Source organism: Mycobacterium sp. IS-1264 (assembly GCF_001954195.1).
Classification (GTDB): domain Bacteria; phylum Actinomycetota; class Actinomycetes; order Mycobacteriales; family Mycobacteriaceae; genus Mycobacterium.
The window spans coordinates 1-95,950 of the sequence record NZ_MBES01000008.1 but is presented as its reverse complement, the minus strand read 5'-3'; the positions used below and the strand labels follow the sequence as shown (position 1 = coordinate 95,950).

The 95,950-nt window shown below is 65.4% G+C and carries 94 protein-coding genes, 1 tRNA gene and 1 riboswitch; of the genes, 54 read left to right on the top strand and 41 right to left on the bottom strand.

Going from position 1 to position 95,950, the window contains the following annotated elements; all coding sequences use genetic code 11:
• The 4 genes from A5744_RS01900 to A5744_RS01885 all read right to left on the bottom strand — a co-directional run.
• Positions 1-405, bottom strand: a 405-nt coding sequence (locus A5744_RS01900; protein WP_139331203.1) for a transglycosylase family protein, incomplete at its 3' end; no start/stop codon positions are given.
• Between the two features lie 10 nt (positions 406-415).
• Positions 416-623, bottom strand: a riboswitch (cyclic di-AMP (ydaO/yuaA leader).
• Positions 624-828: 205 nt separating this feature from the next.
• Entirely contained in the window at positions 829-1,107 is a 279-nt protein-coding gene (locus A5744_RS01895) for a MoaD/ThiS family protein (RefSeq protein ID WP_076057907.1), read from the bottom strand.
• On the bottom strand, positions 1,100-2,176 hold the full coding sequence (moaA, locus tag A5744_RS01890) for a GTP 3',8-cyclase MoaA (protein ID WP_076057906.1): 1,077 nt from the start codon (positions 2,174-2,176) through the stop codon (positions 1,100-1,102). Before moaA ends, A5744_RS01895 begins: the two co-directional genes overlap by 8 nt.
• Complete coding sequence (locus A5744_RS01885) at positions 2,173-2,574, bottom strand: YccF domain-containing protein (RefSeq protein ID WP_076057905.1); 402 nt, start codon at positions 2,572-2,574, stop codon at positions 2,173-2,175. The genes moaA and A5744_RS01885 overlap by 4 nt, the downstream gene beginning before the upstream one ends.
• A 163-nt stretch (positions 2,575-2,737) precedes the next feature.
• Between A5744_RS01885 and A5744_RS01880 the strand changes: the two genes are divergently transcribed.
• From A5744_RS01880 to A5744_RS01870, 3 genes are all read left to right on the top strand, one after another.
• Positions 2,738-3,145 carry a cold-shock protein gene (locus A5744_RS01880; protein ID WP_076057904.1) on the top strand — a complete coding sequence of 136 codons (408 nt, stop codon included), beginning with the start codon at positions 2,738-2,740 and terminating at the stop codon, positions 3,143-3,145.
• A gap of 123 nt (positions 3,146-3,268) precedes the next feature.
• On the top strand, positions 3,269-5,224 hold the full coding sequence (locus tag A5744_RS01875) for an acyl-CoA dehydrogenase family protein (RefSeq protein ID WP_076057903.1): 1,956 nt from the start codon (positions 3,269-3,271) through the stop codon (positions 5,222-5,224).
• 17 nt (positions 5,225-5,241) lie between these two features.
• Complete coding sequence (locus A5744_RS01870) at positions 5,242-6,246, top strand: glutathione S-transferase C-terminal domain-containing protein (protein WP_076057902.1); 1,005 nt, start codon at positions 5,242-5,244, stop codon at positions 6,244-6,246.
• 109 nt (positions 6,247-6,355) lie between these two features.
• Here A5744_RS01870 and A5744_RS01865 read toward each other — a convergent pair whose 3' ends face one another.
• Complete coding sequence (locus A5744_RS01865) at positions 6,356-6,844, bottom strand: DUF2771 domain-containing protein (protein ID WP_076057901.1); 489 nt, start codon at positions 6,842-6,844, stop codon at positions 6,356-6,358.
• Positions 6,841-8,499, bottom strand: coding sequence for an MFS transporter (locus tag A5744_RS01860; RefSeq protein WP_139329773.1), 1,659 nt, complete (start codon positions 8,497-8,499; stop codon positions 6,841-6,843). The genes A5744_RS01865 and A5744_RS01860 overlap by 4 nt, the downstream gene beginning before the upstream one ends.
• A gap of 117 nt (positions 8,500-8,616) precedes the next feature.
• On the opposite strand from A5744_RS01860, the gene A5744_RS01855 reads away from it, so the two are divergent.
• On the top strand, positions 8,617-9,480 hold the full coding sequence (locus tag A5744_RS01855) for a DUF3027 domain-containing protein (RefSeq protein ID WP_139331202.1): 864 nt from the start codon (positions 8,617-8,619) through the stop codon (positions 9,478-9,480).
• Here the strand turns inward: A5744_RS01855 and A5744_RS01850 are convergent.
• Positions 9,477-9,932 (bottom strand): SRPBCC family protein, encoded by a 456-nt coding sequence (locus A5744_RS01850; protein ID WP_076057898.1) that lies wholly within the window; start codon positions 9,930-9,932, stop codon positions 9,477-9,479. The genes A5744_RS01855 and A5744_RS01850 overlap by 4 nt on opposite strands.
• Positions 9,933-9,941: 9 nt before the next feature.
• Complete coding sequence (locus A5744_RS01845; protein WP_076057918.1) at positions 9,942-10,247, bottom strand: DUF2530 domain-containing protein; 306 nt, start codon at positions 10,245-10,247, stop codon at positions 9,942-9,944.
• A gap of 78 nt (positions 10,248-10,325) precedes the next feature.
• On the opposite strand from A5744_RS01845, the gene A5744_RS01840 reads away from it, so the two are divergent.
• From A5744_RS01840 to A5744_RS01830, 3 genes are read left to right on the top strand one after another with little or no spacing between them, the layout of a single operon-like run.
• Positions 10,326-10,757 (top strand): MarR family transcriptional regulator, encoded by a 432-nt coding sequence (locus A5744_RS01840; protein ID WP_076057897.1) that lies wholly within the window; start codon positions 10,326-10,328, stop codon positions 10,755-10,757.
• Complete coding sequence (locus tag A5744_RS01835; RefSeq protein ID WP_076057896.1) at positions 10,754-11,578, top strand: RNA methyltransferase; 825 nt, start codon at positions 10,754-10,756, stop codon at positions 11,576-11,578. Before A5744_RS01840 ends, A5744_RS01835 begins: the two co-directional genes overlap by 4 nt.
• Positions 11,575-11,853: a DUF2537 domain-containing protein gene (locus A5744_RS01830; RefSeq protein ID WP_076057895.1), complete on the top strand. Its 279-nt coding sequence runs from the start codon at positions 11,575-11,577 to the stop codon at positions 11,851-11,853. The genes A5744_RS01835 and A5744_RS01830 overlap by 4 nt, the downstream gene beginning before the upstream one ends.
• On the opposite strand, the gene sepH is transcribed toward A5744_RS01830, so the two are convergent.
• Positions 11,854-12,633 (bottom strand): septation protein SepH, encoded by a 780-nt coding sequence (gene sepH / locus A5744_RS01825; protein WP_076057894.1) that lies wholly within the window; start codon positions 12,631-12,633, stop codon positions 11,854-11,856. It lies immediately after the preceding gene.
• A gap of 122 nt (positions 12,634-12,755) precedes the next feature.
• A complete protein-coding gene (gene serC, locus A5744_RS01820) occupies positions 12,756-13,874 on the bottom strand; it encodes a phosphoserine transaminase (protein ID WP_076057893.1) in 1,119 nt (372 codons plus the stop codon).
• 199 nt (positions 13,875-14,073) lie between these two features.
• Between serC and A5744_RS01815 the strand changes: the two genes are divergently transcribed.
• On the top strand, positions 14,074-15,099 hold the full coding sequence (locus tag A5744_RS01815) for a diiron oxygenase (protein WP_076057892.1): 1,026 nt from the start codon (positions 14,074-14,076) through the stop codon (positions 15,097-15,099).
• A gap of 16 nt (positions 15,100-15,115) precedes the next feature.
• Positions 15,116-16,816 (top strand): FAD-dependent oxidoreductase, encoded by a 1,701-nt coding sequence (locus A5744_RS01810; protein WP_076057891.1) that lies wholly within the window; start codon positions 15,116-15,118, stop codon positions 16,814-16,816.
• On the opposite strand, the gene A5744_RS01805 is transcribed toward A5744_RS01810, so the two are convergent.
• Positions 16,813-17,268: a VOC family protein gene (locus A5744_RS01805; RefSeq protein ID WP_076057890.1), complete on the bottom strand. Its 456-nt coding sequence runs from the start codon at positions 17,266-17,268 to the stop codon at positions 16,813-16,815. The genes A5744_RS01810 and A5744_RS01805 overlap by 4 nt on opposite strands.
• A gap of 198 nt (positions 17,269-17,466) precedes the next feature.
• On the bottom strand, positions 17,467-18,588 hold the full coding sequence (locus tag A5744_RS01800; protein WP_076057889.1) for a citrate synthase 2: 1,122 nt from the start codon (positions 18,586-18,588) through the stop codon (positions 17,467-17,469).
• 71 nt (positions 18,589-18,659) lie between these two features.
• Between A5744_RS01800 and pdxH the strand changes: the two genes are divergently transcribed.
• Positions 18,660-19,319, top strand: coding sequence for a pyridoxamine 5'-phosphate oxidase (pdxH, locus tag A5744_RS01795; RefSeq protein WP_076057888.1), 660 nt, complete (start codon positions 18,660-18,662; stop codon positions 19,317-19,319).
• Positions 19,320-19,495: 176 nt separating this feature from the next.
• Complete coding sequence (locus A5744_RS01790; protein WP_076057887.1) at positions 19,496-20,791, top strand: citrate synthase; 1,296 nt, start codon at positions 19,496-19,498, stop codon at positions 20,789-20,791.
• On the opposite strand, the gene A5744_RS01785 is transcribed toward A5744_RS01790, so the two are convergent.
• The 5 genes from A5744_RS01785 to A5744_RS01765 are packed head-to-tail and all read right to left on the bottom strand — an operon-like array spanning position 20,788 to position 25,955.
• Entirely contained in the window at positions 20,788-22,383 is a 1,596-nt protein-coding gene (locus tag A5744_RS01785; protein ID WP_076057886.1) for an NAD(P)/FAD-dependent oxidoreductase, read from the bottom strand. The genes A5744_RS01790 and A5744_RS01785 overlap by 4 nt on opposite strands.
• Positions 22,384-22,398: 15 nt before the next feature.
• Positions 22,399-22,662, bottom strand: coding sequence for a DUF2630 family protein (locus tag A5744_RS01780; protein ID WP_076057885.1), 264 nt, complete (start codon positions 22,660-22,662; stop codon positions 22,399-22,401).
• 41 nt (positions 22,663-22,703) lie between these two features.
• The gene (locus A5744_RS01775; RefSeq protein ID WP_076057884.1) at positions 22,704-24,044 is read right to left on the bottom strand and encodes a HAMP domain-containing sensor histidine kinase; all 1,341 of its coding nucleotides are present in this window, start codon (positions 24,042-24,044) and stop codon (positions 22,704-22,706) included.
• A gap of 17 nt (positions 24,045-24,061) precedes the next feature.
• Entirely contained in the window at positions 24,062-24,772 is a 711-nt protein-coding gene (gene prrA / locus A5744_RS01770) for a two-component system response regulator PrrA (RefSeq protein WP_139329770.1), read from the bottom strand.
• A 43-nt stretch (positions 24,773-24,815) separates the two neighbouring features.
• Positions 24,816-25,955, bottom strand: a complete 1,140-nt coding sequence (locus A5744_RS01765) for an FAD-dependent monooxygenase (protein ID WP_076057883.1) — start codon at positions 25,953-25,955, stop codon at positions 24,816-24,818.
• 102 nt (positions 25,956-26,057) lie between these two features.
• Here A5744_RS01765 and A5744_RS01760 point away from each other — a divergent pair, with 102 nt between their 5' ends.
• The gene (locus A5744_RS01760) at positions 26,058-26,627 is read left to right on the top strand and encodes a TetR family transcriptional regulator (protein WP_076057882.1); all 570 of its coding nucleotides are present in this window, start codon (positions 26,058-26,060) and stop codon (positions 26,625-26,627) included.
• Between the two features lie 17 nt (positions 26,628-26,644).
• Here the strand turns inward: A5744_RS01760 and A5744_RS01755 are convergent, their stop codons facing one another.
• Positions 26,645-28,117: a carboxyl transferase domain-containing protein gene (locus A5744_RS01755; RefSeq protein ID WP_076057881.1), complete on the bottom strand. Its 1,473-nt coding sequence runs from the start codon at positions 28,115-28,117 to the stop codon at positions 26,645-26,647.
• A gap of 42 nt (positions 28,118-28,159) precedes the next feature.
• Between A5744_RS01755 and A5744_RS01750 the strand changes: the two genes are divergently transcribed.
• The 9 genes from A5744_RS01750 to A5744_RS01710 all read left to right on the top strand — a co-directional run bounded on the left by A5744_RS01750 (position 28,160) and on the right by A5744_RS01710 (position 37,488).
• Positions 28,160-28,891: an enoyl-CoA hydratase gene (locus A5744_RS01750; RefSeq protein WP_076057880.1), complete on the top strand. Its 732-nt coding sequence runs from the start codon at positions 28,160-28,162 to the stop codon at positions 28,889-28,891.
• Positions 28,892-28,896: 5 nt separating this feature from the next.
• Complete coding sequence (locus tag A5744_RS01745; RefSeq protein WP_076057916.1) at positions 28,897-30,012, top strand: MBL fold metallo-hydrolase; 1,116 nt, start codon at positions 28,897-28,899, stop codon at positions 30,010-30,012.
• Positions 30,013-30,043: 31 nt separating this feature from the next.
• The gene (locus A5744_RS01740; RefSeq protein WP_076057879.1) at positions 30,044-31,615 is read left to right on the top strand and encodes a serine hydrolase; all 1,572 of its coding nucleotides are present in this window, start codon (positions 30,044-30,046) and stop codon (positions 31,613-31,615) included.
• The gene (locus A5744_RS01735) at positions 31,612-34,014 is read left to right on the top strand and encodes a cation-translocating P-type ATPase (RefSeq protein WP_076057878.1); all 2,403 of its coding nucleotides are present in this window, start codon (positions 31,612-31,614) and stop codon (positions 34,012-34,014) included. The genes A5744_RS01740 and A5744_RS01735 overlap by 4 nt, the downstream gene beginning before the upstream one ends.
• A 34-nt stretch (positions 34,015-34,048) precedes the next feature.
• Complete coding sequence (locus A5744_RS01730) at positions 34,049-34,237, top strand: antitoxin (protein WP_076057877.1); 189 nt, start codon at positions 34,049-34,051, stop codon at positions 34,235-34,237.
• A gap of 4 nt (positions 34,238-34,241) precedes the next feature.
• On the top strand, positions 34,242-34,715 hold the full coding sequence (locus A5744_RS01725) for an SRPBCC family protein (protein ID WP_076057876.1): 474 nt from the start codon (positions 34,242-34,244) through the stop codon (positions 34,713-34,715).
• Positions 34,699-35,922 carry a cyclopropane-fatty-acyl-phospholipid synthase family protein gene (locus tag A5744_RS01720; protein WP_083679172.1) on the top strand — a complete coding sequence of 408 codons (1,224 nt, stop codon included), beginning with the start codon at positions 34,699-34,701 and terminating at the stop codon, positions 35,920-35,922. The genes A5744_RS01725 and A5744_RS01720 overlap by 17 nt, the downstream gene beginning before the upstream one ends.
• A gap of 74 nt (positions 35,923-35,996) precedes the next feature.
• On the top strand, positions 35,997-36,770 hold the full coding sequence (locus A5744_RS01715) for a VOC family protein (RefSeq protein ID WP_076057914.1): 774 nt from the start codon (positions 35,997-35,999) through the stop codon (positions 36,768-36,770).
• 283 nt (positions 36,771-37,053) lie between these two features.
• The gene (locus A5744_RS01710; protein ID WP_076057875.1) at positions 37,054-37,488 is read left to right on the top strand and encodes a hypothetical protein; all 435 of its coding nucleotides are present in this window, start codon (positions 37,054-37,056) and stop codon (positions 37,486-37,488) included.
• A gap of 3 nt (positions 37,489-37,491) precedes the next feature.
• Here the strand turns inward: A5744_RS01710 and A5744_RS01705 are convergent, their stop codons facing one another.
• The 3 genes from A5744_RS01705 to A5744_RS01695 are packed head-to-tail and all read right to left on the bottom strand — an operon-like array spanning position 37,492 to position 40,704.
• Positions 37,492-37,965, bottom strand: coding sequence for a VOC family protein (locus A5744_RS01705; protein WP_076057874.1), 474 nt, complete (start codon positions 37,963-37,965; stop codon positions 37,492-37,494).
• Positions 37,962-39,476, bottom strand: a complete 1,515-nt coding sequence (locus tag A5744_RS01700; RefSeq protein ID WP_076057873.1) for a carotenoid oxygenase family protein — start codon at positions 39,474-39,476, stop codon at positions 37,962-37,964. Before A5744_RS01700 ends, A5744_RS01705 begins: the two co-directional genes overlap by 4 nt.
• Position 39,477: 1 nt before the next feature.
• A complete protein-coding gene (locus A5744_RS01695; RefSeq protein WP_076057872.1) occupies positions 39,478-40,704 on the bottom strand; it encodes an acetyl-CoA acetyltransferase in 1,227 nt (408 codons plus the stop codon).
• A 493-nt stretch (positions 40,705-41,197) separates the two neighbouring features.
• Here A5744_RS01695 and A5744_RS01690 point away from each other — a divergent pair, with 493 nt between their 5' ends.
• The 3 genes from A5744_RS01690 to A5744_RS01680 all read left to right on the top strand — a co-directional run bounded on the left by A5744_RS01690 (position 41,198) and on the right by A5744_RS01680 (position 43,137).
• Complete coding sequence (locus tag A5744_RS01690; RefSeq protein ID WP_170874401.1) at positions 41,198-42,154, top strand: membrane dipeptidase; 957 nt, start codon at positions 41,198-41,200, stop codon at positions 42,152-42,154.
• A 104-nt stretch (positions 42,155-42,258) separates the two neighbouring features.
• Positions 42,259-42,687: a DUF6188 family protein gene (locus A5744_RS01685; RefSeq protein WP_076057870.1), complete on the top strand. Its 429-nt coding sequence runs from the start codon at positions 42,259-42,261 to the stop codon at positions 42,685-42,687.
• 81 nt (positions 42,688-42,768) lie between these two features.
• Positions 42,769-43,137, top strand: a complete 369-nt coding sequence (locus A5744_RS01680; protein WP_076057913.1) for a VOC family protein — start codon at positions 42,769-42,771, stop codon at positions 43,135-43,137.
• A 619-nt stretch (positions 43,138-43,756) separates the two neighbouring features.
• Here the strand turns inward: A5744_RS01680 and A5744_RS01670 are convergent.
• Positions 43,757-44,059 carry a hypothetical protein gene (locus A5744_RS01670; protein ID WP_240562928.1) on the bottom strand — a complete coding sequence of 101 codons (303 nt, stop codon included), beginning with the start codon at positions 44,057-44,059 and terminating at the stop codon, positions 43,757-43,759.
• A gap of 509 nt (positions 44,060-44,568) precedes the next feature.
• Here A5744_RS01670 and A5744_RS01665 point away from each other — a divergent pair.
• Together A5744_RS01665 and A5744_RS01660 are read left to right on the top strand one after the other, a co-directional pair.
• The gene (locus A5744_RS01665) at positions 44,569-45,261 is read left to right on the top strand and encodes a winged helix-turn-helix transcriptional regulator (protein WP_170874400.1); all 693 of its coding nucleotides are present in this window, start codon (positions 44,569-44,571) and stop codon (positions 45,259-45,261) included.
• A gap of 11 nt (positions 45,262-45,272) precedes the next feature.
• Positions 45,273-45,749 (top strand): hypothetical protein, encoded by a 477-nt coding sequence (locus A5744_RS01660; protein WP_076057866.1) that lies wholly within the window; start codon positions 45,273-45,275, stop codon positions 45,747-45,749.
• Positions 45,750-45,780: 31 nt separating this feature from the next.
• On the opposite strand, the gene A5744_RS01655 is transcribed toward A5744_RS01660, so the two are convergent.
• Positions 45,781-46,386 carry a GNAT family N-acetyltransferase gene (locus tag A5744_RS01655; protein ID WP_076057865.1) on the bottom strand — a complete coding sequence of 202 codons (606 nt, stop codon included), beginning with the start codon at positions 46,384-46,386 and terminating at the stop codon, positions 45,781-45,783.
• Positions 46,387-46,416: 30 nt separating this feature from the next.
• Positions 46,417-46,728: an antibiotic biosynthesis monooxygenase gene (locus A5744_RS01650; RefSeq protein WP_076057864.1), complete on the bottom strand. Its 312-nt coding sequence runs from the start codon at positions 46,726-46,728 to the stop codon at positions 46,417-46,419.
• 573 nt (positions 46,729-47,301) lie between these two features.
• On the opposite strand from A5744_RS01650, the gene A5744_RS01645 reads away from it, so the two are divergent.
• From A5744_RS01645 to tal, 4 genes are all read left to right on the top strand, one after another.
• The gene (locus A5744_RS01645) at positions 47,302-48,072 is read left to right on the top strand and encodes an SDR family oxidoreductase (protein WP_076057863.1); all 771 of its coding nucleotides are present in this window, start codon (positions 47,302-47,304) and stop codon (positions 48,070-48,072) included.
• Positions 48,073-48,130: 58 nt separating this feature from the next.
• Positions 48,131-48,619 (top strand): peptide-methionine (R)-S-oxide reductase MsrB, encoded by a 489-nt coding sequence (msrB, locus tag A5744_RS01640; RefSeq protein WP_076057862.1) that lies wholly within the window; start codon positions 48,131-48,133, stop codon positions 48,617-48,619.
• Positions 48,616-49,173, top strand: coding sequence for a peptide-methionine (S)-S-oxide reductase MsrA (gene msrA / locus A5744_RS01635; RefSeq protein ID WP_076057861.1), 558 nt, complete (start codon positions 48,616-48,618; stop codon positions 49,171-49,173). The genes msrB and msrA overlap by 4 nt, the downstream gene beginning before the upstream one ends.
• A 156-nt stretch (positions 49,174-49,329) precedes the next feature.
• On the top strand, positions 49,330-50,418 hold the full coding sequence (tal, locus tag A5744_RS01630; RefSeq protein WP_076057860.1) for a transaldolase: 1,089 nt from the start codon (positions 49,330-49,332) through the stop codon (positions 50,416-50,418).
• 116 nt (positions 50,419-50,534) lie between these two features.
• Here the strand turns inward: tal and A5744_RS24245 are convergent, their stop codons facing one another.
• Entirely contained in the window at positions 50,535-50,771 is a 237-nt protein-coding gene (locus A5744_RS24245; RefSeq protein WP_076057859.1) for a hypothetical protein, read from the bottom strand.
• Positions 50,771-51,439, bottom strand: coding sequence for a sigma-70 family RNA polymerase sigma factor (locus tag A5744_RS01620; protein WP_240562931.1), 669 nt, complete (start codon positions 51,437-51,439; stop codon positions 50,771-50,773). The genes A5744_RS24245 and A5744_RS01620 overlap by 1 nt, the downstream gene beginning before the upstream one ends.
• Before the next feature lie 532 nt (positions 51,440-51,971).
• Here A5744_RS01620 and A5744_RS01615 point away from each other — a divergent pair.
• From A5744_RS01615 to A5744_RS01580, 7 genes are all read left to right on the top strand, one after another.
• The gene (locus A5744_RS01615; protein ID WP_083679170.1) at positions 51,972-52,439 is read left to right on the top strand and encodes a DUF5709 domain-containing protein; all 468 of its coding nucleotides are present in this window, start codon (positions 51,972-51,974) and stop codon (positions 52,437-52,439) included.
• Positions 52,440-52,475: 36 nt separating this feature from the next.
• Positions 52,476-53,891 carry an NAD(P)H-quinone dehydrogenase gene (locus tag A5744_RS01610; RefSeq protein WP_076057857.1) on the top strand — a complete coding sequence of 472 codons (1,416 nt, stop codon included), beginning with the start codon at positions 52,476-52,478 and terminating at the stop codon, positions 53,889-53,891.
• Positions 53,892-54,693: 802 nt separating this feature from the next.
• Positions 54,694-56,061: an NAD(P)/FAD-dependent oxidoreductase gene (locus A5744_RS01600; RefSeq protein WP_076057856.1), complete on the top strand. Its 1,368-nt coding sequence runs from the start codon at positions 54,694-54,696 to the stop codon at positions 56,059-56,061.
• Positions 56,062-56,234: 173 nt separating this feature from the next.
• On the top strand, positions 56,235-56,834 hold the full coding sequence (locus tag A5744_RS01595) for a molybdopterin-dependent oxidoreductase (RefSeq protein ID WP_076057855.1): 600 nt from the start codon (positions 56,235-56,237) through the stop codon (positions 56,832-56,834).
• A gap of 3 nt (positions 56,835-56,837) precedes the next feature.
• Positions 56,838-57,581, top strand: a complete 744-nt coding sequence (locus A5744_RS01590) for a ferredoxin reductase (RefSeq protein WP_076057854.1) — start codon at positions 56,838-56,840, stop codon at positions 57,579-57,581.
• Positions 57,582-57,591: 10 nt separating this feature from the next.
• Positions 57,592-57,867, top strand: a complete 276-nt coding sequence (locus tag A5744_RS01585) for a DUF6510 family protein (protein ID WP_076057853.1) — start codon at positions 57,592-57,594, stop codon at positions 57,865-57,867.
• Entirely contained in the window at positions 57,867-58,520 is a 654-nt protein-coding gene (locus A5744_RS01580) for an RraA family protein (RefSeq protein WP_076057852.1), read from the top strand. Before A5744_RS01585 ends, A5744_RS01580 begins: the two co-directional genes overlap by 1 nt.
• Before the next feature lie 150 nt (positions 58,521-58,670).
• Here A5744_RS01580 and A5744_RS24855 read toward each other — a convergent pair whose 3' ends face one another.
• From A5744_RS24855 to A5744_RS24850, 9 genes are all read right to left on the bottom strand, one after another.
• A complete protein-coding gene (locus A5744_RS24855; protein ID WP_240562930.1) occupies positions 58,671-58,745 on the bottom strand; it encodes a hypothetical protein in 75 nt (24 codons plus the stop codon).
• 121 nt (positions 58,746-58,866) lie between these two features.
• On the bottom strand, positions 58,867-59,847 hold the full coding sequence (locus A5744_RS01570) for an FAD-dependent oxidoreductase (protein ID WP_076057851.1): 981 nt from the start codon (positions 59,845-59,847) through the stop codon (positions 58,867-58,869).
• 120 nt (positions 59,848-59,967) lie between these two features.
• Positions 59,968-61,377 (bottom strand): dihydrolipoyl dehydrogenase, encoded by a 1,410-nt coding sequence (gene lpdA / locus A5744_RS01565; RefSeq protein WP_076057850.1) that lies wholly within the window; start codon positions 61,375-61,377, stop codon positions 59,968-59,970.
• 66 nt (positions 61,378-61,443) lie between these two features.
• The gene (locus tag A5744_RS01560; protein WP_076057849.1) at positions 61,444-61,974 is read right to left on the bottom strand and encodes a DUF417 family protein; all 531 of its coding nucleotides are present in this window, start codon (positions 61,972-61,974) and stop codon (positions 61,444-61,446) included.
• A 435-nt stretch (positions 61,975-62,409) separates the two neighbouring features.
• Positions 62,410-64,686 (bottom strand): LuxR C-terminal-related transcriptional regulator, encoded by a 2,277-nt coding sequence (locus A5744_RS01555; protein WP_076057848.1) that lies wholly within the window; start codon positions 64,684-64,686, stop codon positions 62,410-62,412.
• Between the two features lie 759 nt (positions 64,687-65,445).
• Complete coding sequence (locus A5744_RS01550) at positions 65,446-66,414, bottom strand: alpha/beta hydrolase (RefSeq protein WP_076057847.1); 969 nt, start codon at positions 66,412-66,414, stop codon at positions 65,446-65,448.
• 1,062 nt (positions 66,415-67,476) lie between these two features.
• The gene (locus tag A5744_RS01545) at positions 67,477-70,284 is read right to left on the bottom strand and encodes a LuxR family transcriptional regulator (RefSeq protein WP_076057846.1); all 2,808 of its coding nucleotides are present in this window, start codon (positions 70,282-70,284) and stop codon (positions 67,477-67,479) included.
• A gap of 86 nt (positions 70,285-70,370) precedes the next feature.
• Positions 70,371-73,166, bottom strand: coding sequence for a LuxR family transcriptional regulator (locus tag A5744_RS01540; RefSeq protein ID WP_076057845.1), 2,796 nt, complete (start codon positions 73,164-73,166; stop codon positions 70,371-70,373).
• 251 nt (positions 73,167-73,417) lie between these two features.
• Positions 73,418-73,633 carry a hypothetical protein gene (locus A5744_RS24850; protein ID WP_076057844.1) on the bottom strand — a complete coding sequence of 72 codons (216 nt, stop codon included), beginning with the start codon at positions 73,631-73,633 and terminating at the stop codon, positions 73,418-73,420.
• A 394-nt stretch (positions 73,634-74,027) separates the two neighbouring features.
• Between A5744_RS24850 and A5744_RS01530 the strand changes: the two genes are divergently transcribed.
• The 16 genes from A5744_RS01530 (at position 74,028) to A5744_RS01455 (ending at position 89,441) form a co-directional block, all read left to right on the top strand.
• Positions 74,028-75,557: a helix-turn-helix domain-containing protein gene (locus A5744_RS01530; protein ID WP_240562926.1), complete on the top strand. Its 1,530-nt coding sequence runs from the start codon at positions 74,028-74,030 to the stop codon at positions 75,555-75,557.
• Between the two features lie 29 nt (positions 75,558-75,586).
• Positions 75,587-77,371, top strand: a complete 1,785-nt coding sequence (locus A5744_RS01525; RefSeq protein ID WP_076057842.1) for a helix-turn-helix domain-containing protein — start codon at positions 75,587-75,589, stop codon at positions 77,369-77,371.
• 414 nt (positions 77,372-77,785) lie between these two features.
• Entirely contained in the window at positions 77,786-78,163 is a 378-nt protein-coding gene (locus A5744_RS01520; RefSeq protein WP_083679173.1) for a hypothetical protein, read from the top strand.
• Between the two features lie 36 nt (positions 78,164-78,199).
• Positions 78,200-78,511, top strand: a complete 312-nt coding sequence (gene usfY / locus A5744_RS01515) for a protein UsfY (RefSeq protein WP_170874399.1) — start codon at positions 78,200-78,202, stop codon at positions 78,509-78,511.
• 543 nt (positions 78,512-79,054) lie between these two features.
• Positions 79,055-79,411, top strand: a complete 357-nt coding sequence (locus tag A5744_RS01510; protein ID WP_240562925.1) for a phosphoenolpyruvate carboxylase — start codon at positions 79,055-79,057, stop codon at positions 79,409-79,411.
• Between the two features lie 441 nt (positions 79,412-79,852).
• The gene (locus A5744_RS01505; protein ID WP_076057840.1) at positions 79,853-80,905 is read left to right on the top strand and encodes an alpha/beta hydrolase; all 1,053 of its coding nucleotides are present in this window, start codon (positions 79,853-79,855) and stop codon (positions 80,903-80,905) included.
• 267 nt (positions 80,906-81,172) lie between these two features.
• Positions 81,173-81,421: a hypothetical protein gene (locus A5744_RS01500; RefSeq protein WP_076057839.1), complete on the top strand. Its 249-nt coding sequence runs from the start codon at positions 81,173-81,175 to the stop codon at positions 81,419-81,421.
• Positions 81,421-82,344, top strand: a complete 924-nt coding sequence (locus A5744_RS01495; protein WP_076057838.1) for an NADP-dependent oxidoreductase — start codon at positions 81,421-81,423, stop codon at positions 82,342-82,344. Before A5744_RS01500 ends, A5744_RS01495 begins: the two co-directional genes overlap by 1 nt.
• 17 nt (positions 82,345-82,361) lie before the next feature.
• Positions 82,362-82,796 carry a cupin domain-containing protein gene (locus A5744_RS01490; RefSeq protein WP_076057837.1) on the top strand — a complete coding sequence of 145 codons (435 nt, stop codon included), beginning with the start codon at positions 82,362-82,364 and terminating at the stop codon, positions 82,794-82,796.
• A gap of 58 nt (positions 82,797-82,854) precedes the next feature.
• A complete protein-coding gene (locus A5744_RS01485) occupies positions 82,855-83,397 on the top strand; it encodes a hypothetical protein (protein ID WP_240562929.1) in 543 nt (180 codons plus the stop codon).
• Positions 83,394-84,896 (top strand): NAD(P)/FAD-dependent oxidoreductase, encoded by a 1,503-nt coding sequence (locus A5744_RS01480; RefSeq protein WP_076057836.1) that lies wholly within the window; start codon positions 83,394-83,396, stop codon positions 84,894-84,896. Before A5744_RS01485 ends, A5744_RS01480 begins: the two co-directional genes overlap by 4 nt.
• Entirely contained in the window at positions 84,893-85,828 is a 936-nt protein-coding gene (locus A5744_RS01475) for an NADP-dependent oxidoreductase (RefSeq protein ID WP_076057835.1), read from the top strand. Before A5744_RS01480 ends, A5744_RS01475 begins: the two co-directional genes overlap by 4 nt.
• A gap of 50 nt (positions 85,829-85,878) precedes the next feature.
• Positions 85,879-86,271: a Rid family hydrolase gene (locus A5744_RS01470; protein WP_076057834.1), complete on the top strand. Its 393-nt coding sequence runs from the start codon at positions 85,879-85,881 to the stop codon at positions 86,269-86,271.
• Between the two features lie 173 nt (positions 86,272-86,444).
• Complete coding sequence (locus A5744_RS01465; RefSeq protein ID WP_240562924.1) at positions 86,445-87,914, top strand: MFS transporter; 1,470 nt, start codon at positions 86,445-86,447, stop codon at positions 87,912-87,914.
• A 276-nt stretch (positions 87,915-88,190) separates the two neighbouring features.
• Entirely contained in the window at positions 88,191-88,970 is a 780-nt protein-coding gene (locus A5744_RS01460) for an SDR family oxidoreductase (protein ID WP_076057833.1), read from the top strand.
• A gap of 57 nt (positions 88,971-89,027) precedes the next feature.
• Positions 89,028-89,441 (top strand): four-helix bundle copper-binding protein, encoded by a 414-nt coding sequence (locus tag A5744_RS01455; RefSeq protein WP_076057832.1) that lies wholly within the window; start codon positions 89,028-89,030, stop codon positions 89,439-89,441.
• A gap of 283 nt (positions 89,442-89,724) precedes the next feature.
• Here the strand turns inward: A5744_RS01455 and A5744_RS01450 are convergent, their stop codons facing one another.
• Entirely contained in the window at positions 89,725-90,939 is a 1,215-nt protein-coding gene (locus A5744_RS01450; protein ID WP_076057831.1) for a cytochrome P450, read from the bottom strand.
• A 191-nt stretch (positions 90,940-91,130) separates the two neighbouring features.
• Here A5744_RS01450 and A5744_RS01445 point away from each other — a divergent pair, with 191 nt between their 5' ends.
• Positions 91,131-91,685, top strand: coding sequence for a TetR/AcrR family transcriptional regulator (locus tag A5744_RS01445; RefSeq protein WP_076057830.1), 555 nt, complete (start codon positions 91,131-91,133; stop codon positions 91,683-91,685).
• Positions 91,686-91,864: 179 nt separating this feature from the next.
• Here the strand turns inward: A5744_RS01445 and A5744_RS01440 are convergent.
• The 5 genes from A5744_RS01440 to A5744_RS24770 form a co-directional block, all read right to left on the bottom strand.
• A tRNA-Arg gene (locus tag A5744_RS01440) sits at positions 91,865-91,937 on the bottom strand.
• Positions 91,938-91,988: 51 nt separating this feature from the next.
• Entirely contained in the window at positions 91,989-92,813 is an 825-nt protein-coding gene (locus A5744_RS01435; RefSeq protein WP_083679168.1) for an LLM class F420-dependent oxidoreductase, read from the bottom strand.
• 25 nt (positions 92,814-92,838) lie between these two features.
• Positions 92,839-93,903 carry a poly-gamma-glutamate hydrolase family protein gene (locus A5744_RS01430; protein WP_076057828.1) on the bottom strand — a complete coding sequence of 355 codons (1,065 nt, stop codon included), beginning with the start codon at positions 93,901-93,903 and terminating at the stop codon, positions 92,839-92,841.
• Between the two features lie 119 nt (positions 93,904-94,022).
• Positions 94,023-95,510: a sigma-70 family RNA polymerase sigma factor gene (locus A5744_RS24775; RefSeq protein ID WP_076057827.1), complete on the bottom strand. Its 1,488-nt coding sequence runs from the start codon at positions 95,508-95,510 to the stop codon at positions 94,023-94,025.
• Positions 95,511-95,673: 163 nt separating this feature from the next.
• The coding region (locus A5744_RS24770) for a hypothetical protein (RefSeq protein WP_205866276.1) at positions 95,674-95,950 on the bottom strand (277 nt) is incomplete at its 5' end.

The window sequence follows — 95,950 nt, the reverse complement described above, 5'->3', positions numbered from 1 at the left end:
GCCGGCCGGTGCCGGTGCCGGGGCGGGAGCCTCGCGCGGCGTCGGGCCCGACAGCGGACCACCGCACACGGGCCAGGCGCCGCGGCCTTGGGTGGCCAGCACCCGCTCGGCGACCGCGATCTGCTGATCCTTGGTGGCCAACTGAGCCGACGGGGCGTACTCGCCGCCGCCATGCCCGGCCCAAGTGGCCGCGGTGAATTGCACACCGCCGTAAAAGCCGTTGCCGGTATTGATTCCCCAGTTGCCGCCCGACTCGCAACGGGCTACTTGATCCCATTCGCCATCGGTGGCCGCTGCGGCCTGGCCGGCCAGGGCGATGCTGCCGCCGCCAAGAACCGCCCCCGTGAAGGCGATCTTGGCGACGCTGATGTTGGAACTGGTGGGCTTACGGTGCCGTCCACTCATGCGCGCCGAAATTTCCTCTCTCGTACGCGCCTGCGAGGTCAGCTGTCGGGTTCGGGTGGGAGAGGCTACCCGGCCGGCGTCGTCCTGCCGACGACACCGGCTTCACCCCAAGGAGCCGCATGCGACTCCAGTCCGATCACGGTGGACCGGTGGGTCCCCCGCCTCCATCCAGGTACGGATTCCCCGCCCTATTGGATGGAGCTCGGCGCGATAGGGAGGGGAGGAACGCCACCGGTAACTTGGCGAGCCTCCGCAGACGCTAGCGGGTTCTGTTGGTCTCGTCACGTTGGGCGACACCGGGCGTTTCCCTCACGGTCACGGGGAAAACCGCCAGGAACGTCGCGCGATCGCGCAGGTCAGAGCGCCCGAGATCGGAGCGTGTCCGCGCCGTTATCAATCCGTTATGTGACGCGTTTCACACCCTCAGCCGCCGGCGAACGGGGGCAGCACGTCGACCGTGTCACCTGATCGCAACGCCTTGGTCTCGTCGCGAACGGCGATTCCGTCGCACAAATACGAGCATCGACTCAGCACCGTGGCCAGACGAGTACCCGGAACCGCCAGTCGTTCAACCAATTCGGCCACCGTGGTGCCCGGCCGCAGGATCACCGACTCCGATTCGGCTCCGGCGGCGGCGCGCGCGGCTGCGAAGTAGCGAACCGTGACCTGGATTCCGTCAGGTTCGACAGGCAGTTCAGCCACCGATCGAACTCATCGGCCGGTCGGGCTGGATGAAGTTGGGGTCGTTGATGCCGTGCCCGGCGGGCTTGCCCCACATCGCGGTACGCCAGGCCGCCTCGATCGCGTCATCGGGCGCGCCGCTACGCAACAGGCCGCGAAGGTCGGTCTCCTCGGCCGCGAATAGGCAGCTGCGAATCTGGCCGTCGGCCGTCAGCCGGGTGCGATCACACGTCGAGCAGAAGGCGTGCGACACCGATGCGATGACGCCGAACTTTCCGGCCGGCGTGTTCGGGCCCGTGTCCACCAGCCAGAGCTCGGCCGGCGCCGAGCCACGCGGCGCGGGATCGGGTCGCAGCCGAAAGTGCGGGCGCAGCGCCTCCAGCACGTCGTCGGCCGTCAGCGCGGCCTCCCGGCGCCATTGGTGCCCGGCGTCCAGCGGCATCTGCTCGATGACGCGCAGTTGGTAGCCGTGCTCGAGACAGAACCCCAACAGCTCGACCACGTCCTCCCGCCCTGTGGCGGGATCGAGCACGGCGTTCACCTTCACCGGTGTCAGGCCGGCCTCCTTGCAGGCGGCCAAACCGGCCAGCACGTCGGTGAGCCGGTCCCGGCGTGTGATGGCCGCGAACCGTTTCCGGTTCACGCTGTCCAGGGAGATGTTGACCCGGTCCAGTCCCGCCTCGGCGAGCGCAACGGCGCGGCGCGCCAGTCCGACGCCGTTGGTGGTCAGAGAGATCTCCGGTCGCGGCCGCAGGCCGGCCGCGGCGGCGACCACCTCTTCGAGATGGCGGGCCAACAGGGGCTCCCCGCCCGTGAACCGCACGCTGGTGATGCCGAGCCGGGTCACCGCAATGCGCATCAGCCGGGTCAGCTCGTCGGCCCGCAGCAGTTGCTCCCCGGGCAGCCAGTCCAGCCCCTCGGCGGGCATGCAATAGCTGCAGCGCAGGTTGCAGCGATCGGTCAGCGACACCCGCAGGTCGGTGGCGGCCCTGCCGTACGTGTCAAGCAGCGGGCCGTCGGTTGGGGCGTCGCTGGTACGGCCCGCGTTCGTTCCGGGCACTGTCGGGACACCGAGCGCGGTCAGCGTCATGCGGCCACCAGTCCTACGGCCGGCGAGTCGACCGGAACGATTTCCTTGCCCAGCGGCATCAGCGACACCGGGATCAATTTGAGGTTGGCCAGCGCCAGCGGAATGCCGATGACGGTGATCGCCATCGCCACCGCGCTCACCAAATGACCGATCGCAAGCCACAATCCGAACAGCAAGATCCAGATGACGTTTCCGATCAGGGCGCCCGTGCCGGCCGTCGGCTTTTCGACGATCGTCCGGCCGAATGGCCATAACGCGTAGGACGCGATCCGCAGCGAGGCGAAGCCGAAGGGGATGGTGATGATGAGCAGAAAACTGATCAGCGCCGCCACCAAGTATCCGGCGGCCATCCAGAGGCCGCCGAACACAAGCCAGATAATGTTCAGGATCAGGCGCATATCTCCTCCAGCGGTCCTCCCAGCCTACCGAGTAACCCCTAAACGGGGGTGCTGGGCGGGCGGCCACCCGAGTAGGATCTGAATCCGCATCGCGTCCTGCACAGGCGGGGCGCTTCTTGTGTTGTCCATTCCTAGTTATCCGTCAGACAAGCAGGTGAGACGAGTGCCGACCGGCAAGGTGAAGTGGTACGACGCCGACAAGGGGTTTGGCTTCCTGTCGCAGGAGGACGGCGAGGACGTCTACGTCCGCTCGTCGGCGTTGCCCGCGGGTGTCGAGGGCCTCAAAGCCGGGCAGCGCGTGGAATTCGGTGTGGCCTCGGGCCGGCGGGGACCGCAAGCGTTGAGCCTCAAGCTGATCGATCCGCCGCCCAGCCTGTCCAGGCCGCGCCGCGAGGGGCCCGCCGAGCACAAGCACAGCCCCGACGAGCTGCACGGCATGGTCGAGGACATGATCACGCTGCTGGAGAGCACCGTGCAGCCGGAGCTGCGCAAGGGGCGCTACCCGGACCGCAAGACGGCCCGCCGGGTCTCCGAGGTGGTCAAGGCGGTCGCGCGGGAGCTCGACGCCTAAACCCCGACAACGACCCAGAACGCACTGCCCCTCGAAGCTACCGGATGGTAACTTCGAGATTCGTAGGCGTGGTATCCGGGCCAGTATTCACGCGTCGTGTGAGTCGTTAGCGAGGAGGCTGCGATGGCACAGCAAGCGCAGGTCACCGAGGAGCAGGCGAGAGCACTCGCCGAGGAATCCCGCGAAAGTGGTTGGGATAAACCGTCGTTCGCCAAAGAGTTGTTCCTCGGGCGTTTTCCGTTGGAGCTCATCCACCCATTTCCCAAACCGTCCGACGCCGACGAGGAGCGCATCCGCGCGTTTCTCGACAAGCTGCGGCAGTTTTTGGACACCGTCGACGGCAGCGTCGTCGAGCGCGACGCGCAGATTCCCGATGAATACGTGAAGGGCCTGGCCGAATTGGGCTGCTTCGGCATGAAAATACCGGCCGAATACGGCGGCCTGGGCATGTCGCAAGTCGCCTACAACCGCGCCCTGATGATGATTTCGAGCGTCCATCCCAGTCTTGGCGCGCTGTTGTCAGCCCATCAGTCGATCGGGGTACCCGAGCCGCTCAAACTCGCCGGGACCGACGAACAGAAGCGGAAGTTCTTGCCGCGCTGCGCCGCTGGGGCCATCTCGGCCTTTCTGCTTACCGAACCGGATGTGGGCTCGGACCCGGCGCGCCTGGCGTCGACGGCGACCCCGATTGAAGATGGCAAGGCGTACGAACTCGAGGGCGTGAAGTTGTGGACCACCAACGGCGTGGTCGCCGAACTGCTGGTGGTCATGGCCCGGGTGCCCAAGAGCGACGGGCACCGCGGCGGGATCAGCGCCTTCGTGGTGGAGGCCGATGCGCCCGGGATCACCGTGGAGCGGCGCAACAAGTTCATGGGGCTGCGCGGCATCGAGAACGGCGTGACTCGGCTGCACCGGGTGCGGGTGCCGAGCGAGAATCTGATCGGCCGCGAAGGCGACGGGCTCAAGATCGCGCTGACCACACTCAACGCCGGACGGCTGTCGCTGCCCGCGAGCGCGACGGGCTCGGCCAAGTGGGCGTTGAAGATCGCCCGCGAATGGTCCGGGGAGCGTGTGCAGTGGGGCAAGCCGCTGGCCAAACACGAAGCGGTGGCCAGCAAGATCTCGTTCGTCGCCGCGACGTGCTACGCGCTTGATGCCGTGCTCGAGTTGTCTTCGCAGATGGCCGACGAGGGGCGCAACGACATCCGCATCGAGGCGGCATTGGCCAAATTGTGGGCCAGCGAAATGGCCTGCTTGATCGTTGACGAGGTTTTGCAGATCCGGGGTGGGCGGGGCTATGAGACCGCGGAGTCGTTGGCCGCGCGCGGCGAGCGCGCAGTGCCGGTCGAACAGGTGGCCCGGGACCTGCGGATCAATCGCATCTTCGAAGGCTCTAGCGAGATCATGAGGCTGCTCATCGCCCGCGAAGCGGTCGATGCCCACTTGAGCGCCGCCGGCGACCTCGCCAAGGCCGACGCCGGTCTGCGGCAGAAGGCCGCCGCGGCGGTCGGCGCGAGCGGGTTCTACGCAAAGTGGTTGCCGCAGCTGGTCTTTGGTGAAGGGCAGCGACCGAAGGCCTACGGCGAGTTCGGCCCGCTGGCAACGCACCTGAGGTTCGTCGAACGCTCGACGCGCAAGCTGGCGCGCAACACCTTCTACGGGATGGCACGGTGGCAGGCCAAGCTGGAGCAACGGCAGGGATTCCTGGGCCGCATCGTCGATATCGGTGCCGAGCTGTTCGCGATGTCCGCGGTGTGCGTGCGCGCCGAGGGCCAGCGGGCCGCCGACCCGACCGTGGGGAAGCAGGCGTACGAGGTGGCCGCGACGTTCTGCGAGCAGGCGACCCTCCGCGTCGAGGCGCTGTTCCACGCGCTGTGGAGCAACACCGACAGCACGGACGTCCAGCTGACCCACGACGTCATGGAGGGCCGCTATACCTGGCTCGAAGCGGGGATCGTCGACCAGTCGGAGGGGACCGGGCCGTGGATCGCGCACTGGGAACCGGGCGAGTCGACCGAGACCAACCTGGCTCGGCGGTTTCTGACGGTGTCCGCCGCGCCGACGGAGGCGAATCTCTAGGAGGCGCAGTCGTCGTCATGGCCACCTACGTTGCCGGGGCGGGTGAATTCACTCGCGACACCAACTACATCACCACCCGCATCACTGCCGACGGGCGCGATGGTTATCCCGTAGAGCCGGGCCGGTATCGGCTCGTGGTTGCCCGCGCCTGCCCGTGGGCCAACCGCACGATCATCGTGCGGCGGCTGCTGGGCCTGGAAGGCGTTCTCTCCATTGGTTTTTGCGGTCCCACCCACGACGAGCGCAGCTGGACTTTCGACCTCGACCCGGGCGGCGTCGACCCGGTCCTGAAGATCCCGCGGCTACAGGACGCCTACTTCAAGCGGTTCCCCGACTACCCCAAGGGGATCACCGTCCCGGCGATCGTCGACATCCCGACCGGCGCGGTGGTCACCAACGATTTCGCCCAGATGACGCTGGATTTCTCCACGGAGTGGACCGCCTACCACCGCGAGGGCGCGCCGCAGCTATACCCCGAGCCGCTGCGGGCCGAGATCGACGAGGTGAGCAAAAGGATCTACACCGAGATCAACAACGGCGTCTACCGCTGCGGCTTCGCCGGGTCGCAGCAGGCCTACGATGCCGCCTACGACCGGCTGTTCACCGCATTGGATTGGGTGAGCGATCGCCTGAGCGCGCAGCGATACCTGGTGGGCGACACCATCACCGAAGCGGACGTGCGGCTGTTCACCACGCTGGCCCGCTTCGATCCCGTCTACCACGGCCACTTCAAGTGCAATCGAAGCAAACTGTCCGAGATGCCGGTGCTGTGGGCATACGCGCGCGACCTGTTCCAGACGCCCGGTTTCGGCGACACCATCGACTTCGTCCAAATCAAGCAGCACTACTACATCGTGCACGCCGACATCAATCCCACCAGGATCGTTCCCAAGGGGCCGGACCTGGCAAGCTGGCTGAGTCCACACGGCCGGGAAGCGTTGGGAGGCAGGCCTTTCGGAGACGGGACGCCTCCCGGGGCGCCGCTCGAGGCCGAGCGGGTCCCGGCCGGTCACGGCGCGTAACCCCTCCGCCGAACGTCGACTTGTTGGGCGAAATCGAATCGAGTGTGCGCCCACGGCGGCGACACGCCGCTGGAGGCCGCCCTGAGGGCACACTCAACGCCCTAAAGGGCTAAGAAACCAGGCGCACTGACCATTCCGCGTGCGGGGCATCGCGCAGCTCGCCGGAGGGATCGACCACCAGCGTCAGCAACTGCACCACGATCCCGGTCAATCGCCCCCGATGCGGGTCGACCGTCGGAATGGTGACCGCGAGCCGGGTCCCCGGGCGAAACATGGTGGTGGCCGTGTTCGCGGGATCCTCGTACACCTGCAGCAGCCGCCACGGTGCCCGCGAAATGGCCTCGGGCACCGAGAGCTGCACCGGATAGCGGTCGGTGACCTTCAATTCGCCCTGCGCCTGCGGTGTTTGACAGTCCTCGAGGTTGAGCACGTTGCAGTAGAGGTACGGCCCCACCCGGGTCAGATGCCCATGCGAATACACGCTGATCTCGGGTCGCTGCGGGCCGGGCCGGCGCACGAGTAGCCAGGTTCCCACCCCGGCGCCCACGGCCAGCAGTGCCACCAGGGCCGTAAGCAGAACGGCGACACCGCGTTTCACTCCGGCACCGCCGCCGGACGCCTGCCGTGACCGCGGTGCATGCTCTCCTGCTCGACCATGACCGGCCGGTTACCCCCGAGGCCGGGAATCAACGAGTTGCCGCGGAAGCTGACGACGGTCTGCGCCAGCCCCAGAATGAGCAGGGCGCTGACCGCGGTGAAGCCGACCCACAATTCGGTGTAGACCATGACGCCGAGCGCACCGCCGAGCACCCAGGCCAGCTGCAGCGTCGACTCCGACCGTCCGAACCCCGATGCCCGCGATTCCTCGGGCAGGTCGTGTTGCAACGACGCGTCCAGGGACGCCTTCGCGATCGCGCTGGAACCCGAGGTGACCAGGGTGGCTATCACGGCCACCAGCAGGTTGCCCGCCACGGCTGCGGCCAGGGCGACCGCGCACACCGCCACCGTGCAGCGCACCACCAGCACGGCCGGCCTACCCAATTTCAGCCGTGCGCTGGTGAAGTTGCCGGCGAAATTGCCGATCGCGGCCGCGGCGCCGATCATCCCCAGCATGGCGAGCTGGGCCCAGCCGTTGGCTTGGTGCGCCTTGGCGACGAACGCCGGATACAGGAACAGGAAGCCGACCATCACCTTGATGGTGCAATTGCCCCACAGCGAGGTGATGATGTTGCGGCCCAACGGTTGTCGCAGTGTCCCGCCGACCTTCTTGACTTCCTCGGGCCAGCTTCGCCGGAGCGGGTTGCTGTCCTTGCGATAGCTCAGGGTGGCGGGGACCTCGCCCGCGGTCACCTCGACCCAGCGCGGAATCCGCATCGACAGCAGGGCGCCGGCGACCGTGACCGCGACCACCACGAACAACGCCCCGGGCAGCTTGAACAGGTGGGTGCAGACGAACTCGACGCCGCCCGCGATGGCGCCGCCGACGATGGTGCCGCCCAGCAGCCCGAAGACGGTGAGCCGCGAGTTGACTCGCACCAGGTCGATACTCGGCGGCATCACCCTGGGCGTCACGGCACTGCGCAGCACGCTGAACGATTTCGAGAAGACCATCATGGCCAGCGCGCACGGATACAGCACCATCGACGGGAAGCTGCCGGTGGCCCCGTCGTAGTTCACGATCAGCACCACCGCCAACGCCGTGCGGAGCGCGAACGACAGTGCCAGCGCGACGCGGCGGCCGTGCTGCAACCGGTCCAGCGCCGGGCCGATCAGCGGAGCGATGACCGCGAACGGCGCGATCGTGATCAACAGGTACAGAGCAACTTTCGACTTGCTCTCCCCGCTGGCCGCCGCGAAGAACAGCGTGTTGGCCAATGCGACCGCCATCGCGGAGTCGACCGCGAAGTTCGCCACCACGGGCCAAGTCAGCGCCGTCAGGCCGGACTTGTCGGCGCCGTCCGCGGTGGCCGCCCGCTGGACCATCCAGTACATGCGGGAGCCCATCTCGCGGCTTCGCTGGGCCGCCGCGCGGGTGACGGTGATCCGTTCGCCAGAGGCCGGCCCACGCGGCGGCGTGGGCGGGCGGTCCGGTTCCGGCTGCTGGCCCAGCGGTGGGAGATAGCGGTTTGCGCTGGGCGTGGGCGCCGAGCGGCGAGCCCGCCGGTAGTCCGGATCGTCGGCGGGGTAATTGGCCATGCCAGGGTGCTGGTTGCCCGACCCGTTGCGCGTCCGCCGGCCCGGGTGGGAGGCCACCCGGCCGGGATCGTCACGCCGGCGCCCAGACACAAATCAATTCTGTCCTATCCCGGCAGGCAACCGGGTGTGGCTCGCCAACCTAGTATTGGAGGCGCAGTGCAGAGAGGGGACAGCGTGACCGGATCCATCGGGGAATCCGCCGTGGCGACCGAGGCCGAGTGGCCGGCAGGGTTGGCGGCGGTGCTCACGGGTGCGGTCGACGCGGCCCGGGCGGCCGTCGTGGAGTTCGCTGGCGCCGAGGCCGTGGGGGATTACCTGGGCGTCAGCTACGAAGATCCCAGTGCTGCGACGCACCGGTTCCTGGCCCACCTGCCCGGCTACCAGGGATGGCAGTGGGCCGCCGTCGTCGCGGCTTATCCGGGCGCCGACCACGCGACGATCAGCGAAGTGGTGCTGGTCCCCGGCCCGACGGCGCTGCTGGCGCCCGAATGGGTGCCATGGGACCAGCGGGTGCGGCCCGGAGATCTGAGCCCCGGGGACCTGCTGGCGCCGGCCGCCGACGACCCGCGGTTGGTGCCCGGCTACGCCGCCAGCGGCGACCCGCAGGTCGACGAGACCGCCGCCGAAGTGGGGCTTGGCCGCCGCTGGGTGATGAGCGCATGGGGCCGCGCCGAGGCCGCCGAACGGTGGCACACCGGGGACTACGGCCCCGATTCGCCGATGGCGCGATCCACCAAGCGCGTGTGCCGCGACTGCGGTTTCTTCCTGCCGCTGGCGGGATCGCTCGGCGCGATGTTCGGGGTGTGCGGCAATGAGCTTTCCGCCGACGGGCACATCGTCGACAAGCAGTACGGGTGCGGCGCGCATTCCGATACGCCCGCCGCCGCGGGCACCGGCTCGCCGATGTATGAGCCGTACGACGACGGTGTGCTCGACGTCATGGACAAGCCCGCGGAGCAGCCCGCGCCGGAACCGGCGGACGAGCCCACGCCGGAACCGAGCGATTCGCCGGAGCCCCCCGCGGAGCCGTCGGACTAGCTTTTCTCGGCGGCGGCTTTGATGTTCGCCAGCGAGGCGTTCATGCCCTCGACCAATTCGCGTTCGAAGTTCGACGTTCCGCCGAAGAGCGTTTTCACCGAGACGTTCGAGAACGCGCTGACGCCGTTTTCGGCGTGCCGGCTCTCGATCACCCGCGTGCCCTGGCCGCTCGGCTCGAGCTCGTAGCTCCAGATCGTGCGATTGGTGTTGACCCGGAACGCCAGCTTCTTCTCCGGTACGACCTCGACGACGGTGCACGTGGTGGTCCAGAACAGGCGGTTACGCCGATTCAGGTTGAGGGTGCGCGTTCCGGGGCGCAGCGGGCCGAAGGGCTTCATCCACCGACACTGCGGGCTCCACTCGGGCATCCGCCGAAAGTCGGAAATCAACGCCCAAACCTTCGAAGCCGGCGCGTCGATGTCGACCTGCGCTTGAAGTAGCGGGGCTACCATTGCACCTCCCTATTTGGGGTCGAGATAGTTTTCGAGTCCCGTTTGTGCGCCACGGTCGCCGCGGCGGGCGGCGGCGACCTGTAACACGACGATGCTGCTGCCGAGCAACCCCGTGCCCAGCCCGGCGAGCGTCACCGGTCGCCAACCCTCGAGCGCCGGTACGACGAACGCGGCCGCCGCGGCGACCAGCCAACCCAGAAAGCCCACGACCACGACGGGCCAGACCTGGAGCAGCATTGGCGGCAGGGCCGGCGCTTCGGGACTTTCGCCAGGTCCGGTCTCGCCGGGTGCGCTTTCGCCGGGTGCGACAGACATCACGCTCAACATAGCCTGCGCTCCGGCGTGGGGTGCGTTCGTGTTCCTAGTTATCGGCTTCCGATGTAACCTCGCGCCATGCCTGACAGCGATGCGCGGCTGGCCAGTGACTTGTCGCTGGCCGTCATGCGGCTGGCCCGCCAACTACGCTTCCGGAATCCGTCGTCGCCGGTGTCGCTGTCGCAGCTTTCGGCGCTCGCGACGCTGGCCAATGAGGGCCCAATGACGCCCGGCGCCCTGGCGATTCGGGAACGGGTCCGGCCGCCGTCGATGACCCGGGTGATCGCCTCGCTGGCCGACGAGGGCTTCGTTGACCGCGCGCCGCATCCCGTCGACGGCCGGCAGGTGCTGGTGTCGGTGTCCGAGTCCGGCGCCGAATTGGTCAAGGCGGCCCGGCGCGCCCGCCAGGAGTGGCTGGCCGAGCGGCTGGCGACGCTGGACAGCGACAAGCGCGCCACCTTGCGCGAGGCCGCCGATCTGATGTTGGCCCTGGTCGACGAAAGCCCGTGAGCGACGGCCCGAATGTCCAGGACGTCGACGATCCCGACGACCCGCGACTCGACGATTTCCGCGACCTGAACAGCGTCGACCGCCGTCCCGATCTGCCGACCGGAAAAGCGTTGGTGATCGCCGAAGGTGTCCTGGTCGTGCAGCGCATGCTGGTGTCGCGGTTTACCCCGCACGCCCTGCTCGGCACCGACCGCAGGCTGGCGGAGCTCAAAGCGGACCTCGCCGACTGCGCGGCGCCGTTCTACCGGGCCTCTGCCGAAGTGATGGCGCGGGTGGTCGGCTTTCACCTCAATCGCGGCGTCCTGGCGGCCGCGAGGAGGGTGCCCGAGCCGGCCGTCGCGCAGGTCGTCGACGGCGCCCGCACGGTCGCGGTGCTCGAGGGCGTCAACGACCACGAGAACCTGGGCTCGATCTTTCGTAACGCGGCGGGGCTGGGCGTGGACGCGGTGGTGTTCGGCGGCGGCTGCGCGGATCCGCTGTATCGCCGCGCGGTTCGGGTGTCGATGGGTCATGCGCTGTTGGTGCCGTACGCCCGGGCGGCGACCTGGCCTGGTGACCTGATGACGCTGAGGGACAAGGGATTTCGTCTGCTTGCGATGACTCCGCACGGCCAGGCCTGCGCGCTGGCCGAGGCGATGGCCGCCGCGCGCGACGAACGTGTTGCGGTGTTGGTGGGCGCCGAGGGGCCGGGGTTGACGCCGGCCACGCTGCGATTGAGCGATGTGCGGGTACGCATTCCGATGTCGCGCGGCACCGACTCGCTCAACGTCGCGACCGCGGCCGCTTTGGCGTTCTACGAGCGGGTTAGGCTCGGCCCGTGAGCGACCAGCGCTCCCAGTCTGTGCCGTGGGCAACGGGTTTGACGGTGGCCGGGTTCGTCGCGGCGGTGACCGCGGTCGCGATCGTCGTGCTGAGCCTCGGGCTGGTGCGAGTACATCCGCTGTTGGCCGTCGGGCTCAACGTCGTCGCGGCCGGGGGACTGGCGCCGACGTTGTGGGGGTGGCGACGCACCCCGGTGCTGCGCTGGTTTGTGTTGGGTGCCGGCGTAGGTGTGACGGGCGCGTGGCTGACGCTGCTCGCGCTGGCGGTGTCGTAGCTAGCGCTGCCCGCCGGAGCGAACCCCGAGCAGTACGTCCTCCCACGCGGGAATGACCGGCTTGCCGCGCCGCGTGTGCACCGGCTGCTCTTGCGGCGTGGCGACGGCCGGCTTCACCGGCGTCGCGACCGACGGCTTCGTGGGCTCGTCGAAGTCGACGTGGGCCACCGGCGCCACCGGCCGCAGCGGACGCTCGAAGTTCGGGTCGATCAGCTCACTGGCCGCGTCGTCGATCGCGGTGACCGTGCCGCCGTGAGCGCCCGGCGTGAAGCAGAAGTGTGCGTTGTTGTCGGAGCGGCCGGCCTTCCACGCGAGCTGCACCGTCCATCGGTTGTCTTCGTTGCGCCAGGCGTCCCAGCTGAGCTTCTCGTGGTCGAGGCCCCGCGTCACCAGCGCGGCGCTGACGGTCTCCAGCAGGGTGAGCACCGCGGGCCCGTCGTCGAGCATCGGATGTGCGGCCGTTGCCAGCTCCGCCGCGCGAAAACGCTCCAGCAGCACCGGGTGGGCGAAGCGGCGGATCCGCGCGACGTCGGAACCCGACGCCGCGGCCACTTGCTCGACGGAGGCGCCCGCACGGATCTTGGCCTGAATCTCTTTGGGGCTCAGCATGTTGGTGACGTCGATCTCGAGGTGCGGTTGCTCCGGCTGCGCGGTTTCGCCGTTCAACGCGGCCCGCAATCGGTCGTCGATCGCCAGCCTGAACTCCTCTACGGGATCATCGCTCTCGCAGACGATGTATTTGCTGTCGGCATCGAGCCTAACCATTTTGAGTTCCCGCATGGTGTTCTCCTCGCAGGCTCCGTGCAGGTCAGCGACGGACCCGTCACGTGCGCACTCTAGTCCAGCCGACGCCCATCACCTGTGCTGACACGCTGGGCGGTTGCGTACGGATTGCCGGCGGGTTAAAGCCGTTCGACCACCCAGTCGACGCACTGGGTGAGGGCGCTGACGTCGTCGGGCTCGACCGCGGGGAACATCGCGACCCGTAGCTGGTTGCGGCCGAGTTTGCGGTACGGCTCGGTGTCGACGATGCCGTTGGCTCGCAGGATCGACGCGACCGCCGCGGCGTCGACGTCGTCGACGAAGTCGATCGTGCCGACCACCTGGGAACGCAGCGCGGGATCGGCGACGAACGGCGTCGTGTACGGCCGCTCCTGCGCCCAGGAGTACAACCGCTGCGACGAGTCGGCCGTGCGCTTGACCGCCCAGTCCAGCCCACCGTTGCCCAACATCCAGTCGAGCTGTTCGGCCAGCAGGGCCAGGGTGCCGATCGCGGGCGTGTTGTACGTCTGGTTCTTCAGGCTGTTTTCCACAGCGATCGGCAGCGACAGAAAGTCGGGCACCCAGCGACCGGACGCGGCGACCGACTCGACCCGGGCCAGCGCGGCCGGGCTCATGATCGCCAGCCACAGACCGCCGTCGCTGGCGAAGTTCTTCTGCGGCGCGAAGTAGTACGCGTCGGCTTCGGTGATGTCGACAGGCAGGCCGCCGGCGCCCGAGGTCGCGTCGATGACGACCAACGCGTCGCCCGAATCCGCCGGGCGCTGGACCGGCACCGCCACCCCGGTCGAGGTCTCGTTGTGCGCCCACGCGATCACGTCGACCGACGGATCGCTCCGCGGCTCCGGTGCGCTGCCGGGATCCGCCTTGACGATGATGGGATCCCCGATGAACGGGTTCTTGACGACGGCGGAGGCGAACTTCGAGCTGAACTCGCCATAGGAAAGGTGCAGCGAGCGCTTGTCGATCAGCCCGAAGGCCGCGGAATCCCAGAACGCCGTCGCACCACCGTTGCCCAGGATGACCTCGTAACCGTCGGGCACCGAGAAAAGCTCCGCGAGTCCCGACCGGACCCGCCCCACCAGATTCTTGACCGGCGCCTGCCGGTGCGAGGTGCCGAACAACGCCGCCGCGGTGGTGCTCAGCGCCTGCAATTGCTCGGGTCGGACCTTCGACGGACCCGATCCGAATCGGCCGTCGCGGGGTTTGAGGTCAGCGGGAATCTGGAGCTCGTCAGCCATGCCAGCCAGCGTAGTAAGCGGCGCGGGACCGGTGCTGCGGCGGCCCGGCCGCCGCGTCGCGGTGTGAGCCAGGACACACGATTTGCCTGACCACTGGTCAGCCCACACTGTCCGGCGAGGTCTGGAACATTCCCGGTACCCGCGGTACTGTCTAGACACAGCACGTCCAAATGTAAACCTCGTTGGGGAGGGCTTGGATATGGCCAGGACGCGAATGGTCCGGCGTTGGCGCCGCAATATGGAAGTCCGCGACGACGTCGAGTACGTCAACATGCTTGCCACACTGTCCGAGGGGTCGGTGCGGCGAAACTTCAACCCGTATACCGATATCGATTGGGACTCACCGGAATTCGCGGTCACGGACAACGACCCCCGCTGGATCCTGCCGAAGACCGACCCGCTGGGCCGCCATCCCTGGTATCAAGCCCAGTCAGACGAGCGAAAGATCAAGATCGGAATGTGGCGCCAGGCCAACGTGGCCAAGGTGGGGCTGCACTTCGAGTCCATCCTGATCCGCGGGCTGATGAACTACACGTTCTGGGTGCCCAACGGGTCACCGGAGTACCGGTACTGCCTGCACGAGTCGGTCGAAGAGTGCAACCACACCATGATGTTCCAGGAGATGGTGAACCGCGTCGGCGCCGACGTGCCGGGGATGCCGCGGATGCTGCGCTGGATCTCGCCCCTGGTTCCGCTGGTCGCGGGCCCGTTGCCGGTGGCGTTTTTCATCGGTGTGCTGGCCGGCGAGGAGCCGATCGACCATACCCAGAAAAACGTGCTGCGCGAAGGCAAGTCGCTGCACCCGATCATGGAGCGGGTGATGGCGATCCACGTGGCCGAGGAGGCCCGGCACATCTCCTTCGCTCATGAGTTCTTGCGAAAGCGGTTGCCGCAGTTGACTAAACGGCAGCGGTTCTGGGTCTCGCTGTACTACCCGCTGACCATGCGGGTGCTGTGCCAGGCGATCACGGTGCCGCCCAAGGCGTTCTGGCGGGAGTTCGACATTCCGCGCGAGGTCAAGAAGGAGTTGTTCTTCCGGTCGCCAGATTCGCGAAAGTGGTTGAGCGACATGTTCGCCGACGTCCGGATGCTGGCCAACGACACCGGGTTGATGGAAACCCGTTCGGCGCGGCTCATGTGGCGCCTGTGCAAGATCAACGGCAAGCCGTCGCGCTACCGCAGCGAACCGCAACGCCAGCACCTGGCCGCGGCGCCGGCCGCCTAGCGGTTCCGGGAGTTCTATGCCGCACGTTATTACCCAGTCGTGCTGCAACGACGGGTCCTGTGTCTTCGCGTGCCCGGTGAATTGCATTCACCCGACACCGGACGAGCCTGGCTTCGCGACCTCGGAGATGCTCTACATCGATCCGGTGGCCTGCGTGGACTGCGGCGCCTGCGTGAGCGCCTGCCCGGTGGGCGCGATCGCGCCGGACACCCGGTTGGAGCCCAAGCAGCTGCCGTTCGTCGAGATCAACGCGTCCTTCTACCCGCCGCGGCCCGCGGGGGAGAAACTGCCGCCGACCTCGAAGCTGGCCCCGGTGATCCCGGCGGCGGAGGTGCGCGCCCGCCGTCATCCGCTGACCGTCGCGATTGTCGGATCCGGGCCCGCGGCCATGTATGCCGCCGACGAGCTGCTGACCCAACATGGCGTGCGCGTCAACGTCTTTGAGAAGCTGCCCACGCCCTACGGCCTGGTTCGCGCGGGGGTGGCGCCGGATCATCAGAACACCAAGAAAGTCACTCAGCTGTTCGACCGGGTCACCCGTCATCGCCACTTCCGGTTCTATCTCAACGTCGAGATCGGCAAGCACTTGAGCCACGCCGACCTGCTGGCGCACCATCACGCCGTGCTGTACGCCGTCGGTGCGCCCGACGACCGCCGCCTGGACATCGAAGGCATGGGGTTACCGGGCACGGGAACCGCCACCGAATTGGTCGCATGGATCAACGGACATCCCGACTTCACCGATCTGCCAGTCGATCTCAGCCACGAGCGGGTGGTGATCATCGGCAACGGCAATGTCGCCCTCGATGTGGCCCGTGTGCTCACGGCGGACCCGGACGACCTGGCCCGCACCGACATCTCCGATCGTGCGCTGGACGCATTGCGCGGCTCCGCGGTCCGCGAGGTGGTGATCGCCGCGCGGCGCGGCCCGGCGCATTCCGCGTTCACGTTGCCCGAACTGATCGGGCTCACCGGCGCCTCCGAGGTCGTGCTCGATCCGGGCGATCAGCGGTTGGTGGCAAGCGATCTCGCGTCCGCTTCAGACATGTTGACCCGGAACAAGCTGGAGATCGTGAGCAAGCTCGGCGATGCTTCGGCGCCGAGTTCGGGCACGCGGCGGCCACGAGTCCGGCTGGCCTACCAGCTCACACCCCGGCGCGTGCTGGGCCAGCAACGCGCCACCGGTGTCGAGTTCTCCGTCACCGGCACCGATGAGGTGCGCCGGCTAGACACGGGCCTGGTACTCACGTCGATCGGCTACCGCGGCAAGCCGATTCGCGATCTTCCATTCGACGAATCCGCGGCGGTCGTGCCGAACGATGGCGGGCGCGTCGTCGATCCCGCCTCCGGTGGCCCGGTGCCCGGCGCTTACGTCGCGGGATGGATCAAGCGCGGACCGACCGGCTTCATCGGCACCAACAAGTCCTGCTCCTTGCAGACCGTGCACGCGCTGGTCGCCGACTTCAACGCCGGGAGGCTGGCGGATCCGCTCGCCAAGCCAGACGCGCTGGACCGGCTGGTGCGTGCCCACCAGCCCGACGCCGTCGACTCCGTGGGGTGGGGCGCCATCGACGCCGCCGAGATCGCGCGCGGCAGCGACGCGAGTCGACCGCGCGTCAAGTTCACCGCCATCGGCGACATGCTTGCCGCCGCGGCCACGGCCAGGCCGGCGCCGTCCAGGCGACGCCGGCTGCTGGCCCGGCTGCGTGACTGCTAGCTGGCCTGCCCGGACATCGCCGCTTGAATGTCCTCGGGGCTGACCTCGCGCACCGGCTGACCTAACGACCAGTGATGCCCGAACGGGTCCTCGACCACGCCGTAGCGGTCGCCCCAGAACTGGTCCTCCAGCGGCGCCACCACGGTGGCGCCCGCGTCCAGTGCCTGCTGGAACTTGGCGTCGACGTCGGTGACCGTCAGATGGATCGTGACCGGCGTGCCGCCGAGTGACTTCGGCGTCATCGACTTGCCGCCGCACACTTCCGGGAAGTCGTCGTTGAGCATCACCAGCGAGCCGTTGATGCGCAGTGCGGCGTGGACCAATTTGCCGTCGGGGCGGGGCACCCGGCCCAGCTCAACGGCGCCAAAAGCCTTGACGTAGAAGTCGATCGCCGCTGCGGCGTCGCCAACGACGAGGTGTGGGGAAACTGCGGGTTCGATGTCGATTGCCATGCTGGCCTCCTTGCTGTCGGTCTCGTGCGCGGCCCCGGGCGGGGACCGCTCACGGTTATTGACTGCGCCCGCGACGCAAACTCATCGCGGCGATCGCCATTTAACCGCCGGGCACCGACAACTAGCGGACGCGAGCGTAACGCCAGGGCGAAAAATTGGGCCGAAGTTCGCCGTGACGTTACGCCCGCGAGCGGAAGCTCAGGCCGTGGTGAGCACCCGGTCCCAGCCCTGCACGGACTCCGGGCTGCGTGGCCCCGGCCCCACATAGATCGCCGACGGGCGGACCAGCTTGCCCAGCCGCTTCTGCTCGAGAATGTGCGCGCACCATCCGGCGGTGCGGCCACAGGTGAACATCGCCGGCATCATGTGGGCCGGCACCTGGGCGAAGTCGAGGATCACGGCGGCCCAGAACTCGACGTTGGTCTCGATCGGGTGGTCCGGACGGCGCTCGCGCAGCTCGGCCAGCGCGGCCTGCTCGAGTGCGACCGCCACCTCGTAGCGCGGCGCACCCAGCCGTTCCGACGCTGCCCGCAGCACCCGCGCCCGGGGGTCTTCGGCGCGGTAGACCCGGTGCCCGAAGCCCATCAGCTTGTCGCCGCGGTCCAGGATTCCCTTGACCAGGCCGCGGGCATCGCCGGTGCGCTCGACCTCCTCGAGCATCGGCAGCACCCGGGCCGGCGCCCCGCCGTGCAACGGGCCGCTCATCGCCCCGATCGCCCCGGACAGGGCCGCCGCGACGTCGGCGCCGGTCGAGGCGATCACTCGCGCCGTGAACGTCGACGCGTTCATGCCGTGCTCGGCCGCGGACACCCAATAGGCGTCGATGGCCTCGACGTGCCTGGGATCGGGCTCGCCCTGCCAGCGAGTCATGAAACGTGCTGTCACCGTAGAGCATTCGTCGATGACTCGCTGCGGGACCGCGGGCTGATAGATTCCGCGCGCCGACTGCGCGACATAGGACAGCGCCATCACCGACGCCCGGGCCAGTTGCGTGCGGGCGGTGCCGTCGTCGACGTCCAGCAGGGGCTTGTACCCCCAGATCGGCGCCAGCATCGCCAGGCCGGCCTGCACGTCGACGCGGACGTCGCCGGTGTGGATCGGCAGCGGGAACGGCTCTGCGGGAGGCAGTCCGCGGCCGAACTCGCCATCCACCAGCAAGCCCCACACCTCGCCGAACGTGACCCGCTGGCTCACCAGATCCTCGATATCGACGCCGCGATAGCGCAACGCGCCGCCGTCTTTATCCGGCTCGGCGATCTCGGTGGTGAACGCGACCACACCGTTGAGGCCAGGGACGAAATCTTCCGGGACCACAGTCATGGGAAAATTCTCGCACCCCGCTTCCGGGCGGACGCTACCGGCCGGTAGCAAGCGCCGGTAGCGTTGGCGCGATGGCAGGACCAGACGACGACCACCTGCAACGAATGCGAGTCGAGTACGGGTCCGTCGAGCGGGACGGCGGTCCCGACCTCGACGCGGATTGGCTCGATGACGGTTGGCTTGCGTTGCTGCGCAAGTGGATTGACGACGCCGAACACTTCGGGGTACCCGAACCCAATGCATTCGTGCTGGCCACCGTCGCCGAGGGTAGGCCGATGAGCCGGTCGGTGCTGTGCAAGGGCGTGGACGAGACCGGGATCACATTCTTCACGAACTATGACTCAGCCAAAGGCATCGAGCTCGCGGCGACGCCGTACGCGTCCGCAACCTTCCCCTGGTATCTCCTGGGTCGACAGGTGCACGTCCGCGGCGCGGTGACCAAGGTCGACCCGAGGGTCACCGCGGAGTATTGGTCCAAACGGCCGCGCGGCTCGCAGCTTGGCGCGTGGGCCTCACACCAGTCGCAGCCGATCGCCTCGCGCGCGGCGCTGCTCGACCAGCTGGCCGACGTGACCGCGCGCTTCGCCGACGACGAGCGCATCCCGGTGCCACCGGGGTGGGGTGGCTACGTCATCGCACCCGAAGTGGTGGAGTTCTGGCAGGGCCGGGAAAACCGGGTGCACAACCGGATCCGGGTCATCGGCTCGCGGGTCGAGCGCCTCCAGCCCTGACCGAGGTGAGCAGCGGACGGGCCACGTAGCGCCCGTTGTGACGGGTCGCCTGATGATTGCCTAAGGAAGATCGTCGAGACCCACCCCGGGCAGGCGCTCCGCCACCATAACGACTACCTTCAGCTATAAGCACCTAGTCAGGGCAGCCATACCAGCCAGAGCGCAAAGGGGTTCTCGTGGCCGACACCGACGACACCGCAACTCTCAAGTACCCGGGAGGCGAGATCGACCTGGAGGTCGTCCACGCCACCGAGGGAGCTGACGGCATCGCGCTGGGCTCGCTGTTGTCCAAGACCGGCCACACCACGTTTGACAACGGGTTCGTCAACACCGCCGCCTGCAAGAGCTCCATCACCTACATCGACGGCGACGCCGGGATCCTGCGCTACCGCGGATACCCCATCGAGCAGCTGGCCGAGAAGTCGACGTTCATCGAAGTCAGCTACCTATTGATCTACGGCGAGCTACCGGACAAGGAGCAGTTGGCCGAGTTCACCACCAAGATCCAGCGGCACACCATGTTGCACGAGGACCTCAAGCGGTTCTTCGACGGCTTCCCGCCCAACGCCCACCCGATGCCGGTGTTGTCCAGCGTGGTGAACGCGTTGAGCTCCTACTATCCGGATTCGCTGGATCCGATGGACAACGGGCAGGTGGAGTTGTCCACGATTCGTCTGCTGGCAAAGCTGCCCACCATCGCCGCGTACGCCTACAAGAAGTCGGTCGGACAGCCGTTCCTCTACCCGGACAATTCGCTGTCGCTGGTGGAGAACTTCTTGTGGATGACCTTCGGGTTGCCGGCCGAGCCGTATCGGGCCGATCCCGAGATCGTGCGGGCGCTGGACATGTTGTTCATCCTGCACGCCGACCACGAACAGAACTGTTCGACGTCCACGGTTCGGCTGGTGGGCTCGTCGCGGGCCAACCTGTTCACCTCGATCTCCGGCGGCATCAACGCGCTCTGGGGCCCGCTGCACGGCGGCGCCAACCAGGCGGTGCTCGAGATGCTGGAGGAGATCCGCGCGAGCGACGACGACGTCAGCGAATTCGTCCGCAAGGTGAAAAACCGCGAGGCCGGCGTCAAATTGATGGGCTTCGGTCACCGCGTCTACAAGAACTACGACCCCCGCGCGCGGATCGTCAAGGAGCAGGCCGACAAGATCCTGTCGAAACTCGGTGGCGACGACGACCTGCTGAGCATCGCCAAGGAGCTCGAGGAGAAGGCGCTCACCGACGACTACTTCATCGAGCGCAAGCTCTACCCCAATGTCGACTTCTACACCGGCCTGATCTACCGGGCGCTCGGTTTCCCCACCCGGATGTTCACCGTGCTGTTCGCGTTGGGCCGGCTGCCCGGGTGGATCGCGCACTGGCGCGAGATGCACGACGAGGGCGACAGCAAAATCGGCCGCCCGCGCCAGATTTACACCGGGTACACCGAGCGCGACTACGCCACGATCGAGCAGCGCTAGGTGGCCGGGCCGGGCCCGGCGAACACTGCTGTAAGTACCGCCATCGCGGCGTTGTGGCCCGCGATGCCCGATACCGCTCCGCCGCGGCGGGCGCCCGACCCGCACAACATGATTCGCTCGTGCGCCGTGGCGACGCCCCATTGCCGTGCCGGGGTGTCCAACGCGTCGCCGTCGTCCGCGAACGGCCACGACAACGCGCCGTGGAAGATGTTGCCCGCGGTCATCCCCAGTTTGCGGTGTAAGTCCAGGGTGGTCGTCGTCTCGATGCACGGCCGGCCGTTCGCGTCGCTCATCAGTACGTCCTGAATCGGTTCGGCCAGAACGGAATTCAGCGACGCCAACACCGAATCGGTCAGCCGGTCACGCAGTGCCCCGGAGTAGGTCCCGTCGAATAGCGAATGTGGCGTGTGCACGCCGAACACCGTCATCGTGTGAGCGCCCGACTCACGCAGCTTGGGCGGAAGGATGCTCGGGTCGGTCAGCGAATGGCAGTAGGCCTCGCACGGCAACGGATCCGGTAGCTGTCCGGCGGCCGCGCGCGAATACGCCGTATCCAGTTGCGCCCACGTCTCGTTGACGTGAAAGGTCCCGGCGAATGCTTGTTCGGCGGTGATGCTGTCGTCGCGCAAGCGCGGCAACCGCCGCAGCACCATGTTCACCTTGACCTGCGCGCCCTGGGCTGGCCTCGCAGGCCGTTCCCCGAGCAGGCCGGCCAACACCGTCGGCGTCACGCCCGCCAGGACGAAGCGGCAACGGATGGTGTGCTCTTCGTCGCCGCTGCGGTAGCGCACCAGGCCGTCCGGATCGACGGCGAAAACGTCTGCGCCGGTGGTGATTTCGGCACCGTGAGCAACGGCCGCCGCGGCCAGGGCCGCCGTCACCGAGCCCATCCCGCCGATGGGGACATTCCACTCTCCGGTGCCTCCGCCGAGCACGTGATACAGGAAGCAGACGTTCTGGATCAGCGACGGCTCGTCCAGGCGGGCGAAGGTGCCGATCAGCGCGTCGGTGGCGATCACGCCGCGCACCAGGTCGTTGCGCACCGCGCCCGCGATCGCGTGTCCGATCGGCTCGTCGACGATGGCCCGCCACGCCGACGCCGCATCGGGATCGCCGCCGTCGAGGACGTGCCGGCGGGCTTGTTCGCGGGTGCGCAGCGGTTCGAGCAGCGTCGGCCAGAGGCGTTCCGTGACTACTCGGCAGCGCCGGTAGAACGTCGCGAAACCGTCCTCGTCGTCGGCCGCGCCGATCGCTGCGAATGTGCCGGGGTGCCCGACCAGCAGCCCGGTGCGGCCACCGGTGTCGGGGTCGGGCGTGTACGACGAGAACCGCCGCCGGGCCAGGGGCGCCGCGGCGCCCAGGTCGTCGAGGATCCGCGGGGGCAGCAGGCTGACCAGGTACGCGTAGCGCGAGACCCGGACGTCGACGCCGTCGAACGGCTGCGCGGAGACCGCGGCACCGCCGACGTGTCCCAGCCGCTCCAGCAGCCGCACCCGAAGGCCCGCCCGGGCCAGGTAGCCCGCGGCGACCAGGCCATTGTGGCCCCCGCCGACCACGACAACATCGCACTCCCGGACGCCGTCGACCGCCATGTTCCGGATGTGTTCCTAGCCGAGGTAGCCCTCGACCTGGCCGGGCGGACGTACGGCCGCTTCCTTTGGGTCGCCACCCGTCTCGCGCAGTGCCCGACGCTGCCGCAGCAGGTCCCAGCACTGGTCGAGTTCGATCTCCACCTGGCGCAGGCGTTCATGCTCTTCGGACTCGGTGATGTCCCGGCGCTGCAGCTGCGTCCGCAGCGCTTTCTCCTCGGCGACCAGGTCGCGGATGTGCGCCAGGGCGTCGCTGTCGGTTGGTGTGTTGCCATCGGCCATCGTCCTAGTGTGCCCGAGACCGGCGGCGCGTGACGGCGACGCTAGCTCGGACCGGGCAGGCGCAGCACCAGCCGCGCGCCGCCCAGCGGGCTGTCCTCCAGCGACGCCGTTCCGCCGTGCAGATGCGCCTGCTGTGCCACCAACGCGAGCCCTAAGCCCGAGCCCGAGTGTGAGGCCGTCGAACCGCGGGAGAATCGGTCGAACACCACCTCTCGCTCGCCTTCGGGCACCCCGGTGCCGTTGTCGTCGACGGCGATCTCCACTCCGGCCCGCGAGCTGACCGCGGACAGCTGGACCTTGGTGGCGCCGCCATGCTTGACGGCGTTCGCGATCGCGTTGTCGACCGCGAGGCGCAAGCCCGCCGGCAATCCCACGATGATGCAGGTTGGCGACGGCACCAGCGAGACGTCGACGGTGGGGTAGATCCGGGTCGCGTCGTGGGCGGCGCGGTCGAGCAGATCGGTGATGTCGACCGGCACGTGATCGTCGGACGTCGACAGTTCGCCCTGGGCCAACCGCTCCAGGGCGCTCAGGGTGGCCTCGATCCGCGACTGGGTGCGGATCACGTCGTTGAGCACCTCTTTGCGTTGGTCGTCGGGCAGATCCAGGGTCGACAGCACTTCGAGGTTGGTGCGCATCGCGGTCAGCGGAGTGCGCAGCTCGTGGGAGGAGACGGCCGCGAAGTCGCGCGCCGAAGCCAGCGCCTCCTTGGTCCGGTTCTGCTCGTTCCAGATGCGCTGCAGCATTCCCCGCATCGCCTCGGCGATTTCGACCGCTTCGCTGGCGCCGTGCACTTCGACTCGCGGCGCCTCGTCTCCCGCGTCGATCGACCGGGTCTGCTGGGCGAGCTGCTTGAACGGGCGCACCGCGAAAGCGGCCAGCAGCCAAGCGAATACGGCCGCCGCGCCGATGGCGAAGCCACAGATCAGCATCACCCGTCGATGCAAATTGTTGGTCTCGGCGAGGGTGGCGTCGTAGGTGGCGCCGACGGCGAGCGACGTCGGCCCCGGCCCGGGAATCTCCACCGTCCGGACCCGGTAGCGCACTCCGTTGATGTAGGTGTCGGCGTAGCCGTCGTCCAGCTTGGGCAGCGTGACATCGGAATTCGACTTGATCAGGTTGCCGCTGCGGATCGTCATGATGGCGTCACGGTCGTTGGGCGAGCGGGGGATTTCGCCAAGACCGCGGGGCAGGAACGGGATCGCGAAGCCCGCGGCCTCGTCGAGACGGCGATCCAGCCGCTCTTTGCGGTCGTTGGTGATGCCGACCCAGACCACGGCGCCGACGATGAGCACCGGAATCGCGGCCCCGATGGCCGTCGCGACCACCACCCGGGTCCGCAGCGACGGCGTACGAGCAACGATTCGCGACAGGATGTTCATGGCCTGCTTCGATCCGGTTACTGCATGCGCAGCACGAACCCGACTCCTCGAACGGTGTGCAGCAGCCGGGGCCCTCCGTTGGCCTCGAGCTTGCGGCGCAGGTAGCCGATGAACACGTCGACGACGTTGGTGTCGGCCGCGAAGTCATACCCCCACACCAGCTCCAGCAGCTGCGCGCGTGACAGGACCGCGGTCTTGTGTTCGGCCAGCACCGCCAGCAGGTCGAACTCCCGCTTGGTCAGGTCCACGTCGACGCCGTTGACCCGGGCCCGCCGGCCCGGGATGTCCACCTCCAGCGGCCCGACCGTGATGGTTTCCGAGGACGACGTCGCGGTGGCGCCGCGGCGGCGCAGCAGCGCCTTCACCCGGGCCACGAGTTCGGCCAGCACGAAGGGTTTGACCAGGTAATCGTCGGCGCCGGCCTCCAGCCCTGCCACGCGATCGTCGACCGAGCTGCGGGCGGACAGCACACAGACGGGCACGTCATTGTCCATGGCGCGCAATGCCGTGACGACGCTGACGCCGTCCAGCACGGGCATGTTGATGTCGAGGACGATCGCGTCGGGCCGGGTCTCGGTGGCGCTGCGCAACGCCTCGGCGCCGTCGACCGCCGTCGACACCTCGAATCCGGAAAGTCGCAGTCCGCGTTCGAGCGAGGCGAGCACGTCGGAGTCGTCGTCGACAACCAAGACGCGAGGTGACGTCACACCAGTGTCCATGTCGCCCATTTTGCCGGATTGTTCCCTATCGCGGTGGGAGGCGCGACTCTGCTCACCGGCGGTCGAGCCCGCTGAGCTGAACCGCAATCTGCCGGCGCACCGCGGGAACTCCCGCGGCCAGGCGCATGGCCGAGTTGCGGACCGGGCGCACCGGGCGCGGCAGGGTCGCCATCTTGGTCAGGCGTCCGGTCAGTTTCAGAACCTGCTCGGCATATCCGCGCTGGACGGCGGCGTAGGCGTCCAACGCGGTGTCCGAGCCGCCGCCCACGACCTCGGAGAGCGCGCGGGCAAGCGAAATCGCGTCGAGGATACCGAGATTCATGCCCTGGCCGCCGGCGGGGCTGTGCACGTGGGCGGCGTCACCGGCCAGCAGTAGTCGCCCGGCTCGGTAGCTGTCGGCGACGCGGTGGTGGATGTGGAACCGCGTTCCCCACAGCAGCTCGGTGACCACCGACTCGCCGGGTCCGAATCCCCGGCTGTCCAGCAGCGCCTGCACGAACTCCGCCGAGGGCTCCTTCGGTGCGTTCGCGGCGGGCGCGACGATGCGGAAGATGTCGCCGGGTAGCGGCGCCAGCACGGTCAGGCCTTCGTTGGCGTAGAACAGGATCACCTCGTCGCGGGGTGCGGCACCTGCCAGCCGCACGTCGGCGAGTGTGAACGATTCGGCGAATTCGCTTCCGGCAAAGCCGATCCCGGCCTGCTCACGGACCACGCTCTTCATACCGTCGGCACCGACGACATAGCGGGCTCGAATGGTCTCGCCGTCGTCGAAGGTGGCCGTGACGCCGTCCGCGTCCTGGGCCAGGCGGCGCAGCGTCTTGGGTCGGATCACCTCACCGCCCAGTTCGTGCAGTCGCTCCAGCAGGAGCCGTTCGGTGTCGGCCTGGGAGATCATCAGGCTGTACGGATATTTCGTCGGCAGCTTGCTGAAGTCGATGGAGACGAGCACGTGTCGGCCCTCCCGCATGGTGAAGCGCGGCGCGATCAGCCCCGCGTTGACCAGCCGCCGGGAGACGTCGATGTCTTCGAGCACCTCGAGCGTGCGGGCGTTCACCACCGCCGCGCGGGTGGTGTTCTGGCCCTCGGCCAGCGCGTCCACCAGGACGGCGCGGACTCCGCGGGCGATCAGGGAAGCGGCGGCGGCGAGGCCGGTGGGACCTGCGCCAACGACGAGGACATCGGTGTCGTTCATGGTTGGCTCCTTTGCGGTGGATAAGTCAACGCTTGTTGGCATAACTCCATGCTGGCGTGTCTTGCGTGCAATGTCAACAGTTGTTGGCCTACAATTGTTGACATGAGGCGATCATCCGAACAGACGAAAGCGGCGATCCTGGCGGCGGCCCGCGAAAGGTTCGGCGCGGCCGGTTTCCAGGCGGCGACGATCCGGGCGATCGCCGCCGATGCCGGCGTGGATCCGGCGATGGTGATGCGCTACTACGGCAGCAAGGACAAGTTGTTTGCCGCCGCGGCCGAGTTCGACCTCAGGTTTCCCGACTACGCGGCGACCGACCCCGCACAGGTCGGACGCTCGCTCGTCCGGCACTTTCTCGAACGCTGGGAGGGCGACGAGGCGCTGGTGATCCTGCTGCGGTCCAGCGCCACCAACGGCGAAGCGGCGCAACGGATGCAGCGGATCTTCGAAAGCCAGGTGGAACCGTTGGTTGCGGCCCTGGCGCCAGCGGCCGAACACGAAGTTCGCGCCGGGCTGATCGCCACCCAGATCATCGGTATGGCGTTCTGCCGCTTCGTATTACGGCTGCCGCCCGTCGTTCAAATGACGCGCGACGAGATCGTCGACTGGCTCGGCCCGACGATACAGCGCTATTTCGGCCTCGCCTCCGAGGACGCCGTCGCCGAGACATAAACCAACGCCTAAGCGGCTCAGGGCAATCCGATGCGGCGGTAACGCCGCAACCGCGCGGACAGGCGTTCGGCATCGGCAATTCCACGCAGCGCGTGCAGTTCGGCGGCTATCGCGTGCGACAGTCGCTGGGAGAACTCGACCGGCTCGTCGGCGGCGTCGGGATATTCCGGCACAATGACGTCGACGATGCCCGACCGCACCAGGTCGGCCGACCGGATGCCTTGGGCCGCAGCGAGTTCGGGCGCATGCGCGGTGTCGCGGAACACGATCGCACTGGCTCCCTCCGGCGGGAGCGGCGCGAGCCAGCCGTGCAGCGCGGCCAGCACCCGGTCGGCGGGCACCATCGCCAGCGCCGGGCCGCCGCTGCCCTGGCCCAGCAGCACCGACACCGTCGGGGTCTCCAACGTCACGAGCTCGGCCAGGCACTGGGCGATCTGGCCGGCCAGCCCGCCCTGCTCGGCGTCGGCCGACAACGCGGGGCCGGCGGTGTCGATCACCAGCACCAGCGGTAGGCGCAGTTCGGCGCCCAGCGCCATGCCGCGCCGGGCCTCACGCAGCGATGCAGGCCCGACCAGCCCGCCGGTGAGCCGCTGCTGGCCGAGCACGACCGCGGGCTGGCCGCAAAACCGGGCCAGCGCCAGCATTGTCGTCGCCGCCTCGCCCTGTCCGGTGCCGGAGAGCAGCACCCGGTCGGTGGTTCCGTGTCTTAGCAGGTGTCCGACGCCCGGCCGGTCCGGTCGTCGCGACGCCACCACCGAGTCCCACGCCGGCACGTCGGGGATCGGCCCGGCCGGCTGCGGCGAAATGGGCGGTTCGGGCTCGTCGGCGATCACCGTGAGCGCGCGATCGACCATGCGCCGCAGGCCGTCCAGTGCGACGACGCCGTCGATCACCCCGTGTCGCTGCAGGTTCTCCGCGGTCTGGATCCCGGCCGGGAACGGCTCGCCGTATAGCAGCTGGTACACCCGCGGCCCGAGGAAGCCGATCATGGCGCCCGGCTCGGCGATCGTGACATGGCCCAGCGAACCCCAGGAGGCAAAGACCCCGCCGGTAGTGGGATGCCGCAGGTAGACCAGGTAGGGCAGGCGCGCCTGTTTGTGCAGCCGGACGGCCGCCGCGATCTTCACCATCTGCAGAAACGCGACGGTGCCCTCCTGCATGCGGGTCCCACCGGAACTCGGCGAGGCCAGCAGCGGCAGCCGCTCGGCGGTCGCCCGCTCCACGGCGGAGGTGATCCGCTCCGCCGCCGCCACCCCGATCGAGCCGGCGAGGAAGCCGAACTCGCAGACGACCACCGCCACCCGGCGCCCGTGCACGCGCCCCTCGCCGGTCAGCACCGATTCGTCCAGGCCGGTGGCGGAGCGGGCGCCGGCAAGCTCTCGCGCGTACGAGTCGGTCACCGGCACGGCCAGCGGCTCTCGGTCCCAGCTGACGAAGGAGCCCTCGTCCAGGACCGCGTCGCGCAGCTGCTCGGTCGTGATACGACTCACGCGACGAGGCTATATACAAAGCGGCTATATAGGCTGGGCCCCATGATCGGTGTCACACAGGCCGAAGCCGTCATGACGATTGAGCTGCAGCGCCCCGAGCGTCGCAATGCCCTGAACTCCCAGCTCGTCGAGGAGCTGCGGGAGGCCGTGTTGAAGGCGGCGGCGGGGTCAACCCGCGCAATTGTCCTGACCGGTCAGGGCACGGCCTTTTGCGCCGGCGCGGACCTCAGTGGCGACGCGTTCGCCGCCGACTACCCCGACCGGCTCATCGAGCTGCACAAGGTATTGGACGCCGCCCCGATCCCGGTGATCGGCGCCATCAATGGGCCCGCCATCGGTGCCGGCCTGCAGCTGGCCATGCAATGTGACCTCAGGGTCGTCGCGCCGGATGCCTTTTTCCAGTTTCCGACGTCGAAATACGGTCTCGCCCTTGATAACTGGAGCATCCGTCGGCTTGCGTCGCTCGTCGGCCACGGCCGGGCCCGAGCGATGCTGCTAGCCGCCGAGAAGCTCACCGCCGAGACGGCGCTGCAGACCGGGATGGCCAACCGCATCGGTCACCTCGAAGACGCCCAGGCCTGGGCCGCCGAGATCGCCGGCCTGGCCCCCTTGGCGATCCAGCACGCCAAGCGGGTGCTCAACGACGACGGCTCCATCGAGGAGGCGTGGCCGGAGCACAAGGAACTGTTCGACAAGGCCTGGGCGAGCCAGGACGTCATCGAGGCGCAGATCGCCCGCGTGGAGAAGCGACCGCCGAAGTTCCAGGGAGCTTGACCATCATGGTCCGTGCAGCGCTACGACTGGCCGCCGGCACGGCCACACTGGCGGCTGGCGGTTGGGCCCTGCGTGCCCTGCACGGCGCACCGGCGGCGCTGGGCGCCCATCCGGCGTCGATCCGGGCTGTGGTGCAGCGGTCGCCGAACTATCGCGACGGCGTCTTCGTCAACATCGACCCGGCCACGATCAATATGGACCGCGAGCAGCTGGGGATGATCGCGTGGGAGTTCGTGGGGGGACGCAACAGGAGCCGCCCGGCAGCGCCGATCCCGCTGGCCGCGCCGCGACTCTTCGAAGGCGACCCCGGCCGGCTCGCGGTCAGCTGGCTCGGCCACTCCACGGCGTTGCTGGAGATCGACGGTTACCGGGTGCTCACCGATCCGGTATGGAGCGACCGATGCTCCCCGTCCGACGTGGTCGGCCCGCAGCGACTGCATCCACCGCCGATAGCACTCGAAGCGTTGCCCGCCCTCGATGCCATCGTCATCAGCCATGACCACTACGACCACCTCGACATCGACACCGTGCTGGCGCTGGCCCGGACACAGCGGGCCCCGTTCTTCGTGCCCCTCGGCGTCGGCGCCCACCTGCGCTCGTGGGGTATACCCGAGCACCGCATCGTCGAACTCGACTGGAACGAGAGCAGGAAGGTCGACGAGCTGACCCTGATTTGCATGCCGGCGCGCCACTTTTCGGGGCGGTTCATGGACCGCAACACCACGCTGTGGGCGTCGTGGGGCATCATCGGCCCGAGCCATCGCGCGTACTTCGGCGGCGACACCGGTTACACGAAGAGCTTCGCGCAGATCGGCGCCGACCATGGACCGTTCGACCTGACCCTGCTGCCCATCGGGGCCTACAACCCGGCGTGGCCGGACATCCACATGAACCCCGAGGAAGCGGTCCGCGCTCATCTCGATGTGACCGTGTCCGGGTCGGGACTGCTGGTGCCGATCCATTGGGGCACCTTCCGGCTGGCCCCGCACCCGTGGGCCGAACCCGTCGAACGCCTGCTCGCGGCCGCCGAAGCCGCCGACGTCAAGGTGGCCGTCCCCGCGCCGGGGCAGCGCATCGATCCGTCCGGGCTCACACGATTCAACCCGTGGTGGCGGCTCTGATCCGGTAGCCGCCGGGCTAAAGTTTGCGGCCATGACGAAACGCGCGGCAACGGCCGCTGTCGTGGTGGCCCTGCTGGCGCTGACGGGATGTGGGCCCGCCCCGGCATCGAGCCCGCTGTCGGACGCGTCGCCCGATGAGTTCTCGGGCCTGGACATCCCGGCGGGCCGTATCGACGATGCCGTCGCCAAGGTCGACGGCCTGGTGAACGACCTGATGAAGAACTCCGGTGTCCCGGGCATGGCCGTGGCGATCGTTCATGGTGGAAAGGCGTTGTACACCAAGGGCTTCGGCGTAAAAGACGCAAGCAAAGGTGACGGCCAAGCCAACAAGGTAGACGCCGACACTGTCTTCCAGCTGGCGTCGATCTCCAAGTCGGTCGGTGCGACGGTGGTGGCGCATGAAGTGACCGACAACGTGATCGGCTGGGACACGCCCGTCGTCTCCAAGCTGCCGTGGTTCGAGCTGTCAGATCCCTACGTCACTAGCCACGTGACCGTCGCCGACCTGTACTCGCATCGCTCCGGGCTGCCCGACCACGCCGGTGACCGGCTCGAGGATCTGGACTACGACCGCCGCCAGACACTCGAGCGGCTGCGGTATCTGCCGCTGGCACCTTTTCGAATCAGCTACGCCTACACCAACTTTGGCCTGACGGCTGCCGCAGAGGCGGTGGCGGCCGCCGCGGGCAAGCCGTGGGCGGACCTGTCCGACGAGGTGCTCTACCGCCCGCTGGGGATGGCGTCGACGAGTTCGCGGTTCGCCGACTTCCTGGCCCGGCCCAACCGCGCCGTCAACCACGTCAAGGTCGGCGACAAGTGGGAACCGCGGTTTCAGAGGGATCCCGATCCGCAGTCTCCGGCCGCCGGGGTGAGTTCGTCGGTCAACGACATGGCCCGCTGGCTGACGATGCTGCTCGCCAACGGGACGTACAACGGGCAGCGGATCACCTCGCCCGAGGCGCTGCTGCCTGCCGTTACCCCGCAGGCCGTTTCGAGGCCCCCGGCGACGCCCAAGTCGCGGGGGAGCTTCTACGGCCACGGATTCGCGGTGTCGGTGAACTCGTCGGGCCGCACCACGTACAGCCATTCGGGCGCGTTCACGTTGGGGGAGTCGACGAACTTCGTGGTGATGCCGTCCGAGGACCTGGCGATCATCGCCCTGACCAACGCCGCGCCGTACGGCGTGCCGGAGACGCTGACCGCGCAGTTCATGGATCTGGTGCAGTACGGGCAGATTCGCGAGGATTGGGCGTCGGTGTACAAGAATGCGATCGCCCCGATCAACAACCCGGAGGGCTCGCTTGTCGGCAAGAAACCGCCCGACAACCCGGCGCAGGCCAGGCCGCTGAGCGATTACGTCGGAACGTACGCCAACGACTACTGGGGCCCGGCCATCGTCAGCGAACACGACGGCGCCCTGCAGCTCGAGCTCGGGCCGAAAAATCAGAAGTTCGCCCTGACCCACTGGGATGGCGATACGTTCACTTTCTTGCTGACGAACGAAAATGCCCCGCCCGGAACGGTTTCCAAGGCAACCTTCGCCGGAAACACGCTGAACCTCGAGTACTACGACGCAAACAAGCTGGGGACGTTCACCCGATGAGCTCATCGGTGAGCAACGGTCTGACCGATGCCGAGGTGGCACATCGGGTAGCCGACGGCAAGAGCAACGCCGTTCCGCAACGCGCCGCGCGCAGCGTCGCGGAAATCGTTCGGGCCAACGTCTTCACCCGGATCAACGCGATCCTGGGTGTCCTGTTCGTAATCGTGCTGACGACAGGCTCGGTGATCAACGGATTGTTCGGCCTGCTCATCATCGCCAACAGCGTCATCGGCATGGTCCAGGAAATCCGGGCCAAGCAGACGCTGGACAAGCTGGCGATCATCGGGCAGGCGAAGCCGTTGGTGCGCAGGCAATCCGGGACACGAGCGCTGCCGGCGGGCGAGGTGGTACTCGACGACGTCATCGAGCTCGGCCCGGGGGACCAGATCGTCGTCGACGGCGAGATCCTCGAGGAGGAGAACCTGGAGGTTGACGAATCGCTGCTGACCGGTGAGGCGGACCCCGTCGACAAGAACGTCGGCGACGCGGCGATGTCGGGCAGTTTCGTCGTCGCCGGAACCGGGGCATACCGCGCCACCAAGGTCGGCCCGGACGCCTATGCCGCCCGGCTTGCCGAGGAGGCCAGCAAGTTCACCCTGGTGAAATCCGAACTGCGCAACGGCATAAACCGGATTCTGCAGTTCGTCACCTACCTCTTGGTGCCGGCCGGCCTGCTGACGATCTACACCCAGTTCTTCACCACGCACGCGGGATGGCGGCAGTCCGTGCTGCGCACGGTCGGCGCGCTGGTGCCGATGGTGCCCGAAGGCCTGGTCCTGCTGACATCGGCCGCGTTCGCGGTCGGGGTCGTCCGGCTGGGTCAGCGGCGATGCCTGGTGCAGGAGTTGCCCGCGATCGAGGGATTGGCCCGCGTCGACGTGGTCTGCGCCGACAAAACCGGCACCTTGACCGAAACCGGCATGCGGATCTCGGACGTCGAGCAATTGGGTCCCACAGAACAAACCGTCGCCGATGTGCTGGCCTCGCTTGCCGCCGCCGACGCCCGCCCCAATGCAAGCATGCGTGCGATCGCCGAGACCTATGGCGAACCGCCCGGCTGGATCGCCACGGCCAGCGCGCCTTTCAAGTCGGCCACGAAGTGGAGTGGCGTGTCCTATCGCGACCACGGCAACTGGGTGATCGGCGCCCCCGATGTCCTGCTCGATCCGGCATCGGCGGCAGCGGAACGGGCCGAACGTGTCGGCGCCGAGGGGTTGCGGGTGCTTCTGCTGGGCTCCGCCGAGGAGCCCGTGAATCAGCCGGACGCGCCGGGTCAGGTCACGCCGGTCGCGCTGGTGGTGCTCGAGCAGAAGGTGCGGCCGGATGCCCGTCAGACGCTGGATTACTTTGCCGCCGAGGGTGTTTCGGTCAAGGTGATCTCCGGTGACAATGCGGTGTCGGTGGGCGCCGTGGCCGGCGAGCTCGGGCTGCACGGCGAGACGATGGACGCGCGGCAACTGCCGACGGACAAGGACGGACTGGCTGACACACTCGAGTCCTACACCACGTTCGGCCGGGTCCGGCCCGACCAGAAACGTGCGATCGTGCACGCCCTGCAATCGCGCGGCCACACGGTGGCGATGACGGGTGACGGCGTCAACGATGTGCTGGCCCTCAAGGATGCCGATATCGGCGTCGCAATGGGCGCCGGAAGCCCGGCGGCGCGGGCGGTTGCACAGATCGTCTTGCTGGACAATCGATTTGCCACACTTCCTTACGTCGTCGGTGAAGGCCGGCGGGTGATCGGCAATATCGAACGGGTCGCCAACCTGTTTTTGACCAAGACCGTGTATTCGGCGCTGCTGGCACTGTTCGTGGGTATCGAATGCCTGTTTTCCGGTCCGCTCAAGGCGGACCCGTTGCTGTATCCGTTTCAGCCGATCCACGTCACCATCGCGGCGTGGTTCACGATCGGCATCCCGTCGTTCGTCCTGTCGCTGGCACCAAACAACGAGCGCGCACACCCCGGCTTCGTGCGGCGGGTGTTGACGTCCGCGCTGCCGTCGGGACTCATCGTCGGCGCCGCTACCTTTGCCTCCTACCTGCTGGCCTACCACGGTCGCCATGCCACGTTCCAGCAACAAGACCAAGCGTCGACCGCGGCGCTGATCACGCTGCTGGTGACCGCGCTGTGGGTGCTGGCGGTGGTGGCGCGTCCCTACCAGTGGTGGCGGGTGGCGCTGGTGATCGGCTGCGGGTTGGCGTACGTCGTGATCTTCAGCGTCCCGTTGGCCCAGAAGAAGTTCCTGCTCGACCCGTCGAATGTGGCTGTGACGTCGACCGCGCTGGGCGTCGGGGTGTTGGGCGCGGTCGCGATCGAGGCGGCGTGGTGGATCAGGGCCAGGATCCTCGGCGTGCGGCCGCAGTTGTGGCGGGAACCGGTGAGGGCCGCCAAGTAGAATTCGCGGGGTATCAGCGGGGAAGGAACGGCGCATGGGATTCCTGGACAAGGCGAAGGATCTGTTGTCGCAAAACGCCGACAAGGTCGGGGAGGCAATCGACAAGGCCGGCGAGTTCGTCGACGAAAAGACGCAAGGCAAATACTCCGACACCATCCACAAGGTGCAGGAGGAGGCCAAGAAGGCCGCCGACTCGGCCGCCAACGGCGACCAACAGAACTGAGCGCATGGCCAAACTCTCCGGATCAATCGACGTACCCCTGGCGCCCGAACAGGCCTGGAAGCACGCCTCCGATCTCTCCCGGTATCGGGAGTGGCTGACCATCCACCGGGTGTGGCGCAGCACGCTGCCCGACCAGATCGAGAAGGGCACGGTCGTCGAGTCGATCGTCGAGGTCAAGGGCATGTACAACCGGATCCGCTGGACGGTCGTGCGCTATAAGCCACCGGAAGGCATGACCCTCAACGGCGACGGCGTCGGCGGGGTGAAGGTCAAGCTGATGGCCAAAGTCGCGCCGAAGGACGACGGCTCCGTCGTCAGCTTCGACGTGCACCTCGGTGGGCCCGCGCTGTTCGGGCCGATCGGCATGATCGTCGCCGCGGCGCTGCGAAGCGATATCCGCGACTCCCTGGAGAACTTCGTCACCGTGTTCACCGGACCCAATCCGCGCCTGAACGGGGATCGTGGCTCCGGTCGCTAATCGCCTGGCGGACCTGCTTCGAACCACCGCCGGGGTCGACCCGCCCGTCCGCATTCGCGCGTGGGACGGAAGCGAGATCGGCCCGGACGACGGCCCGGTCCTGGTATTGCGGTCGCGGCGCGCCCTGCGCCGATTGCTGTGGCGCCCAGGCGAACTCGGCCTCGCTCGCGCCTACGTGACCGGTGACATCGATGTCGAGGGTGACCTGACCGAGGGATTGCGGCGGGCCTGGCGGCTGGCCCGATCGCGCCCCGGTGCCGGCGCGACGCTTCCGCCCCAGGCTCGGGCGCTGGCGGCGCTGCACGCGGTGCGGCTGGGGGTAATCGGCCCGCCGCCCAAGGCGCCGGCCAGCGAGGCGCGGCTGTCGGGCCGGCTGCATACCCGGCGCCGCGATCGCGCCGTCATCGCGCACCACTACGACCTGTCCAACGATTTCTACCGGCTGCTGCTCGACGAGCACATGGCGTATTCGTCGGCGTATTTCACCCGTCCGGGCCAGTCGCTGCACGACGCGCAGACGGCGAAGCTGGACATGATCTGCCGCAAGCTTGACCTCAAATCGGGGATGCGGCTGCTGGACGTCGGCTGTGGTTGGGGATCGCTGATCCTGCACGCGGCGCACCGCTACGGAGTGCGCGCCGTGGGGATCACGCTGTCGGCGCAGCAGCGCGATTTCACCCTCGCCCGCGCCACCGAGCGTGGTCTGGCCGACAGCGTCGAGGTCCGGCTGCAGGACTATCGCGATCTGAGCGATGAGACGTTCGACGCGGTCGCGTCCGTCGAGATGGGCGAGCACGTGGGCGAGCGGCTATATCCCAGCTACATCGCGATCCTCGATCGCGCGCTGCGGCCCGGCGGCAGGCTGTTGCTGCAGCAGATGTCGCGGCGCGCCGATGCCGCGCCGGGCGGGGGAGCGTTCATCGAGGCCTACATCGCGCCCGACATGCACATGCGGCCGCTCTGGCAGACGCTGCGCTACCTGCAGGACGCGGGCTTGGAGATCCGTTCGGTCGCGGCGATGCGCGAGCACTACGCGCGCACCGCCGAACATTGGCTGAACACGCTGGAGAGCCGCTTCGACGAATTCGTGGCGTTGCAGGGTGAAGAGGTCGCCCGGGTGTGGCGGCTGTATCTGGCCGGCGGCGGCCTGGCCTTCGAGGAAGGCCGGATGGGTGTGGATCAGATCTTGGCAGCCAAGCCTCGATGAGTTTCCGGTTTGCCGCGAGTCGATATGTGTGAACCCGCGACCGCGGGGCACTGCGACACCTGATGGAGGAGATCGTGCCCATTCGTGACGGCGCGCCGCTGGGCGCTCCCTGCTGGATCGATTTGACGACGTCGGAACTCGACCGCGCCCAGGACTTCTACGGCACGGTGTTCGGCTGGACCTTCGAGTCCGCCGGTCCCGAGTACGGGGGATATGTCAACGCCGCCAAGGACGGCCACCCCGTGGCCGGGCTGATGGCCAACCGGCCCGAGTTCGGCGCCCCGGACAACTGGGCCACCTACTTCCACACCGCCGACGTCAACGGGACGATGGCGGCCGCGACCGCGGCGGGTGGCATGGCGTGCATGGGGCCGATGGAGGTCCCGGCCAAGGGCCACATGGGCCTGGCGAGCGATCCGTCGGGCGCGATCTTCGGGCTGTGGCAGCCGTTGGAGCACCGTGGGTTCGAGGTGATCGGTGAGGCCGGCTCCCCGGTGTGGCATCAGCTGACCACCCGCGATTACCGCGCCGCGGTCGACTTCTACCGTGAGGTCTTCGGGTGGCGGACCGAGCAGGTTTCCGACACGGACGAATTCCGGTACGCCACAGCTTCGTTCGGCGATCAGCAATTGCTCGGAATGATGGATGGCAGCGGCTTCCTCCCCGAGGGCGTGCCCTCGAATTGGAGCATCTTCTTCGGGGCCGAGGATGTCGACAAGACCCTGCAGGTGATCGCCGACAACGGCGGTGCCGTGGTGCGGGGGGCCGAGGACACCCCGTACGGCCGGCTGGCCGCGGCCAGCGACCCGACGGGTGTCATCTTCAACTTGTCGTCGCTGGAGAGCTAACAGGTCTGAAGAACATCCGCCCCATGGGTCACGGCCGAAGGGGAACCAGGGGTTTTGCCCGCCTCTGAGCGACAGCCCCACCCCCGGGGCGAAAGGCCAGTACACTGCCGCGTATCGGCATTGTCGCTGGGAGGCGGGCAAAACGCCTGTCCCCAGTCCGGGGGAGGGAAGTGACGGGTGTGACTCAGGTGTCGGGTTGTGCGGCAAGTGCATTCGTAGCCGCGATCCTCATACGCCGCGTGGCGAGCGACGACTGGTTCGAGCTCCTACTACTGTCGAAACCATGACTCGCCGCCTGCACCCCGGTTGGCTGGTGGCGTTTTTCGCCTTGTTGGTTTCGGCCAGCGCGTGGATGCCGTGGCTGACGACGGCGGTCAACGGCGGCGGCTGGGCCAACGCGATCGGGGGCACCCACGGCAACCTGGAACTCCCGCGGGGGTTCGGGGCGGGGCAGCTCATCGTGTTGCTGTCCTCGACGCTGTTGGTCGCCGGGGCGATGGTGGGCCGGGGGCTGTCGGTGCGGGTCGCTTCGATTGCGGCGCTGGTTATTTCGCTGCTGCTGTTGGCGTTGACGGTGTGGTACTACAAGCTCAACGTCAATCCGCCGGTGTCCGCCGACTACGGGCTTTACGTGGGTGCGGTCGGCGGGGGTTGTGCGGTGGTCTGCTCGCTTTTCTCGGTGATCGCCGCGCTCGCGTCCGGTCGGCCTCCCCGCTGAAGCTCAGGCGGGCGGGAACTCGTGCTTGCCTGAGGCGGAGCTGCCGTCGGGTTCGTTGACGCCGAACACGAAGGGCGCGAACACGACTTCGCGGCCGTCCGGGTCGCGGTAGGTGACCGCCCCCGTCGCCTCCCAGTAGGGATGCTGCTCGACGGGCTCCTGCCCCGCCTGCTGCAAGCGCGCGATCGCGGCGCGCTGGGCGTGCTTGTCCGGGAAGTACAGGCACAGCTGCTCGTGACGGTCCACCGCGACTTCCTCGTCCGCCTCGACGATTTCCATCGTCAGGTTCCAGCTGGGCAAGCCGAAGATCGCGCCGCTGCTGCCGTAGCTGGCCTCGAACGTCTCGTAAAGCGGCAGCCCGACCAGTTCGCGGTAAAACCGCACAGTCTCTTCGAAGTTCGACGAACGCCGGGCGAAGCGAAGGGCGCCGATCGACGCCAATTCCAGTGGCCAGTGCGTCGTCCGGCGGTGCTTCATAGCCCGATGGCGGCGGCCGCCGACTCCGCGTTGTCCCAGCGCCGCAGCTGTTCGCCGGGCGCCCACGTCGAATGCGTGCCGCTGGAAATGCGTTCGGGCAGTTGAAGTTTGCACACGGGCCCGTCGCCGATCCTAGCGGCGTCGAAGATCACGCAGTAGGAGGCGTCGGCGTTCATATCGGTGGTGAGAGTGATCAGATAGCCGTCGTCCTCGCTAATAGATCCCACCCGCGGCGCCATCGCGGTCTCGCTGCCGTAAACACCGTCGCCGAACGAAAATCCCTCCTGGCCGCCGGTGCGCACGTCGTGTTTGACCAGCCCGTCGAACAGGAACCAGCCCGGCTTGCCGGTGGCAGCGTAGGTGTAGCGGTAGCCCGTGGCGGCGTAGGCGGGGTTGATCGTGCCGAATTCGGTGATGGACTCCGACAGCCGCTCTTCTTTGACCTCCCCGGTGACCAAGTTGAAGCGCCAGCGGTGCAGCCGGGCCTGCAGGCGATCCAGCGCCAGGAAGCGAAAGAGCTTCTCCCACTTGGTTCCACCGGTGTCGATCGGCTGAGGATCGCCTTCGAAGAAGCCGTCGAGCACGATCTCGTCGCCATCCTCGTAGGCGTTCGTGAAGTGCAGCACGAACGTCGGGTCCGCCTCGAACCATCGGATGTCGTCGGTACCGCCGCGGCGCGGGATCACCGCGAAGCGCGACGGAATGTCGGGGTAGAAGCGCGGCAGGTGCACGTCGTGTTCGAGCAGGCGCGGATCCCAGAACAACGGGAAATCGTTGAGGATCGCGTAGTTTTCGGTGAACGCCATATCGTGCGGCAGCCGCGGCCCGGGTAGCGGGATGTCGACATAGTGGGCCAGCTCGTTGTTCTGGTCGACGACGCCGTAGTGCATGTACGGCTCCTGCTTGCTGTAGTTGAAGAACAACAGTTCGCCCGTCCTGTGGTCGACCTTCGGATGCGCCGAGACACCCCAGTCGACCGGGAAGCGCCCGTTCCAGGTTTCCTTGCCGAGGGTATTGGCCGAGTACGGGTCGATCCGGTAGAGGTCGCCGCACTGGTAGAAGCTGGTCAGCGCGATACCTCGGTGCACGATGACGTCGGTGCTCGACGCGTCCTTCATCCGGGTGCGCGCGCCCCAGCCGTCTTCCCGCTTGGTCAATTGCACCGGCTCGGCCAGCCCCGGCCACAGCGGCTCACCGGCTTCGTTCTCGGCCAGGAATCCGTCGGTCCGCACAAAGCGATTGCGGTAGAACGCTTTTCCGTCGCGGAAACCGACCACGTGCAGCATGCCGTCGCCGTCGAACGGATGGTAGGTCTTCAACGCCGGGTGCAGCGGGTTCTCGGTGTTGCGGAGGTAGACGCCGTCCAGGTCGGCCGGGATCTCACCCGCTACGGGCGCGAGGTCGTCGGCGTCCCACTCGGTGGTCTGCGGACGCCACGGCCCCGTTCGGTACGGGTGGTCGTCGTCCTCGGGCAGGGTGGACAGGAACTTGCCGACGATCTCAACGTCCATGTCACGAGCCTTCGGTGGTGCTGACAACAAAACTGACCGTGGTGGCGGTGCTGCCGCCGAAGTTCAGGGTGCCAAAGGTTTTCGCGTCCTCGACCTGGTAGTCGCCGGCCGTGCCGCTGACTTGTTTGGCCGCGTCCAGCAGCATCCGCACACCGGAAGCCCCGACCGGGTGTCCGCCGCCGATCAGACCCCCGCTGGGGTTGATCGGCAGCCGGCCGCCGATCTCGATCTCGCCGTTTTCGATGGCCTTCCATGATTCGCCCGGGCCGGTCAGCCCGATGTGGTCGATGGCCAGGTACTCGCTGGGGGTGAAGCAGTCGTGGACCTCGATCCCGTCGAGGTCGTCGAGCGTTACCCGGGCGCGACGCAACGCGTCGAGCACCGCGGCCCGCACATGCGGCAGCACGTACGGATCGTCTGCGGCGCGGTCAAGTTTTTGTCGCAGGCCGAGGCCGACGGTGCGATGTCCCCAGCCGTCGATGCGGCCGATCGGGCTCGCATCCGGATGATCGCGCAGGTAGGCATCGTTGACCAGAACCACTCCCGCGCCGCCGTCGGTCATCTGGCTGCAGTCGAAGCGCCGTAGCCGGCCCTCGGTGATCGGGTTGGTCGCGTCGTCGTCGGTGATGGGGTCGGGGACCGTCCAGCCGCGGGTCTGGGCGTTGGGGTTGCGGCGGGCGTTGGCGAAGTTCAGTTGGGCGATAGCCCGCAAATGGGTCTCGTCCAGGCCGTAGCGCCGGTCGTATTCGTCGGCGATCTGCGCGAACATCGACGGCCACAGGTAGCGCGCGCCGGCGCCCTCGTGTCCGGTCCATGCGGCGGCGCCCAGATGCTTAGCGGCGGTGTCGCCGGGCACGGTCTTTTCCAGCTCGATCCCCACCACGAGCGCGCTGTCGTAGGAGCCCGAGCGCAGATCGGCCATCGCCGCCAACGCCGCCACGCTGCCGGACGCGCACGCGGCCTCGTGCCGAGTGGCCGGTGTGTCCCAGAGGTCGTCGCAGACCGTGGCCGGCATCGCGCCGAGGTGGCCCTGGCCGGCGAACATCTCGCCGAAGGCATTTCCGACGTGGACCACTCCGATGTCGGCGGCGTCCAGCTTGGCCGAGGCGAGGGCGCCTTCGACGACCTCGGCGGTCAATGCCGCGAAATCGCGGTTTTCTTTGGAGAGGTTGCGGGCGAAATCGCTTTGGTAACCGCCGAGAATCCACACGCCTGCCCAGCCATCCATATGCCGCACGCTACTCCTGAATGGCGCGGCCGAACGGCCGTATGCGAGGCGCTCAGGAGTTCAAATGCGGACCCGTCGGCTCTCGGGCTGAACCGACGGGACCTAGGTGTGCGCGTAGGCCGGCCAACACGCTCACCCGTTTGGGGCATTACCACCCCTGACGGAAGACAAACACACGAGCCAGCCGGCGAAGCCGGGCTGACCCTTCCGAATGCGGGCTTTCCACTGCTCAGCGAGGTGTTTGGAGGCTAGACAGCGCCTTCGACAAGAGTATCGATTCCGGCGCGTCGGCGGCGCCGTAGCGAGAGCGTGGTGTCGGGCGAGGCAGTCTCGGCCTGTCCGAGTCGGATCGGTTGGGCTGCAAGTCATTACGCATACTCACCTCGCGTCGCCGTTGTTGGCGGACTCGTCTAACCGGAGGTCCCGATCGGGTCCGTCGCAGGTCACGCGGGTGATATCCACCTCGGAGCGAGAAGCTGGTGCAATATCGATATTGATGACCTTGTTGTGGGAGCAGCACACCTGTCTGCCGCTGCAGACCGATGCCGACATCGACCTGCTGGGCCGATACCGGCGCGCCGGGGGAGCGCTCGTATCGGTCAACGCCGGATATGCGCCGCACAGTCTCGACGACACGACCGCGTTGTTGCGCCACTATCGCGGCGCGGTCAAACTGCATCCAGGTCTGGAGTTGGCGGGCAGCGTCCGGGAGGTCGACGCGATCGCCGGTAGCGGTCGCATCGCGGTTGTGTTCGACCTCGAAGACAGCGCTCCGCTCGACGGGGACCTCGACAACCTGGCCACTTTGGTCAATCTCGGGGTGCGCACGCTGCTACCCACTTACAACCACGCCAACCGCGCCGGCAGTGGGTGTTTGGACGGCGTCGACGGCGGCCTGACCGCGTGGGGCCGCTCCCTCGTTTCCGAGATGAACGGCGCCGGAATCGTTCCGGACGGATCGCACTGCAGCACCCGCACCGGACTCGACATGTGCGAGGTGTCTCGGGGCCCGGTGATCTACAGCCATTCCTGCATGCGGGCGATCTGGGATCACCCGCGCAATATCTCCGACGATCAAGCTCGCGCGTGTGCGGCCACCGGCGGTGTCGTCGGAATCACCGGGGTCGGCATATTTCTTGGGCCCAACACGCCGACTCTCGAGGCAATGACACGACATCTCGAATACGTCATTGAATTGATCGGCATTGATCACGTCGGTGTCAGCACCGACTTCTCGTTCGATTTCGCCGATTTCAACGAGGAACTCGCACGCAACCCGCACTTGTTCGACGACAGCTATACGAGTTGGGGCCCAATTCAATGGATGCCGCCCGAAACCTTCCTGGGGCTGGAGGGACACCTGCGCCAGCGCGGATGGACCGTTGCCGACCTGCAAGCCGTCCTTGGCGGGAACTTCCGTCGGGTGGCACAACAAGCCTGGCGCAACTAGCAATCATCAGAATCTTTCGCGTCCGCTCCGCCCGCCGCATTTCGGCAGTTCGCATATGACATACACGCTTGTGCATGTGACAATTTGAGGCCAGAGTGGAATGTATGACCGAACAGAAAACAATCGAGCAGTGGCTTGAGGGCTGTGCGGTACAGCGGATTATGTTCCGCGACGGTCTGGTGCTGAATTTCGAGGATTACAACGAGCTTGTGATCACCGTACCGATGCGTCTGACGCTGCCAGCCATCGAATCCTCTCCCGTAGAAGTGGTTGCAATCGACCCGAACCACCCGGCGGACCAGGTGCGTCCGCTCTTCGATTTCGCCGGGGAAAAATGCACGGGTGCCGTCTGGTACGACACCGGAGATCTCCATCTCGAGTTCGCCGATGGTCATAAGATCGATGTGCCGCCCAATGAACACGTCACTTCGTGGGAGCTTTATGGCAAGTACCACGGTTACGCTGCCTGCTTACCGAACGGTGAGCTGCGGGTGGTGCGCCACGACGTGGGCGAAACCGGCCGCGCCGAGTGAACTGATGAGCGGCGCGAGCTAGGCGAAACCGGTTGCGGCGCAGGATCTCTGTGCGCTTAGGAGGCCGATACTGTGGATGTCATGCCTCGCGTGGACTATGTCATCCAATATGTCGAATCGCTCAGGCGATCGGTGCTGTTCTACCGCGACGTGATAGGGCTCAAGACACGGATCGAGGGCGACGGCTACGTCGAGTTCGAGATGGCGAACACCAAGTTCTCGCTTTTGGAGCGGTCTAAGCTTCCGGAGCTCATCGGCCGCGAGGGAGGGAACCCGCCGTGCGGCGAGATCGGCTTCCTGATCGACGACGTAGACCAAGAAGCGGAGCGTTTGAAAGGCCTCGGCGTGGAGATCCTGACCGGACCGATGGACCGGCCATGGCGTGAAAGGACGCTGCACATCGCCGACCCGGACGGCAACATCATCGAATTCGCGCAGAAGCTGCGATGATCCCGGGTCACCAAAGGTTGGTCATAACGCACTGCACTTCTGCAGTGGCGTCGTGCGGCTTGACTCCCATAGCCGTTAATCTCTGGGCTACTTCGGTAGGGGATAAAGCGCCATTGAGATTGAACTCAATAACGTTGATCGTGGGCGTCCAGTCATCTGCGTTCTGCTTCGGCGGAACCCCCGCGCTGTCTATGCAACGAAGGAAGCCGTCCCCGCCCATGCCCAGGTCAGCGTGAGCACCCGGCGCCCCCAGCACAACCGATGCGATGAACGGGCCGGCGATGGCTACGCCGGCCGCCGCAGCGACGTACTTGTTTGTGTGCGCAACAGACGCGCGACCGCCGTCCCCGGCAGCCACCCCGCGCGCAGCATCGCGATGAAGCCTGGTTCGATCTGTTGTTACCCCCGAATTGCGTGACACCGCGGTCCAGTACCCGCAATTTCTAATTATGAAACCGGGTTTTACCGATCATTTTCTTATTAAACTTTCGTCTAAGTCATTAAATTATTTTACTTTCGTCTAAGTCAATAAAAATTGGCCTTTTTGGCGATAGATACCAAGCCAGTTTGCGCTTGTAGAAGGTCTATCCACGGGATTTCGGTGAAGTGACTGCGACCGCTAGGGAAGGTCCTTCGCTGAACGGCCGCGCGACGGGCTAACCAGCAGTGCGGTAAGGAATAGTCCGCCAGCCACCGCTAGAGGGATACCCCAGGCGCGACGCACCGCTAGGGCACTGCCGCATCGATCGACGAAATGGGTTCCGGTCGAGTCCGCGGTCGTGGCCTGGCTGAGTGCGCTGTGAAGCCCGCTGCCGCAATTGATTTGGAAACCCCACTGGTCGAAGTCGCCGAGGAATACCGGGGAGCGAAGCGCCAACAGACCGCCGATCAGCAACAAAAGGCCAACCGCGACGATCACCACGCGTCGAGTAGACACATTTGCCTCTGCGTCTGGCGTCGCTGATTTTTCACCCCGTAGCCAGGAACTTGGATCCATCGTTCGTCCGGTCTCAGACGGATCGAGGAAGTCCAAGCGCGGTGGATAGTGCCGCGGCGGGCGGAGATCTAGCGGCGAAATCCTGACCGCCGCCCTCGTCGCGGCAACAGCTGGGATAACGCCGTTCCGCGAAGTGATGGGCCGTAGCGCCACGGCGCCTGCGGTTCGACCGGGGTCGTGGTCGGCGATGACGTCCGGCGCCGGTGACGGACTGACGTCGACTTCTTCTTCGGATGTGTTGGTTCGTGTGTCGGCTATTACGGACATTTGAGTGCCTCCTGATCGGCCGTCTTCGCAGCACCGGCTGGTTCCTAGCTCGCGAGGGTCCACCCGCCGCTCCGAATGCTACCTATTTCCGAAGTATGCAACATGATTTGTAAGTAATCAAGGATTTCCGGTAGTATCGTCCTCGTGTGGACCGTAAGGTGGGATCGGTGACACGTCGCAGCTATAGCCAGTACTGCGGGCTTGCCCGGGCACTCGACCTGGTGGGCGAGCGCTGGATGCTGTTGATCGTGCGCGATCTGGCGATACGCCCGCGCCGGTTCGGTGAGATCCTCGACGGCTTGCCGGGTTTGGGCACCAGCCTGCTGTCCGAGCGGCTGAAAAACCTCGAGGACGACGGGATCATCGAGCGGGCGATCAGCGGCAAAGGCCGGGGCGGCGTCGTGTATCGCCTCACCGCGCGAGGAAAAGCCTTAGCCCGTGCCCTTCAACCGTTGGCAGCCTGGGGCGCAATGTTTCTGGACCCAGCCAAGGCCGACACGTTTTCGCCCGATTGGCTGTTCTTCGCGATCCGGTCCGCCTTCCATCCCGAAGCCGCCGCAGGAGTTCACGGCTGCTACGAGTTTTGCGTGGACAACGAAATTACGTTCTGGATCACCGTCGACGACGGCGACATCCAAATAACCCAGAAGCGCCCGCGGAAGCCGGATTTCATCCTCAACGTGGCACTTTCGGACCTCGGGGGCATCGCGTCAGGTCAACTCAAACCTAAAGATCTCTTCGAGCAGGGGCGGGCAACGCTCCGCGGCGACCGCCACGCCGCCGACCGCGCACTCGCACTCTTCGGCGCCGGTCGAACTCCGTCCGCCAACGTCTCGGGTGAGGCATCGCAACATCAATAGGGAGGTTCGAAATGCCGTTCATTGAGATGTATGTCCCGGAGGGCCTGCTCGACAATGAGACCAAGCAAACCCTCCACAACAATGTCAGCCGCCAGGTGCTGGAGGCGGAGGGCGCAACCTACGACGAGTCGCCCTTGGCCCGGGCAATCACCTGGATGCTGATCCACGAAGTGCCCGAGGGCAACTGGTCGATAGGCAGCCGGGTTCGGTCAGGCACCGACGAGCCACGCGTTCTCACTCGGATAAGCGTGCCGCATGGATCGATGGATGACGCGCGGCGGGCCGATATCGCGATGCGGGTGAACCGAGAGGTCGTAGATGCGCTCGGGGACCAGTTCACCGATCCGACGAAAAGCTTCTGTCTGATCTCGGAGCAGACGTTCAGCGGTGGTGGAACCGTCGTTAGCTTCGACGATCTCGTCCAGTGGCTCGGGCTGCCACACCTGGTGGACGGCGACCAACCGGCGGCCGCATCCGCCCCTGCTTGATCTCGTGGCAGAACCGTCGCTGTACTCGGGGCTAGCGCGATCCCGGCGCCGGCGCACAGGCCGGCTCCGGAAGATCCAAATCTGCTTTGTTGAGGCGATAGATCTCAAGGGTCAGGTTGTAGTACTTGTCGGTCTCGCCAACCCATTCCATGCCCACTCGCCGCGCGGTGGCGGCCCCGCGATGATTGCCTGGCCGCACGACGGCGAAGATCTCACCGACACCGACATTTGTGAATGCTTGATGGGCCACCGCGTGACCGGCTTCCGCGCCGTAGCCGTGGCCCCACAGCTTCGGTGCAACCTGCCATCCGATCTCGAGATCGGTGCAGCCCGGCGGAAGTGGAAGGAGTGCGACCCCGCCGACCAGATCGCCAGAGTCTTTATCGGTGATCGCCCATCGGCCCTGGGGCAGTCCGGCTGCGTCGCTCTGGGCTATCCATGCACCCAAAAGTTGGCGCATGTGCGCCTGGTCGGTGATAAACGGCAGCGCCGGACAGAGCCAACGCGAAACCTCCGGCGCTCCATAGATCCCATACGCGGCGAGGTCGTCGTCGAATTGCCAGGGGCGCAACAGGAGCCGGGCCGTCAGAATACGGCGCGTTTCAGGGTCCCATTCGACGTGGCGATGCTCAACCATGTCAGAATCTTCTGCTCGAGTCACACGGGCTTACCGACTCAGGACATGGTAGAAGGTGACGTGGGGCTTGCCGCCCTCGGCGAACTGGGCCAAGGCTTCCACGCTGAGCGCGAAATGATCGGTCTGGACGTGAAGGTCGACACCGTGCTGGTTGCGGAACCGCTGATATAGGGCGAAATGTCCTGGCCTATCGCGATCTTCGTGGAGCCGGAAGGTGCTCACGTCTCCTTCGGCCAGTGACTGAGGGATTAACTGAGCAAGCGCACGCCGCAGGTCTTCTCTTCTGCCTGGCAAAGCCGTGGCCTCGGCAATCAGCACCACTTCTTCATCTGAGCCGTACATGGTTGACGCTCCTTCACCGTCGCCTCAAGGCTGTGCGCAATCGCGGTGTCGAGTAAGTACTTTGCCGGCAGCGTCGTACGTGTACCGCAGCGGCGCACCTGATCGCTGATGCGCCGGCCAGGTGAACGAACGACATTCGCGACCGCTGTCCTTCTCGTCCGTAGTTCTGAGTATTCAACCCACTTCCCAGGGGCGAGCATACACGCTCGGCGGCTGCACTGAGCCGAATTATTAACTGCGCGTGCATAACTCAGCCAAAGTGCGCTCTTATCTACCGGGCGCCTCATCCTGGGTGATGCCGCAAGGTGCGCTGCTCACGGCGTAATCGGCAACGGAAACCGAGAGGGCACTGCGTGTCAGTACCTGGCCCGGCCCCATTAGAACTCACCCGGGTGAAAGAACGCTCGGGTGATGACGGCTCACCCTGCAGGACAGCAGACTGACGGCAGTTCAAAACGTCGACATACGGTGCGACCGGGTGTCGTCGCCAAGGCTATACCTTTTCTTGCCGGTGGCAAAGGCGGTAATGGCCCGGCAGGAGTCGTCGAGAATGATTAGCAGAAGGGTCTCAACATGCACTTCGATACAAAGAAGGTCATCGTCGTCGGAGGCAGCGCCGGCATGGGCCGGCAGGTCGCCGCTGATATCGTGCGCCACGGCGGCAGCGCGGTGATCGTCGGCCGGTCGAAAGACCGTGTTGATGACACCGTGACGGAATTGACCGGCACGGGCGGCGAAGCCTGGGGCATCACTGCCGAGTTGACCGATCGCAGCGCGGTCGACGATGTGCAGCGTGAGCTTTCTGAGCATCACGACGATGCGACACTGTTGGTCAATGCGGCCGGATTCTTTGTCCCTAAGCCGTTTCTCGAGTACGACGCGCTGACCTATGACTCGTACATGGAGCTCAACTATGCCTTGTTCTTCCTGACGCAGACCGTTGTTGCGAGCATGATCGCTAAGGGCGAGGGCGGGGCAATCGTCAACATCGGCAGCATGTGGGCACATCAGGCGATCGGTCTGACGCCATCGTCGGGATACTCGATGCAAAAGGCGGGCCTGCATGCGCTGACCCACAATCTCGCCATCGAGCTCGCCGAGCATCAGATTCGGGTCAACGCGGTCGCGCCGGCCGTAGTAAAGACCCCGCTCTACGAGGGCTTCATTCCGAAGGACGAGATCGACGCCACCTTGGCCACATTCGCGCCACTTCATCCACTCGGACGAGTCGGCACCCCGGCGGACGTGGCCAACGCCGTGACGTATCTGCTTTCTGATGAGGCCAGTTGGGTTACCGGCGCGATCCTCAACGTCGACGGCGGAATCATGGCTGGCCGCAATTAACCCGACCTACCGAAACGATAAGCGCACGACCATAAAGTCTGCGAACGAAGGAGACCAGGTGTCACACCAATACAGCAAGAACCCTGCCGCGCTCGACGCGCTAAACCCAGAGCAATATCACGTCACCCAGGAAAACGGCACGGAGCTTCCGTTCACCGGCGAGTATTGCAACAACCATGAACCCGGCATCTACGTTGACATAGTTTCTGGCGAACCGCTTTTCGCCTCGGTGAACAAGTTCGACAGCGGAAGTGGCTGGCCCAGCTTCACCCAGCCCATCGACGCGGATGGCGTTGTCGAGAGGCGAGACCGCAGCCACTTCATGGAGCGAGTCGAGGTACGGTCAGCCCACGCCGATAGCCATCTGGGACATGTATTCCCGGACGGCCCTCCAGAAGCCGGCGGGTTGCGCTACTGCATCAACTCGGCATCGCTGCGATTCATCCATCGCGATGATCTGGAGGCCCAGGGCTATGAGCAATATCTGCGATTGTTCACGAAAGATGTATCAGAGCAGCCCGAAAGCGACGGCCAGCAGAAATCATGACCGAGCACAACAAGATCGCGGTTCTCGCCGGCGGGTGCTTTTGGGGCATGGAAGACCTGTTCCGCAGGCAGCCCGGAGTGGTGTCCACCCGCGTCGGCTACACCGGTGGCAGCAATACACATCCCACCTATCGCAATCACCCCGGCCACGCCGAGGCACTCGAAATCACTTACGACCCAGACGAGACCGATTACCGGGCACTGCTGGAATTCTTTTTCCAGATCCACGACCCGACCACCAAGAACCGTCAGGGAAACGATGTCGGAACCAGTTACCGGTCAGCAATTTTCTATCTTGATGACGAGCAAAAGAATATTGCATTGCACACCATCGCCGACATCGAGGATTCAGGGCGGTGGCCCGCCACCGTTGTCACAGAGGTCAACCCGGCCGGCGAGTTTTGGGAAGCCGAACCCGAGCACCAGAACTACTTGCAGCGCTACCCATCCGGCTACACCTGCCACTACGTACGCCCCGAGTGGACGTTACCCAACCGAGGCGACGGTGTCGGCGCGGGGGCAGCGGCGGCAGAGCATGCCGAGCCCACTCAATAACGACATGGGCCCGGTGACACAGCACAGCGTCCCGACAACCCCGCCCGATTGGCAGTTGCTGTTGAGCGGGTACGCGCCGCTGGTCCTCTACGCCGCCGCATGTGTCGCAGGATGGGTTCTACCGCGGCCCAGCGAACGGCGAGCGGCGGTGACGGAATGACTCAGAACCCGAATCTGGCTGCGCTGTCGGCGGCGGGGGTGTCGGTCTGGCTGGATGATTTGTCTCGGACACTGCTGCATTCCGGCAAGCTGCGGCAACTGATCGACACAAGAAGCGTTGTCGGCGTGACCACTAACCCGTCTACCTTTGAGCGCGCACTCACACACGGCCGCGCCTACGACGGCCAGATCGCCGAGCTCACGGGTCGCGGTACCGACATCGACACCGCGGTCCGCACGGCGATCACCGATGACGTCCGGGCGGCCTGCGATGTGCTGCGCCCTCAGTGGGAGACCTCCGACGGCGTCGACGGAAGAGTGTCCATTGAAGTGGACCCGTCGCTCGCGCACGACACCGATGCGACAGTCACGCAGGCCGTGGAGCTGGCCAAGATCGTCGACCGACCTAACGTGTTTATCAAAATACCGGCCACCGCTGCGGGGCTGCCCGCAATCACGGCGGCGCTGGCCAGAGGTGTTTCTGTCAACGTGACGCTGATTTTTTCCGCCGAACGTCACCGGGCGGTGATGAATGCCTACTTGGCCGGTATCGAAGCCGCCCAGCGCGCGGGCGCTGACCTTTCCCAAATCCATTCGGTCGCATCACTGTTCGTGTCCCGTGTAGACACCGAAGTCGACAGGCGCCTCGAGGCGATCGGCACCGATGAGGCACTTTCATTGCGGGGGCAAGCGGGAGTCGCAAACGCGCAGTTGGCCTACGCGGCCTACCAGCAGGTCTTCGAAGCCGAGCCACGCTACACCGTACTGCGCACGGCCGGTGCTCGCGTGCAACGCCTGCTATGGGCCTCCACCGGAGTAAAAAACACCGCTTACCCCGACACGATGTATGTCACCGAACTGGTGGCACCAAACACGGTCAGCACCATTCCCGAGCCGACACTGGAGGCGGTGGCCGACCACGGCGTCATCGCGGGCGACACCGTGACCGGCACGGCGGTGCAGGCGCAGGAAGTGTTCGACCGGCTGACAGCGGTCGGTATCGATCTGTCCAACGTTTTTGATGTGCTCGAACACGACGGGGTGTCCAAGTTCGCGGCGTCCTGGTCGCGCGCACTTCAACGCTAAACACTTCGTGACACTACAGCTTTCATGCATCTAGGAGACCGATCAAATGTCTACGGCGGCGCCCGCGTTGGAGGGGCTTTGCCACGCGCACAGAGTCAGCTCGTAATATATTGCAGTTAAGCCTCTTCCAATGCCTCGCCGAATGATTGAAGGGCCTTGTTATTTTGGCCGTTGACAAGCGTGTGACCCACCACCAACACAACGACGACGGGCCATTCCATGATCCCAAATACCGCCATTGCACCGATGCCGCCATAAAACGCCAGATGTTCCAGTGGCGGCAGAGTCAGGCTGACACGCCTGGGCGGCGACGCGGAAACCCCAGACGCACGTTGAACTCTCACCTTACTCATCAGACATCCTGATCTACTAACCGAGTCGCATGAACTCGATATCCGTGCCCGTTTCCTCCATGCGGGGCCTTGTCGGCCGTCCTGGCCGCATGGTCGACTCGCGAGTCGGATAGTAAATCCCGCAATTGTTTTCGTCCGCGATTGAGCCTCGAACCTACGGTTCCTTGCCGGGTGTCCATCATGTCGGCGATCTCCCGATAGGAGTATCCCGCAATGTCGGCAAGATACACGACGATGCGAAAGTGCTCGGGCAAGAGCATCATTGCAGCCTTGAGGTAGGGGTTTGGCAGCATTTCGAGCGCTTGGTCTTCGGCTGACCGTAGGCCCCCAGGCATGCGTGAGGCACTGGTCACTAGCTGTCGATCGGTAATCTCACAAGTCAGATGCTTTGCGGGACGGCGCTTTTGCTTGCGATAGCTGCTGATAAAGGTGTTGGTCATGATCCGTCGCAGCCATGCTTTGAGGTTCGTTCCGGGCTCGAATGCGCGGAGCCCGGCATAAGCGTTGAGAACTGTTTCTTGCACCAGGTCCTCCGCATCCGCTCGATTGGAGGTCATCCGAAGAGCTTGCCGATAGAGAGGTTCAAGGAGCGGGATGACCGCGCTTTCAAACTGAGCGCTCAACGAGCCGTCCGGTACCGTTCCCTCTTGGGCCGATTCTCGCCTCACAGAGCTATCACCGCAGGTACGGTATTTGCTTGCCTCCACAGGACCCTCCGCTCGCCATTCTGGTGCTAGCATCCACCGCCGCGGGGTGAGTAGTCATCACCCGCCGCGGCAATTCGTCCGGGTGAGTGCAGTGCCCGCGGCAGCCACCACATCCGGTCGGCCGTCGCGCTCTCGCTACTTCTGAAGTGCGCCTTTGATGACGAAAACTCTTGGGGTCAAGGCGAATAATTCGCCGCGATCTCACCGAGCGAGGCGTCGATCTGTTCAACCGGCACGTCGTTTGAAGAGCACCATCCACGAACTCAACACCGAACAGCTCGTGGATCGACTGCCAGTGAACTTGCCGCCGACCCGATCGACCGGTCTTGACAATTCGTCTGTCGTGCACCACCCGGGTGAGTGACGGAGGTGGGCGACGACAGTTCACCCCTCTGCACGCCATGATCAAAACGTCTACGGCTACGCAGCTGTGTCCGGTTGTCTCAGCAGAGCAGCGGGCCTGGCAGCGCGAATAAGACCTTGCAGATACGGAATGGAGACGGCGCTGATGGGGATTTCTGAATTCGATGATGTGGAGGCCCATCTGCTCGAACCAGAAGAAAGCCTGGACTCAGAACAGACTGGCATCGACCTCGACGAAGGCTACTCACCCCCAGAACGCCCGCGTGAACTGCAGGCGTGGGGTCTCACCGCGAGGGAAGCACGCACCCACGAAAGTCTGACGCGCCGACTTGCCCGTGAGGTGCCCGACGTGACCGACCAGTGGGATGGCGACGGAATCGGTGATACCGCCGACAGCGATGGTGAGCGAATCGACGATCAGGTTGGCGACATGCGCGCAGGTCGGCTCGTCGCCTTCGACGTCGACCCTACGGATCCAGGTGCGGATTACCTTGCCCACGACGTCGGCATTGACGGCGGCGCTGCCTCGGCTGAGGAAGCCGCCATGCATATCGTCGTCGATGAAGACACCAGCGCCGGTGAGGGATGGCGTCTTTGATGGCCTGTGCTCCGGCCAGTCGATGAGATTTCAGCTGTGGTGACCCGAATTGTGATCCTCGGCGGCGGCCCGGCCGGATACGAGGCTGCATTGGTTGCAGCCGCACGGGGTCCCGCCGTAGCCCGCGTCACCGTCGTCGATTCGGACGGGGTCGGCGGCGCCGCGGTGTTGTGCGACTGCGTGCCATCGAAGACATTTATCGCATCCACGGGGCTGCGGACTGAACTGCGACGGGCAACCCGCCTGGGTTTCGATATCGACATCGACGACGCCAAGGTCTGTGTGGCAGAAATCCACCAGCGGATCAAGTCGCTAGCTACCGAGCAATCGGTGGATATCACCGCCCAGCTCGTGAGCATGGGTGTCGAGTTGATGGCGGGCCGCGGCGAGCTGGTTGATGCGGCTCCCGGTCTGGCGTGTCACCGCGTCAAGGTGACAGCGCGCGACGGCAGCACCACGATCCGCGATGCCGATGTGGTGTTGATCGCCACCGGCGCGAGCCCCCGGATCCTGCCGTCGGCGCACCCCGATGGCGAGCGCATCCTGACTTGGCGCCAGCTCTACAACCTCGACTCGCTGCCCGACCACCTCGTCGTCGTGGGTAGCGGGGTGACCGGCATCGAATTCGCAAATGCCTACACCGAACTGGGTGTGACCGTAACGGTAGTAGCGAGCCGCGACCGCGTGTTGCCGTGCGAGGACGCCGACGCCGCGCAGGTGCTCGAGGAATCGTTCGCCCAACGCGGCGTCAAACTGCTCAAAATGGCCCGTGCACAATCCGTAAGGCGCACCGACAACGGGGTGCTGGTGACAATGACCGACGGCCGCACCGTCGAGGGCAGCCACGCATTGATGTCACTTGGCTCAGTACCCAACACCGGCCGGTTGGGTCTACAGCGCGTGGGTATCGAACCCGAGCCCGGCAACTACATTGGCGTCGACCGGGTATCGCGGACACCGGTCGCGGGCATCTACGCTGCGGGGGACTGCACCGGCCTTCTGCCTTTAGCATCGGTTGCCGCGATGCAGGGCCGGATCGCGATGTATCACGCGCTCGGTGAAGCCGTTAATCCGCTCCGGTTGCACACCGTGGCGGCGACGGTGTTCACCCACCCCGAGCTCGCGTCGGTCGGCGTCTCGCAGTCCGCGATCGACGACGGCTCTATTCCGGCCCGCACGATCATGCTGCCGTTGAAAACCAATGCGCGGGCGAAAATGTCGGAGCTGCGTCATGGCTTTGTCAAACTATTTTGTCGGCAGGACAGCGGCGTGGTAATCGGCGGCGTCGTGGTCGCGCCGATCGCTTCGGAATTGATACTGCCGATCACTATGGCTGTTCAAAACCGGATCACCGTCGACGATTTGGCGCAGACGCTTGCGATCTACCCGTCGCTGTCCGGCTCGGTCACCGAGGCGGCGCGCCGGCTCATAGCCCGCGATGATCTGAACTGATGCACGGACTAATCAGGCTGACGAGGGCTGTGTGGTTCTGTTGGTGGTTGATGCCGCATCGCGACGATCGACGAGCGATCGCCCTCGTCGGACTGCCTGTGGTCCTGTGGTGGCTGCAGCCGTGGAAGTTGTTGATAAGGACTACCGCGGATGAAAGGCCGCCGCCAGGAGCACAGACCACCCGTTGTGGCGAATTTACCGGTCACATCCACCGAACCAGCGGAGTTGCACGCCTCATGACCGTGGGTGATGGGGCACAGATTCTGCGGCTGGAAAATCTGCGCACCACTTTGGGGCCTCGACTGCGCGTATGGCTTAGCGACACACCAGTCGACCACGCCAGGTTCCCATGGCGAAAGTTTGCACACAGCACCCACATAGACCTCGGCCGCCTGCGTGCCAATCGGGGTAACGCCGGTTACGCCGTGCCCAACGACGCCGACGTGCTCAGCAGCGTTGTCCTATGGTGCGAGCGCTTCAGTGTGTCCTTCGGTGCGGCGCAATTGCACCCCGCGAGAGCATGATTCATCGCACGACACGGCTCAGCTGCTGAGGGTTCCCGAAGCATGCGCCGGTCAGGGCGCGGGCAGCGCATCCGATGGTGCGGTCGCAGCTTGAGACTTATCACCCGGGTGAATCGTATTGAGGGGCGATGACAGATGGACCAGTGTCGGGCGATGCTCTCCACAGCTGTCTACCACGCCGCAATCCAGGACGCCGTGGCCACCAAGGGATACCACGACCTCGTGCAACCGATTCCAGACACCATGTGAATACCCGAATGCCAAACAGGAGATGAGATATGAAGGCGGTCCCACTTCACCGTCAACCGGAGGAGGCGGAATCGGCCAGCTCGGTGGTGATCGTCGGCAGCGGGTTCGCCGCTTTCGAATGCGCGCGGCGGCTAGCGCGACGGTTAGACAGGGCGCGCGCCTCGGATGTCAAGGTGATCGTTGTTTCGCCGGTCGATTACCTGCAGTACACGCCATTGCTGGCGGACGTTGCCGGCGGGCTAGTCGACCCGCGGTTTGTCTGTGTTCCTTTGGCCGGAACGCTCAAGGGCGTGCAGGCGGTGCGCGGCCGGGTCGACAGGGTTGACTTCGACCGGCGTGTCCTCTCGTTCACCGATCCAGAGGGCCACATAGGGACGCTGTCGTGGGATCGGCTGGTGTTAACACCCGGGTCGGTGACCCGGCTGTTCGATACGCCCGGTTTGGCCAAATACGCGCACGGGCTGAAGTCGACGGCCGAGGCGCTGTATTTGCGTGATCGTGTGATCGAGCAGTTGGAGCTGGCATGCGTCGACGAAAACAAAGCGCGTGCGGCCGCGCGACGCACGATTGTCGTTGTCGGTGCGTCGTACTCCGGTTCCGAATTGACGGCGCAGCTGCGTGCGCTCGCCGATGCGGCGGCGAAGCAGATGGGCTTCGATCGGGCTTTGGTGCGGTTTGTGCTACTGGACTTGGCCGACCATGTCATGCCCGAGCTGGGGCAGAAGCTCGGCGACGCGGCGATGCGTGTGCTGCGCTCTCGCGGAATCGAGGTCCGGCTGGGCACTACCCTCAAGGAGGTTCACGCCGATCATGTTGTGCTCACTGATGATTCGCGGATCGACACTTATACGGTAGCGTGGGTAGCTGGCGTGACCCCGTCACCAATGATCGCGACACTGGGATTGGAAACCGAGCGGGGCCGGCTGAAGGTGCAGACCGATCTGCAGGTACCAGGTCACCCTGACGTGTTTGCGGCTGGCGATGCCGCCGCCGTTCCGGACCTAACCCAGCCCGGCAAGATCGCGCCGCCCACCGCCCAGCACGCGATCCGACAAGGTAAGACGTTGGCTCACAACGTCGCCGCAAGTCTCGGCTACGGCGAGCGGAGGGACTACCGTCACAGCGACAAGGGTATGGTCGTCGATTTGGGTCCGCGCTACGCCGTAGCCAACCCGCTAGGCGTGCAGCTATCGGGCTATCCCGCCAAGATTGTCGCCCGCGCCTACCACATTTACGCGCTTCCGCGCCTCGTCAACCAGTGGGCGGTCGCACTCGCATATCTTACCGACGTCGTCTTCCCCCGCACGGTGTTGTCGATGGGATTCGCTTGCGATGCCGATGCTCAATTCACGGCAGACAAAGCGGTCCACCTGCCGAAGGCAGCAGGGGCAGAATGATATTCACGACACCATTGTCGTTCCGGCCAGCGCAATGCCTGGGCTGTTCGCCGCCAGAAAGCACATCGCGTGTTCGCTTGGGTGACTCCGTCATCCTTGAAGCCGACGGTCCTTCAGTCGGACATACAACGCTGGCTTTGTTGCAATGATCAGTACCACGAAACGGAACACCAATGACTATCGCTAACAAAGGGTTCCGCGGGCGCCGCACTGAAACGGCCCGCGAGCTGCCACCCGGTCAACATCTGACCGCGGACTTTCCAGTCCTGCAGGCAGGACCGACTCCACGGATCGATATCGACAATTGGCGGTTCACCATCCGCGACGAGCGTGGCGCCGAACACGTATGGACCTGGGCTCAACTCAAGCTATTGCCCAGCGAGCGGCTCATTGTCGACATTCACTGCGTCACCACGTGGTCCAAGCTGGATACCGCTTGGGAAGGCGTTTCGCTGGGCACGCTTTTCGAATCGGTTAACACCACAGCCGAATTCGCACTGGTCCGTTCCTACGGCGGCTACACCACCAACATCCCGGTGGCAGATCTTCTTGGTGGGAAGGCTTGGATCGTCTACGCCTACCAGGGCGCACCGCTTAACGCGGTCCACGGTGGCCCGGCGCGGCTGCTGGTGCCGCATCTGTATTTTTGGAAGTCTGCGAAGTGGGTGCGATCCATTGAGCTGCGCAACAGCGACACACCCGGATTCTGGGAGCGTTTCGGTTATCACAGCTACGGTGACCCGTGGCGAGAACAACGCTACGCCGGGGATTGACCCGTGGACGATGGTTTGATCGCCAAGTTGCGGTGGCGGGTTGCGCGGGTGGTGGACTCTGAACCCGAGACTGAGTCTGCGCAAACGATCGGGCTGGCCGTGTCGGGCTGGGGCGGCCACTTGGCCGGCCAGCACATTGATCTGAAGCTGACCGCAGAGGACGGGTACAGTGCACAACGCAGTTATTCGCTTAGCAGACCGGCCGATTGCGAGCGCATCGAGCTTACCGTGCAGCGGATAGCCGACGGAGAGGTCTCGCCCTATCTCACGGCAGTGGCCCCCGGCGAGGAGATCGAACTTCGGGGACCCATCGGCGGCTGGTTTGTTTGGCGGCCGGCCGAGGAGGTCCGGATTCTGTTGGTTGCAGGCGGATCGGGAATTGTGCCGTTGATGGCGATGCTGCGACAGCGGGTAGTGGCGGGCAGCACCGACTTTCGGCTCGTCTACTCAGCGCGCAGTCCCGCCGACGTCTACTACGCTCAAGAGTTGGCCCAGCTCGAGCGCGACTGTGACTGGCTGCAGGTCGTGCTGGTCTACACCCGGGCAGCCCCCCAGCAGACCGGCCGGCCGCCCGGCCGGGTTGGCCGCGGTGATCTCGCAGTGCCCGGGTGGACACCCGACGACGCCTTGCGCGTCTACGTCTGCGGCCCAACGGGATTCGTGGAATCAGTGACGACCATGCTAATCGAGGAGGGCCATTCGCCATCGGCGATCCGGACCGAGCGGTTCGGGCCGAGCGGCCCATGAGGAAGAAGGAATGATGGCAGAACAGACGCATGTCGACGGGAACGCCGCCGCGGGCGCCTTCGCGGACGTGCTCGGATGCGATGTCACCACCGCGACGCTGACTTGTGCGGGATGTGGTCGTGTCGGGGTCTTCGCCGAGACTCACGTCTATCACCGCGCCCCAGGCATTGTCGTGCGCTGCCCGGACTGCGACAGCGTCGTGGCCCGGCTAGTGCGAACGCCGACCGATGTGTGGCTCGACCTGCGCGGCGCGCAGTATTGGCGTATCCCGATCCCGGCCCGCTGATGGAGTCCCTCGACACGCTCGCTCATCGTGTCCGTACGGCTGATGTGGTGGACGCGATGGGGCGACTACATCAACATCGCTGTGATCTACTCAATCTGGTGAGTCCCACGCCCGGCCGCGTGCTTTTTGGGCCGGCTGTGACAATCTCTTACTTCCCGACATGCCGAACCGCGCTGGCCCCCGAACGCTACAACTTCAAGCGGCTCTTCTATGAGGCTGTCGCTGATGGCGCCGAAGGACGTGTCCTCGTCTTGGCGAGTAACGGATACACCGACACATCACTTGGCGGCGGAACGAAGCTGTCGCGTGTCCAAAACCATAGACTTGCAGGCATTCTCACGGACGGTCGACTTCGTGACTTCGCTGAACTCTCACAATATGACCTAGCCATCTATTGCCGAGGCGAGGCAACGCGCTGGGGCGGTGACGTGGTTACCCCTTACGAGGCAAACCGCTCGGTGGTCCTGGCGGGGGTGGGAATCCATCCGGGCGACTATATCTTCGCCGACCGCTCGGGCGCAGTCGCCATTCCTGCCAACGAGGCGCGACGCGTTCTTCAAGCCGCGTGCCAGATCGCCATGGAGGACGCACAATCGGTCGCGGCCATCCGGAACGAAACGCCATTTACGCCGTCCAGCAGCACTGAACACTGACCCGTTGGTGTGACTTTGACGCCCAACGCGAGTAACACATACGTCGAGCACCACCGACTTTGAGCGCGCCCCCGCCAGGCGGGTGGTCGGTATGCCATCTTTTGAAGACAAGCAGGGCGGGGATGGCCGCCACCTGAAACCGTTGAGCAGTCAGTGGTTTGCGTCCACATCGAGTTTCGTCAATGTCAATTTATCCCCGTGGTCAATGGCGAGCTGTTCAAGGATCGACGCGCCAGCGCGACACTGACCGCACCACGGAGCCCAAAATCAACCAGTACCGGTGTGGGGCTTTCGAGGACATCGGTGGTAAACGAGGCATCGCTCACGGTGATGGGCCGCGGCGGAATCATGACGGGATCTTTCCTTTCCTGGCAATGGAATCCGACAGAGGAGAGTGCAGTTGGCTCAGCCAGCGCTGGGCATCGAGCGCGGCCGCACAGCCGCTGGCCGCAGCGGTGACTGCTTGGCGGTATCGGCGGTCGATCAGGTCGCCGGCAGCGAATACGCCCTCCGCGGAGGTACGGGTCGTATCGCCTTTGGTCAGGACGTGGCCACTGGCATCCAGGTCTACGAGTCCGGTCAAGCGACCAGAGCACGGCGTCTGACCGATAGCGACGAAGACAGCCGCAACCGCGATAGTGGAATCGCCGGCATGGCGCATGTTGCGAATGCGCAGCCCCCTGACGTGTTGGCCACCGTCTACGGCTAGCACTTCCGTGGATGTCAGGATCGCGACATTGGTATGTGCCTGTAGGCGGGCGACGGCGATGGCTGATGCTCGTAGGCGGTGATGATGGTGGATTACGGTGACGGATCGGGCCAGCGGCGCAAGGTGAAGCGCCTCTTCTACGGCACCGTCGCCGCCGCCGATGACGGCGACGTCACGTCCAGTGAACTCTGCGCCGTCTCGTTTCGCGCTGGTGCTTACGCCGCGGCCGAGGAGCTCGCGTTCGCCGGGCACGTCGAGGGGCCGGGGCGCCGAGCCCATGGCAAGGATCACAGTACGGCCGCGGTACTGGGCATCGCTCGTGCCGAGCGTCTTAGGTTCGTCGTCGAGATCGAATCTGTCTACGTAGCCAGGGCGCAACTCGGCGCCGAAGTGCTGTGCTTGCCGCCGCATCGCATTAGCCAGCGCAGGACCCGAGACGAATGGACTCACACCGGGGTAGTTGTCTACCCGCCCGGCGCTCACGAGCGCACCGCCGGGCTCATGGCCTTCGATGACAAGTGTGTCCAGCCCGGCCCGAGCCGTGTAGATCGAAGCGGTGTATCCGGCTGCGCCCGACCCGACGACGATGACATCACGAATCCGGGTTTTGTCGGCCATCAGGCAGCGGCGATGCGTTGGCTCGACCGCGGACGGGCGCCGAGTGCATGCCGGATGACTGCTGCGGTGTGGGCCAGTTCTAGAGCGTCGTGCGGCAAAGCATGCCTCCCTTCGGTGTCGTCAGAGGTTGATGGCGTGGCCGGTCAGAGCGTGGAAGCATTCCTGCAGACCCTCGCCGAGGGTGGGGTGGGTGTGCACGTTGCGGGCCAGCTCGGCGGCGGTCAGGTCCCAGAGTTGGGCTGCGGTCAGTTCGGGGAGTAGCTCGCTGACTTCTGCACCGACGAGATGGGCTCCGAGGAGCTCGCCGTGGGCAGCGTCGGCGATGAGTTTGATAAAGCCGGCCCGATCACCCAGGCCGTGCGCTTTGGCGCTGGCCTGCATGGGAAACGTGGCGACTCGGATATCGCGGCCGCTGGCGCGCGCCTGGTCTTCGGTGTAGCCAAAGCTGGCGACTTGGGGTTGGCAGAATGTCACGCGCGGCATCATGCGGTAGTCCAAGGGCATGGTCGCAGCGCCGGCAATGCTTTCGGCGGCGATGACTCCCTGGGCTGAGGCAACATGGGCGAGTTGCACTTTGGCAGTGACGTCGCCAATGGCGAAGATGTGGGGGGCCGACGTGCGCATGTAGTCGTCGATGTCGATTGCCCCGCCTGTTGTAAGTTGCACGCCCACCATGTCGAGGCCGAGCTTTTCGACGTTGGGGCAAAACCCGATACAGATGAACGCGCGGGCGGCGTCGGCTGACGTGGCGTGGCCGTTGCGGTCAGTGTGCGTGACGGTGACATGGTCGCCATGATCGATCACTGAGCCCACCCGAGTGTTGGTCTGAATGGGAATTCCGCGGCGTCGATACTGGCGGGTCAGTTCCTTTGAGACGTCGGCGTCTTCGTTGGGTAGCGCGCGGTCGGCATACTCGAGGATCTGGACGTCGACGCCGTAGCTGTTGAGGATGTAGGCGAATTCCATGCCGATTCCGCCGGCGCCGATGATGATCATTGAGTCGGGTATTGCTGCATCGATGATCTGCTGTTCGTAGGTCACGATGTTGGCGCTGAGGGTGACCCCGGGCAGCATCTTCACGCGTGAGCCGGTGGCGATGATGGCGTTGTCGAAGCGGAGGCTGGTGGTGCCGCCGTCACGTAGCTGTACATCGAGTGTGTTGGAGCCGCTGAAGCGGCCGTGGCCGTCGATTTCGGTGATCTTGTTCTTACGCATCAGGAAGTGCACGCCGCGTACCCGGGCGTCGGCGACTTCACGGCTGCGCGACACGGCACGGGCGTAGTCGAGCTTGATGTCGCCGCAGATACCGAACTCGTCCGCCTGATGGGTCAGGATGGAAGCGATCTCGGCATTGCGCAGCAAGGCTTTTGACGGGACACACCCCGTGTTGAGGCAGACGCCGCCCCAGTAGCGTTCTTCGATGATCGCGACGGTCATGCCGAGTTGGGCTGCGCGGATGCCGGCGACGTATCCGCCCGAGCCGGCGCCTACGACCACCAGGTCATACTGGCCGGAGACTGGTGTGCTCATTGCTCGGCGTCTTCCATTGGTGATGAGCAAAGGCTGTGTCGGTTCATCTCAACGGCATGGGCGACTTCATCGGCGTGATGTATCAATTTGTTTGGCCAGCGTCGCCTGTCTACGCGTCGCGTCGATCGCGTCTGCCAGCAGCCACAGCGCCAAGCCGATGAGTGCGATGTCCTTCATCAAGAATTCCCCGTCGGCGGACAAAATCGGGAAGCCCCCAGCAGACGCCTCGCCGACGCCGGGAGTCGTGATCATGAAAGTCAGCGTGGTCACGAAGAACAGCGAGGCGAATATGCCGCCCACCACGGAAGCCTTCGGGTACCAGGGTTTGACGGCCAGCAGCGCCGCAATAATCAATTCGATTGATCCGTTGAATCGACCAAAGGCATCTATGGATATGACGTTGTAGACCCAACCCAAGAAGGGGCTGTTGGCCACCCAATGTGAAATACCGTGGGATTCATAGTAAGTGAACTTCATGGCGCCGAACCAGGCCAGGACTATGACCAGACCATACCGTGCGATCAGGGGCGCGATGCCGGTCATACGGAGCTGTCCCGGGCCAGCGGTCAACATGGTGGTGGCCTCATTCTGTGACATGAAGTCTCCCGTTCTCGATGTGTAGTTTCACCGCATGGCCGCTGCCGAGCTGGCACCGCCTTCGTTGCCGGCGCAGTTGGTCGACGTGTTGATCCAAACGACTTGCGGCCATGGCTCAGATCAGCGACCACTATCTCTGCACGGTGGGTGAGCTGTCCTCATCCACGCGCGCCATTCACCCGGGTGAGATGCCGACGAGGAACGGATCTGCGGCACAGCTTCTTCGACGATGGCCCGGTCGATCCTCATGACGGCATCGCGGCGATAGCGATGACCTGCTTGGGTCTCAAAACGTGTACACCCGAGTTCCCTCGCGGGCCCCTGGCGGCCGCGTCATAACCCGAAACGTTGGCTCGCCCAGGTCATTAAGGGGGAATCGTTCTCAGACACGACGATTTGTGGCCGGCCACATCTAGCGGGGTTACCGCAGGCGAATTACAACAGGCCGAGCTCTCGCGCCCGGCTAACCGCCGCGCCGCGATGCTCAACGCCGAGCTTGCGGTACACGGCGCGCTGGTGGGTCTTCACGGTATTGAGCGAGACATATAGTCGCGCACCGATCTCACGTCGCGATAACCGGGTGGCGAGCAGGCGAAGAACCTCAAGCTCCTTGGGGGTTAGCTCCTCACCGAGCGCGCGCCCCTCGTTGCGCGAAGTCACCGCGGCGCCGGCCCTCCGCTCGGCCCAAACGGGCAGCCTCGAGGCGATGCCGGCGTCCGCGCACCCGCGCACCAAGGTGTCGACCTCTTCGAGAATCGCTTTCGCGGTCTGGTGGTCGCCGAAGTGCTCGAGGATCTCCGCTTTGACCAACAGCGTCTTGGCGACCTCGAGGATTGCGCCACCGTTGCGAGCCGACATGACGGCCATGTCGGCGGCGGCCAACGCTGCGGCCGCGTCACCGCGCTCCCGGAGGAGTTCGGCCGTGGCAAGCGACACCATCACGTCCACGAGGTGTTCCGCATCCGCCAGATCCCGGGAGCTGGCGGATGCTCGACGGATCTGACATTCGGCGTCTGCGAGCTGGCCACGTTCGGCCGAAATCAGCGCCAGATGGCCCAACGCGTAGATCCGGGCGCGGCGATCACCCGCCTTCTCGGCCAGCGTTACGGCTCGCCGGAAGGCGGCTTGCGCCTCGTTGATGCTGCCCGAAAAGTACAGCGCGGACCCATAGATGCAGTACGCGCTCGATCGGCCCGGCGGCGCTTCACCGAGATCGAGCGTGATCGCCCGGCGAGCCGTCTCGAGCGCCGCGGCGACTTCAGCCGACTTGAATGAGTGAACCGCGCGCAACACGACGACTTGAGCGCCGATCGCATTACCATCTGCGGTGCCGGCCGCGGGTCCGGTCTCGACTGCTTCGATCCACTCGGCGGCGTCATCGAGTTGACCAACGCTCAGGGCGATCCAGGCGCGGGCCACGCTCAACCGCGGATCCTGTAGAACCGTCTCCTCGGGAAGCAGATCAAGCAATCCGGAGACGGTCGACACGCCGCCCCCGTTGAATTCGTCGACCCAGTCTGCGGCGATCAGATCAGCACTGCGCGCGATGTCACCGCCAGCGACCAGGTGGCGGACCGCTTCATCGACGAGGCCCTCGCCCTCGAACCAGGCCGCGGCTCGTCGGTGCAGATCGGCGACGAGATCGGGCTCGCTGCGACGCAGCTCGGTGCGCAGCAACTCTCCGAACAGCTGGTGATAGCGATACCAGTGACGCGACGTGTCAAGCGGCACCACAAATAGGTTTTCGCGTTCGATCTGCTCCAAGACCGAGGCCGAGCCAGACGTTTCCAGCACCGCGTCGCACAGCGCACCGCTGAGTCGTCCCAGAACCGAGGTACGTAGCAAAAAGTTGCGCAGCTGCGGTGGCTGGCCGTCGAGCACTTCGGCCATCAAGTAGTCGACGATGTGACGGTTATCGCCCGCGAACATCCTGATGAACGCGGCGGTATCGGCACGCCCGGCAAGCGAGAGGGCGGCAAGGTAGAGGCCTGCAGCCCATCCTTCGGTGCGTTGGTGCAACAGTTGAATATCTGCATCAGGCAGGTCCAGTCCGAGCACATCGTTCAGCAGATGGTCGGCCTCACCAAGTCCGAAACGTAAATCGTCAGTTCGCATCTCGGCAAGCACACCGCTGGCTCTTAGCCGAGCCAGCGGTAGCGAAGGATCCGATCGGCTGGCTAACACCAGGTGAAGATTCGCCGGCAACCGGCTGATGAAGAATGCCAGCTGCTCGTGTACCTCTCGACTTACCACCAGGTGGTAGTCATCAAGAATGAGCACCATCGGGCTAGCGATCGTGTCCAGATCATTTAGCAGAGTAGGCAGAACGACCTGCGTTGGGTCGGCGCCCATCGCTAGGAGTTCGACCGCGCGAATCCCTACCCCGGGACTGACCTTCTGCAGCGCGGCGACGACATACATCCAAAACCACACCGGGTCGTTGTCGGAGGAATCGAGCGACAGCCAGCTGAATCGCTGGGCCTCGCCCGCAGCCAAGGCCCACTGCGCCAGTACTGTCGTCTTGCCCCAGCCCGCCGGCGCACTCATTAGGGTCAGTTTGCGGCGGCATCCGGCCGACAGCACGTCCAGCAAGCCGGCCCGGTGAACGAGCTGGGTCCCGAGGGCCGGAACGTGCAGCTTGGTGGCGAGCAGAACTGCTCGCGCAGCGGCTTCTCCGACGCCGTTGTCGCTGCGTCCAGCTGAGCCGGTCACGTCCGAACTCCGTGAATCCGTTGAATCCAGCAGCCGGGCGGGAACACTCGGCGTTGACGCCTCCTGGGTAGGGTCGGGCGGGCTCATCCTGCCTGTCAATAGTGACCCTATTGAATCAGATGCGTTCTCCGACATTACCTCCGGCGCACGCTGGCGGTGCCCGTTCGAACTGGCGGGCCCGCGTCTCGCCGACGCCCTAATGATCTTCTCGTGAGCCGCGCTCACGCTGTGCCCGCTCACCGTATTTCCCCTCTTTCCCATCGATGCAACGACTTCTGCAACTCATGACACCGCGGCGCGCGGATGGTGAGCGTCTCAACATGAGGCGAATGAGCATCTCAAAGTGAGACGCCGCGGGGGCGCCGGCGGGTGGACCGTCGTCTTCGCGTGCTCACGGTTGTCGATTCACCAACACGTACCCAGCGACGCCGAACACCACGGGGATCATCATCAACATTCCCAACACCGAGCTCATCATCGTTTTCTCAATTCGCTGTGTGGTTGCTCTCCGGCGCCGATTCCTGATTAGTGCGACGGCGGTCGCGGCATCCGAAGCTCAATGACCACGTTTGCAGCGCGGCCACCGCGTCACCATCACCCAGCGGGTGATCTTTAGGGCCGCGGCGGTGTAGACCTAGTGGCCTTGATATTTGACGGACCGGTCAATGCGAGCGGCGCATGAGTTGCGTCGAAGGGGTGCTCGCAATCGGTTAGCTGACCGTTGATCAACATCGGGATGGCGTAATCGCCCTGGTCGGATCATGACGCTCGCTCTTCAACTTCGACGGGTGATGCCTCGACGGCCGAATCGGAATGGTCGATGCGGAACTCGCCGTCGGCGGCGATGGCCGAGCTGATGGCTCCGGTGACTACCTCCGGGACTTCTTGCAAGAGCGTGTGCCCTGCGGTGGGCCGGTGGATGAGCGTCGCCCCGGGGATACCGTCGACCAGCTCGCGGGCGTGCCACATCGGCGTGAGCTTGTCCGCTCCTCCACTGATGATCGTTGTCTTGGCTGTGATAGAGCCCAGTGTCTGCGAGCAGTCGTACTCCATTAGGCCGCGCAGGAAGCCGACCTTGGTCGTCGACGGGGTGGTGTTGATGGCGGCCGCGGACCTAGCGACCAACGAATCAGGGGCGGCGTCACCGCATCCGGCATGTCGGGTCAGTGCCGCGCACACCGGCCGGGCGAGGAATTGAACGAGCTCGTCGGTGCCTGCGCCAGGCATGCGGTGGACGAGGTGGTAGAGCATGCTTGTCGCGGGGGTGCGCAGCAGCCGGCCGAAGCCGTGCGAGCCGAGATTTCCCGCGGCGCTCGCGACGAGAACAAGGCTCTCCGGCTCAACGGGACGCTTGCTGGCCGGCCGGCGAAGATAGGCCAAGACTGTCATGCCGCCCATCGAGTGTCCTACTAGGGTGAGCGAGCCCGTAACACGAAGCGCGACAAGCAATTCGGCGAGGTCGTCGGCCAGCCGGTCGATCCGGTACGTGTGCATTGACGCATTGCCGGAGTCGCCGTGACCACGGTGGTCGTAACTGATGATCCGGATGCTCTTGCCCCAGCGACGGATCAGCTGCGTCATTTGAATGTTCCAGGACTCTTTGTTCGAGCAGAAGCCATGGAGAAGGACGACTGTATGGTCAGCGGCGCGAGATCCCCAGTCACGAACGGACAGCGGGACGCCATCGCGCGTGGTAACTATGCGGTTGCAGGTCAGCGGTCCGGGCATTTGCGTGCGGCCGCATCGCGTTTGCGGCGTCGGTGGCATCATCGCTTTGCTACCTGCCCTCGTGCGGTAAGGTCGCGCTCTTTGACGGGTTCTCCGCAGCGCTGTGGATCTCGATTGCGCAGCCGGGCATCGTCGTGGTCCCCTCAGCTAGCCCGACTTGCGTGCGCATCGAGATGTACAGTGCTGCTTGTTGGTTCGGCGAGCGAGATGGCATGACCGGCGGTCATCGAGACACCATCGTGTAGCCAGCGACACCGAACGCCACTGGCACCATCGCCAGCATTCCAAGGGCCGCATTCAACATGGTTCGCTCTTTCCTTTGTGCGCTCACCGGCAGGGTGTGTGGCCTAGCTGGGCCGTCGCTTTGGGTGAGAAGGTGATTAGTGGTCGACTACTACGGTCGTCGTGCGGGCACGGCAAAACCATCGCCCGAGGATTGATGTTTAAGGCCGGATGGGTCGAGTACTAGGCCTTCGGGGGAAACCCATTGAGATGGAATCCGCACAGCGGACGGTTCACGGTCATGGCCCGACACGGCAGGCCCAAACACCGCCGAGATATTTGACGATCGGTCAGGCAGAACACCGTCGGGCCATCAGGGCGGCTTACCAAAGTGGCTTCGCCGTTAGCTGCAGCCACGCTTTGAATTCCCTTTGCTCTCGGCGTTTTTGCGCCCGTTTGACGCGCAATCGTTTGATCATGTTGCAACTCCGCCATTGCCCACGCGTCGTATCTGGACGTCGGTATGGATAGTGCGGCTTGCTGATTCCGCGATCGGGCTGCGCCAGCTTGCGGTCATCGCGACACCATCGCGTACCCGGCAAGCGGGAAACGTCACAGGCGGCATGGCCAGCATTCCGTAGTCTGCGTTCAACAAGGTTCGCTTTTTCCCTTGTGTGCTCGCGGGCGGGTGTACGACTGCGCTTCGACCGTCGCCCGGGTTTGTGTGATTAGTTGTCGACTACCACGGTCGTCGTGCGGGCAGCGCAAAACCATCGCCCGTGGGTTGATGTTTAGGGCCGGATGGATGCAGTACTAGGCGGCCTCGTATTTGACGTCTAGTCAATCAGCGCCGCGCATGAGCTGCGCCAGCTGGGCGCGGGAGGCAATGCCGAGCTTGGCAAATGCGTTGTGGACGTGGGTCTTTACCGTGTGGGGGGAGAGGCGCAGCTGTGTGGCGACGTCGCGGTTGGTCGCGCCCTGTGCGATGAGGTTGACGACCTTGAGCTCGGAGTCGGTGAGGCTGTCCCAGCCCGTTTTGGCCCGCGGCTGGGCGACGATGCGGCGTTGCACACCTAGTCGGCGCAACTCGCGGCCGACCCGGCGGGCATCGGCGACCGCTTCGTACGCGATGTAGGTGTCGAATGCGGCGTTCAGCTGGTCGAGTGCCTCGGCGTTGCGCTGTGCGCGACTCAGCTCGAAGCCGGCGTCCTCGGCTGCGCTTGCGTAAAGAAGCGGCCGCGCCGACGAGCGAAGCAAATCCGCGGCACCCACCAACGCCGCGGCGTCCCGTTCGAGGATCCCGCGGACGTATCCGGCGACCCCGGCGAACACTGGCACGGGTGGCCGCTCACGCTCCAGCGCCTCGCTGGCCTGCAGGACACGCGCGCGCAGGCCGGCATCGCCGGCCGCGGAGGCCACCCGCGCACCCAAGATCACCAGGTCTAACACCTCAGGCGTGAGTGGCGTCCCGAGTAGCGCGATATCGCCGAGCCAGCGCATCGCGTCATGGACGTCGTCGCGCTGCCATGCCGCCAGCGCGAGCACCTGCGCCGCTGCCCGACGCACCGTCGATGAGCCGGTGGGGTAGGCGTAACGAGCGTCATTGGCCATCTGCTGCAGCAAGTTTCGGTCATCGGTGTGCACGGCCACTTCGGCCAGATGCGCCATTCGGATCATGTCCAGATCGGTCGCGCTTGTCCGTTGTGGGCGCGGCACGGATTCAACCTCGGCGCGAGCTGCAGACAACCGGCCCGCCGCGAGATGCACCCACGCGGCAATATTGGTCCAGATATCGAGGGCCATCGCGTTGCGTTCCCGACGGGCTTGCTCTATCCCGTTTTCGATCTGGGCTGCCGCGTCGTCCAACCGGCCGACAACTGCCAGGAGGTTCGCGTGGTGCGCTGCGAGCAAATCATGGGCTGCCGTCGGATCACTCGATCGGGCAAGCGCGCAAGCCTTTTCGACGCGGCTCAGGCTGCGGCCCGCATACCCGTCCGCACAATCGAGACAAGCGAGGGTGACATGGGCCACGATCGTGGCCTCGAGATCACCGCTCGATGCCGCGGCCGCGACGGCCTCATCGGCAGCGCCGCGGTGTTGCCCGCGTTGGTCGTAGAGCAGGTTGTAGGCCAGCAAGGCCAGATGCCGTGCCCGGGTGACCTCGCTGATGTCGCTCAATTCGAGCGCTCGCCGATTCTCCTCCACGCGCCGCTGGGCATTGTGCTTATTGATCGTCGGGAGCCGGAGGCGGATCTCGGCCTCCTCTTCAGGCGAGCCCGCCTCCGAGAGCGCCACGATGGCCACGTCTTCGGCCTCGCCGTAGCGGCTGGCCCGGTTGAGCAGCTCCACCGTTTCAGCAACCAGTGACCCGTGTTCGGCGTCATCGGCGGGCAACAGCTCCAACGCACGTTTGCACAGGTCCGCGGCCGCACTTGCATCGCCGCGGCCCACGGACTGAGCGGCCTGTCGCAGCGCGCCGATCGCCTCCCTGTCCCCGGGCTCCGCGCTTCTCGCCAGTTGGGTGGCCACCTCGGCGGGGGCCGCTCCCATGCCCAACATGACCGACGCCGATTGGCGCTCCATCGCCCGCCGCAGCGACTGCGGCAACGACTGCCGGGTAGCCTCACGCAGCAAGTCATGCCGAAACCTCAGCCGCTCACCATCTTCCACGAGCAGATCCGCGCGCACCGCCTCCTCCACCGCCGACAGCAACGACGCCGGCGACCGTTCCAGCATCGCGGCCAGCAGGGCAGCCGAAAATCGGTCGGGCAGCACCGCGGCCACCCGCACAAGCTCTGAAGCCGCGCCGGAGAGTAGTTCCAGCCGCTGGTGCATGGTTGCGCCCAGACGCCGCGGCAGTCCGTCTCCGGTGACCATCGCGCGGCCACCGGAGAGATTGAGCCGGCCCTCCTCGCCTAGCCCGCCGACCAGCTCGGTGACCAGAAATGGATTTCCGTGCGCCTTGGCGGCCAGGTCCAACAGCGGCGCATCCGCCCTCGCCCGCACCGCGTCGCAGACCATCTGGGCGACGGCGTCCGGCGTCATGGCCGCCAGTCGCAAGAATGTGGCGTTCGCGCGGTCCAGCACCGACAGGGTTTCCTGTACCGCGGGCCCGCCCGCCCCGGTGCGGGTGGTAAATACCCACAAAACAGGCACATCCGAGTGCACTGTGGCGAGCGACCGCAGCGCCAACGCCGTGCCGTTATCAGCCCAGTGAATGTCCTCCAACACAATCACCAGGGGGGTCTGCGCGGCCGCCGTATGAATCGCGTCGGCCAGATCGTGCACCACCCAGTAGCGCAGATCGGCCGAGCTGCCCAGCCGGCGCAGCGCCTCGAGATCGCCGACCGGGGGATCGGCGTTCAGCGTGGCCATGAATAGCGAGAAAAACGGCACCGTCTGCTGATACTCGAACGCCTCCCCGAACAAGGTGCGCACCCCGCACCCGTCGGCCAGCGCCAACACTTCGGTGAGCAACCGACTCTTGCCGATGCCGGGCGGTCCCTCGATGACCAGCACGCCCCCGGTTCCCTGGGCCACCGCGGCGACCAGCGCGCGGATCAGTTCCAGCTCGTTTGCCCGCCCCCGGATCGGCGGAGTGACCAGCGGCTGACCGCCGACATCAAAAAGGCCGGTTGAAGGCCCCATCGGGCGTCCTGTCTACCGTTAACCGGACTGTCATTGCAGTGCACGTCATTGTAGGCCCGCGCACCATCTGCCCGATTTGCTGTCGATCAATCAGCGCCGGGCATGAGCTGCGGCAATTGGGCGCGCGAGGTGATGCCCAGTTTGGCGAATGCGTTGTGGACGTGGGTCTTCACCGTGTGGGGGGAGAGGTGTAGACGGGTGGCGACTTCGCGGTTGGTCGCGCCCTGTGCGATGAGGTTGATGACCTTGAGTTCGGAGTCGGTGAGGCTGTCCCAGCCCGTTTTTGCCCGAGTTTGGCTGACGATGCGGCGTTCCACGCCTAGTCGGCGCAGTGCGCGGCCGACCCGCCGGGCATCGGCAATCGCTTCGCATTCGATGTAGGTGTCGAATGCCGCGTTCAGGTGGTCGAGCGCCTCCGCGTTGCGCTGCGCGCGACTCAGCTCGCCTCCGGCGTCCTCGGCCGCGCTTGCGTAAAGCAACGGCCGCGAACACGAGCGGAGCGCGCTCCCCGCTGCCACCAAAGCATTGGCATCACGCTCGAGGATCCCGCGGATGTGTTGGGCGACCGTGGAGAACAACCGAACCCCGGGCCGCTCGCGTTCGAGCACGTCAACAGCATCCAGGAGACGCGCTCGCAGGCCGGCATCACCGGCGGCTGACGCTGCTCGCGCGGTCAAGGCCAGCTGATCCAAGACGGTAGGCAAGAACGGTGTCACGAGTATCGAGATATCGCCGCCGAGCCAGCGCACCGCTTCATGAACGTCGTCGCGCTGCCACGCCACTAGCCCTAGAACGCCCGCCGCCCCGCGACGTACGGCAACTGAACCGTTGGAGTACGCGTCGCGCGCATAGCTCACCGTCTCTAGCAACAACGTCCGGTCGTCGGTGCGCGCCGCCACCTCCGCCAGGATCATCATGCGCCTCGCGTCGACGAAGGTTGACCCTGTTCGCTCCGGCGTTGGCAGCCGCTCGAGGGCGGCGCGGGCATCCGACAACCGGCCGGCAGCCACGTGCACCTGCCCCGCCGTCAGGGCCCAGATGTGCAGCGCCATGCCGTCGCGTTCCTTCCGGGATTTTTCTGTGCGGGCCGCCACCAGCGCCGCGGCGTCTTCCAACCGTCCGACCACGGCAAGCAGGTTTGCAAGGTGGATTGCAGCGAGGTGATGAGCGGTCATATCGCCCGCGGGCGTCAGGGCTTGAAGTTCCTCAACGCGGTGTAGAGCGCGGCCCGCGTACCCGTTCGCGCAGTCGAGGCAGGCAAGTGCTACTCCGGACAGAATGCTCGACTCGGGATCGCCGGTGGACACTGCGGCGGCCGCCGCGTCGTTGGCTGCCGCGCTGTCTTGTCCGTGTTGGCCGTACATCGCCAGGTTGTACGCCAGCCATGCCCGATGTCGTGCCTGGGTGACGTCGCTGAGGTCGGGCAGCTGAAGTGCGCGGCGGTTCTCTTCGATGTGTCGCGTTGTCTCTTCTGTGGTTACCGTCGGGAGCCGCAGGCGAATCTTGGCCTCTTCTTCGGGCGTCAGCGCGGCGGACAGGGTAGTGCGGGCCAACCGTTGCGCCTCCTCGTAGCGTGTGGCCCGATTGAGCAGCACGATCGTTTCTGTCACGAGTGGCCCACGTCCGGGGTCTTGGGGGGGCTGGAGCTCCAACGCGCGCTTGCTCAAGTCCGACGCAGCGCTCGGATCGCTGTTGGCCACCGACTGTGCGGCTTGGCGGAGTGCGGCGATCGCGGCCTGATCGCCCACCTCAGCGCTGCGGGCAAGCTGGGTTGCGACCTCCTCGGGCGCCGCCCCCATGTCCAGCATGATGGTCGCCGATTGTCGCTCCATCGCTCGGCGCAGCGACTGTGGCAAAGATTGCCGCGTCGCTTCGCGCAGCAGATCGTGGCGAAACCTCATCTGATCACCGTCTTCGATGAGCAGGTCGGCACGGACGGCCTCTTCTACTGCCGATACCAGGGCGGCCGGTCGGCGTTCCAGCATCGCGGCGAGCAGCCGGGCCGAAAAGTGGTCAGGCAGCACTGCGGCTACCTGGACGACTTCGCTCGCAGCGTTGGACAGCTGATCTAGTCGTTGCTGCATGGTGTCGTTGAGCCGTCGCGGCAACGTGTCTCCGGTGGCGACCGCGCGGCCGCCGCTGACATTGAGCCGGCCGTCCTCGTCTAGTCCTCGCAGGAGCTCCGTTAGCAGGAACGGGTTGCCGTGGGCCTTGTCGGCGAGATTTAGGAGCGACGCATCCGCGTTGGCTCGCACGGCGTCTTGCACAATGTCAGCGACAGCGCTCCGTGCCATGGCCGTCAACCGCAGAAACGTGGCATCCTCGCGTTCCAGCGCGCTCAGCGTCTCACGAACGGCCGGTCCGCCGGCGCCGGTTCGTGCGGTAAGCACCCACAGCACCGGGGCATTTCGCCGCGTCGCGGCCAGCGACCGCAACGCTAGCAGGGTGGCGTTGTCGGCCCAGTGGATGTCCTCGAGAAGGATCGCCAAGGGTATTCGGGACGCAGCCGCATGTATGGCGGCTTGCAGATCGCGCACCACCCAGTAGCGGACATCGGCCGACGTGCCCAAGCGACGCAAAGCCTCCGCATCACCGACAGGGGGATCCGCGCGCAGGGTCGCCATGAACAGCGAGAAAAATGGCACCGTCTGCTGGTACTCGAACGCCTCGCCGAACAGTGCCCGAACACCGGCCTTCTCTGCAAGCGCCAAGACCTCGGTCAACAAGCGGCTCTTCCCGATGCCCGGCGGCCCCTCGATGACCAGTACGCCCCCGCGCCCTTCAGCGACCGCCGCGACTAGCGCGCCGATCACCTTCAGCTCGCCCGACCGCCCACGAATCGGCGGTATGCGCACCTTCCCAGACGGCCTCGCGGCGCTCATGCGGACCGACGCCCCCCGACGTGAAGTAGGCGGGCGGAAGGCCTCCCCGTTGTGTTGTCCACAGTTTTCGCCAGTGTTAGCGCTGGTAGCCAGTGTAGGCGTGTTCCTCCGCCCCATTTGCTGTGAATTGCGTTCGACCATTTTTTGCGACGGACCCGGCACTTTCGCGCGCCCGGGTGTACGGGGGTGATCGATGGGAACATATGTGGAAGAACCCGCTGGCTTAACGATCTCCGACGCTCTGCCCGATGTCATGCCGCCACCTGGACTTCCACTGACAGGTAGTCGGCTATTTCGTGTGTTGCAGGCCAGTCGCCGCCGCGCACCGCTCGGCTGAGCGACTCTACTAATGGACTGCAGGCGCCCAACTCGGCCAGCCATGAGGCCACCGTCGGAGCGATGTCATCTGCTTGGACGCGTACGGTACGGCCGTAGTGCAGGCGATCGGTCACCTGATAGATAGTCATTTCTCCACGCCTTTCGGGTGCATTAGCTGATGTGACCCATGACACCGCCGCGGGCGTAGACTGAACGTCTCAATCTGAGCAGGGTTGCGCGTCTCAATCTGAGACGCCGGTTTGGGGGGCGGCTGCGCCGCTCGGTTCGGGGAGCGAGGTCCATGCGTCGATGAGCTTGCGGGCCGACATCCAAACCGACGTTCGCCGGGTGAGGGAACGGTTCTTGTGCGACGGATCCTTGGTGGCGGACACCTTGCCCCCAAGCGTCCTGGACTCCTGGCGTCGGTCCCAGGCCATGCGGGTTCACCCCGACCGGCTCGATTTGCCCTATGTTCGGCAGCCGGATACCGACTCACGACTAGCTCACGCCGCGGAGTCCGTGCTACAAGGGATCACGCAGGACGTGACCATCGAGGCGATGTCGGTCATCCTCACCTCGGCCGACGGTGTTGTGATGAATCGCTCCGCCTCGGAAGCGGCCTTCATGAACGCACTGGATTCGGTGAGCCTTGCCCCCGGCTACAGCTACGCGGAGGAATTCGCCGGTACCAACGGGATTGGCACCGCGATCGAGACCGGGCAGCCCGCGTTCATTTGTGGCGGCGAGCATTTCGTCGGGCCGCTGGGCGAGCTTGCCTGTGCGGGAGCGCCAATCCGTGATCCGATAACCCAGAGGCTGGTCGGCGTCGTTGATCTCACCTGCTGGGCCAGCCGATCAAATCCGGTCTTGTTGCCGTTGGTCAAGAGCCTGGGAAGCCAGATCGAGGACCGGCTGAGAGAGTCGGCCCACGCGAGCGAGATCGCGCTTCTGGAGGCGTATCGCAACCAGGAGCGACGGCTCTCACTCGGTGTGCTGGCGATCGGCGGTGACGTGTTGCTGATGAACCGTTACCTGCGGCAGACACTCGACACCAATGATCAAATCGCTCTGCTCGAACACGCCTCGGATCTGCTTCACACCACGGCTACGCGACATCCGCTGGCGGTGCTGCCGAGTGGAACGACGGCCAACATCTCTGTCGTCGACCATGCGGAGATCCGTGGCAGGATTAACGTTGTTTTCCATGTGCATCTGTCGACCGAGGCAGCAGCACACCGAGTCGGGACTCGCCAATCGGTCACGCCGCACATTCCTGGCCTCGTTGGGCGTAGCAGCTCATGGCGGCACAGCTGTCAGCTGGTCGAGCGATCTTGCCGAGACCGAGATTGGGTACTGCTCGAAGGCGAGAAGGGATCCGGACGAGCCAAGCTGGCTCAGGCTGTCGCACAGTACGTACACCCGATAAAGACGGTCCGCGTAATACGGGCTGAAACATTTTCGACGCCAGCGCTTTTCGTCGCCGAGATCGTGACCCAAACCGACGGCGATGACTTTGCCGTGGTGATATCCGACGTAGATTGCATCGACGAGGCGACGCTCGCAGCCATCGTTCCGGTGTTGGAATCGCGTGCGAGGCGCGGATGGATCGCAGTGACGGTGAGTTCATCGACTCCTTCACCGATGATTGAGCGGCTGCTGCCGTTCTTTACCCACACCGTGACAGTGCCCGCGCTGCGATACCGGATTGAAGACATCGAGGTACTGGTGCCGTTCCTGCTGCGCGAGCTGACTTCCGGCGCTGATGTGCGTCTTGCCGCCGATGCGATGCGTCAACTCAGTAAGCTGCCCTGGCCGGGTAACGTGGCACAGTTGCGGCGAGTAATTGCGGAAACCGTTGCGCGACAACGGTCAGGCGTTATCAGTGCCGATAAGCTGCCGCCCGAGTGTCGATCGCTCGCAAAGCGAAAGCTCACCCAGATGGAGGCGCTTGAGCGAGACGCCATCGTCCGCAGCTTGGAGGACAACGCCAACAACAAGCTGCAGGCGGCGATCGCCTTGGGGATGTCGCGGGCGACGATCTATCGCAAGATGAGCGATTACGGCATTTCGTGACGGCGAGCCGGAGTCGAGGTAGTTGGGGGATGGGCTCGCAGGCGGGCTGCGCGACCGAAGTTGAGAAGGCCAGGGAAAAGTTCCTGTCCGTACAGTCTCTTGACGCGGTGCGCTCACTCAGTGAGGGCATTCTGCAGCCCAGTGTCCTGGACTCCTGGCGTCGGTCGCAGGCCCTGCGCGTGCACCCCGACCGGGTCGAGCTCCCGTATGTGCGTGAACCCAATATGGGCTCGCGGTTGGCGCGTGCGGCCGCGCCGGTGCTGCAGCGCGTCACCGATGATCTGGCTGCGCAAGCTGTCAGCGTTGTCCTGACATCAACCGATGGGGTGGTGGTTGAACGGACCGCACCAGAAGTGTCCATCCTCAACGCGTTGGACAGCGTGAGTCTCGTACCTGGCTATAGCTTGGCTGAAGAGGTGGCGGGCACCAACGGGATTGGCACCGCGCTGGAGACTGGGCGGCCCGCGTTCATCCGCGGCGGCGAGCACTACGTCGCTATGTTCACCGGTTTCGCGTGCGCGGGTTCGCCGATCCGTGATCCGATAACGCGCAGACTAATCGGCGCCGTCAATCTGAGTTGTCTGGCCGACGAATCCGATCCACTGTTGCTCGCGCTGGCTGCCAGCGCCGGTCGCCAAATTGAGGATCGCATGCGGGTGGTGGCTCATGAAGGTGAGACCGCGCTGTTGGAGGCATATCTGCAGCAGACACGGCGGTCTTCGAGCGGTGTGCTCGCGATCGGTGGCGATGTGGTGTTGATGAACCCCTATCTGCGCCGGGCGCTCGACGGCAACGACCAGACCGCGCTGCTCGAACACGCCTCGGATCTACTCAGTTCCACGCTCTCGGGCACGGCGCTGGCTGTTCTGCCAAGCGGGCACATCGCAAAAATCACTGCTGCCGACCGCTCGGCGATGCGCGGCGGCCGGGCCAATGTCGTGTTCCACGTTGATGTTTCGGCTGAGACCAGCTCGCACCCGCGTCAAATTGGCCACTCGGCTCGCATTCAAATCCCTGGCCTGGCAGGTCGCAACAGCGCCTGGCTGCGCTGCTGCCAGGAGGTGCTGCGGTGCTGCCGCGACCGAGACTGGGTAATGCTCGAAGGAGAGAAAGGATCCGGCCGGGCACGGTTGGCCCAGGCGGTGGGTCAGTATGTGAAACCGGGCCGAACTGTTCGGGTGATGCGCGCCGAGGCGCTTCCCAGCCCAGCGCGATTCGTCGCCGAGCTGGCGGCTGAGTCCGGCGATGAGGACTTCGCAGTCGTCATCGGCGACGTAGATGACCTCGACAAAGACACACTCGAATCGATCATCTCGATCCTGGCCATGCGCGGAGACCGGGGTTGGATCGCGGCGACCAAAAGTTCCGCGCATCCGTCAGCACCGATCAAGCAGTTGCTGCCGTTATTTACCCATACCGTCACGGTGCCGGCGCTGCGACACAGGATCGACGACCTCGAGGAATTGGTGCCGCTGTTGCTGCGTGAGGTCACCCGGGGCGCTGATGTGGAGCTGGCACCCGATGCTATGCGCCAACTCAGCATGCTGCCGTGGCCGGGCAACGTCTCGCAGCTGCGGCGGGTTCTGACCGAAACCGTTGCCCGCCAACGATCGGGCATTATCAGTGTCGACAAGCTGCCACCGGAGTGCCGATCGATCATGCGGCGCAAACTAACCCAAATGGAAGCCCTTGAGCGCGACGCGATTGTCCGGAGCCTGCAAGACAATGGCGGTAACAAGCAAGAGGCGGCCCGCGCCCTGGGAATGTCGCGGGCGACCATCTACCGCAAGATAAACGACTACGGCATCGCCTGACACCTCTACGCTCGTTAGCCCAAAAGCTTTCGCCACGACCTTCATAGCGAAGGGCCCGCAGCTGCGCATGGCTCAGTGATGTGTGCGGAAGGCCTCGGTATGTCCTCACCCGGGTGATTGACGCTGCGGGGTGAAGACAGCTCCGCCGCCGGCCCGTCAAGCTTGACTTCCGACAGACTCGCGCGGCGATGTCCGGCTGTATCCGTGCCAAACAGCGATGTTCAGCACGGCGGAGCAAACGATCCGGGAAGGGACTGAACTATGGGCGCAGAGTGCGACGGTAAGAACGTCGTGGTGGTCGGCGGTGTTGCCGGCATTGGGCACCAAGCCGCCTCGACGGCATCGATTGCGGTGGCGGCGCCGTCGGGTAATTCGACACGAGGTCCGCGCCTAACACGGGCGGATATGAGCGCCATGAGGCATATCGTGCGGTGGGCAATTGTGTTCCTGGCATCGTGGGGAATCGGACTACTGGTTGCGGCGTGGATTGTTCCCCGAGTTTCGTTGTCGGTACCGGGGTTCATCGTCGCGGTGTCGGCGTTCGACTTAATGCAGGGGATCTTGTCCTTATCGATCTTGAAGTTGCCCCGTGAGTACGCTTCGCTGCTCCTTGGGGGCACCGGCTTGGCATTGACGATTGTCGCGTTGATCCTCGCGTCAATATTGACCCACGGAATCACTATTGACGGCACGCCATCCTGGCTGGCCACGACGGTTGTGGTGTGGCTCGTGACAACGATTGGGGTGACGCTGGCCGAGCTGCTCATCCGCGCCCGGACCGGCTCAACCTGACAAGTATCTCCTACGACGACGACGGAGGGAGCGGTGATGGGAGACACCCACGACGATCCGACGGATCACTCTCGGACCACGCAACCGCACGCGGGTATCACCGTGAAGGATAACTTCTTCTGGCCGGGGTTGATCCTGTTGGTGGTAGCGACGTTTGGGTTGATTAGCACGGCGGCCGAAGCCGCGTATCGACATTACGAATGGCTTCCCGCCACGGCGCTCATCGCCGTTCTCGGCGTGGTCGCCGGAGCGCTGTGGCTCGTGCTGGAACTTCGCCGCGTGACCCGCATCGATGCGCAGTGGGACGCTGCCCACACAGGTAGTCGGACGCGCCAGCGCACTCGCTAATCGCAACAGCCGAGCACCCCGTCGACATGACATTCACGGGCGTCCACAGCGCATTCTGTTGCTGTAGATCTACCACGTTGTATTCCAACATATTTCGCGTCTACGTTAGTGCCGACAATATCCGCGTCCGGCGGTAGTTACGCGGCCGTCCTGCCCATGGAGTTAATCGCCCTCACCCCGGGTTCCTGGCGCTTCTTCCTACGTCACCATTACCGCATTAGCGAGATCAAATCCCCCACGGTGCTCGCGATATTCGCCAAATCGCCCGGGTGACGCCCTTTGCCGGGTGATGACCACTCATCCCATCTCAATCAATGCTGGCTTATCAGATCGCGAGTCGCGATGACGGTGGGCAACCTTGCTGCCTTGATCACCGCTGAACCGACCGCCACAAATTGGAGAAACGAAATGAAGCCTCGCCAATATCACCGATCGACTGCTGAATACGGCTCCGGCACCGCGCGAACGCCATGGCTGCTGGATCGAATGCGGGACGCCGCCGACTCTGCCCGGCGTTGGGCGCACCGGAGAGGAGGCACGCCAATGGACACCGTTCCGGCGATCGAGGATCAACTTCATGCGCTGCGGCCCACCTGCAGTGCCCAGGGGCTGTCGACCGGCATCACATGTGGCGCGCGGGCGGTAGCGGTCGCCGAGATACACGCCGTCGACGGATGCGACCAGATGGGGCTAACCCCAGACGGCGACCTTATCGAGACGCTCTGTCAAGACTGCCTGGCTACTGTGCGATGGGCGATGGAGACCTACGTGGGCGACAAACGCGAGATGGCGTCCCGCTGCGGCACCCACCCGGTTTGCGCAACCTGCGGGCGTCCCACTGGGTACCTGCGCAGCGTCTTCGCTGTGCACTCGATCGGGCCCGATGCACAGACATCATGAGCCGACTACGCACTGCCTCCCTGTTTCTGGCTGTCGTGGCCGGGGATTACGCGGCCCTCAGGTTGATTTATGGTCAGCTAACCGATTTCGGCGTCTCTGCCGCCGTTTGTGCGGGATCCTTGGTCGCAGCGGGGCTGATCACTCATGCCGAGAACCGGCGAAGCCAAGCGGTGGCGCGCGGACGCGTAGCTGTCTGGCAGCGCCGCGATAAGCAGTCCACGACCGGCGCGGGCCAGTGCCCGTCGTGCGGGGGTACGCGCCAACAACCAAGTGACTCACCCAGATTCGTTGACCGGCAGGGCGGCCTTTTATGTCAGGGATGCGCGCCGGCCCTCAACCTAGGGCCGACGCGATGAACCCGGCGACGGTCTCAACGCCACCGTCACGTGAATTCGGTTGGTGGCGTGGGGAACCCGATGCGCCCCGTGTGGAAGTGTTGTAATGAGCGCACCCGCCACCGTGTCAGGTTCGCCGCGCTCCGGTCTGGGAGCACCCAGGGCGCGGAAAGCCCGACGATACCTGTTTCGCGCGGGCGCCGTCGTTGACGTCATCCAGGACGGTCCCAGCATGGCCGCGCGCATCGCCTGGCTGAGCGCCCGCCTGATGATCCGGCCCGCGTTGAGCGTGGGCAGTTTTGTGCCCTCGGCACCGTGGCCGTGGGGCGTCGTCGATTTCACGGCCCGCGCCATCGCGCCGGCACCAGGCACGGTGCGCGCCGCCATTGGGCTGACGCACTGCACCGCGCACCTTGTCCGTGCCGCCGGAGTGCTGCCGGCCGACGGCACCCGCCGGGTCGTGCTCTATCTGCACGGCGGGGCGTTCCTCACCTGCGGCACGTACTCGCACGGCCGACTGGTGAGCATGCTGTCCAGTTTCGCCGACAGCCCGGTACTGGTGCCCAACTACCGCAAGATTCCCAAACATTCGATCGGTCAGGCGATCGACGACTGCTACGACGGGTACCGGTGGTTGCGCCGACAGGGTTACCAGCCCGACCAGATCGTGCTGGCCGGCGATTCCGCCGGCGGCTATCTGGCGCTAGCGCTGGCCCAACGCCTGCTTGAGTGCGGTGAGCAGCCCGCGGCGCTGGTGGCCATGTCGCCGCTGCTGCAACTGGCCGCGCAACCCAAAAAGACCCACCCCAACATCGGCTCGGATGCGATGTTTCCACCCAGAGCGTTCCACGCCTTGCATGGTTTGATTACCCGCGCCGCGGCACAGGGGGACGCGAACGGGAGTTGCGACGCGCTTTACGAGCCGCTCGATCACATCCAACCCGGACTGCCACCCACCTTGATCCATGTGTCCGGTTGCGAGGTATTGCTCCACGACGCGAAGCTGGCGGCTCAACGACTGGCCGCTGCCGGGGTGCCCGTCGAAGTCCAGGTGTGGCCGGGCCAAGTCCACGTGTTCCAATTCGCCGCGCCGATGATCCCCGAAGCGACCCGCTCACTGCGCCAGATCGGCGACTACATCCGTGAAGCGACCGGATAACCAAGGGACCCTGAGGTTATCGAAGATCACCATGACCGTGACGCCGCGGCCGCGCGACGGCGACAACTGGGGCCTCGCCGCTTTCAGCAGGGCGCACGGGTGTGAAGACGTGGACCCTGAGCCAATCAAAGGCGCTGGTCCACCCCGAATTCCCGCCGATCCGCCTGGTGACGCCTCTGCACTCACCCGGGTGAATCGGCTCGCCGGGTGATGACGACTCACCCCGCGGCGATGAATGCTGGCTCAACGGCTGGGAGCGGAGGGTAAGTGCAGTCGACGATGTACCAGATCTGCATTCGAGGCCGCTTGACCGAGCGGCTCGGGTGCGCGTTGGAAGGAATGCGCTTCGAGGCCGGTGCGACCGAAACCGTGTTCACTGGCGAAATCCACGACCAGTCACAGCTTTACGGACTTCTCGACCGAGTCCGTGATCTCGGCCTTGAGCTCGTCAGCTTACAACCGCACCCCGGTGCTGACCTCACGACAACCACAACCCACATCAGGAAGGGCCTGTAATGCAAGCCATCACTGTTTCAGATCGTGACGCCGGTGTCGCCGGCCTGTCCCTCACTGACCTGCCCTACCCCCAGGCGGCCGACAACGACGTCGTCGTGCGGGTACACGCCGCGGGTTTCACACGCGGGGAGCTTGACTGGCCGCACACCTGGATCGACCGTGCGGGTCGCGACCGGACACCGAGCGTGCCCGGGCACGAGCTGTCAGGGGTCGTGGTTGAGTTAGGGTACGGCACAACCCTTTTGAGCGTCGGCCAGCGGGTGTTCGGGCTCGCCGACTGGGCCCGCAACGGCACGCTCGCGGAGTACACCGCCGTAGAAGCCCGTAATCTCGCCCCGCTGCCGATGGACATCGACCACACAGTGGCTGCGGCGTTGCCGATCTCTGGATTGGCTGCCTGGCAGGGACTGTTCGATCATGGCCGCCTTGCCGCCGGACAAACGGTTCTGATCCACGGCGCCACGGGTGGGGTTGGGTCGATCGCGGTCCAGCTCGCTCGCGAGGTCGGTGCGCGCGTCATCGGCACCGGTCGAACCACAGACCGTCAGCGTGCGGGGGAGCTCGGCGTCCACACCTTTCTCGACCTTGAAACCGAAAAGCTCGAGGACGCAGGCGAAGTAGACGTGGTGTTCGACGTGATCGGCGGAGAGATCCTCGCCCGATCGGCGGCTCTGGTGCGGGCTGGCGGAACACTGGTCACCATCGCCGAGCCGCCGAAGACCCAGCCGAACGACGGACGGGCAGTTTTCTTCCTTGTCGAAGCCGATCGCGGGCAGCTCGCGGACCTCGCCACGCGAGTTCGGGATGGGCGCCTCAAGCCGGTCATTGGCGCTGTGCTACCACTCGCCGAAGCTCCTACCGCATTCGCGCCCGACAAGCGCATGACTGGCAAGACGATCCTGCGCGTAGCCGAAGACTGGTAAGGAAAGGCAGCTAACAAATGGTCCTAAGACTACCGCTCGCCGCACTGGCTATTGCGTTTCTGCTCGCGCCGACGGCTCACGCTGAGCCGGCGCCAGAGAATTCGGATCAAACCCCGTCTGTCCGCCCAGTTTTCAACCAACCTTCTAATGTTCCGGGCAAGTCAATTGAAGCAGTGACCGTCAGCTATCCGCCCGCAGCTAAGAGCGGAGCTCACCACCACGCGAAGTCGGCGTTCATCATGGCATACGTGATCTCCGGAGCGATCCGCAGCCAAGTCGAGGGTGAGCCTGCACGCGTCTATCACGCCGGTGAGACGTGGAGTGAAGCGCCCGGCGCGCACCACACGATCAGTGAAAATGCCAGCGCCACCGAACCCGCTGAATTACTCGCAGTGTTCCTGCTTGATACCGGAGACGGCCCACTCACCATGGCCGACAACGCGAGAAAATGAACCGCTGCGTTAGCGATGCGAGATGTTCGCACCGTTCGGCAATTTGAAGAACTTGTCTATGTCCGTAATACGACTCAGGGGACCAAGCGCCATCCGGACTGTCCGGATCGCACTACGCTTGTCGCTTGCCGCAGCCTTTCTGTCCGCTGTTGCCGACCGATTCGGCTGGTGGAAGACGTTGGGGCAGGGTAGCTGGGGGAGCATGAGGGCCTTCGCCGGATATGCCCACCAGCTTGTTCCGTTTGCTTCTGGATGGTTACTAACCGCCATTGTGTGGGCTGCCACCGCCGCCGAAGCGACATTGGGAATCTTGCTTCTGGCCGGCTGGCGGCCAAAACTGGTCGGCGCGGCGACTTGCTTGCTGCTCATAGTATTTGGGACTGCGATGGCTATATCCCTCGGTATGGAATCGCCGCTTAGCTACAGTGTCTTCTCCGCAGCAAGCGCAGCCGCGGCCTACGCGATACTTGGCACAACATCGCGGCCACCACACACGACTGAGACCACACCCCACCGGCCCCTTATCGAGTTCGCGAACTCGAAGCATGCCGATTGGCGATGCTGCAGGCCAACTTTGCCAATCATTGGAAGTAACCGATGAAAGCTGGCAAAGACTTCGACGTGGTTGTCGTGGGCGGCGGGGTGGGCGGTGTGGCCGCGGTGCGGAAGCTTGCGTCCGTCGGCCTTTCCGTAGCGCTTGTTGAGGATCGACTGGTCGGTGGAGAGTGCCATTACTGGGGCTGCAATCCGAGCAAAACACTGCTTCGCCCGATCGAGGTGTTCAATCTCGCAAAGGCAGTTCCTGGTGTGCGAGAAGCTATTTCGTGCGACGGACTGGACGTTGCAGCCGTCTTCGCGAAACGCGACGAGATCATCGAGCACCTCTCGGACCAAGACCGAACAGCATCACTGCGGCAAGCCGGTGTAGCGGTTTTTCATGGCTTCGGCCAGTTGAGCGGCCAGCGGACTGTGCGCGTGGCCGGTGGCGATAACACCGACGCCGTCTTGGAGGCACGCCACGCGGTCGTGCTGGCCACCGGCACTCGTCCTAACGTGCCCGAGATCCCTGGGTTGGCACAAGCATGCCCGTGGACCAATCGGGACCTAACGACCATGACAAAAGTGCCACCTCGCGCGCTGGTGGCGGGTGGCGGGCCCGTCGGTGTCGAGTTCGCGACCATCCTGACCGGTTTGGGCTCAGCGGTAACGCTTCTGGTGCGTGGGGACACCCTGCTTCCCCACTGCGAACCCGAAGCCCGCGACCTGGTCGCGCAGTCACTGCGAAGCAAAGGCGTCACGATTCACTTTGAGACGGAGTTGTCGGCCGTAGCACGCCCGGTAGCGGGCGGGCCCGTCACTGCCACTTTCCACGACCTGACCATCGAGGTAGACGAGATCGTCCTGGCCGCCGGGCGGCGCACTAACACCGACAACATCGGACTGGAAACCGTTGGCCTGCCATGCGGCGGGTTTGTTTCTGTGAATGACCATCTCCAGGCGGTCGGCGTCACAGGCGATTGGCTCTACGCCTTGGGAGATACCACCGGGCGTGCTCGGCTGTCCCACATCTCCACCTACCACGGCCATGTGGTGGCCGACATCATCACGGCCCGCGCCGCGGGGCGAGAACTGTCCGGGAGCGAGCTGGCTGCCCGTGATGCGGGCAATCTCGCGCAGGTTATCTTCACTGAGCCACAAGTAGCCACTGCGGGGCGCACGGAAAGTCAGGCCCGAGCAGAAGGATTCGTGGTACGGACGCGAACTGCCCGTTACCCCGGCACCCTGTCATTCCTGGCCCTTTTCAGGGATGAATTCCAAGGATGGGCGAAGTTGGTCATTAACGCCGAGACCAACACACTGCTCGGAGCGACATTTGTCGGCCCGGAGTTCTCGGAACTGGTTCAAGCGGCCACCCTGGCTATCGTCGCAAAGGTCCCAGTCAGTCTCCTACGCCATGCTGTCGCGCCACATCCGACGGTCAATCAGATCTGGGATCTGCTACTCGCCCAAGAGTCCGAACTTGCCCCATTACTGAAAAGCGCGGGGCAGCAGCTGAGAGGAGCCGCAATGACCTACGACTCGCCGGTCGTCTCGCTATGACCATGCTCGTAGCGGGGGTTCGCGCATTCGGTGGCAAGGTGGAGATGCTGGAAGTGGACGATCCGCGGCCGTTGGCAGGCGACGAGGTTCTCATCGACGTTCGCGGCGCCGGGGTTGGCAACTGGGACAACATCATTCGGACCGGCGGCTGGGATGTTGGCACCAGGCCTCCGCTGGCGCTCGGCGTCGAGGCTACCGGTGTCATCGAGGCCGTTGGCGACCGCCCAAACGGATTCACTGTGGGCGATGAGGTGCTGTGCCACCCCGTGCCGCTGCGCGACCAGGGCACGTGGGCGCCGTTTTTGATCGCACCCGTCGGGTCGCTCGCTCGCAAACCGCCTGCGATTTCGTGGGAGATCGCAGCGATCTTTCCGGTGCCCGCGTTGACTGCCGAGCAGGTGGTCGCCGAGGCGCTGGCCCTTCACGGTGGAGAGACGTTGCTCGTCAATGGTGCGGGTGGAATCACGGGCGGGCTCATCGTTCAGCTGGCCGCTTTGCGGGGCATCGATGTGCTCGCCACCGCCAGCCCCCGCAGCTCCGACCGAGTCCGGGGGTATGGCGCCCGCGACGTGATCGATTACCGCGATCCGATGTGGCCACAGCAGGCAAGGGCGTTGGCGAACGACTCCATCACCGCGGTCGCCAACGCCGCCCCTGGGGGCGCTACTGCTGCGATGACCGCGCTTGCCGACGGCGGCCGGCTTGCCACCATTACCCCAGACCCCCCTGCGGCCACCCGCGGCATCAGCGTGACCGCGGTTTACGTCCGTTCCGACCGCGCTCAACTCGACCGCCTCACGGCCCTACTCTCCTCCCGTCGATTGAGCATGCCCACCCCGCGTTCCTGCGGTCTGGATCAGGCTGCCGGCGCCCTCGCCGACGTCGTGGCAGGCCACGAGCCCAGCGGAGTGGTCGTCACGAAAGGCATCTGACGAAATTGCCATCGCACCCCGAAAAACCGCCCTCAACAAGGAGTCTCGAGATGACCACCATTACCCCGATCCACACGGGCGTGGCCGCTCACATCGGCAAATACGCCGACGCCGTTGCCGTATCCGGTGGCGGTGGCACACAGATTTTCGTGTCGGGCACGCCTGGGCTGCGCGAAGACGGCACCGTGCCCGAGGACTTCACCGACGAGGCCCGGCAGTGCTGGGCCAACGTCGAAAGGGCGCTCGGCAAGGCCGGTGCCAAGCTCACCGACATTGTCTACATGCGCCAATGGGTCACCAGCCGTGACAATGCGTTCGCCTACTTGGCGGTGAGCAAAGAGGTCATCCGCCACGAGCCCGCCGCCATGTTCAGCATCATCGACGGACTGGTGTGGCCCAACATCCGCGTGGAAGTTGAAGTCATGGCCATCGTGCCGGCGTGAGCGATCCGAGTGCCAAGATGAGCGCCCGCCGCTTCGACACCGACGTCGCCGTCGTCGGGGTGCGAAAGGATCCGGTTGTCTACGGGAAAGAACGCCCGCGGTTGTGAGCGAATGACCATCACACGCAACTATTCTGGCGCGCCGTCGTCGTCAAGTGCCGAACGGCCCCCGCAGTGACGTTGCGCGACGCGGCACCGACCAGCCGCGCGATGGTGGTCGCAGTGCTGGTGTCGATGGTTGCGTTCCTCGACTCCACCGTGACCAACCTGGCTCTGCCGGCCATCGAGCACGATCTCGGCGGCGGCCTGGCCTTGCAGCAATGGATCGTCGACGGCTACCTGCTGGCGACGGCGGCTGCGATTCTCCCTGGCGGGTCCATCTCGGATCTCTACGGGCGCGTTCCGGTGATGCGGTTCGGGCTGTTGGCTTTCGGGGCCGGCTCGGTTCTGGCGGCGGTTGCCACCTCACCGGCAATGCTGATCACCGCGCGTTTTGTCCAGGGCCTGGGTGCGGCGTTCCTCGTGCCTGGCTCGCTGGCGTTGATCAATACAGTGTTCGACAAAGCACACCAGTCTGCGGCCATTGGCGTCTGGACCGGATGGACGGGAACCGCCTTCGCGTTGGGCCCCCTGCTGGGCGGAATGTGCGTCGATTTCCTAGGCTGGCGTTGGATTTTCGTGTTGTCAGCGATTCCAATGGCGACCGGGTATGCACTGACGTTCTGGCTGTGCCCGATGTCGAGGCGGGTCGCAGGCGCCCGTGTCGATACCGCCGGGGTGGCCCTGTCGGCGATGGGGCTGGCCGCGCCCGCGTATGCGTTAATCGAATCGCAGCACTACGGCTGGACCGACCCAATAGTCATCACGCCATCGGTGATCGGGATTGCCGCACTGACCGGCTTCGTGTACTGGCAGCGCCGCAGCCGGTGCCCGATGCTTCCATTGCCGTTGTTCACATTTCGCAATTTCGCTGCCGCCAATCTTGTCACCGTGTTCGTCTACGGCGCGTTGACACTGGGGTCGCTCGCCATCACCCTCTACACCCAAGAGATCGGCGGCTACTCGGCCACGGCAACCGGACTGACCACCCTGCCGATCCCCGTGCTGTCGTTCGTTTTCGCGCGTCAAGTCGGTCGCTTCGCCGGCCGCGTTGGACCACGTGCGTTCCTGATCGCCGGCCCCGCGTTGGCGGGGATCGGGCTGCTGCTGATCCGCCCAAAACCTCACGGATTTCACGCGATCCCCGATCTCGTCCCCGGGATGACGGTGCTGGCCTTCGGGCTGGTCGCGACTATCACACCGCTGACGTCGGTGACACTGGCCTCGGTCCCGACTGAATACAACGGCCTTGCGTCGGCGATTAACAACGCCGTCTCGCGGCTGGCCGCGCTGATATCGATCGGGTCAATAGGCCTGATTAGCGTTGGCACGGCGAGCGCCGCCGGATTAGCCCACGTGCTAGAGGTGAGCGCCGCACTGTTCGCCCTGGGCGCGTTGTGTGCCGCCCTGTTGATAACCAATCCCCCTGCCGGGTGCCAACCTGTGCCCTGTGACGTTGCGGCGTTGTGCCGCGACCGGCCCGGTGTGCAACCGGCCCTGGCCAGCAGCCCCTCGATCGCGACGGGACCATCCCCTCCGCAGTAGTCGTTTCGGCATTGACACAACGCCGCAAACGGTCGACACTGCGCCCGCGCAGCTTTATCCATCCACGCTTGGGTTCATGGCGGCGCATAACTCACCCGGGTGAACTGGTGGTTGGGGTGATGACAGCTCACCCCGCGTGGCGGCAATCTCGGTACGACCACAACCGGGTGGATGGCCGGCCCGCTTGCGGAGGCCGTGTCGAAATCCCGGCATGCCCAAGAAATTTCGGCGAAAGCACGAAACCGAAGTGACCAGAGCAACTCTGAAGGGTTCATCATGAAGATCGTAGTCATTGGCGGGCGTGGGCTGATCGGTTCGAAAGTAGCGTCCAAACTCAGCGCGCAGGGACACGACGTGCTCCCCGCTTCCCGCCGATCGGGTGTCAATTCACTCACCGGTGAAGGCCTCGCCAACGCCGTCGCCGGTGCGGATGTCCTGGTCGACGTCGCCGATTCACCACTGTTCGACGATGAACCCGTGATGCACTTCTTCACGACCGCGACCACGAATCTTCTGTCTGCTGAACAGCACGCGGGAGTCAAACACCATGTCGCGTTGTCGGTCGTGGGCTCGCAGGTCATGCCGGATAGCGGCTACAACACCGCGAAAGCAGCTCAGGAAAACCTGATCAGGGAGTCAGGCCGGCCCTATTCGATCGTGCGGGCAACTCCGTTCTATGAATTCGCGGTTGGCTTGGCCGATTCCGCGACCGACGGAGATATTGTCAGGCTGCCACACGCGTTGTTCCGTCCTATCGCGGCCGACGATGTCGCTACCGCCGTCGCACGCGCGGCTGTCGGGCCCCCGATCAACGGAGTTACGGAGATCGCTGGACCCGAAGCAATCGGAATGGATGACTTTGTCCGTATGGGCCTTGCTGCGATTGGTGATCAACGTCGGGTCGTGACTGACGCCCAGGCCCCATACTTCGGTGCGGTGATCGACGATCACACCCTGGCGCCCGACGAGAACGCCACCATCTTCGCCACTCGATACGTCGACTGGATCGACGCAAACTCCAGCCGTCGCATTTGGAGATATTTGAATGGGACTTAAGTTAACCCAATCGCGCCAGCCTGCCCTCGCTTTCACAACCGAACAGGAGCACGACCAATGAGCACTACAAGCAAGATGCTAGAAAGCCATCCCCACCCATTGGGACAGATCGACCGGGTAAAGCTAACCGCAGCTATCGACGCGTGCGCCGAGTGTGACCAGGCCTGCACCGCCTGCGCCGACGCGTGTCTTAGCGAAGACGATGTCGATCACCTCACCAAATGCATACGCACGTGCCTAGATTGCGCTGACATCTGCGCAACGACGAGCCGCGTATTGTCGCGCCAAACGGGTTACGACCCCAATCTCACCAAAGCAGCGCTAGAGGCGTGTATAACCGCATGCAAGGCAAGCGGGGAGGAATGTGCCCGGCACGCAGAACATCACGTTCATTGCCGCATCTGTGCGGAAGTCTGTCGTAGCTGCGAGCAGGCATGCCGTGACTTGGCCGCATCTGTCAATCGGACGTAGCGAATGGTGGATCATGGGTGACGTGCTCGATGCCCCTGGCCTGACCATCACCTTGCCTTCTGAGCAGCCGCTGCCGCGTACGATCTTCATCCCGCCGTTGGCGCACGTATTGTGAAACGCCTTGATGCTGAGGCCCTTTGGGCGCACGACCACGATGGATTGCCGCCTGATTGTGTACTCGTAGTAGCACCCGGGAGAGGGGGATTTCCTCTTCGCGGCACGCGGGCTGCCAGACCTGTTGTCGCGCTCAAAGACAGCGGCGCAATCGGCTGAGTAACCCAACCTATTGGACGGCCAACTCAAGACGATTTAGGCGCCGGACGAGGATGCTGGGCAACCACTCTCCGACGTCGGTCGCCTCGATCCAGGTGGAGCGTTCCAACAGCGTCCGAAATACGATCTGGGCCTCGAGTCGTGCCAGCGCAGCGCCGATACAGAAGTGCACGCCCTTGCCGAATGTCACGTGGCCTTTGGCACCGATGCGATCAAGACGGAATTCGTTTGGCGCGTCGAAGTGTGCCGGGTCGCGGTTCGCCGCTCCCCACATCAGCAGTAGGTGAGCGTTGGCGGGCACGTCGACTCCGCCGAGGGTCGTGTCGCGCCATACGTGCCGGTAATGCCCCCGGAACGGTGCCTCGTAGCGGAGCGCCTCTTCGATGAAGGCGTTCAACAATTCGGGGTTCTCCCGCACCTGCTTTTGGATCTCTGGACGGTCGGCGAGAATCCACGCGGCGCTGCCCAGCAAGGAAGCCGTGGATTCGCCGGCGGCGCTGAACAGGGTGAGCATGATGCCCAATGCCACGGTCTGGTCCACCTCGCCCGAGGCGTAGCGTGCGGCCATGTCGGGAATCAGGCCGGATTCAGGTAGGGCACTTGCGTTTTCAAAATGTTCCAAGACGTAACCCGACAGTTCGAATGCCGCGGCTCCTGCCGCCTCGAGCTGCGCGGCCGTGACGACACCATCGAGCAGCGTGGTGGTGGCGAAGCCCAGCCGAATGAGATTGTCGACATCGGTGTCGGGCAGGCCCAGCAGCTTGGCGACCACCATCATGGGCAGGCGGTTGGCCATCGCGCTCATCCACTCGATGCGCCCCTCGTGCAGATTCTCGTCCCAGAGGTGCTCGGCGACGTGGCTCGCGAATTCTTCGATGATGCGGACGCGTTTCGCGGACAGATGCGGCAGCAGGATTTTGCGGTGCATCGCGTGTGCCGGATCGTCGGCGGTGGCCAAGGCGTGGCCGGGACTTCCAGCCTCGATCATTGGGAACGGGGCGACCGTCCCATCCTCGTGGTAGACCATGGTCGCGCTGAGGTTGGACGAGAAGTCCTCGACCCGGTTGACCGCATCGATCACCGCATCCCAGCCGCACACAGCGTAGAACTCCGAGTTACCGATGCGGTGCACCGGCGCCTCGGCGCGCATACGGTCGTAAAGCGGATACGGATCTTGCAGAGCCTCGGCGCCGAAGAACTGGATCGGATTAGCCAAGACGGTCATCCTTTCAGGCTGGAAGAGGCCGTGAGCAGCGTCAATGGTGGCTACCAAGGTTGATAAACGCCTGGTCGCACTACCCACGCCCCTCCAATCGCCTGCACCACACCACCAGCGGGTTATGCTGAGAAAAACGTGCAAAAAATCTCAACCTGAGAGAAATTTTTCAGCGCACCGCAGCTCGGGAGCACTTTCAGATGCCACAGAACGATTGGCTGCTGGGACGGGATCGCCGCGGCGAGGCCGCCGAACGGATCTACGCTGCGGCCGCCGACCTCATTTCCCACGTCGGATACGACGCCTTCACCATCGAGGCCTTGGCCGCCAAGGTCCATTGCTCACCGGCGACGATCTACCGGCATGCCGGCGGCAAGGCGGCCATCCGTGACGCCGTTGTCGCCATTCAGGCGAACCGGATCGTCGACACGGTGCGCGACGCGATCAAGGACCTCACCGGACCGGACCGGGTGGTGACCGCCACCATCCTTGCCCTGCAACGCATGCATTCAGATCCCTTGGTTCAGCTCATGCAGTCAATGCAATTGGCGCCGGGCAGCGAGTGGCTCACTACCTCACCAGTCGTTGCCGCCTTTGCCTCCGAAATGCTCGGCCAGGACCACCCCGACCCGCTGGCCGCGCAATGGCTGATCCGCGTCTTCCTCGCGCTGTGGTGCTGGCCGCTGAAGGACCCCGCTACCGAACGCGCCATAGTGGAGCGATTCCTCCGCCCGTCCTACATCAACAACACCTGAAAGCCGAGATCATCGACCAAACACTGCAACGACGCAGGGCGCGCCGCCGCCCATCGCCTGCGTTAGACCGATCCGCGGATCTGAGACCTGGCGCGAATCCGCTTCTCCCCGAAGCTGACTGATTACCTCGGCGGCCTGGGCCAAACCCGTCGCGCCGAACGCGTGACCGCACTCGCTTGTGCCCCCGGCAGGATTCGAACCTGCGACACCGGCTTTAGGAGAGCCGTGCTCTATCCCCTGAGCTACGGGGGCGGACGGGCTGAGCTTACCGGCAACCGGCACGCAGACCGCGGGCTGCGAACGTCAGCGCAGCTCCGCGATGACCTTGGCGAACGCGTCGAGGTTGTTGTCCTGGACCGTGAAGGACGTCAGGCCGTACTTTTCACGCAGCCCGGACAGCGTGTCGGCCATCTCTTGGGGCGACCCGCTGAGCACCGACGTCATGGACAGCAATTGCTCATCGGAGAGGTCCGGCGCGTACTGACGGGTCATTCGCAGGTCGGGCGCGGTCTCTCCCTCGGGCGGCATCGCCGTGATCACCATGTTCAGCTCCAGCTGATCAAACCGATCGCCCGCGGCGTTGCGCACGAACTCGATGCGTTCGGCAAGCGGGTCGTCGACGTCTCGGACCCTGGCGCCGGTCAGCCCGATGATGTCCGCGTGCCGTGCGGCCAGGGTCAGCACGCGATCGCCGTTGCCGGCGATCAGGATTGGCGTCGTCGGATGGTGTTCCTTCAGATAGGTCGTCATGTGTTCGAGGTAGTCGACCCGCGCTCCGGCACTCGGGTAGGGCAGCTCCGCGGCCTCGAATTCTTCCTTGACATAGCCGGTTCCGAGCCCGATCTCGAGGCGCCCGTCACTGAGCACCTCCACCGCCTGCAGGTCCCTGCTCAGCAGGGCCGGCTTGTAGAAGGCGGCATTGAGCACATACATGCTCAGCCGCAACCGCGTCGTCACCATCGCGACCGCGGTCAGCGTCGGGCACGGTGCCGCCGCACCGAGATGGTCGGGCACGCACAGAATGTCGTAGCCGAGGTCTTCGGCTCGCTTCGCCTTGTCCACCAATTTCTCGCGGGACTTGAAGAACCGCATGCTCATCGAAAAGCGAAAATCTTTGGCCACCAACAACCTCCGTTCAACCAGCTGAGGACAATTACCAGGCGCGCGCCGCCGCAGCCAAGCCCTGCACCAGGGCGGTGGTGACCGGCGACAAGCCGTCGGGACCCGGCAGCGGGCTGCGCGGGCTCAGGCCCCTGACGCGAACGGACAGCTCCAGTTGTGTTCCGCCGTTGCGCGCCCGGTTGACCGGGTTGTCCGGATGTAGGCCTCGCAGTTCGTGCGGGATGTCGTCGAGATCGGTGACGACCTGATAGCCCGTCAGCCGGATGTGCCGCGCCAGGTGGGCGGCCAGCTCTCGATTGCGCCCGCCGGCCAGCAGCTGGGTGCTGCGACCGATGCGGCCGTAGCCGTGCAACGACACCGCGACGTCGACATGATCGAGAAACTCGGCCAGTCGGGTGGATTCGCCGGGCTGGAACATGACCGACGGCAGGTGATGCGGGTAGTGGTCGGGATGGCGCACCACATACGCCGACGCGTCGGCGGCCTCGGCGGCGCGTTCGGCAATGACGTCGGTCATCTGCTCCAGGCCGCCGCCGTGGATGGCAAGGAAACCGAAACGCGACCGCAGCTGGCTGGACTCGATCACGCCGGGCTCGTTCAACAACGCTGAAAGTGACTGTGGCCCAGGGCCAGAACGTGGTCTCGCGGATGCCGGGCGAGGCCAGCGTGTTGGGTCCCAGCGGTGCAGGAAGTCGATCCAGCGTTGCGGAAGCCCGTGGTGCAGCGCGCCGTCGATGATCCGCGGCAGGTAGCCGGGCCGCGGCGGACCCGGAGTCACCCGGTCATCGATGTAGACCCAGGCCGGTGCGGGCCCGTCGTTGGTCGTTACGGTGAGCCGGTCGCGGCGGTAGCGCACCGGCACGCCTTCGGCGCTGTCCAGGGTGGCCAGGTCGTGATCGGAGATCTGCCAGAGCACCCCGTGCACCTGGTTACCGGTAAACGGCTCGACAGTGGCTACCCCGCGCTCGTTGATCAGCCAGTCGTGGTCGGACAGGATCGCCGGTCGCGGATCGGCGGCGTCCGGACAGCGCAGCGCCATCTGGTTGACGCACAGATTCGACCCATATGCGAAATAGGGGTGCCTGCGAGCCAGCATCTATTCAGTCACCGTCTGGGTGCTGAGATCTTGAACCAAGCTAACTCCCGCGAGCCTTTCCACGGATGACAACGCTCCCAATAGTGCCGCACAGGGCTACCTGCGCGCCACGTACGGGGTCACCGGATGACGGGCGGTGGCGACGGGGCGGAGTGGGTGGGAACCAAGGGCGGTGGAATCACCGGGACGGAAGAAACGGGACCCCTCGGGGGTGTAACCCGGACCGGCGGCGGCGTCACCACCGGCGGCGGCGTCACCACGACGGGTGGCGGCGGCACGACGATGGGTGGCGGCAGCACTACGACCGGCGGCGGCGCCAAGATCGGTGGGGGCGGCACCACCGGTGGAACGATCGGTGGGGGTACGACCGGAGGCTGGGCGGTGAGTATCGGTGGGGGGACCGTGGCTGCCGGCGGCTGGACGGGTGCGGGCGTAAAAGCCGGAGGCACAGTTACTGCCGGCGCCGGGGGTGGTGCTGGGTTAGCGGGGATAGTCGCGGCGCTCGGCGGCGCTGCCGGTTTCATGGGCGCGGGCGCGGTCCCAGTCATCTCGGTCGGCGTGACGGCGGTCTTGTGGTGGTACAGGAAAGTGAAAGCCAGCCCCAGCGCGGCGAAGAAGGCGGCGGCGAACAACGCGATCCACGGGATGATCCGCCGAGCTCGCCGCGGTTCGGCGTTGTCGAAGTAGCCCTCGTCGTCCGACGCTGTGGCGGCTACCGGCGACGCCATGGTCGGTGCGTCCGCGGCGCAATGGGACAGGGTGGGGCTGTCGGCGTCCGTATCCGTGGTGAGCCTGTGGCCCGCGGAGGTCAGCCGGACCTTGTCCAGTGTCTGGTCCCTCAGCCAGGCGGGGGCGGGGATGAACACCGGGGCGCCGAGTAGCGCGGCCGGGCTGACCAGGCGGCGGCGTTCCTCATCGCAGGTCGGGCAGGACTCGATGTGGCGGCTGATGCGTTTGCGCATCAGCACGCTGAACCGTCCATCCCAACCCTCCAGGATCGTGCGCAGCTCAGGGCACTTGTCGGCGGTGTGTTGGGCGCGTCGGGCCACCAGCAGCGCACCGAGCGACGTTTCGATGGTGCTGCGCAGCCGCGACACCATCTTGTTGGCGGTGCCGGGGCTGACCTCCAGTGCTTCGGCCAGCTCTGGTCCGTCGAGGCCGTGGCGGTAGGCCAGCTCCAAGACGGTGCGGTCGCGGTCGACGAGCCCACCCGCGGCCTCAGCGATCAGGTCGGCCAGCTCGTTGCGCGCGGCCAGGGTGTCCGGGCCGGCTTCGTGCGACGCGGCCTCCGGCAGTTCATCGGAGGCTTGCTCGCGACGGCGGTTCCGGATGCAGCGCAGGGCTTCGTTGCGGGCAATGGCATACAGCCAGGGGCGCAGCCGGTCGGGCTCACGCAGTTTGGGCAGCTGGGTCGCCGCGGCACAGAACACGTCTTGCACGCAGTCGGCGGCGGCGTCGCGGTCGCGGACCATGCCCACACAGAAGTCGTGGAGCCGGTCGGCGTAACGGTCATAAATCATGGCAAACGCGCCTCGATCACCCGTCGCCGCCGCGCGGGCCAACTCCGCATCGCTGACGATGTCCCAATTGGACAGTGCGGTTGTCACGTCGCTTCCCCAACCATGAGGTGCCGGTGCCGGTGCTGAAAGGACCGGCGCTGCGAATAAGTGTGCGCGCACGCGGGTGAAATGGCACGAGAAAATTCCAGCTCGTCGACGGGAAAGCGGGTGAGGCCGGGATCAAGTCCCGGCCTCTTCCCACGAGTCGGCCTCACTGGCAGACGCCCTGCACAAGGTGATGGGGGGGCAGGCACAGCGACGGCGGTGGCGGCAGCGGTGTCAGCTTCGGGGGCGTAGGCAGTTTCGGTGACGGCGGCGGTGGCAGCTTCGGCGGCGAAGGCGGCGACGGTTGCTGCGGTGGCTGAACCGGCACCCAGACGACCGGTGGCGGGGCGTTCACGATAACGACCGGGCCGGGGATGCTGCGCGGCATCTGGGGCGACCCGGATCGGTACCGCGAGACGTACTGGTCGAAATTCGCCGACAAA

Coding starts and splice junctions, on each gene's coding strand:
- moaA (WP_076057906.1), bottom strand. CDS start 2,176: ATGACGCTGACCGCGCTCGGTGTCCCGACAGTGCCCGGAACGAACGCG.
- A5744_RS01885 (WP_076057905.1), bottom strand. CDS start 2,574: ATGCGCCTGATCCTGAACATTATCTGGCTTGTGTTCGGCGGCCTCTGG.
- A5744_RS01875 (WP_076057903.1), top strand. CDS start 3,269: ATGGCACAGCAAGCGCAGGTCACCGAGGAGCAGGCGAGAGCACTCGCC.
- A5744_RS01870 (WP_076057902.1), top strand. CDS start 5,242: ATGGCCACCTACGTTGCCGGGGCGGGTGAATTCACTCGCGACACCAAC.
- A5744_RS01850 (WP_076057898.1), bottom strand. CDS start 9,932: ATGGTAGCCCCGCTACTTCAAGCGCAGGTCGACATCGACGCGCCGGCT.
- A5744_RS01845 (WP_076057918.1), bottom strand. CDS start 10,247: ATGTCTGTCGCACCCGGCGAAAGCGCACCCGGCGAGACCGGACCTGGC.
- A5744_RS01840 (WP_076057897.1), top strand. CDS start 10,326: ATGCCTGACAGCGATGCGCGGCTGGCCAGTGACTTGTCGCTGGCCGTC.
- sepH (WP_076057894.1), bottom strand. CDS start 12,633: ATGCGGGAACTCAAAATGGTTAGGCTCGATGCCGACAGCAAATACATC.
- serC (WP_076057893.1), bottom strand. CDS start 13,874: ATGGCTGACGAGCTCCAGATTCCCGCTGACCTCAAACCCCGCGACGGC.
- A5744_RS01815 (WP_076057892.1), top strand. CDS start 14,074: ATGGCCAGGACGCGAATGGTCCGGCGTTGGCGCCGCAATATGGAAGTC.
- A5744_RS01810 (WP_076057891.1), top strand. CDS start 15,116: ATGCCGCACGTTATTACCCAGTCGTGCTGCAACGACGGGTCCTGTGTC.
- A5744_RS01805 (WP_076057890.1), bottom strand. CDS start 17,268: ATGGCAATCGACATCGAACCCGCAGTTTCCCCACACCTCGTCGTTGGC.
- A5744_RS01800 (WP_076057889.1), bottom strand. CDS start 18,588: ATGACTGTGGTCCCGGAAGATTTCGTCCCTGGCCTCAACGGTGTGGTC.
- pdxH (WP_076057888.1), top strand. CDS start 18,660: ATGGCAGGACCAGACGACGACCACCTGCAACGAATGCGAGTCGAGTAC.
- A5744_RS01785 (WP_076057886.1), bottom strand. CDS start 22,383: ATGGCGGTCGACGGCGTCCGGGAGTGCGATGTTGTCGTGGTCGGCGGG.
- A5744_RS01780 (WP_076057885.1), bottom strand. CDS start 22,662: ATGGCCGATGGCAACACACCAACCGACAGCGACGCCCTGGCGCACATC.
- A5744_RS01775 (WP_076057884.1), bottom strand. CDS start 24,044: ATGAACATCCTGTCGCGAATCGTTGCTCGTACGCCGTCGCTGCGGACC.
- prrA (WP_139329770.1), bottom strand. CDS start 24,772: ATGGGCGACATGGACACTGGTGTGACGTCACCTCGCGTCTTGGTTGTC.
- A5744_RS01765 (WP_076057883.1), bottom strand. CDS start 25,955: ATGAACGACACCGATGTCCTCGTCGTTGGCGCAGGTCCCACCGGCCTC.
- A5744_RS01760 (WP_076057882.1), top strand. CDS start 26,058: ATGAGGCGATCATCCGAACAGACGAAAGCGGCGATCCTGGCGGCGGCC.
- A5744_RS01750 (WP_076057880.1), top strand. CDS start 28,160: ATGATCGGTGTCACACAGGCCGAAGCCGTCATGACGATTGAGCTGCAG.
- A5744_RS01745 (WP_076057916.1), top strand. CDS start 28,897: ATGGTCCGTGCAGCGCTACGACTGGCCGCCGGCACGGCCACACTGGCG.
- A5744_RS01740 (WP_076057879.1), top strand. CDS start 30,044: ATGACGAAACGCGCGGCAACGGCCGCTGTCGTGGTGGCCCTGCTGGCG.
- A5744_RS01735 (WP_076057878.1), top strand. CDS start 31,612: ATGAGCTCATCGGTGAGCAACGGTCTGACCGATGCCGAGGTGGCACAT.
- A5744_RS01730 (WP_076057877.1), top strand. CDS start 34,049: ATGGGATTCCTGGACAAGGCGAAGGATCTGTTGTCGCAAAACGCCGAC.
- A5744_RS01725 (WP_076057876.1), top strand. CDS start 34,242: ATGGCCAAACTCTCCGGATCAATCGACGTACCCCTGGCGCCCGAACAG.
- A5744_RS01710 (WP_076057875.1), top strand. CDS start 37,054: ATGACTCGCCGCCTGCACCCCGGTTGGCTGGTGGCGTTTTTCGCCTTG.
- A5744_RS01705 (WP_076057874.1), bottom strand. CDS start 37,965: ATGAAGCACCGCCGGACGACGCACTGGCCACTGGAATTGGCGTCGATC.
- A5744_RS01700 (WP_076057873.1), bottom strand. CDS start 39,476: ATGGACGTTGAGATCGTCGGCAAGTTCCTGTCCACCCTGCCCGAGGAC.
- A5744_RS01695 (WP_076057872.1), bottom strand. CDS start 40,704: ATGGATGGCTGGGCAGGCGTGTGGATTCTCGGCGGTTACCAAAGCGAT.
- A5744_RS01685 (WP_076057870.1), top strand. CDS start 42,259: ATGACCGAACAGAAAACAATCGAGCAGTGGCTTGAGGGCTGTGCGGTA.
- A5744_RS01680 (WP_076057913.1), top strand. CDS start 42,769: ATGCCTCGCGTGGACTATGTCATCCAATATGTCGAATCGCTCAGGCGA.
- A5744_RS01660 (WP_076057866.1), top strand. CDS start 45,273: ATGCCGTTCATTGAGATGTATGTCCCGGAGGGCCTGCTCGACAATGAG.
- A5744_RS01655 (WP_076057865.1), bottom strand. CDS start 46,386: ATGGTTGAGCATCGCCACGTCGAATGGGACCCTGAAACGCGCCGTATT.
- A5744_RS01650 (WP_076057864.1), bottom strand. CDS start 46,728: ATGTACGGCTCAGATGAAGAAGTGGTGCTGATTGCCGAGGCCACGGCT.
- A5744_RS01645 (WP_076057863.1), top strand. CDS start 47,302: ATGCACTTCGATACAAAGAAGGTCATCGTCGTCGGAGGCAGCGCCGGC.
- msrA (WP_076057861.1), top strand. CDS start 48,616: ATGACCGAGCACAACAAGATCGCGGTTCTCGCCGGCGGGTGCTTTTGG.
- tal (WP_076057860.1), top strand. CDS start 49,330: ATGACTCAGAACCCGAATCTGGCTGCGCTGTCGGCGGCGGGGGTGTCG.
- A5744_RS24245 (WP_076057859.1), bottom strand. CDS start 50,771: ATGAGTAAGGTGAGAGTTCAACGTGCGTCTGGGGTTTCCGCGTCGCCG.
- A5744_RS01615 (WP_083679170.1), top strand. CDS start 51,972: ATGGAGACGGCGCTGATGGGGATTTCTGAATTCGATGATGTGGAGGCC.
- A5744_RS01600 (WP_076057856.1), top strand. CDS start 54,694: ATGAAGGCGGTCCCACTTCACCGTCAACCGGAGGAGGCGGAATCGGCC.
- A5744_RS01595 (WP_076057855.1), top strand. CDS start 56,235: ATGACTATCGCTAACAAAGGGTTCCGCGGGCGCCGCACTGAAACGGCC.
- A5744_RS01585 (WP_076057853.1), top strand. CDS start 57,592: ATGATGGCAGAACAGACGCATGTCGACGGGAACGCCGCCGCGGGCGCC.
- A5744_RS01580 (WP_076057852.1), top strand. CDS start 57,867: ATGGAGTCCCTCGACACGCTCGCTCATCGTGTCCGTACGGCTGATGTG.
- A5744_RS01570 (WP_076057851.1), bottom strand. CDS start 59,847: ATGGCCGACAAAACCCGGATTCGTGATGTCATCGTCGTCGGGTCGGGC.
- lpdA (WP_076057850.1), bottom strand. CDS start 61,377: ATGAGCACACCAGTCTCCGGCCAGTATGACCTGGTGGTCGTAGGCGCC.
- A5744_RS01560 (WP_076057849.1), bottom strand. CDS start 61,974: ATGTCACAGAATGAGGCCACCACCATGTTGACCGCTGGCCCGGGACAG.
- A5744_RS01550 (WP_076057847.1), bottom strand. CDS start 66,414: ATGCCCGGACCGCTGACCTGCAACCGCATAGTTACCACGCGCGATGGC.
- A5744_RS01545 (WP_076057846.1), bottom strand. CDS start 70,284: ATGGGGCCTTCAACCGGCCTTTTTGATGTCGGCGGTCAGCCGCTGGTC.
- A5744_RS01540 (WP_076057845.1), bottom strand. CDS start 73,166: ATGAGCGCCGCGAGGCCGTCTGGGAAGGTGCGCATACCGCCGATTCGT.
- A5744_RS24850 (WP_076057844.1), bottom strand. CDS start 73,633: ATGACTATCTATCAGGTGACCGATCGCCTGCACTACGGCCGTACCGTA.
- A5744_RS01525 (WP_076057842.1), top strand. CDS start 75,587: ATGGGCTCGCAGGCGGGCTGCGCGACCGAAGTTGAGAAGGCCAGGGAA.
- A5744_RS01520 (WP_083679173.1), top strand. CDS start 77,786: ATGAGGCATATCGTGCGGTGGGCAATTGTGTTCCTGGCATCGTGGGGA.
- usfY (WP_170874399.1), top strand. CDS start 78,200: ATGGGAGACACCCACGACGATCCGACGGATCACTCTCGGACCACGCAA.
- A5744_RS01510 (WP_240562925.1), top strand. CDS start 79,055: ATGGACACCGTTCCGGCGATCGAGGATCAACTTCATGCGCTGCGGCCC.
- A5744_RS01505 (WP_076057840.1), top strand. CDS start 79,853: ATGAGCGCACCCGCCACCGTGTCAGGTTCGCCGCGCTCCGGTCTGGGA.
- A5744_RS01495 (WP_076057838.1), top strand. CDS start 81,421: ATGCAAGCCATCACTGTTTCAGATCGTGACGCCGGTGTCGCCGGCCTG.
- A5744_RS01490 (WP_076057837.1), top strand. CDS start 82,362: ATGGTCCTAAGACTACCGCTCGCCGCACTGGCTATTGCGTTTCTGCTC.
- A5744_RS01485 (WP_240562929.1), top strand. CDS start 82,855: ATGTCCGTAATACGACTCAGGGGACCAAGCGCCATCCGGACTGTCCGG.
- A5744_RS01480 (WP_076057836.1), top strand. CDS start 83,394: ATGAAAGCTGGCAAAGACTTCGACGTGGTTGTCGTGGGCGGCGGGGTG.
- A5744_RS01475 (WP_076057835.1), top strand. CDS start 84,893: ATGACCATGCTCGTAGCGGGGGTTCGCGCATTCGGTGGCAAGGTGGAG.
- A5744_RS01470 (WP_076057834.1), top strand. CDS start 85,879: ATGACCACCATTACCCCGATCCACACGGGCGTGGCCGCTCACATCGGC.
- A5744_RS01460 (WP_076057833.1), top strand. CDS start 88,191: ATGAAGATCGTAGTCATTGGCGGGCGTGGGCTGATCGGTTCGAAAGTA.
- A5744_RS01455 (WP_076057832.1), top strand. CDS start 89,028: ATGAGCACTACAAGCAAGATGCTAGAAAGCCATCCCCACCCATTGGGA.
- A5744_RS01450 (WP_076057831.1), bottom strand. CDS start 90,939: ATGACCGTCTTGGCTAATCCGATCCAGTTCTTCGGCGCCGAGGCTCTG.
- A5744_RS01445 (WP_076057830.1), top strand. CDS start 91,131: ATGCCACAGAACGATTGGCTGCTGGGACGGGATCGCCGCGGCGAGGCC.
- A5744_RS01430 (WP_076057828.1), bottom strand. CDS start 93,903: ATGCTGGCTCGCAGGCACCCCTATTTCGCATATGGGTCGAATCTGTGC.